The sequence below is a fragment of the Ruegeria sp. J8 genome, assembly GCF_056531925.1.
Genome location: NZ_JBQFMR010000003.1, coordinates 456,275 through 567,222, shown reverse-complemented (window position 1 = coordinate 567,222; position 110,948 = coordinate 456,275). Strand labels below are relative to the sequence as shown.

Below are 110,948 nucleotides of genomic sequence, written 5' to 3'. Positions count from 1 at the left end.
TCTTTGCTCGACACGCGGAGGCTTATGCCGCAGCCGGGCTGTCTGCGTTCCCGGTGGATACACGAAACAAACGGCCTGCCATAAAGGGCTGGCAGGACGCCACGCCGAGGCACACAAGGGCTTGGGCTTCGGTCGACAAGCTGGGTGCGGCTGATGGTCTAGGTATCCCTATGGGTCAATCCTCGGGTGTCACTGAGATCGACGTTGACGGCGTCGGCGAAGCTTGGCTGGCCTTAGCCGTGAAACAGTTCGGTGAAACTCCAGTGGTTATCCGAACAGCAAGCGGCAAGGCTAAGCTCTGGTATCGTCACAACGGCGAAGGGCGTCGCATTCGGCCTATCCAGGGCCAACCCATAGACGTGCTTGGGAACGGGTTCACGATTGCCCCACCTTCATGGCGCGAAGATCTGGCGGCATCTTATGAATTCCTCTCCGGCAGCATTGATGACGTTGCAAACCTTCCAACAATCCCCTCAGCGGCCTTAGAAGCGGTCTGTGGGGGTGTTTCCGGGTCAGTAGCGGCTGGTGAGCGGAACGACAGGCTTTTTCGCTACTGCATGACCCAAGCGCGCCACTGCGACGATGTCGCGGGCCTTATCGACGTTGCCCAAACTTGGGCCAGTGCTTTCCCAACGCCTTTGAGTACCAGCGAGATCGACCGCTGCGCAAAATCGGCATGGGGCTACGAGGCCAAGGGCCGGAACTACCTGGGGCTGCGCAAACCTCAAATCACGGAAGGAGATAGGATCATGGACGAACTGATTGACCAGCCTGAAGCCCTCGCCCTGTATCAGATGTTCCTGCGCTTTCATGGCAATCGACCGTCCTTCGCCATAGCACCGCAAGCCATGAGCGAAGCCGGGACGCCTCCTTGGTCTCGGCACCGAATTGTAAACGCCAGAGACATCCTAATTGAGCGCGGCTTCATTGAAGAGCTGTCTGCACCGGAGCGCGGGCGCAGAAAATCGGGCCGGTATCGGCTGTCAGATAAAATGCAAAATTCTGACCACAATCACTATACACCCTCCCCCCTTCTTATTCAGGGCGACGGAAAACCAATCCAACATCCAGCAGCAAAGGAGGCCGGGCAATGACCAGCGGGATACAGGAGCGGCAGCAGCAGGTTCGAGAACTGGCTCATCCTCACATTGAGCATTTGTTCACGGATCTCTTGGCAGCGGGCATCCAGCCACACGAAGCAGCCCAGGCCATGATTTTGGAAGGCACTGGGATACTTGTCGGCGCATTTGGACCAAATGGTGCCGGAAACGCTTTGCGGCAAGTTGGCGAGAATTTAGCCGCTTGGATTAGCCATTTGGCTGACGCAGCAGAAGCGCAGCAAGGGGCGAAGTAATGACCTCGGATTACTTGAAAAACTTGATTGGGAATCTCATTTGGGGTATATTGATACCGTCAGTCATGCGGGACGATGATTGCAACTCCACGAAGCCAAGCGGGACGTTGGCGACTGAGAGGAAATCCGAAAAACTGATGGCACTAACCTGAGTGCCGAACGCCCCACCGAGATGGTGACGGCCTTTCCTAGAAAAGGAGTCTGCGATGACAGACCTAGCTGAAATCAAATCCCTCTTCGACGAAGGTATGCAGACCGCAAATGATCTGCGTGGCCAAGTTGACGAACTTAAATCGACGGTTTCTGACTTGGAAACCAAGCTGAACCGGCCCGGCATGGGTGGCGGCACAGCGCGTGTTAGCGACGCCGAAACCAAAATGGTTAACTTTCTACGCACCGGCGATGGGTTGGAGCAAAAAGAAATGACCATTGGCACTGCCACGAGCGGAGGTCATTCGGTTCCAGAAGAAATTGATCGTGTTTTGCAGGACCAACTGGTCGAAATTTCGCCGGTTCGCAGCGTTGCAAATGTCGTTAACACGATGTCCAGCGACTATAAGAAATTGATCGGCACTCGCGGTGCATCGTCTGGATGGGTTGGCGAAACCGACACCAGGACCGAAACCAACACTCCCGAGATGGAAGCCGTTATCCCAACAATGGGTGAGATCTACGCCTACCCTTCCATGTCTCGCTGGGTGTTCGAGGACAGCTCATTCAACCTCAACACGTGGCTTCGGGAAAACGTGGCAGAAGAGTTTGCGGTCCAAGAGGGCGCAGCGTTCATTTCCGGCAACGGAACAAACAAACCAACGGGCTTCTTGACGGGCACTCCGGTGACAACTGCCGATACTAGCCGCGCATTCGGAACACTGCAATATGTCCCGACTGGCTCTGCAGGTGGCTTTGGGTCAAGTCCTTTCGACAACCTTGTCGATTTGAAGAACGCGCTTAAGCCATCATATCGGGCTGGCGCGGTTTGGATGATGAACAGCACAACTGCGGCCTTCTTGCAGAAGGTCAAAGACGCTGACGGCAGACCAATCTGGAACGAGAATGTACGCGCTGGCCAGCCTTCCACACTTCTGGGTTTCCCAGTCGTTGAGGCTGAAGACATGCCTGATGCTGCAGCCGACTCGTTCGGTGTTGCGTTCGGCAACTTCCAACGCGGTTACATCATTGCAGACCGAGGCCCGTTCACTGTGGTCAGGGATGAAGTCACACGGCCTGGTTACATCAAGCTGTACTTAGCGCGTCGCACTGGCGGCAAGGTGTCGGACAGCAACGCCATCAAACTGCTGAAATTCTCGGCGTCATGAGTTTTCAGCCCCACCGGATTTTACTTCTGTTTCGGTGGGGATGTCCCAGCGGGCGGTGGGCATTCATGAAAAACACCCGCAGCCGGAGCGTGGCTTCTCCAAGGTCACGGCTCCGGCCTAGCCGGGGTGGTTCAATCTTCAGGGCCTTACCGCCTGAAACCGACCGCCCCGTCTTTTGTTCACATCCCCATTTGAGAAATCAGAGGCAGACATGGCACGACGCAAGAACTCGATAGAGAAAGCTCGGCTGACAGGCGCTCTGCAGAAGCACCCTGAACGCTATAAGGACGTGTCCGCGCCCAAGGGCTTGGATAAAGTCGGTGACCCCCCTGAGTGGCTTACAGAAGCCCAAAAGGAATCATGGGCGATATTTGTTGATGAGTTGCCCTGGCTGGTGGCGTCTGATCGGGCGCTGTTGGAGACGGCCTGTATTCTTCGTTCTGGGGTATTGTCTGGCGCTGATTTGACAGCAGCACACATCCGTGAATTTCGGATGCATCTGACCGCGATGGGAGCGACGCCAACAAGCCGCCACGGGATTCATTTCACAGAAAAAGACGAAGACAACGACCCGTTCGCTAAGTTTGCGAGGGCGCACTAAACATACAAAGGCCTATGATATAACGACCAAGAAATGACGGTATCCGTTATAGCGATGCGCGCCAAGCATGGAGAGACTGTCATCCGACGAATAGCGTCCGATGACAGCACGCAGCTCAAGCGGCGTAATAGGCGCGGCCCAAGCGAAACAGGGCGGGTTCAACGAACGGGCACCCACCCTTATCCAAATTCGGCGCCATAATACTGGCTGAAAGACATACGTTGCCCGAATGTGCTTGCAAAACATGCCGGTTCAGGTACGTCTGATTTTGTTTCTCAAATTGCTAGATGTCAGTGAATACATCTGGCAACCGATGTATGGAAAAATAAAGTGTTCTGGATACCATCCGCAAAAATACTCTATTTGAACGCACCCAAAACAGGTAGTGTCTCGATCGTTAACTCCTTGATCCAGTACTGTATAATGAACTCATTGGAGTTTAAGCGGAGCAACGACTACGACACTATCGACCACCCAGATCTAAGAGGTATTGAGGCGGTTCTTAAGAATGCCGGTGAAAATCTGGATGGCGCACTAATTTGCACGACTATCAGAAACCCTTGGAGTCGATGTCGTTCGTTCTTCAGATTTGCTCGATTTGACGCAGATTGCCACCCTTGGTGGAATGAACAGAAGTATGATCCGTCACGCGGTTATCTAACCCAGAAAAGCTGGATAAACGAAAATCCGCCACGATCTAAATATTCGTTTCGAACTTTGCTTCGTCTCCCACCCTCGCTGCCCTTGAAGGGTTGTCAAGGAGGGTATCTAAGAATTTGGTCTAGATATTACGAGTTATCCGCGTATGCACGAAGATCGAGAACACAAGAGGACGTCCACGTGTTTCGCATTGAAGACCAGGGGGATGAAATGGCGAGAGCATTTGACAACCGTATCCCAGGCTTCTTTGACCATTGGAAACAAAATTCAGCACAAAAACAAAATATCGGCGACGAGATGTTTGTAAAACGGTTTGGTCATGCACCGGACCAAAAAATTCAGTTTGAATTTGACGAACAAAGCATCTCAATCATAGGTGAACTTTGGCGCTCGGACATTGAATACGGTAAATATAGTCCACCCGATCCCACGACATCTTAACCCAAGATTTTTCAACAGCGGCGTACGTTCGTGAAAGAAACGCGAGACCATCTCGTCAGGTGGATGACGCATGCAATGCACAATTCTTGCTTCAGGCACTGATAGAACAATGCTTTTTGTGGCGCGCTGCTTGGGATATTGGCACCAATGGCGCTGGAATTTCTAGGCGCGGCGGATGGCGCAGAGGAATACCGAAAGCGAGTTGAAGCACTAGCAAAGGCCACCGCAAATCTGCAAAGCGCGGTTGATGCAGCCAATGCCTCACCACGGGACTTAATCCGGGACTTTGGCGCGTATGCAGACGAAATGCAGCGGGTGTTGAATGTTCAGCGTGAACTTGCCCGCCTAGATGCGTTGGCCGCTCTTGCGGACGCGTCAGATACAGCGGAGGATTCACTTAGGCGGGTCAAGTTGTTGGTGGATGACGTTCTGTCAGGCGACAGACCTGAAACGCCGCGCATCACTCGGAAATTGAATGAGGAATTCGGCCTCACAGTAAGTCAAGCAGGGCAGTTGCTGGCGGCACTGGATCAGATCGGTGAAGCCGATGGTCCGGAACAAATCGCGGCAGCAATCCAGGACGTTCGTGAATTGCTCGATCCGACAAATGACAAGGCGGCATTGCAAGCGGCTCTGTTCGGCAGTGGTCCTTTTTCGGGTTTGTTTGGTGCAACGCCGGGGGTCGGGATTCTATCTGGGCTTGGCTTTTCCAATGGCGGTTATACCGGTTCCGGAGGCAAGTACGAACCAAAGGGCATTGTCCACGGCGGGGAATACGTCTTTTCCAAAGAGGCGACGGCCCGAATGGGTGTGGGCAACCTTGAGACGTTGCACCGCCAGTTACGCGGCTATTCAAGCGGCGGCTTCGTAAGCGGGAACGTTTTGAATCCGTCTGGATTCAACACGGATCTCAACGCAGGCAGAAACACTGCTCTACAGGTCAACGTAACGGCGGAACCAAAGGTTCAGGTTGTGGTGGTTGATGACCTCGACAGAATTGGGGAGTACATGAAATCACCACAAGGACGCATGATTTTTGCACAACTTAACAACGAGCAGGGTTAGAAAGGATAACCGATGGCACACGATTCAATATACGCAACTGAAGAGGCTACAATTGGTCTTATGAAAGACCTTTTGGCACGTATTGAGGCTTGCCAACTGGCAAACGCGACTGCGTTCGACCTATTGGCGCAAGCGGCCTCACATGCAGCCGGTCAGGATGTAACTGGCTCAGTCGCAAGCGCTCTCATGGAGGCTCGAAATAGTTTCGCCCTGCAAAGCAACGACGAGGGTGACCTTGCAGACATGACCGCTGAAGCTCTAGGGGTCTACGTCGATCAGATTAAAGAATAGTCAAAAATTAGGCAGGAAAACCGTTTAAGCTGTTGGAATATAATTTTTTCCTACTATCTAGACGGGGCTTGGGTGCGGCAGTGCCGCTAGTGAGTTGTACTCACAATCCAGGAAGTGCCTAGCAGCGCTATGTGACTGGCTTAGCGGCTGGTTGCTAAGGTTGGCGGAGGTATGGACGTTTGGGCGTGATGCTCTCACTATCCTTAAGCCCGTTAAATCGATGGGTGTGACGAGTTGTACATAGGAACGCCCAATCCGCCTCGCTAGGGCGGGATACAAGTACTGAGCTGGTTTTAACTAGCTCGTCCGGACGAGCGGCGCGATAGGAGAAATCTTATGCGTTTCACTCTGAAGGTAGAGGGCAAGGTGACTTACTCGGATGTTATTTCGACGCTGTCACTTCTGCTGACCGTTATTGCATTATTGCGTTGACGGCGGGGCGGCTTAGGCCGCCCTCTCGCATTCTCAAATGGGGAAATCTCTATCTTTCGGGGGCGCGTGGGTATGGGCGAAATCGCCCTAAAGATTCGGGTGCCCCCTATGGCTTGTCGTCTTCGAGCCAATCGTCGTTTGATCCCATTTCGTCCAAACGCAAAATTACGTCCACCAGCAGTTCCCTAATGCCAAGGATTTCTTCATTTCTGCTGTTTAATTTTAGGACGGCCCGACCCTCGGCACTGATTTCAAAAGACTTCTCCAGTCTTTCAATTATCTCAGCGTTCATACTTCGATGGTTCGCTTCCGCGAAGGTTTTGATCTGGTCGCGCATCCCATCTGGGAGACGCAGCATAAACTTGTCACTTTCTCTGCCAGTTGGACTCATTATTCCCCACCTCTACAAGCTGATAGCACCGTGACATCATTTTTAAGTTGACTTCAATGGTGTCACGGTGCCATACTGAAGTCACCGTGACATCCCAGGTGATTCATTATGAAACCCATGCAGCTTAGATTGCCGGAAGACTTAAAGACCTGGATCGAGAAGCAGGCCGGTCTGAACGGCTCATCTCAGAATTCCGAAGTTATTCGCGCCGTTAGGGAACGCATGAACCGCCTGGAAGAGAACCGGAGCAACAGCCATGACTGAACTGCACAGGGAAATGGAACAGGTGCTTGCGACGCTGTCAGACTGCGTCAAAGAAATGACCTGCGAACGGCTAGCTAAAAGCGACCAGATCGCGGGTGACTTTGTATTACCACCAACTAGGGCCGAAGCAGCGGCCCGTGAAATGCTGGCGCTCTATAACGCCCAGTTTGCCAAACTCAGCCACTAATCAAAGGGAACAAAACTATGACGAACGAACGCGTCTGCGCGAACAATCCTAGCGTGGCTGAAAATCTCGGCCAGTTCGAGACCGACGCAATGAACCTGCTAGGATTTTTGGAGGGATTGCAAATCTTGATCGATGAAGGTGACCGTATTGACGATGTCGGCAGACAAGCCCGGAACGCAGCACAACTGATGCTTACTGAGTCGATTGACCGAGCAGATAAACTGATGCGGGAACTCGGCAAGGCCAACCTTGCGCTAGGGGCGCTGGGTCGGGCGGCAGCGCAGGCGGCTGCATAGAACTTCTTACTTCACTTTGGTTCGCTGCGGATCAAAGTATTGACTTTCGGATCGTATTGATCCACAGTGAACCAAAGTATGAGAGGCAGGCATGATCCTTGAGCAGAAATTTACCTTGGCAAAAATCTCCGAAATCGTCGGCAAGAACCCGGCCACCCTTCGCACGCACATCAACCGTGGCTACGTAACCGCTTGGGGGCCGCGCAGTCGTGGCGGCAACAAACCGGCTGGGAAGCACTCTCGCTTCGGCTTTTTCACCCTCATGGAATTCGCGTTGGCCTATCGCCTTGAAGCAATGGGATTTCAACCGAGCAAGGCCTTTGAATTTGCCGCGCATTTCTCCCACCAAGGCGGGGGAGGCAGCGCCCAAGGTCTCCCTGATCGCATTCCAGCGCTTCCGTTTCATCATAACCACGGCGAAACGATTTTTGCTTTTGCTGGCGAATGCTCTTGTGAGGATCTTTGGAAGCCAGGGAAGGACTATGACACGCATGGGCGACTTAAAAACTTCCTTTTGACCGATAGCTTCACCTCAGTGAACGTTACGAGTCTTTTTGGACAGGTTTGTAAGCAGGTTGGTCGGGGCTTCGAGGATTACCGCGTCGTACTGGACCAAGCCTACCCGGAGGATGCCAACTAACCATGTCCTACCCTGCCCCCTTCAAACAGGTTGATGTGACCCGCGCCCTTAAAGGCGCGGCAGCAGCCAATATGGAGGTTGGGCGCTTTGAGATTGAACCCGACACCGGCAAAATCGTGGTTTGGGCAAAGGACGATCAATCGAACAATAAGCCCAAGAGTGACTGGGACTGATGGCTGGTCGCAAACCGTATCCTCTGGCGAAGCCCTACACCGACGCGCGTGGCAAGCGCCGCTGGCGTATCAACGTGAACGGCAAGCGTTCCGAGTTGGGCGCAGACTGGGGATCAGATGAGTTTCAGCGCCGGTATGAAGCCGCGCTGGCACTGGGTAGCGTCAAAGGTATGGCCGGGGCTAATCGGGTTCGGCCTGGTACGGTGGATGACCTGTGCGCGCGGTTTTACCAGTCGCGCACTTTCAAGGAGCTGTCTGACAGCACAAAGCGGAATTATCGCAGCATCATTGAGCGATTCCGCGTCGAACACGGCGGCAAGCGCGTTCAGGGGATTATGCCTCGCCACATCAACGACATGATGGCCGAGAAGGTGGACACGCCGAACGCGGCAAACAACTTCCGTAAGCGCCTAGGCCAGCTTTTAGACTTGGCCGTCGATCTGGAATGGATGCCATCAAACCCAGTTAGGGCCACAAAGCCTTTCAAGGTAGAGAGCCAAGGAATCCATACGTGGTCTGAGGCTGAGATTGCGCAGTTCTTTGACCACTACCAGGCCGGTGAAATCGCACACACTGCGGCAACCTTGATGCTGTATACGGGCGCAGCGCTGGTGGATGCCGTCAAACTTGGCCGCTTTAGCATCAAACAGACCGAAGACGGCGAACGGCTGGTTTACCGCCGCCAGAAGACCCAGAAAACGAACGGACAACTGGTTAGTATTCCGATTCACCCGGACCTGCGGGAAGTCATCGACCGCCTGCCTGAGATCGGGACATTCCTGCAGACCAAGTACGACAAACAACGCAGCCCTGATGGTCTGGGCAACGATATGAGCGAATGGTGCAATAAAGCCGGTGTGCCTGCTTGCTCCGCGCATGGCCTTAGAAAGGCCTGTGCAAGACGTCTGGCCGAGGCCGGTGCGTCTGCCCCCGAGATACAATCGATCACGGGGCATAAGACCCTATCCGAAGTGCAGCGTTACATCGCGGATGCAAATCGCGAAGTGATGGCTGACTCCGGCATGGCTAAGCTGATTGCGCGGCCAAATGGGGAACAAACCTTGGCGAACCTAGTCGATATGTTCGCCAAAAATGAAGATAGATCACTGAAAAATAAGGATAAATAGATGGCTTTGGCGATCCCTGAAGGACTCGAACCCTCAACCTGCTGATTAGAAGTCAGCTGCTCTATCCAGTTGAGCTAAGGGACCGCTGCGCCCTTCTTGCGGTTTTTATGCGCGGGGTTCAAGGGCCAAGCGCATGAAGGCACTGTTTGGGTCTTGGGAGTAACCAAAGATCGGGCCGCAATAGGAATAGCCCAGCGCCTCGTACAGCTTACGCGCCGCGTCATAATCGGACAAATGGGCTGCCCCGGTTTCCAGAACCAGTGCCTGCATCCCTTCAGACCGCGCGACATCCGCCAGATGCGCCATCATGGCGCGCGCCAGACCCCGGCCGCGCGCCGCTGCGACGACATGCACGGATTTAACTTCAGCCGTGCCATCCGGCAACGCCTTGAGCGCACCACAGCCGATGGCCTGTTCGGCGTCGAACATCGCCCAGAACCGGATACCAGGCCCCGCAAGACCGCTGGCATCCATCGTATGATTGCTTTCCGCCGGTCCCGCAGTTTCACTATGGGCAAAATGCGCCTCGATCACCGGGCGCAGCGCGTCCGATGTTGGGTCAGCTTCGCGGATGTCGATCAATTCAGTGCGTCCAGGGTGCGCGCCGGTTGGTGGCGAAATTCTCACCATATCCACCTGCTCGAACGTTGGGTTTGCGCTTGTGCGGCTCGGTCACCTGCGCATCAATTCCGTGGTCCTTGGCGTAATCCAACGCCTCTTCCTTGGTGTCGAATTTCAGGCGCACCTGAGTTTGCGTGTCGCTGGAGGACGTCCAGCCCATCAACGGATCAACCTCACGCGATGACGCAGGAGCATATTCCAATACCCACTTGCGGGTTTTGGCCATCCCCGAGGTCATCGCATTTCGCGAAGGCTGGTAAATCCGTGCGCGCATGTCGCCTCTCCGTACTCACTTGGCTGGGCATGTTTATGCGTCAGAGCTGCTGCGTGGACAAGTCCGTAAATGTCGCAACTTGGTGTGATTGAAATGGCCTCTTGAACAAGAACAAAAACAGATCAAAATCAGGCCCGAAAGGAATCTCCCCTTATGGCCTATGCACATTCCGACAAGACCCAGCTGACTGCCGAAGACGTCCGCGCCCGCCTGAAACTGGAAGGCGGCAAGGCATTTGTCATGCATACCGATTTTTCCCCCGCAGGGGATCAGCCAACGGCCATCAAGGAACTGGCAGGCGGCGTTCAGGATGGCGAGCGGGATCAGGTTCTGCTAGGCGCGACCGGCACGGGCAAGACCTTCACCATGGCCAAGGTGATCGAAGAAACCCAGCGTCCCGCCATCATCCTTGCGCCCAACAAGACGCTGGCCGCGCAGCTCTATGGTGAGTTCAAGGGGTTCTTCCCCGAAAACTCGGTCGAATATTTCGTCAGCTACTATGACTACTACCAGCCCGAGGCCTATGTGCCGCGCAGCGACACATACATAGAAAAAGAATCCCAGATCAACGAACAGATCGACCGGATGCGCCACTCGGCCACTCGCGCGTTGTTGGAGCGTGATGATGTGATCATCGTGGCGTCGGTGTCTTGTATCTACGGCATCGGCTCAGTCGAAACCTACGGGGCGATGACGCAAGACCTGAAAGTCGGCAGCGAATATGATCAGCGGCAGGTGATGGCAGATCTGGTGGCTCAGCAATACCGCCGCAACGACCAGGCGTTTCAGCGTGGGTCCTTTCGGGTTCGTGGGGACAGCTTGGAGATCTGGCCTGCCCACCTTGAGGACCGTGCGTGGAAGCTGTCATTCTTCGGTGAAGAATTGGAACAAATCACCGAGTTTGATCCTCTGACCGGTGAGAAAACTGATACGATGGAGCAGATCCGGGTCTACGCAAACTCGCACTACGTGACGCCGAAGCCCACGATGCAGCAGGCGATCATCGGCATCAAAAAAGAGTTGCGCATCCGGCTGGACCAACTGGTCGGCGAGGGCAAATTGCTGGAAGCCCAGCGTCTGGAACAGCGCACCAATTTCGATCTGGAAATGCTTGAGGCGACCGGCGTTTGCAACGGGATCGAAAACTACTCGCGCTACCTAACCGGCCGCGCGCCGGGCGAACCGCCCCCGACCCTGTTCGAATTCATCCCCGACAACGCCATCGTGTTTGCCGACGAATCTCACGTGTCTGTCCCGCAGATCGGAGGCATGTACCGGGGCGACTATCGGCGCAAATTCACACTGGCCGAACACGGGTTCCGCCTGCCGTCCTGCATGGACAACCGCCCCCTGAAGTTCGAAGAATGGGACGCCATGCGCCCACAATCCGTCTTTGTTTCAGCCACCCCGGCGGCGTGGGAGCTGGACCAATCGGGTGGCGTTTTCACCGAACAGGTCATCCGCCCTACCGGCCTGCTGGACCCCGAGGTCGAAATCCGCCCCGTTTCGATGCAAGTGGACGACCTGCTGGATGAGGTGCGCAAGGTGGCCGCCGATGGCTTCCGCACGTTGGTCACGACCCTGACCAAACGCATGGCCGAAGACCTGACCGAATACCTGCACGAACAGGGCATCAAGGTGCGCTACATGCACTCGGATATCGACACGATCGAACGGATCGAAATCCTGCGCGACCTGCGGCTGGGCGCGTTTGACGTGCTGGTCGGCATCAACCTTCTACGCGAGGGGCTCGACATTCCCGAATGCGGGCTGGTCGCCATTCTGGACGCCGACAAGGAAGGCTTCCTGCGGTCCGAGACCTCTCTGGTCCAGACCATCGGCCGCGCCGCGCGGAACGCCGAGGGCCGGGTGATCATGTATGCCGACAAGATCACCGGCTCGATGGAGCGTGCGCTGAATGAGACCAACCGCCGCCGCGCCAAACAGATCGCCTATAACGAGGAACACGGCATCACGCCCGAGACGGTGAAAAAGAATGTCGAGGACGTTCTGGCCGGTCTCTACGAAGGCGACGTCGACATGAACCGCGTCACCGCCACCATCGACAAACCGATGCATGGCGCGAATTTGGAAGCGCATCTGGACGGGTTGCGCGAACAGATGCGCAAAGCCGCCGAGAACCTTGAATTCGAAGAAGCCGCCAATATCCGGGATGAGATCAAACGTCTGGAGGCGGTCGATCTGGCCGTCGCCGACGACCCCATGGCGCGCCAATGGGCGGTCGAGAAAGCGTCCGAGGATGCGGTGAAATCGCGTGGTCGGTCAACGGCTGGACGTCCGGGGCAACGCGGTGGGAATGTGAAGCGACGGAAACGGTAAATCGAATTAGGTAACTTATGGATAAAGAAACGATAAAGGAAGTTTCAGGAGCTGCAGCCGAAGTGGCTAAAACTACTTCGAAAGCACTTGATCAAACCTCTGCGGTTGGTTCTTTCATTTACAAAGTAATTGGCGAGCCGATTGAAATCGCCGCTGGAACCTTTCTGACTGATCCGCTTCGCGAATTTAGAACGCGACGATTGGCAAAACTCAAAGAGAGAACTGAAAGTACCTTGACCAAAAGGAAGGTTGAAGAAACTAGATCGGTACCTCCAAAAATTGCCGTGCCTCTTTTAGAGGCCGCTAGTTTGGAGGATAACGAAGAACTCCACGAACTCTGGGCCAAACTACTAGCCGAAGCGATGGACCCCAACGGAGCAAAGATTGACAAACGCTTCGTTCACGTAATGGAGCAACTTACCACGGTTAGTTTTCGGATTCTGTTATTCATTTGGGAGAACCGGGCATGGGGTTTGGAAAATCTTGCAGAGGTTTCCGATTGGGGCGATGACGAATTCGAACACTATTGGAGAACGTTCTCGCCCTATGAGTTCAAGAACAAATTGGATGTAGGCTCCGACGAGATTGAGCATCTGATAAAACTGGGAATTCTTGAGTTCTCTCGCGCCGAGATAGACACAGCCAATATCCACTCACACGGTAATGCTAGAATGTTTATCTCAGTAGATCAGAAGCTTCCCAACTATGAAAAAATAGAGTGCTCTAAGTTCGGAAAATTGTTTCTTAGCGCGGTTTTCTCTGAAGAAACTTAGATAGTGCTGGATGGGTGTTCGCACCCATCCAGCACTATCTATAAGAACGAGGCTCCTCTCACCCAAACCTTTAACCCTTATCCCAATGGGCGATCACATCATACCCAACCGGCGTCGGCGGCCCTTCCATGAACTCGGCGAAATGGCCCCACAGCTCGGCCACTTTGGGCGCGTTCGCGTTCGACGTCGCCTCGCTCTCGACCACCGAGATCACGTAGCCCGAGCCGTCTTCGTTCATCACGTTGGTAAAGCTGTGCATGCCAGGCATGCCCATGATTTCTGACTTCAACGCGTTCATTTTCGCTGTCGCAGCCTCGCGCGTGCCTGGCTTCATTTTGAATTGAGTAATACGTGCAAACATGACTTTCCTCCCTCGTCTGGCGAAATTGCCGTAGGGCGCGATCAAAGAAATCTCGCCGCGCAGAAGGTAGCATGGCAGGCACAAATCTCGTATTGATACTTATGAACTCGGCGCATTTTCAACTATGCGCCTTACCCGAGCATGCTGACTGACACTCCAAAGTTGCAACCCAGCGCATAGAACCGAGATGTTGCAGGGCTGCCGCCTAGGTTAAACGCCCAACTCCGCTCGTACCTTCTTGGTCAGCTTCGCCACCACCAAGTCATAAGACGTCACGATATGCTCGCGCAGCGAGGCATCGCTCATCCCGCGTTCCTCATAGACCTGCAACCACTTCATCCCGCGTGAGGCCAGATAGGGCGCGGGGCGGATGCCGGGAACGTCGCTCAGGACCTCAAACGTCAGATCGGTGGCTTTAAAGGTGACGGCGTCGCGCCCTTCATGCCAGCCACAGATCGCAAACACCTTGCCGCCTACCTTCCACACATCCGCATTGCCCCATTGCACCACATGGGTTGTGGCTTTGAGGCTGGCGCAGAACGCGTTAAACGCATCTCGGGTCATCATCGCGGATTGAACTAGGGCCGCAGGAATTTGGCGCTGCCGACAGAGCGCTCGACCGGTTGCGCCAGTTGCGGGGCTTCGGCCGTGACCGGAACGGCAAGCTGCTGAGGCGTTTCGCAGGCAACACCATTCCCATCGGGGTCGTTACGCAAGTGATAGCCGAGCTCACCCGCATAATAGGGGCCGGGAATCACTTTCAACGCTGTCGGACATCCAGCCATGGCAATCAGATGCAGCACCGCCTCTTCCTGTTCGAAATCCGAGGTGCGCAAATAAACACTGAATCCAATCACGGCGGTTGTCACCGGCAGCATCAGGATCATCAGCAGGATACGTATCGGAGACAGCGCCCGCCTGCGCAGCGCCTCAGCCCGTCGGATGCGGGCCGGTGCATTCGGATCAGTAAGAAGTGGACGCCGCTCAGGCGCATGTGTTGACATAACAAAAGGCTAATACCGTTTTGTGGCAATATCGAGACCCGAGTTCCCGCCCTCACGTATCTGTGCGGAATTCCGCGTCGAATACGGTCGATTATTTCGTCCGGACGGATATGCCCGATCCGCGGCGCAGCTAGCGCACCACATGCACCGCGCAAGCGGCGTGCCTAACCACATGGTTGGCCGTCGATCCCAACAGAAGGTCCTGCATCCCCGGACGATGCGACGCCATGATGATCAGGTCGGGCTTATGTTCTTCGGACCAATCCAGAATGGTGCGCCCGGAATGCCCTTCGACAACCACACCTTTGGCATTGGGAAGTTTGGCGGCCAAGCTGTCCAATTCGGTTTGCAGAGCCTTGCGGGCTTCGCGCAGATATTCGGGCGGCATATAGGAAATCGCGTAGTTCGGGATATGCTCGACCACATGCAGCAGCGTGACCTGTGCATCCGGGGTTGCCAACACCTTGGCCAGTTTCAGCGGGCCGGAAATATCCCGCTCTGCATCAAAGGAAATCGGGACCAGAATATTGTGATACATGACGCGCACCTCCGTTCATTTCGCGGTCAGGATGCGCCAATTCGCAAGGCACGGCTTTGATTTAGGTCACGATCCGCTAAAAGTTTCGGCAACATCATACATCACCGGTTCAAAGCTTTTGCACAGCTCGTTGATCTTGCGATTCCGGTCGCGCATTTCCGGGGTGCGCAGCATCGCCAGAAAATCCTCGCGCCGTTCCCATTGCGAGTAATTGGCGATCCGCGTCTGAGCGTCATTGACATGCAGCCCCGCCGCCACAAAGCCGGGCTGCTTCGAGATGAAATCGGCATAGGCGTCAGTCAGCGCCTCAAGCAGGTCTTGACAGGTACCGGGCGTCATCTCGAAGGTCGTGATCACGGTTTGGACGCTGGTGTTCTTGGCAATGTTCGGCATCTGGAATCTCCTGTTATTGAGCCCAGCCTAGCATAGGATTTCCAAAGGTCCCGCCTTTGTTGGCGAATTCAGCACTTTGCCACGGCTGCGGGAATTCGTCATTTCACTAACGATCCGTTAACCATGCTGACCGATGCTGCGCCCATGTACCGGGCTCTTTACCTTTTGTTCATTATCCTGTTGGCCTCGCCTGCGTGGTCGGGCGCATGGTTGCGCGGCAAGGATTCCGCTTTTGCGGCGGCGTCGGTGACGGTGTTCAAGGAACCCGACCAGGGGTATGACTATGCATCCGCGCTTTATGCCGAATGGGGTACTCGGGACAATCTGACAATTGGGTTCGATTTTGAAGAGAACCGAGACCTCTACGGTCATGCGACCGTCTTTGCCCGCATCCCGGTTGCCGATTTGCAGCAAAAGGGGCGGTTTGCCGCAGAGTTCGGGGTTGGTGTGCATCACCGCTATCGTGGAGCATGGGCGCTATACAAGGCAACCCTGTCCTATGGAAAGGGGTACTCGACCGGATGGGGCAATGGCTGGGTGGCCCTGGATGCATCATTGGAATACCGCACCCACGACGCGCTCTATCGCAAACTGGACCTGACAACGGGCCTGAATTCAGCGCGGCTGATCAACCCTTTGCTTCAGGTCGAGACCGCTTATCGCAGCGGAAGCTCTCTGTTCTGGCGGGTCCGGCCATCGGCCATGATCCGGTGGCAGGACAGCCCGACAACCTGGGTTCTGGGGCTGGAGCGGAAAGATGCCCGCAATGACACGGGCATCAAACTGGCAATCTGGTCCGAGTTCTGACGCCGCCGCTCAGCGCTCCATTCGGATGATGGTCGAGACTGATCCGCGCAAGGATTGCGCCCAGCGCAGGTTAATAACGTCCTTCCCGCTGCCCTGTTCCAGCTCCACATAAGGTGTGTCGTGGATAGTCCCGCCAAAAGCGTTCTTCAATGGACCCAACACCGTAACCGCGTCACACCCACGGGCTTTTCCGCCAAATGGAAGACGCGCTTGCGACCCAATACTCCAGACCGACGAATTCGAGCTTTGCGCGTGAACCAGACGCAGCGGGTTTTCAACCTTGGCCGAGATGCCATGAAACGTGTTGTCCCTGAAACTCACGTTCAGATGCGCGAAATGGTTGAAATCCGCGAAAGTCGTATCCACCCGCTCGGCCCGGTCGATCGCGCCGTTGACGGAGCGAAATTTGTTCCCAGCAACAACGACACCATTCAGGAAATGGCCAGGCCCGTGCGGCCGAATGACAATATTGCTGAACCAGGGTGCGACCTCGTTACAGTAGAATATATTGTCGGTTATGGTCATCGCGCTGAACGAAAATCCCGCCGTGTACGCCGGATTGGCGTCCCGCTCATTAGTCCACTGCAAAAAGCAATTATCGACATAGTTCTCGGAAATGGTCGAGCTGTTATAGGTCCCGATCATAACCAACCCGGCGCTGCGCACGCCCTGAGCAATGCTGTCGCCCTGGAAGAAGTGGTTGCCCAGCACCAGGTTGTTCGTCCCACCCAGAACGGCAAAATGCAGGAACCTGACAGCACGATTGTGGCGCAGTTTGATATCATTCGCTGTCGCGTTCAGGGCGATGGATCTGCGATCCGAGACGTTGAAAGACTCCTCAGCCGACAGGAACTGGCAATTGTCGATCAACATCCCCTGACAGCCGGTACCGATTGAAGTAATCCCGCGATCCTTCGGACGGCTGACAAAGCAGTTGGTAATCGCAAATGTACTGCCAGACGGTGCCAGACGGATGCCGCTGCATCGCCCGTTGCACTGAAACTCGATCTCTTCCATGCCAAATTTGCGCAGGGTGCTGAAACCCATGAAATCCAGCAGGTACTTGAACGAAAAAAACGAGAACGACTGCGTGCCCGCCGCATCATAAATCGGGGCGTTCAGAGTGATTTCGCCCGCACCAACATTCTTGGACCGCACGTAAATCTCGCGCCCGACACCATTGCCCCCTACCAAGGACCCAACCGGAATATTCGCAACATTGGCGACATTGGTCAGCCGAGTCGGATCGGATGGGTTGTAGGTTGCGACCGAAGTGAAGGTCTCGGTATCCCAGGCTGCATTGTCTTTGACATCGAACTGGCCATTGCGAATGACGCGACGGGTGGAGAAACCACCCTGCCGGTTCGGAACGGCTGCGGCCATGTCAATCGGGCCGTTTACCGATATCTTGCGTCCACCCATGTCCAGGGATTCATGGTCCGCATTGTTCAACAGCGCCTGAAATGCCTTTTTAAATGCCAACTCCTCATCCCCGAACGCGTTGATATAAGCTGGCAGGTCGAAATTCTTGGTCAACAGCAGCATCTTATCGTCAGGCATCGTGACGGTGCCCTCAAACTCGATCTCGGACGCGATGGTGGTATTTTCAGTCAGCAGGTAAGTGCCTTCAGACACAAAAACCCGGCGTCCACCCGCAGCCTGGTCCGCCGCGACAAAGGCGGACGTGTCATCTGCAACCCCATCACCGACCGCGCCAAAATCGCGTACATCCACAAGGCTAATCATGTCGCGCAGAAAAACACCGGTCACATCCGTGATCTCGATATCATCCACCCGCACGATCGAGCCATTCGCTCCGATCAGATCAAGTCCGAAATGGCCATAAATCGCGGTCACGCCCCAGGGCATATCCACGCCGGTGCGCTGCCCCGCCCCGACAATCGCGGTGATTTCATGGACGGCGCCATAGCCCGACAGTTGGGTTGCGGGGCCTTGCTCGATCACCCCATCCAAATGTGTCTCACCCGCGCCACCAGCCCAGGCCGCGATCCGAACCTCGGGCAAAGGCCCGCTGATTGCCTTCACCCGCGCCTTGATCTGAAGATAGCACCCCGGCTGCAACGGGGTCTGCCCCATATAACGCAGCTTTTGCGTGGCGCTGACTTTGAGGATTTCAAGGCAGCCGCCGAAATCCGCATCCGCCGGAACAAAAGCGCCGGTGCCCGAGCCTTCATAGGTCGGCGAGCCGGGTGTTCCGTCGCCGCTGGACCAGACGTTCAGGCCGTTTGCAAAAGCAGCCGGCATGAACACGATGCCGTCGGTGATTGCCTTATTCATAGAAATCCCTTTCCCAATCGCACCCATCAGCGCGCATTAACCCAGGGCTCGGGGCCACCCCGAGCGCAAAAGCCTGAGTACAGAAAGGGTGTTAATCGCTGCTCATGTCACCGTGACGTTGGTGTTGCGTCACGCCGCGGGGTCCGAGTTGCCCAGCAACTGCACGCCATTGATCTTCCAGCCATTTTCTAACTGAATCATCTGATAATCCAGAATGTGAGTTTGTCCGGCACCATCAACGATCAGAACCTTTTGCCACAGCGCGCCCGCGATCTCGCGCAGTTCCAGAAACCGAATATCAGCGGGTCGCCAGACCATAGGATAGCCGTTGCGCACCATGTTCCCGAAATTCTCGGGCGTGCGGAAAATGCTCTGGATGTTGGGGCTTGCAAAGGTAAAGGCGGTGGCGAAATCATCCGCTTTGAACGCCTGTATCTGCGCCGCGATATTGGCTTCGATCTCGGTGCTTTGGGCAAATGCACCCGTGGCCAAACAGGCACTCAACGAAAGGGCAAGCAAGATACGACGCATGGGGCTACCTCCTTTGGCAAGGGTAGCCCCACATCATGTCAGGTCAAATCAGGCAAGCTCTCCGGTCAAAGCCTTGTCGATCAGCGCAATCGTTTCGGGCACACCATAAAGGGCAATAAACCCACCAAAGCGCGGCCCTTGCGAGGCCCCCAGCAGCACCTCGTAGAGCGCTGTGAACCATCCGCGCATCGGGTCGAATCGCTCGCGCCCGATGGAGTAAACCACTGATTGCAGCGCCTCGTCCTCAAGCGGGCCATCATAGGCTTGCAACGCGGCCTTCAACGCTTCCAGTGCCTCACGTTCCTGATCAGTCGGCGCGCGGTGCTGTCGGGTGGGTTTGACGAAATCGTTGAAGTAGCGCACCGCAAAGCCCGCCGCCTGATCCAGATCGGGATGCGTTTCTGCGGTCGCCTCGGGCGCATAGCGGCGGATGAAACCCCACAGCGCTTCTTTGTCCTCGGCACCAGACACTGATGCAAGGTTCAGTAGCATCGCAAACGGCACCATAAGCGTGGATGCAGGCACGTCACCGCCATGGATATGCCAGACCGGGTTGTTCAACTGCGCCTTCAATTCCTGCCCCGGATAGGCGCGCAATTGCTGGTGATACTCATCCACCGCCTTGGGAATGACGTCGAAATACAGACGTTTGGCGGTTTTGGGCTTTTGGTACATGAAATACGACAGGCTTTCGGGGGCGGCATAGGTCAGCCACTCTTCCATCGACAAACCATTGCCCTTGGACTTCGAGATCTTTTGCCCCTGCTCATCATTGAACAACTCATAGCTGAGCGCTTCGGGCGGCTGCTTGCCCAGCGCCCGGCAGATTTTCGACGATTGCGTGACGGAGTCGATCAGGTCTTTACCCGACATCTCATAATCCACGCCCAGCGCGGCCCAACGCATGGCCCAGTCGGGCTTCCACTGCATCTTGACGTTGCCGCCCGTAACCGGGATTTCGACCCTTTCGCCATCAGGCTCCTGATAAACAATCGTGCCCTTAGCCACGTTGCGTTCAAGCGTCGGCACCTGCAGCACATGACCGGTTTTCGGGCTGATCGGCAGGAAGCAGGAATAAGTCTCGCGCCGCTCGGGCCCGAGGGTCGGCAGCATGATTTCTTGTATCTTGTCGAAGCGCTCCAGCGCGATCAGCAGCGTCTCATCAAACTTGCCGCTGGTGTAGTAGTCTGTGGCCGAGGCGAATTCATACTCGAACCCGAAACTGTCCAGAAAATCGCACAGCATCGCGTTGTTGTGCTGCGCGAACCCTTCATGCGTGCCAAATGGGTCGCGGACTTTGGTGAGCGGCAGATGCAGGTCTTCTTTCAGCTCGTCCTGCATCGGCACATTGGTCGGAACCTTGCGAAAGCCGTCCATATCATCCGAAAAGCAGATCAGCTTGGTCGGAATATCGCTGATCTGTTCAAACGCATGCCGTACCATCGAGGTCCGCGCGACCTCGCCAAAGGTGCCGATATGCGGCAGGCCCGACGGGCCATAGCCGGTCTGGAACAGAACATATCCCTTTTCCGGCGCACCTTGTCTGTAGCGTTTTAGGACCCGGCGCGCCTCTTCGAAAGGCCAGGCCTTGGACGACATCGCGGTTTCACGCAGTTCAGACATGTTCTCAGGTGCTCCATCGGGAAATACAGCGCCGGACGCCCTTTGCGACCCGACCGACCCCTCCTATTGTGCCGGTGCAGCATGAGTCAATAAAGCGCGCTGTTTTTCTGAGCGGAAACCCCGGTTGCGGTTTATTCGGCTGCCGTCACTTTCGGCGGGAACTTGTTCGGCAGCAAACCCATTCGCTGCGCCTGATGCACATCGGCCAGCAGATCCCGATCGGCAGCGGCAAACAGCTCTTCGGGATCGTCCAGCACGAAATATCCCATCTGATGCATGTCGATCCGATACGGCGTACGCAAGATCGTCATCACGTCGAACGGGTCCCGGTCGGGTATGTCACTTTCCACGGCATAAACCAGCTCTGTAGGTGAAGACGCCAGCCCCGAGCCCAGCGCCTTGATCTGCCCATCCTGACGGCGCAATCCGAATTCAATCGAAAACCAATACAACCGGATCAGCCAGGCATAATCTTTATCCCCCGCCTCAACCCCGGCCTTGCCGATCGCATGGCTGAAAGCCGCAAAACGCGGATCGCTCAGCAGGGGCGTGTGACCGAAGATTTCGTGAAAGATGTCGGGTTCTTCAATATAGTCAAAATCCTCGCGCGACCGGATGAACGATGCAGCAGGAAAAACCCGGTCCGCGAGCATGCCAAAAAAGGTCTTGAACCCGATCAGCGCCGGAACCGGCTGAACGCGCCACCCGGTCAGGTCCAGAAGACGCTCGGATATATCTGCGCAGGACGGCACGTGGGTCTTGGGCATCTCCAACCGCTTCAACCCGTCCAGATATTCCCGCGCCATGTAGCGCTGCACATTTTCCTGCTGCGCCGCATAAAGGTCCGCCCAAACCGCGTCCTCCTCGGCGGTATAAGCAATATGGCCGCGCGCGTCGGCCTGTTTGGCCACGTATTTGGTGGATTTGGGCATGGAACGTCCTCCTTGATAGAATTTTAGCCCTTACTCGTGGTAAAATTGACTTAATGGCGTGAGGAATTGCTGGATTTTTGGCCCAAACATTTCAATAATGTGCTGATTATGACCCAAACCCTTCAACCTGCTGACATCGCTATCCTGCAAGAGCTTCAGTCAGACGGACGTCTGTCCATGCAGGATCTCGCCGACCGGACCGGGCTGTCGGCCTCGCAATGCTGGCGGCGAGTACGAGATCTTGAGGCAACGGGTGTCGTCTCCGGTTATGCCGCGCGGGTGCCCGCAAAATCGGTGGGGCTGAATGCGATCGCCTACGTTCACATCGCGTTGAAAGACCACCAAGAGGACAGCATCGCGTCCTTCCTGCGTCTGGTTGAGACCGAAGCCCAGATCGTCGAATGCGCCTCGATCACCGGGGATCACGATTTCATCTTGAAGGTCTACGCGCGCACCCCCGAGGACCTTGAACATTTCATCATGCAACGCCTGTTGAAATCCGGCCTTGTCCGCGACACACGCAGCAATTTCGTGCTGCGCCAGACCAAAACGCGTGGGCCGTTGCCCATCCTGTGACGCTTTGGCCGCCGAAATCCGTTGAACCCGATCCCGGTCCCTCCTATCGTGCGCGTTCAGAACAGCTCTATCAGGACCACACCATGACCGATCAAGTGCCTCACCCGATGTCTCCGCAGGATTGCCTTGTTGCGATCATGGTGGCGATCTCAGCATCGGACGAAACCATTCGCACGGCTGAACTGGTCAAAATCGAAGCCGCTGTGAACATGCTGCCGGTCTTTGCCGAGTATGACATCGACCGCACCCGCCGAGTCTCGCAGATCGTGTTCGACCTGTTCGAACAAGAGGACGGGCTGGATGCGCTGTTTGGTCTGATCCGGGAAAACCTGCCCGAGCGGCTGAACGAAACCGCATATGCCCTGGCTTGCGACGTGGCCGCTGCGGACGGATCCCTGGCCGAGACCGAACTGCGCCTGCTGGAAGAAATCCGTTACGAGCTGAACGTCGACCGCCTGCACGCCGCTGCAATTGAACGCGGCGCACGGGCACGTCACACCACCTGATCCTAGCTGCCGCTCAGCGTTCCCCAACGTGCGATCAAAGCGCGCTGCAACCTGCGCGACCGCGCGTTCCAACTGCGTGCGCCCGCCGGGCGCTCCCGGTTCGCGCGCGGGATTGTGGCCCGGTGGTCGACATCAGCTGTGAAGATAGCAAAGGCCAGTTCGGACCCGTCTGGCGTGGTGATGAAACCTCCCAAACCTGAGACGAAATTCAACGTCCCTGTCTTGGCGTCCACCTTGATCGGGTGGTCTTTGACGGGTCTTCCCTGACTGTCCAACAACCTGAAATTCTTCAATAAAGGCCGCAGCGCTCCGGCTTTCTGCGCTGCGATCAACGCCTTGACCAGATCACCCGGCGCGACCCGAGACGCATCCCCCAGCCCCGAATGATCAACCATCTCAATGCCGTTGACCCCATATGCCTCGGCGGCCCAGCGATTCATTTCGTCGGCCGAGTCTTGCAGGGTGTGCAGATCGGCACCACGCGCCTTGGACGCCGTCATGCCCACCAATTCCGCCGTCACATTGGTCGAATATTTCAGCATTCCCCGCAAAATATTGTCCAGCGTGTCACTATAATGCGTGACCAGCAAACTGCCCTGTGGCGCTTGGTTCGCGACCTGCACGCGGTCTAGCACAATCCCGTTCGACCGCGCCAATGTCCGAAACACATCCCCGGCGTAGAGCGCCGGCTTGCGTACCGGCAACCACCGGGCGCCACCTTTGCCCAGCGCCCCGCGGGCAACGGTCCAGCGATCTTGCCGCGCGCTTGGCTCATAGGTGTAGATCGGGACTTTCCTGCTTTCGACCCGCATAGTTGCCACATCTACAGCCGGCTTGTAGCGCGCGCTTCGGGCATCCATCGTCACGGTAAAATCCGTGCCTTCGCGCTTCCATTCAAAGTGAACCCTGTTGAAATTCAACGCAATCCCGCTCAGCGCCGGGCTGTATCCCAGATGATCCGGCTGACCGGCATCAATGCTGAACACATAGGGCAACGCTCCGTCATAAACCTTGAACGCGCCACGCACCTCGGTGATCCCGGCCTCTCGCAGATTGGCCGCCATTGTGGCCAGCGCATCCGTATCCAACAGCGGATCACCGCCGCCAACGAGGATGAGATCTCCGTTCAGAATGCCATTCTCGACCGGCCCATCCGCGATCAACTTGGTTTCAAAGCGATAGTCTGACCCCAGTACGTCCAGCGCATAAAGCGCGGTCAGAGCTTTCGCCACACTGGCCGGAGGCAACCCGAGATCTCCGCCCACCGCCTCTAACTCGACACCGGTCTTGACGTCGGCCACGGCAAAAGCCACTTCGCCCCGCAGCCCCGCCGATTGGATCAGCCGTTCGGCCCCGTTTTTCTGTGGTCCACGGATCTGAGGCCGCAACGAAACCAAGGGCGCATTCGCCAGCGCAATGCCGGGGGCCACAACCGCCCCAAGGCTTGCAAGAAAACCACGTCGTGAAAAACGATCAGCCATGGGTCAATAAAATCCCAGAGGGTTCAGGCAAACAACCAGTCAAAAAGGATTATGTGCGCACGAAGGTTATTCCGGCAACACCCCATTTGCCCAGATGCCGCGATTGCGAAGATCAGTTGAACTGACGTCAACCATCGGCATGTTGACGAAACACCATGCCGGGGCCTCGGCCCGCCCCAGCAAATGCCGCGCCTGCCCGTCGATCCTGTAGCTGGAATAGACCCGTGCCGCCGGTGACATTCGGGCCGAGATGCGATCTCCCGGCCGCGCGACCACGCCCACCGGGATGCTGTCCATGATCAACCGCCAGTCTTTCCAGCGATGAAACTGCGCCAGATTGTCAGCCCCCATGAGCCACACGAACCTGACCCTCGGGTATAACCTGCGCAGCGCCGCCAACGTATCCGCGGTCGCGCGCGTCCCCGTCAGAGCTTCGATATCCGTCACCTCGACCCTGGGATGCTGCATCACATCCCGCGCCGCCTGCACCCGCTGGGACATGGGTGCAGGCCCGCGCTCCTTCAACGGATTTCCCGGAGATACTAGCCACCACACGCGATCCAACCCAAAGGCCTTCATCGCCTCACGCGTGACATGCACATGGCCCTGATGCGGCGGATCAAATGATCCCCCGAACAGCCCAATCACCTGACCGGGCCGCGCATATGGTATCGCGTAACGCTCCATACCCTGCTGATGTTCAGAACTGGGACGGCTTGTCAATCAACCGGCTGCACGACATCACCCAACCTAACCCATCCGGGTTTGACGACCTCAGCGCACCACCCCCCATGGCCGCGCACGGCGGAATAGCCACCTTTACCAAACGCTTCCTCCATCCGGCTGCACGGCGCACAGATCACGGTAAAACGCAAAATCGCCTCGCCCACCTGCACCTCACGTCCTTTAAGCGCAGCCAGATTGATTCCCGACACGACCACGTTGCGCCGTAAGACTTCAGGCGTAACAGGCCCCTGCCCCAGATAAGAGCCAATCGCCGCCAGATGTTCTTGTTGGATCAAAGTCACCGCTCGCTTGCCCGCACGGGCGCGATCTCCGTCCAAACCTTCGGCAGAGATCATAACGGCATCGACCGGTTGAACCTCGGCCCTGCGATCAGGTCGCAGACCAATCCATTCCAAACGACCCGGCTCGGCCCATCCTGCAATCAGTGCCGCCAAATCCGCCATGCTTCCCCCTTTGCTACAATCGGACAACTACCGCCGCACATCCGAATGCAAAATTCACAAAACCACCAGCTTGCCCCGCCCGCCCCGCTTGGATATCAAGCGGATCAACCCAATTTCCCCGACCCAGAGGACGCGACATGGCCGCCTATCAATATGTCTACCACATGCAGGGTGTCTCAAAGACCTATCCCGGTGGCAAGAAGTGCTTTGAAAACATCCACCTGAGCTTTCTGCCCGGCGTGAAAATCGGTGTTGTCGGCGTCAACGGCGCGGGTAAGTCGACGCTGATGAAGATCATGGCCGGCCTCGACAAGGATTTCTCCGGCGAGGCCTGGGCGGCCGAAGGTGCCAAAGTCGGTTACCTTCCGCAGGAACCAAAGCTGGACGAAACCCTGACCGTGCGCGAAAACGTCATGCTGGGCGTGGCGGAAAAGAAGGCGATCCTCGACCGCTATAATGAACTGGCCATGAACTACTCGGACGAAACTGCCGAGGAAATGGCCAAGCTTCAGGACGAAATCGACAGCCAGAACCTCTGGGATCTGGACAGCCAGATCGACGTCTCGATGGAGGCGCTGCGCTGCCCGCCGGACGATGCCAACATCGCCAACCTTTCGGGGGGTGAGAAACGCCGCGTTGCGCTGTGCAAGCTGCTGCTGGAAGCGCCCGACATGCTGCTGCTGGACGAACCAACCAACCACCTGGACGCCGAGACCATCGCCTGGCTGCAACAGCACCTGATCGACTACAAGGGCACCATCCTGATCGTCACCCACGACCGCTATTTCCTGGATGACATTACGGGATGGATCCTCGAACTCGACCGTGGTCGTGGCATTCCCTACGAGGGCAACTACTCCGCATGGCTGGAACAAAAAGCCAAACGGCTGGAGCAGGAGGCCCGCGAGGACAAATCCAAGCAGAAGACCCTGCAACGCGAGCTGGAATGGATGCGTCAGGGCCAAAAGGCCCGCCAGGCCAAATCCAAAGCCCGGATCAACGCCTATAACGAACTGGCCGAACAGTCCGAGCGCGAAAAACTGACCCGCGCCCAAATCGTCATCCCCAACGGTCAGCGCCTTGGCGGCAAGGTGATCGAGGTCGAGGGTCTGTCGAAACACATGGGCGACAAGCAACTGATCGAAGGGCTGGACTTCGCCCTGCCCCCCGGCGGTATCGTCGGCGTCATCGGCCCCAACGGTGCAGGTAAATCGACGCTCTTCAAGATGCTCACCGGTCAGGAACAGCCCGACAGCGGCACCATCACGCTGGGTGATACGGTCGAGCTGTCCTATGTCGACCAGTCCCGCGACGACCTTGCCGACAACGACACTGTGTGGGAGGCGATCACCGGCGGGGCCGAGATCATCCAGCTGGGCGATGCTCAGGTCAATTCCCGCGCCTATTGCTCGTCCTTCAACTTCAAGGGCGGTGACCAGCAGAAGAAGGTCTCGCTGCTATCCGGTGGTGAGCGCAACCGCGTCCACATGGCGCGTCTGCTGAAAGAGGGCGGCAACGTCCTGCTGCTCGACGAACCGACCAACGATCTGGACGTCGAAACCCTGCGCGCTCTGGAGGATGCTCTGGTCGATTTCGCCGGCTGCGCCGTTGTGATTTCGCACGACCGCTTTTTCCTCGACCGCATCTGCACGCATATTCTGGCCTTCGAAGGCGACGCCCATGTGGAGTGGTTTGAGGGCAACTTCGAGGATTACGAAGAGGACAAAAAGCGCCGTCTGGGACCGGACGCGCTGGAGCCTAAGCGCTTGAAGCATAAGAAGTTTGCCCGGTGAGAACCCGAACTTTCAAACGTGTGTTCCAATCGCTGTTTCAGGCGATTGGACGCATTGCACCGTTTGGAAAGACATCGGACCGCGACCATTGCGTCATAGTCGCAAGCAACGGTCGATCCGGAAGTACCGTGACTTATCTTGCTCTTAGCAAGGCACTTAGAAAAAGAAACCCTTCAGCGGCAGAACGCTCGGCCTTCGTTGCTCGTCTCAGGGACGCCGAGTTCAAAGCGCCGTTCGTCTACAAAACCCATGATTTCCCGCAGGCGTTGTTGAAGTGGCCAGCCGATACCAGAGTGATCTTTTGCTTCGGTTCCACCAAAGATTCGGCCTTTTCTGTCTATTCGGCAAAAGAACGGTATGGGGAAGAATGGATCCGGCAGCATTTTTATCACCTTCATGCGACTGGCGAATACTGCGATCTGTTTCAGCGGGATATTCTGCAACAAGCCAAGCAGATAAAAGAATGGGCCGTATTTGAGGACGTCCCCGTTTTATGTGTTCACTATGATGCGATATGGGATCATCAAAGCGACATATCGGAATTTACCGGCCTGAAAATGAAGCTTCCGAAACGTGAACAGCGCGCGCCCAAAGAGATTCCTGCTGAACTCAGGTCAGCGGCAAGCCATGTTTACGATTCGATTGATGAAATTGTCGAAGAACTGCCAAGGTGTTTTGTAGCATCACCCAAATACGCTGATATTGTCGCCAAGCTTCCGGTTTAGATGCAAAGCGGAAGGCCAGCGCAAACCCGCTAGCTCGGGCGATCGATGACGCCCCTATTCGCTTGCTTTTGAAAGTTCTGAGTAAGAACCTGCTGAGGTTTAAAGGTATTTGTTGGGAAGGGTAGGCAAGTGACGCGTGAAACAGGAGTCTGGCATAGCCAGGTTATGCTCGAGTCAACGTTGATTAAACCGTTCACATCAGATCAGGTATTGAACGAATTGTCGGCAGCTGGAGTAATCGGCAAGAAGAACTTAGAGGGTTTTGTTCAATCTCCCGACGTGTTCCCAGATGCGATTTTTGGGAAGTACCCGAACCAAAAGCTGAAAGCGCAACCCGATATTTTCTTCGGGCCATATGGCTTGGTTGTGTCCCGCGCGGTTGCTGATGTTCTTCGGGAAGCGGACCTTGGGAAGACGCAGCTTTACCCATTGAAACTATGCCAGCACGATCGTGTGACTCCAGTTGAGGGGGAGTATTTCACTCTGGCATTGGGAGAGCAGAAAACAGCACTTGTTCCGAAGCAGTCGAAAGGAATCGAACTCTTAGGGAACACACCTGAAATCTGGATGAACTTGGGAGGTAAACCGGATGATTTCGATTTCGTTGTGTCGGGTGACGCTTTGGACTGGCCGGATTTGTGGATTGATCCCCTCTTGCACCGAAGCCTTTTCCTCAGCGACCGTCTTGTCAAAGCGCTGAGGGCCGCAAAGCTCACACGCCGCTTCGGCCTGAGCAAATGCAAGGTTCTTTCGGGCTAGGCCATTTTAGCGACAAGACTACCGTCGCGGGCCGAGAATAAGACAACAGCGCCTGCAATGCAGACGCTTTCCGGTGTGCTTCGGGATTTGAAAGTCAAGATTTCCACGCAAACGTCTTATGCTTCAACCGCTTGGGCCCGAACGCACCCGGTCCCAGACGGTGCTTTTTGACCTTTTCGCAATCCTGAAGTTGCCCTCGAACCATTCCCGTCGCGGTTTGTACCGATTGCGGTACACAAGGACGATCACCCTTGCCACATCCCCACACCAATGCCATATCCAAAGGGCTAACGTTTTTCTATTTCGACCTACTGTCTCCTTTTTCGGCGCTCAGTCATTCGATCCAGACTACGACGCCAGGCTGCCGCAAATCCGTGGGCAGCACCAAACAGGAGAATACGGATATGCCCGCAGGCACCGTTAAATGGTTCAACACCACCAAAGGCTACGGCTTCATCGCACCCGAAGATGGCGGCAAAGACATCTTCGTTCATATCTCGGCTGTCGAACGCTCGGGCCTGACCGGTCTGGCAGACAACCAGAAAGTCACCTACGAGCTGCGCTCGGGTCGTGACGGTCGCGAAAGCGCCGACAATATCGAGCTGGCGTAAGCCGGTCCAAGGGCAGGGGTATCCCCTGCCCTTTTGCCAAGCTGCGCTGCGTTTTCAGCGCAACATCACATTTCAGTTACTCTTCGCAGCCGCTTGACCGGATCAGCTATCATCCCGACACTATGGTGATGATTTTCCTGTTGTATTGAAGAGACCCGATATGTTCACACGCCGCACATTCCTGACGGCCGCCGCCGCGACAAGCCTTGTTCCGCAGGTGGCGTCTGCCAAGACGAAAACAGCCGAATACGACGCCACGCCGCAGTTTGTGCGGATCAAGAAAGACTTCCTGCCGGGGCAGTTGCTGGTCGTTCCACGCTCATTCTACCTGTATTTCGTGACCGAGCCGCGCAAGGCCATCCGCTATGGCTGCGGCGTTGGTCGGGCCGGGCTGGAATTCACCGGCACCGCCACGATCGACGTCAAGAAAGAGTGGCCCACCTGGCGTCCCACGAATGAGATGATCGAGCGCGAGCCCGTCACCTATGCACGCTTCAAGGATAACGACTATGTCCAACCGGGCGGAGGCGACAATCCATTGGGCGCCCGCGCGCTGTATTTGTTCCAAAACGGCGTAGACACTTATTTCCGCATTCACGGCACGACGCAGCCCAGCACCATCGGAACCGCCGCCTCGAATGGCTGCATTCGAATGTTGAACGCCCATGTCATCGACCTGTACGCGCGGGTGCCGATAGGAACCGTCGTGACTGTGATCTGATTAGTCCGACGCTGCTTGGACCAGTTCCACCACATAGGGGCCGATTTCGGCGACGATCAAAGCCACGCCCTGGGCGTTGGGGTGGATGCCATCGGGTTGCATATAGGTGCGGGCTGCATCGGGATCGCCGTCTCGGGTCAGGCCGGCGAAAAAACTGGGTGCATAGCCGGATTGGTACCCAGCGGCCAGTTCGGGATAGATCGTATCGAAGGCCGCTTTGTAGTCGGGCCCGTAATTTCCCGGTGCCTGCATCCCAACCAACAACACATCCACCTCTGACGCACGCGCGGCTTGCATGATTTGCTCAAGATTGGCCCGCGACACAGCCGGATCGATCCCACGTAACAAGTCGTTCCCGCCCAAAGCCACGATCATGCCATCCACATCCGGCGTCAGCGTCCAGTGAACCCGCGCCGCGCCGCCGGCGGTGGTATCCCCTGAAACTCCGGCATTGATCAGGCGCACATCCACGCCCTGATCCTGTAACCAACGTTCCAGCTGAGGCACAAACCCGTCCTGGGCGGGCAGCCCGTAACCCTGTGTCAGCGAATCCCCCAATGCAGCAATCACGACCTGTTCGGCTGTGGCTGCAAAGCCGCAAACCATAAACAGGCCAGACACCAAAGCCTTGCGCAATATCCGAACCGCTCCATATCCCAAAAGAACGCCTCCGTGTGGATTGACCTATGACGACACCTGTTCTTTCTCTCCAAGATGCGGCTTTGTCGCTGAATGGCAATGCCGGACGGGTGGAAATCCTGCATGGTATCACTCTATCGGTTCAAAAGGGCGAGACTTTGGGCCTTGTTGGCCCGTCTGGGTCCGGCAAATCCTCATTGTTGATGCTGATGGGCGGGTTAGAGCGTGCGACTGGCGGCAAGATCGAAGCTCTGGGGCGGGATCTGACTGATTTGGACGAAGACAACCTCGCCCGGTTTCGACGTGACGCGATGGGCGTTGTGTTCCAGAATTTCCACCTGATCCCCACGATGACTGCGCTGGAAAATGTCGCCACGCCGCTGGAATTGGCGGGGCTCCGGGACGCGTTTGACCGGGCCGAAAGTGAACTGGATGCGGTCGGCCTATCGCATCGGCGCGATCACTATCCTGCGCAGCTTTCGGGGGGTGAGCAGCAGCGCGTGGCACTTGCGCGTGCATCGGCGCCGCGCCCGCAGATCCTGCTGGCGGACGAGCCAACGGGGAATTTGGATGAAACCAACGGGGCCGCGATTGTTGATCTGCTGTTCGACCTGCGTGACCGTCACGGCGCAACTTTGGTTCTGGTCACGCACAGTCACAGCCTTGCGCGCAGATGCGACCGCGTTGTCCGGTTGCGCGATGGGCGTATTGCAGAAGATATCCAGCAAGAGGCCGCGGAATGAGCCTGCGCCTCGCCGGACGTCTGGCGCGGCGCGAATTGCGCGGAGGGCTGCGTGGCTTCCGCGTGTTTCTGGCCTGCCTCGCCCTTGGTGTCGCCGCCATCGCCGCCGTCGGGTCCGTGCGTCAGGCCATCCAGACCGGACTAGCCCAAGAGGGTGCCGCATTGCTGGGTGGCGACGCCCAATTGGAATTTACCTATCGCTTTGCCACCGAAGCCGAGCGTGACTGGATGGGCCAAGTGGCCTCTGCCGTCTCAGAAGTCGTCGATTTCCGATCAATGGCCGTCGCGCGGCAAGGCGAAACCCCTGAGCGTGCGTTGACGCAGGTCAAGGCCGTGGACGTGGCCTATCCTCTGGTGGGAACGCCGGTGCTGGACCCCGATATACCCCTGCCCTCCGCACTTGACGGGGCTGACGATCTGCCCGGGGCCGTCATGGACCCTTCACTGATCGACCGGTTGGGTCTGTCTGTAGGCGATCGGTTTTCTCTGGGCACGCAAGAGTTTCTGCTGACCGCCGCGCTGATCCATGAACCGGATGGGGCTGCGGATGGATTCGGTCTGGGTCCGCGTACTCTGGTACGCACGCAGGATTTGCAAGCGTCTGGCCTGCTGGCACCGGGCACCCTGTATTCGACCAAATACCGGCTGGATCTACCGCTATCGGCAGACCTTGCAGAACTTGCATTGCAGGCAAACACAACGTTCGACGGAACTGGAATGCGCTGGACGGACGCACGAAACGGCGCGCCGGGGATCGCCGAATTCGTCTCCCGTCTCAGTGCCTTTCTGGTCCTGGTCGGGCTTTCGGGTCTGGCCGTGGGCGGCATTGGCGTATCGGCCGCGGTATCTGCATTCCTCGCCCAAAAGACCGAGACAATCGCAACCCTGCGCACCCTGGGCGCAGACCGCGCAACGATCTTTCAGACCTATCTGATCCAGATCGGCATTCTCTCGGGCATAGGCGTCCTGCTTGGCATTGCTCTGGGCGGGCTGCTACCGCTGGCGCTCGCCCCGCTGATCGAGGCCCAGCTTCCCATCCCAGCCGTCTTTTCGCTGTATCCAGAACCGCTGGCCGAGGCTGCGCTCTATGGTGTTCTGACCGCCTTTCTGTTTACCCTCTGGCCCTTGGCCCGCACCGAAGAGGTCCGCGCTGCCACCCTATTTCGGGACGCGCTGTCATCGGCCCGCGCCCTGCCTCGCCTGCGCTACATCGTTGCCACCGGGGTGGGGCTGGCGCTGCTGATCGCGTCGGCGGCGTGGTTCAGCGGGTCTGCCCGCCTGACGCTCTGGACGGGCGGTGGGCTGGTTGGCGCGCTGATTCTTCTCTCGGTCGCGGCGATGGCAATTCGTAGACTGGCCCGCTTCGGCGCGCGCCCCGCGCGTGGACACCCGGCGCTACGCTGGGCCTTTTCCGCCATTTCCGACCCGCGCGAGGGTGCGTCTTCGGTTGTGTTGTCGCTGGGTCTGGGCCTGTCCGTTCTGGCCGCCGTTGGGCAAATCGACGGTACCTTGCGCAACGCAATATCCGGCAATCTGCCCGACGTCGCGCCCTCGTATTTCTTCGTCGACATTCAGAAAGACCAGATGCCCGGCTTTTCCGAACGTCTTGAAACCGACCCTGCCGTCACCCGCGTCGAAAGCGCACCGATGCTGCGTGGCATCCTCACGCAGATCAACGGCCAACCGGCTCGTGACGTCGCCGGGGACCACTGGGTTCTGGACGGCGACCGTGGCGTAACCTATTCCACAGCACCCCCGCAAAACACCCGCGTCACCGCCGGAGAATGGTGGGCAGATGACTATTCCGGCACCCCGCAAGTCAGCTTTGCCGCTGAAGAAGCGCAAGAGATGGGCCTGAAACTGGGCGACACCCTGACGGTCAATATTCTGGGGCGCGACATCACCGCTGAACTGACCTCACTGCGCGAGGTTGATTTCTCGACGGCGGGGATTGGGTTCATCATGTCCATGAACCCATCGGCCCTTGCCGGAGCCCCGCACAGCTTTATTGCCACTGTCTATGCCGAAGAGCCCGCCGAAGCCGCAATCCAACGCGATCTGGCTGAGCAATTTCCCAACATTACTGCTATTCGCGTCCGCGACGCCATCGACCGAATCTCGGGGCTGTTGGCAGGGTTGGCTGCAGCCACATCTTATGGCGCAGGTGTATCGCTGCTGACCGGCTTCCTTGTCCTAATCGGCGCAGCCGCCGCAGGAGAGCCCGCCCGCAGGCATGAAGCAGCGATTCTGAAAACACTGGGCGCAGACCGCGGTCGCATCCTGCTGAGTTTTGCCCTGCGCGCTGCCCTACTCGGCGCCGCTGCGGGCGCGGTGGCCCTGCTCACCGGCATATTGGGCGGATGGGCAGTGGCGACCTATATCTTCGACACCAATTTCAGCATCATCTGGGGTTCGGCGCTGGGAATTATTGTCGCCGGCCTCCTCGTGACTCTCGGTGCAGGCCTGTTCTTTGCACTGCGCCCGCTGGCGGTTCGACCGGCCCGCATCCTGCGGGCCAGCGACTGAACTTACCGAACGCAAGCAACCGGCTGCAAGATTTGCAGCAACTGGTCGTTGTCACAAACCAAAGCATCCAACGTGATGTCATCCAGCGACGCATAGAAAACCTCGGCCGCGTCCTGCAGCGCAAGGCGCAACCGGCAGGCATCGGTCAAGGGGCAGGTATTGTCCGCATCCGCAAAGCACTCGGCCAACGGCAGGTTGCCCTCGACATGACGAAACACCGACCCGATGCGAATCTGCTCGGCAGGGCGCGCCAGGGTCATGCCGCCATTTCGGCCTCGCTGTGTGCTGAGATAGTCCAGCTGACTCAGTTGATTGATCACCTGCGCCAGATGGTTCTCCGAGATATTGCACACTTCGGCAATCTCGGATTTGGTCACAAGCCGGTCCTGATGTGCAGCGCAATACATCAGCAAGCGCACCGCGATATTCGTCCGTTTGGTAATGCGCATGATCGCCTCCCAAATTTCAAGATGCGACCTTATTGCATGTCCGGCTAAAAAGCGGTTTGACATACATCAATCGGCGGAAAAGGACGCGGCACAGATGGCAGACCCCTATTTCTTTGGCTACGGTAGCTTGGTGAACCTTGCTACCCACGATTTCCCCGATCCCCGCCCTGCGAAACTAAAAGGCTGGCGCCGCTCTTGGAGACATACAGACCTGCGCCCGGTGGCCTTTCTGACAGCCATCCCCGACCCCGATTGCGAGATTGAGGGGATGATCGCCCATGTCCCGAAAAACGACTGGGCGGCGCTGGATGAACGCGAATGGGCCTATGATCGCATCCCGGCAACTCAGGCTGTGTCACATACGCTGACCCACGACGTCGACATCGCCGTCTATGCCGTCCCACATGGCCGCCACACCGAGCCCACGAACCACCACCCCTTGGTACTCAGCTATATCGACGTTGTCGTGCAGGGCTATCTGCGCGCCTATGGCGAGGCCGGGGCAGATCGCTTCTTTGCCACCACTGACGGCTGGGAGGCTCCGATCCTGAATGACCGCGCCGAGCCCCGCTATCCGCGACACCAGCAGTTGAAACCGCACGAGACTGAATTCGTGGACTCCCGCCTGCAACAGTTGGCTGCGAACATCGTCCATACCTCATAGCAAAAGGCCGAGGTCAAACCCCGGCCCTTCTTCTGTTCAAAAATTCCTCCGCCGCAGGGTGAGTGGCGTCCGGGAAACTGTCCGATAGGCAGTTTCAGCTCCAAACGGGTGGAACCCCGGTCTGCGTCAAGAGGCGCGTTCCTTCACCCTCGCGCGCGGATCACCTGAAGCAATGGCAAAAGCGCGGCCATCTCGGGCCCACGCTCCATCCCTGTCAGCGCCTTGCGCAGCGGCATGAACAATCCCTTGCCCTTCCGGCCTGTGGCCTCTTTGACAGCCTTGGTCCAAACACCCCAGGTCTCGCCATCAAACGGCCCTTCGGGCAGCAATGCCACGGCTTCGGTGATGAAGTCACGATCGTCTTCGTCGATCAGCGGCTCTGCCCCATCGCGGCACAATTCCCACCAACCCTGCAGATCAGCCAGAGTGGTGATGTTCTCACGCGCCATGGCCCAGAAGGGCTCGGCCATATCTGCTGGGACACCCGCATCCGTAACCGCATCTGCAACATCCGCCAGAGGCAGAGACTGCAGATGTTTCGCGGTCAGCGGGAATAAGTCCTGCACGTCGAATTTGGTCGGTGCTGCGCCGAAACGCCCGATGTCGAATCCGTCTATCAATTCAGCCATGTCCGAACGTAATTCCACCGGATCGGACGAGCCCAGACGCGCCATCAGGCTTAGCAGAGCCATCGGCTGAACCCCCTGCTCGCGCAGATCGCGCAACGCCAGCGTGCCCAAACGTTTCGACAGCGCCTCACCTTGCGGGCCGGTCAGAAGCGAGTGGTGCGCAAAGCGCGGGCAAGCGCCGCCCAGCGCTTCAATAATCTGGATCTGGGTCGCCGTGTTGGTCACATGGTCCGAGCCACGCACCACGTCCGTGACACCCATCTCGGTATCATCCACCACGGATGCGATCGTATAGAGAACCTGCCCATCGCCCCGGATCAATACCGGATCAGACACGGAAGAAGCATCAATCGAGATGTCGCCCAGAATGCCGTCATTCCACTCGATCCGCTCGTGATCCAGCTTGAAACGCCACACACCGTTTCCGCGTTCCGCCCGCAGCGCCTCTTTCTCGGCCTCCGACAGGTTCAGCGCAGCGCGGTCATAGACCGGGGGCTTGCCCATGTTCAGCTGCTTCTTGCGCTTCAGGTCCAGTTCGGTCGGCGTCTCGAACGCCTCATAGAAACGACCCATCTCGCGCAGCTTGTCGGCCGCTTCGGCATAGCGATCCAGACGGTCGGACTGACGCTCGACGCGGTCCCATTGCAGCCCAAGCCACTCCAGATCCTGTTTGATCGCATCGACATATTCTTCTTTCGACCGCTCAGGATCAGTGTCGTCGATGCGCAGGATGAACGTACCGCCAGCCTTGCGGGCGATCAAATAGTTCATCAAGGCGGTACGCAGGTTGCCCACATGGATGTAACCGGTGGGCGACGGGGCGAAACGGGTGGTTGTCATAGGTGTCTCCTGTTGGCGCGGCTCTTGTCACAGGATGGGCGTTTTGTCCAGCCGTGGGCAAAGGCCCACCAAGGAACTCAAACATGGCCAACACACAACCTAAACAAAAATTCACACGTATTGTTCAACAACGCACCCCATATCTTGGGTCTATAACCTACCAAGAGACGCGCACCGGCCTAGCTTTAAAGCTGGCGTTCTGACAGGGAGACTTAGATATGACCATCAATTTGACGCGAAGAGCGGCCTTGGGCGCCGCGGCCACACTACCTTTTGCTGCAGCTGCGACCCCGCTTTTGGCCGCAGGAACCGAGACCAAAGCCAACTCGACCATCGCCAAATCGTACCACCTCGGTGATTTCACGGTCACGACCCTGTTGGATGGCAGCCTGCCCCGCGATGGTGCCAAGGAGATCTTCGGCGGTGGCGCATCGGATGAAGAATTTGCCAAAGTATCCGCCGACAACTTCATCCCTGCAGACAAGGCGCAGTTCTTCTTTACCCCGACGCTGGTCAATACCGGGTCCGAACTGGTTCTGTTCGACACCGGGCTGGGTCAGGGCGGTATTCAGGCAGCGCTGGCAGATGCAGGCGTCACCCCCGATCAGATCGACGTTGTTGTGATCACCCACATGCACCCCGACCATATCGGCGGCATGACCACCGACGATGCACCAACCTTTGCCGATGCGCGCTTCGTGACCGCCGCACCGGAATATGACTTCTGGGCTGCACAGGATGCTGGCAACCGCGTCGGTGATCTGGTTGCCGCCAAAGTGACCCCACAGGCCGAAAAGATGACCTTCCTCACCGATGGTGGAGAAGTCACCTCGGGCATCACCGCCGTCGCCGCCTATGGGCACACACCTGGCCACACGGTCTATCACCTGGAAAGCAACGGCCAGCGTCTGGTGCTGACCGCCGACCTTGCCAACCACTATGTCTGGTCCTTCGCACACCCCGAGTGGGAGGTCCGCTTTGATATGGATAAAGCGGCCGCGACAGCAGCGCGTCGCAATGTTCTGGGTATGCTCGCCGCCGACAAGGTTCCGATGATCGGCTACCACATGCCCTTCCCCGCCGCTGGCTATGTCGAGACCCGCGGCGACGGGTTCCGCTTTGTCCCCGTCAGCTATCAGATGGCAGGCTAAGCTCTAGTATCCTGGGTCCGGCCGCACTTTTGAGCCATCCGTAAAACGGGACAGGCGGAAGGCGGCCGGATCGACACAGGGCGATCGCCCTGTGACCAGATCGGCCATCAACCGTCCCGCTCCGGGACCGATGCCGAATCCGTGGCCGGAAAAACCGGTTGCGATGAATATGCCCGGAATTTCTTCGACGCCCGAGATTACCGGGATTGCATCCGGCGTAACATCAATCATCCCTGCCCAGCTTTGCACCAACTCGGCGTTCCGCAACGCGGGTATGCCCTTTCGCGCGTTCGCCCACGCCCGCCGCAGCACCTTGCCAGACGGCTCAGGGTCCAGAACGCGACACTGTTCGAACGGAGTGACATCCGTAGGCAACCATTTCCGGTCCTGCTTGGCTTCAATGGCCCACCTTTTCGACCACCGAAATCGCAGCGACCGCCACTCCTGCCGGAATGCGGGCAGGAACCACCATGCCAACCGAAAGCTGTCGGGCACGATATCAACCGTGTTTTCATGGCCGGACGCGATCGTATAGCCACCGTCAGCACGCTTGCGCACGGCGAAGTCATCCGACCACAACGCCGCCTCGGGCCCTTCGACCGGAGAGGTGCGCAGCACCGTGTTCAGCACCTTGAGCTGCGGCAAGTCAATGCCCGCATTCCCAGCAAACAAACGCGACCATGCGCCACCGGCCAACACCACGCGATCACAGGCGACACGACCGCGTTCAGTGAAAACACCCGCAATGCGCCCGCCCTGCACATCAACACTGCGAACAGCGCAATTGGTCATCAACACTGCGCCGTTGTCGCGCGCGGCCTCGGCGATGGCGGGGGCCGCCCATTGCGGCTCGGCACGGCCGTCGCGGGGCATGTGCAGGGCACACTCCAGATCGGTCCGATGACTGGGCAGTAAGTCGTCCAGTTCTGCCCCCGATACCATCCGAGCGCCAATCTGCAACCCATCGACATGTCGCGCCCAACGTTCAAGATTTTGCGCATCCCGCGCGCCGGAGGCGCCAAACAGGATACCTGATCGCGTAAACCCGGTTTTACGCCCGGTCCTCTCGTCCAGCCCGTCCCAAATCTTTTGCGCCACGCACATCAACGGAATTTCGCGCGGGTCACGCAGCCCCAATCGCACCCATCCCCAGTTGCGCGAGCTCTGTTCGCCTGCAATCTGGCCTTTTTCGCACAACAGAACCGAGACGCCCCGTTCGGACAGCTCCAATGCAGTTGCCGCGCCGATGATTCCGCCCCCGATCACGACGACGTCTACCACTTTGGGAAGTTTCAGATCAGGTTCAACGGGGGTTGGTTTGGGGCCGGGCATCAACCGCTCATACTGCATTCTATGAAATGCAATGAAGGCGCGGGATTGGGCCCAAGGCAATACGACATTCGGCGCAGATCACAGATTTAAACGACCTGTGTCAATCACGCCATTTTCGGGGATATTCAGACTAAGCCACACCGCATAATTCGGCCCATTTCTGACGCAGAACCTGGGTAAAGCCGACAACCGGAGTCTCGGCTTCATCCTCCGCAGCTTTGAGCAAGGGCAGGTCAACATCGACCAGTTCTTCGCGCAACTCGGTAGGCGTAACTTTAGGCAGAGGCGGCTCAGCCGCGCTCAAAATACCGGCGATGGCGGCATCCACCTCGGCTTCGTTCAGATCCTGCCCCTTGTCTGCCATTGTCTTCCACGGCGGCGGAGCATGAAGAGGTTTGTCATATTCCTCATACATAGCGATACCAAATCGTTAACACAGACACCCAATTTCGGATGTGTCACACCTGCCCCAGCTAGGGCGATAATCAAGCAAAAATGTGTCGGAAAAATGGCGCGCGCTCAAGCAAGCCCTTGAGAAAAGATCAACTTGCAACCCATCGCACGACGAATTGCAGACAATGCCACCCTAGCCGCGGCATTGATTACAGATACGATACGATCTGCAGGCGCCGCAGCGGCAGGCGACTCAGGACGGGTCGCGCCAGCGATTCACGATCGGATACCTGCGATCCAGCCAGAAAGCCCGGCTGGTCAGCCGCGTTCCGGGGGCTGACTGGAACCGCTTGTATTCGCTGATATAGATCAGATGCTCAACCCGGCGCGCGGTAGCGGCATCAAACCCGGCCCCAACGCAATCCGCGACCGAGCCTTCGCCGTCGACCAGAATTTCAAGGATTGCATCCAGCTCGGGATAGTCCGGCAGGCTGTCGCTGTCTTTCTGATCCGCCCGCAATTCCGCGCTGGGGGGCTTGTCGATGACCGAGGACCGAATGACCTCGCCCTGCGGCCCCATCATCCAGTCGCGGTGGTTTTCATTGCGCCAGCGGCAGGTCTGAAAGACACGGGTTTTGTAAAGGTCCTTGATGGGGTTGTACCCGCCATTCATGTCGCCATAGATCGTGGCATATCCCACCGCGACCTCGGATTTGTTCCCGGTGGTCAGCAACATCTCGCTAAACTTGTTCGAAATCGCCATCAACAGCAGCCCACGCAAACGCGACTGGACGTTTTCCTCGGTCAAGTCTGCGTCACGCCCGGCAAACAACGGGGCCAAAGTGTCCGTCACGGCGGCGCGACTGTCCGAGATGGGCACGTAGTCATAGTGCACGCCCAGTGCCTTGGCGACGGCCTCTGCATCGTCCAATGAACCCTGACTGGTATATTCCGACGGCAACATCACACAGCGGACATTCTCGGACCCAATCGCATCCACCGCAATTGCCGCGACCAAAGCGGAATCAACCCCACCTGACAGACCAAGCAGCGCCTTTTTGAACCCGGTCTTCCCCATATAGTCGCGCAAGGACTGCACCATCGCGCGATAGTCCTGCTCCCATTCATCTGGGAGAGGCGCGACCTCGGCCGGAACGATCCGCCACCCCTCATTGCCCCGCTCAAGATCGATATGGGTAACGGCCTCGTCAAACACAGGCATCCGAAAGGCCAGCGCGCCGCCGGGGTTCAGGCCAAACGTGCCGCCGTCAAAGACCTGATCGTCCTGACCGCCAACCATGTTGAGGTAAATCAGCGGCAGGCCGGTCTCGACCACGCGGGCCACCATATGATTAAGCCGCACGTCGTATTTGTTGCGGAAATAAGGTGAGCCATTCGGAATCAGCAGAAACTCGGCCCCGGTCTCTTCCAGAGTTTCCGCGACATCCGGATGCCAACCATCCTCGCAAATCGGGCTGCCGATCCGCGTATTGCCCACCGAATACGGTCCGCCCAACGGGCCGGAATCATACAGGCGAACCTCGTCAAAGACCGTTTCGTTCGGCAAATGATGCTTCAGCACCTTGCTGCCGACTTTGCCGCCCTTGAGGATCAGGTAGGCGTTATACAGGTTGTCATCCTCGACCCATGGCCCGCCGATCGCCAGCGCAGGACCGTCGGCGCATTGGGCGGCCAATGCCTCGACCGCAGCCATGGCGGCGCGGTGAAAGCTGGGCTTCATCACCAGATCCTGCGTATTGTAGCCGGTGATGAACATCTCGGGGAAGGCAATCATGTCCGCGCCTGCGTCGCGCGCCTGTTCCCATGCCGCGACGGCCTTGGCCGCGTTGCCCTCGATATCCCCTACAACAGGGTTGAGTTGCGCCAGAGTGATGCGGAAACGGTCGGCCATGGTGCCCTCTTGCCCTCGTCAGTTCCTATGCCATTTACCAGATCGCACCGCGAGGAAAAGGCAAATGCGGCAAAACCCGTTGCCCTGCCCCCGGCGGTATCTTAGTTTTGCGCTGTAGAACAACCACCCGCAGGCAGGAAAACCCTATGAACGTCATCCGCACCTCAATCGCCGCTACCGCGATGGCCCTGTTGGTCTTGCCCGCCAGTGCGCAGGACGGGCAGGTCATCATTGCGGATGATGAGGTTGGCGGCGTCTATGAAGGCACTTTCCTGAACGGGCTACGGCACGGCACCGGCACTTATCGCCTGCCCGACGGCTTCGAATATGAGGGCGAGTGGTCCGAAGGTGAAATTCAAGGCCGGGGTATTGCCCGCTATGCGAACGGGTCAATCTATGACGGCGCGTTCGCAAAGGGTCAGCCGGAAGGGCGCGGCCGGATCATCTATCCCGATGGTGGCAGCTATGAGGGCGAATGGTCTGATGGCACGATCAACGGGCAAGGCATTGCCACCTATGCCAATGGCGCGCGTTATGAAGGCGGGTTCAAGCAGGCGCAGTACCACGGCAAAGGAACTCTGACCGACCCCAGCGGATATATCTATGAGGGCGACTGGGTTGAGGGCGCGAAACAGGGCAAGGCCAAGATCACCTCGACCCAAGGCAGCGTTTATGAGGGCGACATCGACAATGGTGTGCGCCATGGACAGGGTACGCTGACTGTGCCCGACGGCATGACCTATACCGGGAACTGGGTGCAGGATCGCATGACCGGCAAGGGGCGCATGGTACAGGCCAACGGTGACGTCTACGAAGGCGATCTGGTCGACGGGCGGCGTCAGGGCAAGGGCAAGGCCACATACGCCAATGGCGCGACCTATGAGGGCGACTACACCGACGACCGCCGCCACGGCAAAGGCCGGTTCGTGGGCACAGACGGTTTTGAATATACCGGCGAATGGCAGGACGGGCAGATCGAAGGCTTTGGCGAGATGACCTATCCCGACGGTTCCACCTATGTGGGTGACTTCAGCGCCGACCTGCCCCATGGCAAAGGGCTGCACACCTACCCGGACGGCATCATCTACGAGGGCGACTGGATCGCAGGCATCTTCGAAGGCACCGGCAAGGCAACCTACCCCAACGGCGTCGTGTATTCGGGTCAGTTCAAAAACGGCCTCAGCCATGGCACCGGCGTTCTGACCTTTGCCAACGGCTATACGTACGAGGGCGATTGGATCGAGGGCGCCCGCCACGGCAAAGGGCGCGCCAGCTTCCCGGATGGAACCGTGTACGAAGGCGAATTCGTAGATGGCGTCCGCGAAGGGCTCGGAACGATCACCACTCCCCGTGGGTTTACCTATACCGGCGATTGGGCGGGTGGCAAAATCAGCGGCACTGGGATCGCCACCTATGCCACGGGCGACGTCTATGAGGGTGGCTTTCTGGACAACAAACGCCACGGCGACGGAACCATGCGCTATGCCAACGGCCAAGAAGAATCAGGCGTGTGGGAAAACGGTGTCCTACCGGGCAAAACCGCCGCCGAGCCCGAGGCTGCACCGGCCGAAAACACCACATCCGACGCGCCTTCGGACGGCTAGGTTCACCAAGGCACCGGCTGCCCGGCCCAATCGAAAAAACCACCTGTATCGTCCGGGGCCAGCGCCTCGATCACTGACAGCAAATTCTGCGCGGCTTCGTCTGGTTCAACGGTCGCGTGGCGTCCTGCGTATTTTCGAGTGAACTCAGTGCGCACCGTGCCGGGATGCAGGGAAACGCATACCGCCTGCTTGTGTGTCCGCGCCAGTTCGATCGCCGAGGTGTGAACGATCTGATTCACAGCAGCTTTGGCCGCGCGGTAGCTGATCCACCCGCCCAGACGGTTGTCGCCAATCGACCCGACCCGCGCCGACAGCACCGCCACGACGGCCCGCCGGTCCCGCGGCAACAACCGCGCAGCTTGTGCCAAAACCAAAGCTGGCCCCACCGCGTTCAAAGCAAACTGATCCATCATCGCCTTGGCTGACAAAGCGCGGATCGTCTTTTCCGGCTCAGCCCCGTTGATTTCAAGCGCACCAGACGCAACGAAGATCAGGTCATAGGGTCCTCCAAGCGCTGCCAGAGCAGTACTGACGGTGTCTGGCTTGGTCAGGTCAAACCCAACCGAAGACCGGGACAAACCTGTTACCGCGACCGATTGTTTCTCCAACCGCCTACAAAGCGCCGATCCGATCCCGCCCGACGCGCCAATGATGAGTGCTTTTTTCATAGCCGATCACCTAGCAGCCCAAGCGCTTACTTCAAAGCATCGCAAAAAACGTCCCTGCGCGTGTAAGACCTGTAAATTCCGTCTTTTCATTCGCGTTCCGCTCTGTATAACCTCAATCCCATGATCAACCACGCAGATATCCTTGTTGCCGACACCGCCCTTCGCGGTACGTGGCTGCGTGGCCTACTGATCCTAATCCGCCTCTGAGCGTGCCATCCGGCGCGCCCGCTCAGAGGAGGACGCCCGCGCGCCATAGGCTTTAGGACAGAAGAAGAAAGAGATTCCCATGACCAACGTGACCGACCAAGACCGCGTCTTGATCTTTGACACCACTTTGCGCGACGGCGAACAAAGCCCCGGCGCAACCATGACCCATAACGAAAAGCTCGAAATTGCCGAGCTGCTGGACGAAATGGGCGTCGACATCATCGAAGCAGGCTTCCCCATCGCCTCCGAAGGTGATTTCAAGGCCGTCAGCGAGATTGCCGAGCGGTCGAAAAACAGCCGCATCTGCGGTCTGGCCCGCGCCAATTTCGCAGACATTGACCGCTGCTGGGACGCCGTGAAACACGCACGGCAAAACCGCATTCACACCTTCATCGGCACCTCTCCGCTGCACCGCGCCATTCCGAACCTGACGATGGACGAGATGGCCGATAAAATCCACGAAACGGTTAGCCACGCGCGCAATCTGTGCGACAACGTGCAGTGGTCACCGATGGACGCCACGCGGACCGAGTGGGATTACCTGTGCCGCGTGATCGAGATTGCGATCAAGGCGGGCGCGACCACGATCAACATCCCCGACACGGTGGGTTATACCGCGCCGGTGGAAAGCGCCGACCTGATCAAGCGCCTGATCGAGACCGTACCGGGCGCGGATGAGGTGATCTTCGCCACCCACTGCCACAACGACCTCGGCATGGCGACTGCAAACTCGCTGGCCGCCGTCGCGGGCGGAGCGCGACAGATCGAATGTACCATCAACGGTCTGGGGGAACGCGCGGGCAACACCGCGCTGGAAGAGGTCGTCATGGCACTGCGCACCCGCAATGACATCATGCCGTGGCACACGGGTATCGACACCACCAAGATCATGCATATCTCGCGCCGTGTGGCGACGGTGTCGGGCTTCAACGTGCAGTTCAACAAGGCGATTGTCGGCAAGAACGCCTTTGCGCATGAAAGCGGCATCCATCAGGACGGGATGCTGAAGAACCGCGAAAACTTCGAGATCATGCGCCCTGAAGATATCGGTTTGTCCGGCACGTCTTTGCCCCTGGGCAAACACTCAGGCCGCGCGGCCTTGCGTGACAAGCTGGAAACCTTAGGCTTTGATGTTGGCGACAATCAGCTGAAGGACATCTTTGTTCGGTTCAAGGATCTGGCCGACCGCAAGAAAGAAGTCTTTGACGACGATCTCATCGCGCTGATGACCATGGATGAGCATGACGACTATCTGCAACTGGTGTCGATGAAAGTGACTTGCGGCACAGGCGGTCAGGCGGAATCGACGGTCGAACTTGAGATGGACGGCAAGGACATCATCGCCACAGAACACGGCGATGGGCCGGTTGATGCGACCTTCAAGGCAATCCGTGCGATCTATCCCAACAAGGCGCATCTGCAATTGTACCAAGTGCACGCGGTGACCGAAGGCACAGACGCCCAGGCCACAGTCTCGGTGCGGCTGGAAGAGGATGGCATGATTGCAACCGGTCAATCGGCCAACACCGATACCGTCGTTGCCTCGGCTAAAGCCTATATCCACGCGCTGAACCGCCTGATCATGCGACGCGAAAAGGCCGGTCCGGGCGCGGATGCACGTGAGATCAGCTATAAGGACCTGACCTGATCGTCTGAGAGCGCAGAGGCTCCCGCACCCGCGGCGGCCCGGCTTCGCCGACCCTTCTTGGGTTTTGGGCCCGGCAGCGCGCCTGCGGCGCGCTGCCGGGCCCAACTCAATTGACGGCATCTTTGATGCTGGCAATCGGGGCGGGAGGGCTTTCTACAACCGCTCAAACAAGGTGGATAGGCGCATAAACTCGTCCCGAATGCCAAACGGTGCGTTCAGAATGAACATTCCCGACCCGATCATACGGTGCCCCTCGCGCGCGGCTGGAAAGCGCACCTCGTGGCATGCTGCTTTGGGCAGGGTTTGCGCCCGCAGCGCCGCAATCATCGGCTTGTGTCGCCCATCGGTCAAGATAGGATACCACAACGCGATGACCCCAACATTCCACTTTCGGTGCACCTTGGAAATGAACCCCGGCAGGCGGTCATATTCCGATTTCACCTCATAGCTTGGATCGATCAGCAGCAAACCCCGCCGAGGGGTAGGCGGCAGCAATGAATGCGCCAGCGCATAGCCATCCTGCTTGTAGACCTTCGCTCCGAACCGCGAAACGGCCAGTGAGAGCGCCTCATATTCCTGCGGATGCATTTCAGCCAGATGCAAACTGTCGTGATCACGCAGCAAATTGCCCGCAATCAGGGGCGATCCCGCATATGCCTGCGCCCCGTGCGTTGCCTGAACGCTGGACAACGCCTTCGACAAAGGATGATCAGCACCAAACCACCCGTCACGCCGCGCGCGCTCAATTCCTGCAGCGGCCTCGCCGGTGCGGACCGCTTCAGCAGCGTCCAGCTTGTACAAACCCCGCCCCGAATGAGTCTCGACATAGGTCAGGGGTTTGTCCTTGCGCGCCAGATAATCCAGCATCCACGCCAGCAAAGCGTGCTTTTGCACGTCAGCCAGATTTCCAGCATGGTAAATATGTTGATATGAGAGCATGTTGCCTTCTAAAGTCCCTATCAATAAGGCGGAAAGGTGCTGATTGACGCGGAATCAGCCCTTTTACCGGGCGAGATGGCACCCTATAAGACATCCGTCCCGGAACCGTCGAGTCGCGGGCAGTGGTAATTTTGACGAACGGGATCATTAAAAACATGGGAATCTTTGGCAATCTGGGCGGCTTGTTCACAGCGGACATGGCCATCGACCTTGGGACAGCGAACACGCTGGTTTATGTCAAAGGGCGCGGTGTGATCCTGTCGGAGCCTTCGGTTGTCGCCTATCACGTCAAGGACGGTGTCAAAAAGGTGCTGGCCGTCGGCGAGGACGCCAAGCTGATGCTGGGCCGAACCCCCGGCTCGATCGAGGCGATCCGTCCGATGCGTGAAGGCGTGATTGCTGATTTCGACACTGCCGAGGAAATGATCAAGCACTTCATCCGCAAGGTGCATAAACGGTCTACCTTCTCGAAGCCCAAGATCATCGTCTGCGTCCCACACGGTGCGACCCCCGTAGAAAAGCGTGCGATCCGTCAGTCGGTTCTGTCGGCAGGTGCGCGCCGCGCGGGCCTGATTGCCGAACCGATTGCAGCCGCCATTGGTGCAGGCATGCCGATCACCGACCCGACCGGCAACATGGTCGTTGATATCGGCGGCGGCACCACCGAGGTTGCGGTTCTGTCGCTGGGCGACATCGTCTATGCGCGCTCGGTCCGCGTGGGCGGAGACCGAATGGATGAGGCGATCATCTCGTATCTGCGCCGTCAGCAGAACCTTCTCGTGGGCGAATCCACCGCTGAACGCATTAAGACCACCATCGGCACTGCCCGGATGCCTGACGACGGTCGTGGCCAGTCGATGCATATCCGGGGCCGTGACCTGCTTAACGGCGTACCCAAAGAGATTGAGATCAGCCAGGCTCAGGTAGCCGAGGCTCTGTCGGAACCCGTCCAACAGATTTGCGAGGCGGTAATGACAGCATTGGAAACCACACCCCCCGATCTGGCCGCCGACATCGTGGACCGGGGCGTGATGCTGACCGGCGGCGGCGCGCTGCTGGGCGATTTGGACCTTGCCCTGCGCGAACAGACTGGTCTGGCTGTGTCGATTGCCGATGAAAGCCTGAATTGTGTGGCTTTGGGCACCGGCAAAGCGCTGGAATATGAAAAACAACTGCGCCACGCGATTGACTACGAAAGCTAAGGCGCGCACCCTTTCGGGGTAAAAACTCGGGCAAGAGCAGCACGGGAAGGTAACCTGTGGCAAACGACCGATCACAGCGCGATGAATACACGGCCCCTCTGCGCCGCTTGCTGTTGGGGATCGTGGTGCTGTGCTTGCTGGGAATCTTTCTGGTCTGGCGCATTGACAGCCCTCGGGTCGAGCGGTTTCGCGCGCAGGTGGTGGACCGCGTGGTGCCGTCGATGGAATGGGCGATGGTGCCAGTCACCGCAGTTGTAAACCTTGTCCGCGATTTCCAAAGCTATCAGCGGCTGAGCGCACAAAACCAAGAGCTGCGCAGCGAATTGCGCCTGATGCGGGCCTGGAAAGAGGCCGCGCTACAGCTTGAACAGGAAAACGCGCGCCTGCTGGACCTTAACAATGTGCGGCTTGACCCGCGCTTGACCTATATTACCGGGGTTGTGATGGCCGATAGCGGCTCGCCCTTCAGGCAATCGGTGTTGCTGAATGTGGGCGAACGGGACGGCATCATGGATGGCTGGGCCACGATGGACGGGATCGGCGTCGTCGGGCGCATTTCCGGCGTCGGCCCCGATACAGCACGGGTCATTCTGCTGACCGATGCGTCCAGCGCCATTCCGGCAACGATCCAGCCTTCGGGTCAAACCGCGCTGATCACCGGCGACAATACGCCTTCGCCCGCTGTGGAATTCCTGGAAAACCGCGAGCTTGTACGACCGGGTGATCGGGTCGTGACCTCGGGCGATGGCGGGGTGTTTCCTGGCGGCCTGCTGATCGGACAGATCGCCGCCGACCCCGGTGGGCGCCTACGTGTGCGCCTGTCCGCCGATTTCGAACGACTGGAATTTTTACGCGTGCTGCGCTTCCATTCGGCTCCACGTATCGAAGATTCCGGCGATGTCGTCGGCCCCAGACGCCCCGAAGCCGCCCTGACCCCATCGGAGGTCGGCGATGGATAGTCAGACTTCGCAGCTTTGGGCCAAACGCGGCTTGTATCTGTTTCTAGCCCTTCTGATCCTGTTTTTTCATCTGCTGCCACTGAACGCGCGGCCAGATCGCTGGCCCTTTCCTGATCTGATCATTGCGCTGACATTTGCCTGGGTGTTGCGGCGTCCCGAGTTTGTGCCCATCCCTCTAATCGCGGTGGTGATGTTGCTGGCCGATCTGCTGCTGCAACGTCCTCCGGGTCTGCTGGCCGCGCTGGTTGTGATGGGCGCGTCCTACTTGCGCAACGCAGCACCCGGCTTACGTGACGCCGGGTTCATGGGCGAATGGACCAGCGCCGCCGTCGTCATCACGGCTGTTTTTGCCCTCAACCGCGTCATTCTTGCTATTCTGTCCGTACAACAGGCAGCATTGGGTCCGGTCGTGATACAAGTGGTTCTGACGATTGCGGTTTATCCGCTGATTGTTTTGCTCAGCCAGAGCGGATTCGGCGTGCGGCGGGTTTCGACCTCGGAGTCCGGCGCAGTAGGAGCCCGCCCATGAAGCCACGCAAACAGAAATCGCAGGGTTTGGCCTATAAAAGACTGCCCCGTCGCGCCTTTGTTCTTGGCGGATTGCAGGCCGTGTTTATTGGCGGTCTGGCCGCACGGATGCGGTATATGCAGGTGGATCAAGCGGATGAATACCGCCTGCTGGCCGAAGAAAACCGCATCAACATCCGCCTGATCCCACCGACACGCGGTCGGATTTACGACCGCAACGGGCAGATCATCGGACAGAACTCGCCCTCTTACCGGATCGTGATGGTGCGCGAGGATGCGGGCGACGTAGACGCCGTTATCGCCAGACTGTCTGACCTAATCCCGCTGACCGATGATGAGATCGAGCGCGCCAAGACCGAGATGCGCCGCTCGGCCCCGTTCCTGCCGGTCACGCTGGCCGATCAGGTCACGTGGGAAGATATCTCGAAAGTCGCCGTCAACGCCCCCGCCCTGCCCGGTGTCACGCCCGAGGTCGGCATGACACGACAATATCCCAGATACGAGGACTTCGCCCATGTCGTTGGCTATGTCGGCCCGGTCAGCGACTATGACCTCAGCCAGATCGAAGACCCCGAACCCGTGCTGCGCATACCTCGGTTCCAGATCGGCAAGGTCGGGCTAGAGGCCAAACAGGAAATCAGCCTGCGGGGTAAGGCCGGGGCCAAACGAGTCGAGGTCAACGCCACTGGCCGCGTCATGCGCGAGCTTGACCGGCAGGAAGGTACCGCCGGGGCCGATCTGCAACTGTCTGTCGATGCCGATCTGCAGCAATACGCGCAGGCACGTCTGGCGGGCGAAAGCGCCGCTGCGGTCGTGATCGACTGCGAAACCGGCGATATCCGGGCGATAAGTTCAGCCCCCAGTTTTGATCCCAACCTGTTCGTGCGCGGCATCTCGGTCGCGGATTACCGGACCCTGACGCAGGACAATTACCGCCCGCTGGCCAACAAGACCGTGCAGGGCACCTACCCGCCGGGATCGACCTTCAAGATGATCACCGCCATGGCCGCGTTGGAGGCCGGAGTGATCGGACCATCGAACACCGTCTATTGCCCTGGCCACCTGAAGGTTGGCAGCCGCCGGTTCCATTGCTGGAAACGCGGCGGGCATGGCACAGTCGATCTGGAAACCTCGCTCAAACGCAGTTGCGATGTCTATTACTATGACGTGGCCCTGCGCACGGGGATCGACAAAATCTCGGACATGGCACGGACTTTTGGGCTGGGCATCAAGCATGACATACCGATGTCCGCCGTGGCCGCCGGGCTGGCGCCCAATCAAGACTGGAAGCGGCGTGTGCATGGGCAGGAATGGCTGGTGGGTGACACGGCCAATGCCTCGATCGGTCAAGGGTTCATGCTGGCCTCGCCGCTGCAACTGGCCGTGATGACCGCGCGGATTGCGACCGGGCGATCTGTCTCGCCGCGTCTTGTTCGGTCGATGAACGGGGTCGAGCAACCCTCGGGCGCAGGTGAGCCGCTGGACGTCAACCCGCGTAATCTGGAACAAGTTCGGCAGGCGATGTGGACGGTATCGAATGACCGGCGCGGTACAGCTTATCGCAGCCGCATCATAGCCGATGATTTCCGAATGGCGGGCAAAACCGGCACCAGCCAGGTGCGCAACATCACTAAGGCCGAACGTGCCGCCGGCGTCATCCGCAACGAAGACCTGCCGTGGGAGCGTCGAGACCATGCTCTGTTTGTCAGCTTCGCGCCCTATGACAAGCCGAAATACGCGATTGCCGTGGTGGTGGAACATGGCGGCGGCGGGTCGAAAGCCGCAGCCCCTGTGGCGAGGGATATCATGTTACAGGCGCTCTATAATGGAACGCCGCCGTTGGACGCCTATCCGGTGGCAGACCGCGACCGGATCAAGGAACTGCAAAAGAAGCTTGAAGGCGATCGCCGTCCCAAAGCGCGCCCGTCCGAAAAGGACCGCGCATGAGCTATCTTGAATATACGGTCAAATCCACGCCCTCGGGGTTCCGCAAGTTCTTGTATATGAACTGGCCCCTGACCCTGCTGCTGATCAGCGTGGCCAGTGCTGGGTTCTTGATGCTGTTCTCGGTCGCAGGCGGGTCATGGACCCCATGGGCCGAACCGCAGATGGAACGGTTCGGGCTGGGCCTGACGGTGATGTTCATCATCGCGCTTGTCCCCATCTGGTTCTGGCGCAACATGTCGGTTCTGGCCTATCTGGGCTCAATTGGCCTGCTGATCGTGGTCGAGCTGTTCGGGACGATTGGCATGGGCGCACAGCGCTGGATCGACCTTGGTTTCATGCGCCTGCAACCGTCCGAGGTGATGAAGGTCGCCCTTGTGATGGTGCTGGCCGCCTATTACGACTGGCTGCCCTCGCACAAAACCTCGCGCCCGCTGTGGGTGATCCTTCCGGTGATCCTGATCCTGATCCCCGTGTTCTTCGTGCTGAAACAACCCGACCTTGGCACCTCGATCCTGTTGCTGGCGGCTGGAGGCGGGATGATGTTTCTGGCAGGGGTCCACTGGGCCTATTTCGCCGCTGTCATCGCCGCCGTGGTCGGGCTGATCGCAACCGTTTTCAACAGCCGCGGAACCGAGTGGCAGTTGCTTAAGGACTACCAATTCCGCCGGATTGATACCTTTCTAGACCCCTCCACCGACCCGCTGGGCGCGGGCTATCACATTACTCAGTCCAAAATCGCGCTTGGATCAGGTGGTTGGAACGGGCGCGGCTTCATGCAGGGCACGCAATCGCGGCTGAACTTCCTGCCGGAAAAACATACCGATTTCATCTTCACCACATTGGCCGAGGAGTTCGGCTTTGTCGGTGGCATTACCCTGTTGATCCTTTATGGCCTGATCATCGTGTTCTGTCTGGTGACGGCGTTGTCGACCAAGGACCGGTTTTCGTCGCTAGTGACGCTGGGCATCGCGCTGAACTTCTTCCTGTTCTTCGCGGTGAACATGTCGATGGTGATGGGACTGGCCCCGGTCGTGGGTGTGCCCCTGCCAATGGTCAGCTATGGCGGCTCGGCCATGCTTGTCCTGATGGCGGCCTTCGGTATTGTGCAAAGCGCGCATATCCATCGTCCTCGCTGATTTGAAAGGCCTCCGATGCCCGTGAACGTCCTGTTTTCCGCGCGCCCTGAATTGTGGCCCGTGTATGAACCCCTCTTGTCAGACGGCTTGACCAATGCGGGGGTGGATGCGGCAATCGGAACGCAGATGGACCCGGATCAGGTCGATTACGTGGTCTATGCGCCAAACGGTGGGCTATTGGACTTCACGCCGTATTCGCGGCTGAAGGCCGTGCTCAGCCTGTGGGCCGGGGTCGAAAGCATCGCAGATAACGCGACCCTAACCGTTCCCCTCGCTAGAATGGTGGATTTCGGCCTGACGCAAGGCATGACCGAATGGGTGGTCGGCCACGTGCTGCGATACCATCTTGGAATGGACCGCCATATCACTGTTCAGGACGGCACATGGACACCCGAGGCCCCACCGCTGGCCCCTGAACGCACCGTCTGCATACTGGGCCTTGGCATGTTGGGCGAGGCATCCGCGCGGGCACTTGCTGTATTGGGTTTCAACGTCACGGGCTGGAGTCGGTCGCCCAAGGACATCCCCGGTGTCACCTGCCTGCACGGCGAAGACGGGCTACGCGCGGCGCTGACCACAGCTGAAATCGTCGTTCTGCTGCTGCCCGACACACCGGCGACCGAGAACCTGTTGAACGCGGAAACTCTCGCCCTGCTGCCTAAGGGCGCATGTCTGATCAATCCGGGCCGAGGCCCTCTCATCGACGACAGCGCCCTGCTGGATGCGCTGAACGCCGGACAAATCGGCCACGCCACGTTGGACGTGTTCCGGGTTGAACCCTTGCCAATCGACCACCCTTATTGGGCGCATCCGAACGTGACGGTCACGCCGCATATCGCCTCGGAAACGCGGCCAGTGACAGCCGCGCAGGTGATCGTTGAAAACATTCGACGCGGTGAGGCGGGTGAACCCTACCTGCACCTCGTCGACCGCGCTTTAGGCTACTAGCCCGCGCCCTTTCAGCAACGCCTCGACCCCCGGCAACCGGCCCCGGAAGGCCAGATACAGGTCTTCGGCCTCGCGGGAGCCTCCGGTGGACAGGATGTTCTCCTCCAGCGCCTTGGCGCGGTCGGGATCGAATGCGCCACCGGCCTCTTCAAAGGCGGCGAAGGCGTCGGCGTCCATGACCTCGGACCACATATAGCTGTAATAGCCCGCGCTATAGCCGTCACCCGCAAAGACATGCGCGAAATGCGGGGTGGCGTGGCGCATCCCGATGGCCGGAGGCATCCCAAGACCGTCCAGCACCTGCGCTTGTTTTGCCATCGGGTCCACCGGGGCCGCGCCGTCATGGAACTCCAGATCGACCAGCGCCGAGGCGACATATTCGACCGTCTGAAACCCCTGATCGAAATTGGCGGCCTTCAGCACCTTGTCCAGCATGTCTTGCGGCATCGGCGCGCCGGTTTCGGCATGGGTGGCGAACTCGGCCAGAACTTCGGGCACTTCCAACCAGTGTTCGTAAAGCTGGCTGGGCAGTTCTACGAAATCGCGCGCGACAGACGTACCCGATATGCTTTCATAAGTCACATCCGACAGCATCTGATGCAGCGCATGGCCGAATTCATGAAATAGCGTCCGGGCGTCATCATAAGACAGCAGCGCCGGATCGCCCTTTGCAAAATTGCAGACATTGATCACGACCGGAGCCTGCACTTTTGGAAAATTGGCCTGCGACCGCATCGCGCTGCACCACGCGCCGGATCGCTTGGAGCCCCGCGCGAAGTAATCCCCGATGAACACCGCGATATGCTGACCATTGCGCGTGACCTCCCAAGCGCGGCAATCGGGGTGGTAGAGCGGCACGTCCAGCGGCCCGAACTCCAACCCGAACAAGCGGTTGGCACAGGCAAAGGCGGCCTCGATCATCCGGTCCAGCTGCAGGTAGGGTTTCAGCGCCGCCTCATCCAGATCATGCTCGGCCTTGCGGCGTTTCTCGGCGTAGTAGCGCCAATCCCACGCGGCCAGTGGGCCATTGACCCCATCCGCCTGCATCATCTGCGTCAGAATCTCGGCGTCCGCATCGGCGCGGGCCTTGGCGGGTTCCCAGACCTGCATCAGCAGGTCACGCACCTTGTCCGGCGTGCGGGCCATCTCGGTTTCCAGCTTGTAGGCCGCGAAATTGTCATAGCCCAGAAGCTTGGCGCGCTCTTGGCGAAGGCTGAGGATTTCGGCGGCATTTTCGCGGTTATCCGTCTTGCCCCCATTCGCGCCACGCGCAGTCCAGGCCTTATAGGCCACCTCGCGCAGATCGCGGCGGGGCGAGAATTGCAGGAATGGGACGATGATCGAGCGGGACAGGGTGACAACGGGACCATCTACACCCTTTTCCTGCCCGGCAGCGCGGGCCGCATCCACGACGAAATCTGGTAGACCTTCCAGATCATCCTCGGACAGGTCCATGAACCACTCACGCTCATCCGCCAGCAGGTTCTGGGTAAAGGATGTACCCAGCGAGGCCAGCCGCGCCTTGATTTCCTGCATCCGCGCGTCTGCATCCCCGGTCAGCGCCGCGCCTGCGCGAACGAAGCCACGATGGGTCAACATCAACACCCGCGCCTGTTCGTCCGTCAGGCCCAGATCATCCTTGCGCGCCCACAGATCGGCCACCCGCTGAAACAACGCCTTGTTCGACGAAATGCCTGAGAAATGCGCCGCTAGTTTGGGCGAGAAGTCACGCTGCAGCTCTTCTCGCGCCGGGTTGCTGTCAGCCCCGGCCACAGTGAAGAAGACGGACAGGACCTTGTCCAATTGCTCACCCGCAGCCTCAAGCGCCTCAACCGTATTGGCAAAGCTGGGCGCGTCGGGGTTGTCCGCGATGGCGGCGATCTGCGCGTTATGCGCCTGCAAGGCCGCATCCAGCGCGGGCGCGAAATCGGTGTCGGCAATCGTGTCGAAGGGCGCGATTTCAAACGGTGTGGTCCAGTCGGACAGGATCGGGTTGGTCATGAAACTCTCCTTTGAGCACAACCTAGGAACGCAGGGCGGGATGATCCAGTGCGCGCGCTCACTTACCGCAAATCGGACAATCGGCGCGGCGCGACAGGGTGATCTTGCGGCTTTCCCCATAAAGCGCGTCATAGATCAGCATCTCACCGCGCAGAGCCTGCCCAGCCCCGGTGATCACCTTTATCGCCTCCACCGCCATCATCGAGCCCACAACGCCGGGCAGAGGGCCAATCACGCCAGCCTCGGCGCAGGAAGGCGCCAGCCCTGGGGCCGGAGCCTCTGGGAATATACACTGATAGCAAGGGGCATCATGGGCGGGATCAAAGACGCTCAGCTGCCCTTCCCATTGCGACAGAGCACCCGAGATCAGCGGCTTGCCCAGCGCTACCGCCGTGCGGTTGGCCAGATAGCGAGTGTCGAAATTGTCAGTGCCATCGAGGATCAGATCGAAATCGGCAAACAAATCCTGCGCGATCTCATCAGTCAGACGGCGGTGGTAAGGCAGCACGATCACATTAGGGTTTTGCGCCTGCATGGCCTGCTGCGCCGAGAAAACCTTGGGCATCCCGATATCCGCGTCGCGGTGTATGACCTGACGTTGCAGATTGGCATTTTCGACCTCGTCATCGTCGATAACACCGATGGTCCCAACCCCGGCGGCAGCCAGATATTGCAGCGCTGGCGCGCCCAGCCCCCCGGCACCGATAACCAGCACACGGGCCTGTTTCATCTTTTTCTGACCCGGCCCACCCAGTTCCCGCAACACGATATGGCGGGCATAACGTTCCAGCTCGGTTTCAGAGAATTGGTCGGATGGCATGGCGGACTCCTTCGTGGCAGGCGTCGCGCGGTTGCGTAACGCTTTCAGCACCCTTCCATAAACCAGAACCAGAACCGCGAAACCAGCCAGGATCAGCCACATCGCCGCAGAGCCGCCAGTCGCCTGACGCAAGGGGTGCCCGTCCGGTAGAACCAGCTGCGCCGTGATCACGCCCAACAGCAACACCCCGACGGATGTCATCCGCGCGGTGCGCGACACGCCAGCCAGATAGCCAACGCCCCACAGCCCGGCAGCCAGAATGAAAACCAACAGCATCAGCCGCGCCCGGTCGAGCCGAACCCACCCGCGCCGCGTTCGGTGTCGCTGAGCGTATCGGTAGACTCAAACGTGGCCTGAACGACCGGGGCCACGACAAGCTGCGCAATGCGTTCGCCGTGGGTGATCTCGAACACCTCCTGCCCGGCATTCAGCACGATCACACCCAGCGGGCCGCGATAATCGCTGTCGATCGTACCCGGCGTGTTGGGTAGCGTGATCCCATGTTTCAACGCCAGCCCGGACCTTGGACGCACCTGCACCTCATAGCCATTCGGGATTTCGATCCGCAGGCCGGTGGGAACCAAGGCGCGCTGTCCGGGTTTCAGCGTTATCGACGCTCCATCCGGTAGGTTGGCTCGAACATCCGCGCCCGCCGCACCAGTGGTTTCGTAGGACGGCAACGGTACTGAGGGGTCAGAGCCGTCCTCGCGGATCACGCGAATTGCAACCATCTTGTTTCCTTTCCCTCACGCGGTCAGCGCGTCGGCGATCTTGCGCGCCAACTGCTCGGCCACAGCGTCCTTGCTCATACGTGGCCATTCTTCGGCCCCTGCGTCCGAAATCAACGTGACCGCATTCTCGGACCCGCCCATGATGCCGGTGGCGGGACTGACATCATTGGCCACAATCCAGTCGCACCCCTTACGCGCGCGCTTCGCGGTGGCGTGTTCGATCACACTATCGGTCTCGGCGGCGAAGCCCACGACCAGCGCGGGGCGACCCGTTTCCAGATGCGAGATGCGTTTCAGAATGTCGGGGTTTTCCGCAAATTCCAGCGCGGGCAGGCCGTCGCGGGTTTTCTTTAGCTTCCGGTCCGAGGCGCTGGCCACCCGCCAATCCGCCACAGCCGCCGCAAACACGCCCGCATCCACGGGCAAGGCGGCGTCCACCGCATCCGACATCTGTTGCGCGGTCTCGACCGCAACCACCTGTACGCCTTGGGGCGGAGCCACATCCGCCGGGCCGGTGACAAACACCACCTCGGCCCCCAGCGCGGCGAGCGCCCTCGCCACCGCCGTTCCTTGCGCGCCCGAGGACCTGTTGGCGATATAGCGCACCGGATCGATGGGTTCATGGGTGGGGCCCGAAGTGACCAGAATACGCTTGCCCTGCAAGGGGCCGCCACCCAGCTGCGCCTCGACCGCCGCGACGATCTCCAGCGGTTCGGACATGCGGCCGGGGCCGTATTCGCCACAGGCCATGTCGCCCTCGTTCGGGCCAACAAAGCGGACACCATCCGCCTGCAGTTGCGTCAGATTGCGCTGCGTCGCGGGGTGATCCCACATCCGTACATTCATCGCAGGCGCGCAAAGAACCGGCGTGTCCGTCGCCATCAACAGGGTCGAGGCCATGTCGTTGGCCAGCCCGCTGGACATTTTGCCCATCAGATCGGCAGTGCCCGGGGCAACCACTACAAGATCGGCAGAGCGGGAGAGTTGGATATGGCCCATCTCGGCCTCATCGGTCAGATCGAAAAGATCGCGATAGACCTTCTCTCCGGCCAAGGCAGACACGGACAAAGGGGTCACGAATTCCTCAGCCGCGCGGGTCAGAACCGGGGTTACGGCCGCGCCGCGTTCGCGCAGGCGGCGGATGAGATCCAGCGATTTATAGGCTGCGATGCCTCCGCCGATGATCAGCAGAATTCGTTTCGATGCCAGCATGTTCAGCCCTTCCCGTCCCGGTCGGCCCTGACATTAGGCAAGCAGACCAGACAGTTCCAGCGGTTAATTCTGCGTCTGGAATGCCAGACAGGGGTCTTCGCGTTCGACCGAAGGGCTGTCGATCACCGCGTCAAACTCGCCTGAGATCGCGCCATCCTCGGACTGCCCCAACACAAAGACTTTCAGGCCGGGGCGCAGCCGGGACGTGAATGTCGGAATCCCGCGATCCTTGCGGGCATGCCCATTACCAGTGATCACAGCAATCGGCCCGCCTGTTTCGTCATCGGCACGCAAGATCGAACGCGTCAGAACCGCGTCGCGCAAACGTTGGATGGCCACCAACTGAGGCAGCGCCTCTTGCGGGAGCGCATCGCAATGCGCCGCCAGTTGATCTGCCTCGCGTTCAGCCTGATCCGCAGCCGAAAGAGGCACGGTCAGCCCATAGCGCGCCGCATCCGCGCCCAGCGCCGTGGCAGCACCCCGTTCCATTGCAGCGCGCGCCGCCGCACGGGGAACCATCGCCCCATAGACCGGCGCATCGGTAGCCTGAAAGACCGGGTAATACATGCTGAGAGACGGCCACCCCATCTCGGCCCATTTCAGGATACGGTCCAATTCCTCGGGGTTGGTCGCAGCTTTCTGAGCCAGCCGTTGCGCGCCCTCTTCGGTGACCATTTCCCAGACCACGGCCGAGGGGTTGATGATCTCCAACGCCTCTTTTTGGACGATGTGATGCTGTGGGTTGTCGTGGATTTCACCCAAAATCACTACATCCGCCGCGCGCATTGCGTCGGCAACATCATCAGGAATCAGTCCATCGGCCCGGCCTACACCGGCTGTAACTACAAGCGCGCACAGCAGAATCGCAAACTGTCTCATGCGATGAAGTGTTGCACCTCGCGCGATTGCGCTTCAAGGTTCTTGCGCATTTTGACGAAAGCGGCGGCTTCTAGCTGACGCACACGCTCTTTCGACAGACCCAATTCCTGACCCAGACTTTCCAATGTCCGCGCCGGTTCGCGCAATTTGCGTTCGCGCACGATGAACTGCTCACGATCGTTCAGGGATCGCATGGCAGTTACCAGCCATTCACGCAACTGCGCGGTGTCATGGCTGTTCTCGACGGTTTCGGCGGCCTGCTCGCGCTCGTCCTCCAGCGCGTCAATCCACTCGCGCCCGTCCTCATCCGCAGATTGCACCGCATTCAGCGAAAAATCTGATCCAGACAAACGACCTTCCATCATTTCGACATCACGAAGAGGAACACCGATTTCGGTAGCGATCATCTGATGAAGCTGGTGCCTGTCCAATTCCATTCCTTCAGTCGCGGCTTCACGTTCCAGACGAGCCTGCACTCGGCGCATATTGAAAAACAGCGACTTCTGCGACGATGTCGACCCGGTGCGCACCATCGACCAGTTGCGCATCACATAGTCCTGAATGCTGGCTTTGATCCACCAGACCGCATAGGTCGAGAACCGCACACCCCGGTCCGGGTCGAACTTGTCGGCGGCTTTCATCAGGCCCAAACCGGCCTCTTGAATCAAGTCATTCATCGGCGCGCCATAGCGTTTGAACTTGGCCGCCATAGAGATCGCCAGCCGCATATATGCGGTGATCAACCGATGCAGCGCCTTTTCATCGCGGTGGTCACGCCACGCATAGGCCAATTTCAATTCGGTCTCCGCGTCCAGCAATTCAGCCTTCATTGCCTGCCGTGACATCGAAAAATCGTTTGCGTTATCCAGTGCCATGGAAACCTCCCCTTTTCGCAGGCGCACCCCGGCCTTGCCTTGCCGACCTATGGTCGATACGCAGAACGAAACCGGGTGGATCACATGGAAGGTAAGAATAGTGTATCCGGATTTAACCTTTGTGATAGGCGGAGCTGCCTCGGGCAAGTCTGCATTTGCAGAACAACTTACTGTTTCAACAGAAAAAAGCCGCATTTATCTGGCGACATCACAAGTGTTTGATGACGAGATGCACAAAAAGGTGAAGCGGCATGTCGCCCAGCGGGGCGATGGCTGGACCACCATTGAGGCCCCGCTGGACCTGCGCCCGTCGCTGGCCACGCTGGACAAAAGCCAAGTTTGCCTGATCGACTGCGCCAGCATGTGGCTGACCAATCACCTACTGGCTGACAACGATCTGGATCAGGCGCAGGCGGACCTTTTGGATGCTCTGGCCGGATGTCGGGCCCCGGTCATCGTCGTCTCGAACGAGGTGGGCCAGGGCATTGTCCCCGACAACGCCCTTTCCCGCAGGTTCCGCGAGGCGCAGGGAAGGCTGAACATCGCGCTGGCGGCGCAGGCCGATCTGGTGGTGCAGGTCACGGTGGGCCTGCCCTTGGTTTTGAAAGGGCAGCTTCCATGACCCGGCTGCACCTTGTCCGCCATGGGCCGACCCATGCGAAAACCATGGTCGGCTGGTCCGACCTGCCCGCTGACCTCAGCGACACAGTGGCGCTCCAGCGCTTGCATGACCATCTGCCGTCTGATGCGGTTGTGATCTCGTCCGACCTGTCCCGCGCCGCCGATACGGCTTCGGCCATTCAGGGGACACGCACCCGCCTGCCCCACCACCCCGACCTGCGCGAGATCAATTTCGGCACTTGGGAGCTGCGTGGGTTCCGAGAGATTGAGGCCGAAGACCCCGACCTCGCCTTTGCTTATTGGGACAATCCCGGCGACGTGCGCCCTCCGGATGGCGAAAGCTGGAACGAGGTGCGCGCACGGGTGGATGCCGTGATCGACCGGCTGATGGCCGATCATACAGGGCACGATCTGGTCGTCGTGGTGCATTTCGGCGTGATCTTGACGCAGGTGCAGCGCGCGCTGGACGTGACCGCGCAAGAGGCGTTCAGCCACAAGATCGACAACCTCTCGGTCACGGAACTGACTCATCACGGGGATCGCTGGTCGGTCGGGCGGATCAATCACCTGGCGTGATGCACCTGCGCACAAATCACTGATTTACCGCCGCGTCATGCCGCGCCATTCTGTCCACATGACATATGATCTGTTTATCGGGGACCGCCTGTTTTCCAGCTGGTCCATGCGCGGCTGGCTGATGCTAGAACGGTTCGGCCTGCCTTACAAAGCCCATATGATCGGCCTCTATTCCGGCACCATGGCCGAGGATATGAAGCCACTCGCCCCCGCCCGTTTGGTGCCCGCCTTACGCCTGCCCGACGGAACGGTGGTGGGCGAAAGCCTCGCCATGGCCGAAACGCTGGCCGAACGCCACCCCGAGGCCCGATTGTGGCCTGCAGATCCAGCCGCCCGCGCCACCGCGCGCTGGTTATGCGCCGAGATGGTGGCCGGGTTCACCGCCTTGCGCGGCGAATGCCCGATGCAGTTGCACCATTGCTGGACCGGGTTTGAACCCTCGGCAGATACCCTGCGCGACCTTGACCGGATCGAGACCCTACGGGCCCATTCTCGCAGCGTATCCGGGGCCACCACCGGTCCGCTGTTTGGCGCCTATTCCCTGGCGGATGTCTTCTATACGCCGGTGGCCGCGCGGATTATCGGCTATGGATTGCCGGTCTCGGACGCAACCCGAGCCTATTGCCTAGCTCTGCTGTCGGACCTGTCCGCACGCCAATGGCGCGCGATGGGATTGACTGTGACCTATGACCCTTTCCCCTACGCACTGGGATTGGCAACACAACCCTGGCCAGTCGGGTCGCTCCCAGCCCGCGCCGTAGATGCAGGCCCCTCGGTCAACGCCACCTGCCCCTATTCCGGCGACCCTGTGACGGATTTCCTTGAATTGGATGGCCGCATCTGGGGCTTCTGCAACCCGTTCTGCCGTGACAAAACCGCCGCAGACCCTGGCGCTTGGCCGAAATTCTCTGACATGGTCGCAGGCGTTAACGATTCCTAAACCGCCTGCGTGCCAGCAACGACCTGTTAACCCAAAAGGTCGTTCATGGTCGCCCGCTCTCATACCGTCGCTTTCCAAGGGGTCGAGGCCCGCCCGGTCGAGGTGCAATGCGCCGTCTCGCCGGGCCTGCCCGCCTTTTCCATCGTCGGCCTGCCCGACAAGGCCGTGTCCGAGGCCCGCGACCGGGTGCGCAGCGCGCTCAGTTCCATGGCCATCGCGCTGCCGTCCAAACGCATCACCATCAACCTTTCGCCCGCCGACCTGCCGAAAGAGGGCAGCCATTTCGACCTGCCCATCGCCGTCGCGCTGCTGTCTGCATTGGAAATAATCCCTCCCGATGCTGCCGAAGGCGCGGTTTCGCTGGGTGAGCTGTCATTGGACGGATCGCTCGTACCCGTCGTCGGCGCCCTGCCCGCCGCCATGACCGCCGCCGCCGAAGATCGCGCGCTGCTGTGCCCCAAAGCCTCCAGCGCCGAGGCGGCTTGGGTCGATGCTACACAGGTTATTGGGGCCACATCACTGGGCGATGTGGTGCGGCATTTCTCAGGTCAGGCCCCTTTATCCGCCGCCCAACCCGGCGAGGTCTGCCTTGCGCCCAGCGTCCGCGACCTGCGCGACGTGAAAGGGCAAGAGCGAGCCAAACGCGCGTTAGAGATCGCCGCTGCCGGGCGGCATCACCTGATCATGATCGGCACACCGGGGTCGGGCAAATCGATGCTGGCCGCGCGTCTGCCGGGAATTCTGCCGCCTCTGACCCCATCCGAGGCACTGGAAACCTCTATGATCCAGTCGCTCTGCGGATTGCTTGACGAAGGCGGGATCAGCCACACCCGCCCATTCCGAGAACCGCATCACACCGCCTCGATGGCTGCGATTGTCGGCGGTGGTCGAGGCGCGAAACCCGGTGAGATTTCCTTGGCTCATAACGGGGTTCTGTTCATGGACGAATTCCCTGAATTTCCACGCACCGTTCTAGAAACCCTGCGCCAACCGATTGAAACGGGCGAGGTCATGGTGGCCCGCGCAAATGCCCATGTGAAATACCCCTGCCGCTTCATGCTGGTGGCCGCCGCCAACCCCTGCAAATGCGGCTACCTGACCGACCCTGCCCGCGCCTGTTCCCGCGCGCCGGTCTGTGGCGAGGATTATCTGGGCCGCATCTCTGGCCCGCTGATGGATCGGTTCGACTTGCGGATCGAGGTGCCTCCGGTCGGGTTCACCGATTTGGACCTGCCGCCTTCTGGTGACAGCTCCGCCACCGTTGCCGCACGGGTCGAAGCCGCACGCGCCGTGCAGGCTGAGCGGTTCGAGGGCATGGAGCCCCGCCAGAATGCGGATATGGAGGGCAAGCTGCTGGAAGAGATCGCCGCACCCGACGCCGAAGGCAAAGAGCTGTTGCTGAAAGCCGCCGAACGGTTCGGCCTGTCGGCGCGCGCCTATCATCGCATCCTGCGGGTCGCGCGCACCATTGCCGATCTTGAGGGCGCGCGGGATATCCGCCGCCCCCATGTGGCCGAGGCGCTGAGCTTTCGTATCAGCGCCCGGGCGGCGTCTTAAACCTTGGCTTCAATCGCCTGCCAGATTTTTTTAGCGATGTTGACACCGTCGAACCGTTCCAGCTCCTGAATGCCGGTGGGCGAGGTCACGTTGATCTCGGTCAGGTAATCTCCGATCACGTCGATGCCGACGAAAATCTGGCCTTTTTCCTTCAGCAAAGGACCAATGGCGGCGCAAATCTCCAAATCCCGGTCGGACAGGCCAATCTTTTCAGGGCGACCGCCCACATGCATGTTCGACCGCGTCTCGCCCTTGGCTGGCACGCGATTGATTGCGCCAACCGGCTCACCATCCACAAGGATCACACGTTTGTCGCCGTTGCTTACATCGGGCAGGAACTTCTGAACAATCAGCGGCTCGCGCGAGAAACCGGTGAACAACTCATGCAACGAAGTCAGGTTGCGGTCGTTGGCATCCAGCCGGAACACGCCCGCACCACCATTGCCATAAAGCGGCTTGAGGATGATATCGCCATGCTTTTCCTTGAAAGCTTTGATTGTCTGCAGATCGCGCGCAATCGTTGTCGGTGGCGTCAGATCGGGGAAATCCAGCACCAGCAGCTTTTCGGGGTAATTGCGCACCCAAAACGGATCATTGACCACCAGCGCCTTGCCCTTCAAACGGTCTAACAAATGCGTCGAGGTGATGTAGTGCATATCGAACGGTGGATCCTGCCGCAGCCAGACCACATCGAAATCGGCCAGATCAACCTCACGCTCAGGCCCCAGTTCAGCCGGGTTTCCTGCCACACGCTGCACCGTCATGTCATGGCCGCGTGCTTTTATGCGCCCTTCCTGATACGCCAACTGATCCGGTCCGTAGAAAAACAGCGAATGCCCACGTGCCTGCGCCTCTTCGGCCAGTCGGAATGAGCTGTCTGCATTGATATCCACGGCCCCGATTGGGTCCATCTGAAAGGCGATTTTCATGGCGTGTCCCTCAGTTTCACGCCAGATACATGGCCCAGCGAGCCCGAGGGTTCAATGGGGGTCAGGCTTGCCCAAAGGCGTTTTCAACGATTTTGACTGCGCCAGTTGCATCCACCAGCGCTGCGTCAAAGCGCACATTCGTCAGTTGTCCTGCGGGTTCATTTTCCAAAAACTGTGAAGCAGAGGCGCAGATCCGTTTCATCTGACGCTGGTTGATCCGTGCCGCAGCTCGGTCAAAACTGCTGCTTTTCTTAACTTCAATGAACACAAGGCAGTCACCATCCCGCGCGATCAGGTCAATCTCCCCTCCGGCCCCGCGCCAGCGGCGATGTGCGATGGAATAGCCGCGACGTTCATAGTCCGTAGCCACCTGCAATTCAGCGGATTGGCCTGCCTGATAAGAAACTGAACTTCGAACAGCGCGTGCGGACATGTCATCTCTTTCCCAGCTTCAGAGCCTTTTGATAGATCGGGCGACGGGGCAGTTTGAACATATCCGACACCAGATCTGCCGCATCCCGAACCGAATGGGTTTCCAAGGCTTCCTTCAAAGCCTGTTCTACGTCCAATTCGTTAACAGTTTCCGAATGCCCGCGATCCACAAGCAGGACAATTTCGCCTTTGACAGTCTGTCCGCTTAAATCAGCGGCCAACTCGGCCAGAGTTCCGCGTTTCACTTCCTCGAATTTCTTGGTCAGTTCCCGGCACATTGCCGCTTGTCTTGTGTCACCCAACATTGCGGCCAAGTCCGACAGGCAGGCCGCAACGCGCTTGGGTGATTCGTAGAAGATCAGTGTGCCCGGCACATCGCGCAGCGCCTCGATCCTTGACTTTCGCGCGTTCGATGAGTTGGGCAGGAATCCAGCGAAAAAGAAGGCATCCGTGGGCAGGCCAGCAAGCGTCAGCGCCATCAAAGCCGCCGAGGGACCTGGGGCGCAGGTGACGGTGTGCCCCGCTTCGGCCGCCTGGCGGCCAAGGTCATAGCCCGGATCGGCAATCAAAGGCATCCCGGCTTCGGACGCGTAGGCCACCGAGCTGCCATCCGCCAGAGCTTGCAGAATTTTCTGTCGCGCGCCAGCGCCGCTGTGATCGTGATAGGCCAGAATACGACGGCCTTCCAGCGGAACACCGTGTATCTCCATCAACCGGCGCAGGCTGCGGGTGTCTTCAGCCGCGATCACATCTGCCGAGGCCAACACGTCCAGTGCCCTGAGCGTAATGTCGCGCGCCGTGCCGATCGGAGTGGCAACAAAATACAGGCCCGAGCCCAATCTGACTTTTTGGTGATTCAAAGCTGGACCCTCACAGCGTGACGTTTATTATCGCGGCCTAACAGAATGGCGGAGCATCAAGCCGCTGGGACAGGGAGTTTTCTTTTAGATGTTTAGCGTTTGCAAGCCCGTTCGCAAACTGGCGAAATCCGCCATCGCATTGGCAACCGCGGCGCTTTTGACCGCCTGCGTCCCCGGCGGAACCGGTGGTGGCCCCTCGATCAACACGTCCAAACCCGTTCCCGTGGCCCTGCTGGTTCCAGCAGGTTCAGCGAATTCGGGTGACGCAGCGCTGGCCCGTAGCCTGGAAAACGCGGCCCGCCTGGCCATGGCGGACTTGCAGAATGTGCAAATTGATCTGAGGGTCTATGACACGCAAGGCAACTCGGGCACAGCCTCGGCTGCGGCGCAACGTGCGGTTGCCGAGGGGGCCAAAATCATCCTGGGGCCGGTTTATGCGCAGGCCGCAAACTCGGCCGGTCTGGCGGTTTTGAACAACAACGTCAATGTCCTCTCCTTCTCAAACAACACAAGCATTGCAGGTGGCAATGTTTTTGTTCTGGGTCCGACTTTTGACAACACGGCCAACAGGCTGGTCAATTTCGCTGGATCGCAAGGCAAGAACGGAATGGTCATCGTACATTCCAACGATGCCGCGGGCCAGTTGGGCCAATCCGCAATTGCCCGCGCGCTGAGCACCAGCCGGGTGAATAATGCGGGCACGGTCGGCTATGACCGGTCACAACAGGGCGTGATCAACTCGGTGCCGACGATCAAAGCAACCGTCGATGCCGCAGGCGCGGATTCGATCATCCTGACAGCGACTACGGCGGGGGCTCTGCCGCTGCTGTCGCAGCTTTTGCCCGAAGCAGGCGTGTCACCGACCACAACGCAATATATTGGCCTGACCCGCTGGGACATCCCGGCACAAACACTAGAGCTGCCGGGTGTGCAGGGGGGCTGGTTCGCATTGCCCGACCCTGCCAAGGCGCAAGCCTACCGCCAGCGTTATAACAACACCTATGGCGAAGCGCCTCATCCGATCAGCGGGTTGGCCTATGACGGTATTGCCGCGATCGGCGCTCTGGTCAGTCAGGGGAAAGCAGACGCGCTGACGGCTTCTGCCCTGACCCAGAATGCCGGTTTCCAAGGTGTCGGCGGCATCTTCCGCCTGCGCCCCGATGGCACCAATGAACGCGGTCTGGCAGTCGCCACGATCCAGAATAAACAGGTAGTAGTGATTGACCCTGCCCCACAAAGCTTCTCTGGCGCCGGTTTCTGATCGACCGGCCCTGACGCTGACCCCCAAGGGTGAGCTGATTTGCTCGGCCGAAGATATTTTCGACAGTGCCGCCGTCATGGCCGATCTTTCGGAGGCCTTTGAAAACACCGCAGACAACAGCGCACGGCGATCCGAGACTGTGCGCGTCCTGCGTGCTGCGCAAAAGGCTGGGCGTCAGGCCATTGCCGACGCCTTTGCCCAGCGTCCGTTCGACGCGCGCCCTTTAACCCATTCCTACACCTATCTGACCGATGGGCTGGTCTGTACGGCGATGCAGGTGGCCAGCCAAGATCTGCACCCTCTGGCGACGCCAACGCAGGGCGAAAGGATCGCGGTTCTGGCAGTGGGCGGCTATGGCCGGGGTGAAATGGCCCCGTCATCGGATGTCGATCTGCTGTTTCTGACCCCCTACAAGATCACCGCCTGGGCCGAGAGTGTTATCGAATCCATGCTGTATATCCTGTGGGATCTGCGGCTGAAGGTCGGGCATTCCTCGCGTACGATCAAGGATTGCCTGCGGCTGGGGGCCGAGGATTTCACCATCCGAACGGCGATGCTGGAACAGCGCTATCTGGCTGGTGAAACAACATTGTCAGATGAACTGAACACCCGCTTGCGGGATGAGCTGTTCAAAGGCAGCGAACGGGCCTTTATCGAAGCCAAACTGCAAGAGCGTGACGAACGCCACCAGAAGCAAGGCCAGCGCTATATGGTCGAGCCCAATGTCAAAGAGGGCAAAGGCGGGCTGCGTGATCTGCAATCGCTCTATTGGATCGCCAAGTACATTTATGGCGTGCAGGACGTGGCCGAACTGGTGCCACTTGGCCTGTTCACACCTGATGAGTTCAACACATTCGTTCAGGCCGAAGATTTCCTGTGGGCCGTGCGCTCGCACCTGCATCTGGTCACTGGGCGCGCAACCGAACAACTGACCTTTGACATGCAGGTCGAGGTGGCCGAGCGCATGGGATACGAGGATCGCGCGGGACGACGCGCGGTCGAGGTGTTCATGCAGCGCTATTTCCGCGAAGCGACGAAGGTGGGTGAGCTGACCCGCATCTTCCTGACTAAGTTGGAAGCCACCCATATCAAGGGTGCGCCTCTGCTTGAGCGGATATTCCGTCGCCGTCCAAAGGCCAAACCGGGTTACAAGGTGGTGCATGGACGTCTGGATGTGGCCGACGCCGAGAAGTTTCTGGCCGATAAGCTGAACCTGCTGCGCCTGTTCGAAGAAGGGTTGCGCACGGGGATGCTGATTCACCCGGATGCTATGCGCTTGGTAACAGCCAATCTGAACCTGATCGACGACGACATGCGCGAGGACAAGGAAGCCCAGCGCATCTTCCTTGATCTGATGCTGAAACATGGCAATCCAGAACGCGCCCTGCGCCGGATGAACGAGTTGGGGGTCCTGTCGGCCTTTATCCCGGAATTCGAGCACATCGTCGCGATGATGCAGTTCAACATGTATCACAGCTACACGGTGGACGAGCACACCATCCAGTGCATCGTGAACCTCGCCCAGATCGAACGGGGCGAGTTGATCGAGTCACTACCGCTGGCCTCTTCGATTCTGAAAAAGGGGGTGAACCGCAAGGTTCTGTATGTCGCCCTGCTGATCCACGATATTGCCAAGGGGCGGCCTGAAGATCACTCGATCCTCGGCGCACAGTTGGCCCGCAAAATTGCACCTCGGCTTGGGTTGAACAAGGCTGACGCGGAAACGGTCGAATGGCTGGTGCGCTATCATTTGCTGATGTCCGACATGGCGCAGAAGCGCGATATTTCCGACCCGCGCACAGTGCGCGACTTTGCTAAGGCGGTGAAAACGGTCAAGCGGCTGGACCTGCTGACTGTCCTGACGGTCTGTGACATTCGCGGCGTCGGTCCGGATACCTGGAACAACTGGAAGGCCACCCTGTTGCGCGCACTGCACGCGGAAACCAAACGCGCGCTTGAGACCGGGATGGAAGACCTCAACCGTGCCAATCGCGGGGCTGAGGCGAAAAAGACCCTACGCGCCGAATTGGCCGATTGGTCCAAGGCCGACCTCAAGACCGAGACCGGGCGGCATTACGACCCGTATTGGCAGGGGCTCAACCTCTCGACCCATGTGGAATTCGCCGAGATGCTGCAGGCACTTGACCGCAGTGGCGACGCGGGCGCGATGGAGATTCGCCTGCAACCGGACGAGGACCGCGACGCCACCCGCGCCTGTTTCGCCATGGGCGACCATCCGGGCATCTTTGCACGGATTGCGGGGGCCTTGGCGCTGGTTGGGGCAAACGTGGTCGATGCGCGTAGCTATACGACCAAGGATGGTTATGTCACGGATGCGTTCTGGATACAGGACGCAGATGGCCGCCCATTCGAAGCCAGCCGCCTGCCACGCCTGACGCAGATGATACACAAAACGCTAAAGGGCGAAGTTGTGGCGCGCGACGCGCTGAAATCGCGCGACAAGATCAAGAAACGCGAACGCGCCTTTAACGTGCCGACACATATCATCTTCGACAATGACGGGTCTGAAATCTATACGATTATCGAGGTCGATACCCGCGACCGCCCCGGTCTGCTCTATGATCTGGCTCGCACGCTGGCCGCAGCGAATGTCTATGTCGCCAACGCGGTGATCGCGACCTATGGCGAGCAGGTGGTGGACACGTTCTATGTCAAGGATATGTTCGGGCTGAAATACCACTCCGAAAGCAAGCAGCGTGGGCTTGAGGCCAAGCTGCGCAAAGCCATCACCGAGGGCGCCGAGCGCGCGGAATCATGAAGCAGATCCGGCTGTTCTCGGGCCTGTTCACGGTCGGGTTCTGGACCCTGGCCAGTCGGACATTGGGGTTCCTGCGGGAAATCCTGCTGACGGCTTTTATCGGGCCGGGCCCGGTGATGGACGCCTTTGTGGCCGCCTTCCGCCTGCCCAACATGTTCCGCCGCTTCTTTGCCGAAGGTGCGTTCAACGCGGCCTTCGTCCCGATGTTTTCCAAACGGCTGGAAGGGGACGAGAACGCCGTAGGTTTCGCACAGGACGCCTTCAACCTGCTGGCTGTGGCCGTTTTGGCGCTGGTTGGGCTGGCGATGGTGTTCATGCCCGCACTGGTCTGGATCACCGCCGAAGGGTTTTACGGCGACGACCGGTTCGATCTGGCCGTGGATTATGGTTACGTGGTTTTCCCTTACATCTTGTTCATGTCACTGGCAGCACTGTTTTCGGGCGTTCTGAACGCCACGGGCCGCTTTGCGGCCGCTGCCGCAGCGCCCGTTCTGCTGAACATTTTCGCCTGCACCGCCATGATCGCCGGAGCACTGTCGGGTGGCGAAGTCATCCGCTGGCTGATCGCCATCATCCCCTTGGCCGGTGTGGCGCAGCTTGCACTGGTCTGGGTCGCGACCGAGCGCGCGGGTATCCGTATCCGCCCCGGCCTGCCGAAACTCAGCCCCGAGATGAAGCGTATGGTCCGTATAGCCGTTCCCGCCGCGCTGGCGATGGGGGTGACACAGGTCAATCTGGTGGTGGGGCAGCTTGTGGCCTCGAAAACCGAAAACGCGGTCAGTTGGTTGTTTGCCGCGGACCGGCTGTATCAACTGCCTTTGGGTGTGGTGGGCATCGCCGTGGGAATCGTGTTGCTGCCTGACCTGTCTCGCCGCCTGCGTGCGGGTGACAAAGACGGTGCCCGCAACGCCTTTTCCCGCGCCGGAGAGTTCGCGCTCCTGCTGACCCTTCCGTCAACCGTGGCCTTTGTGATCATGCCGATCCCTCTGGTTTCGGTCCTGTTCGAGCGTGGCCAATTCACCGCCGAGGATACCGCCGCCACCGCGCTGGCCGTGGCGATCTATGGTATCGGCCTGCCTGCTTTCATGCTGCAAAAGCTGCTGCAACCGCTGTTCTTCGCGCGCGAGGACACAAAATCTCCGTTCCGCTATGCGGTGGTGGCGATGGTGGTGAATGCGGGGCTGGCCTTTGGGCTTTATCCGCTGCTGGGCTGGATTGCGCCTGCGATTGCGGCCTCGGTCGCCGGGTGGGCCATGGTCGGACTGCTGGCGCTGGGCGCTCGTCGCATGGGCGAGGAGGCGCGCTTTGATGACCGGTTCAAACGCCGGGCATGGCGGATCGTGGCCGCATCGCTTGGGATGGGCGTTGGCCTTTTTGCCGCGCTTTCCCTGTTCGGGTGGGCATTTCACCTGCCAGGCTGGCGTTATGTGGCACTGTTGGCCCTCATCATCGGTGCGGCAGCGTTGTATTTTGTGCTGGGCCACCTTCTGCGCGCCTTTGAAATCACCGAGTTCAAAAAGGCACTGCGGCGGTCCTGATCAATCGCGGCGGATACCCCCAATGATCCTTGTCCAACCGCCGGGACCAACCACAAATGACAGAGCAAAGCCTGTAGCGAACCCGCCCAGATCCGCCACCCAATCCAGCGTTCCGCCAAAAAGCAGGCCAAACACAAGTTGGATGCCCATCAGAACCGCGATCAGACTGAACGCGCGCGACTGGTTCTCACCGACGAGCGACAGCTTGCGCCATAAGATCCACGTGAACGCGCCGATCAGGCCGTAGACCGGAGGGAACCCTCCCACCAAGGGATAGCGCGGGTCCAAGAGCAGTGCATAGACCAGCGCACCGCCAATGCCCGAGACAACAAAGATCACAAGCATCGCAACACTGCCAAAAACCTCGGCCACCATCTTGCCCATGGCCAGAACAAAAACGCAGACAAAGACCGCCTGCGTGAAATTGGCCGAGACAAACGGGTAAGTCACAAAGCGGATCAGGTGTTCAAACGGCCAGCGCCCGTTTTTCATCATCCAATCGAAAATGTCCGGCGAAAACGCGTAGTGCTGCAAGGCATCCAGCCGCCAACCAATCGCTCCTGGTCCGCCGACCAGACCACGCGCGCCCAGCATGAAGATCACCTCGATCCCGAAAATGAACAAGACCAGCGCCACCACCACGGGCGGCAAAGGGTTCACGGCGGGTGTATAATGCTCACTGCTCATTGGGCTGGCCTTTCGCGGCTGTTGACGTCCCTTTGCCTCATGGGTAAGCGACGGGGGCTGATTTTTCCAGACGGGAGTTCCCTTCGATGACCGACACCCAGTTCACACCGCGCGTGTTTTCCGGCATCCAGCCGTCGGGGAACCTGCACCTTGGCAACTACCTGGGTGCGCTCAAGCGGTTCGTGGATATGCAGTGCGACGATTTTGAGACCATCTATTGCATGGTCGATCTGCACGCGATCACCGTCTGGCAGGACCCCGCCCGCCTGCGCGAAAAGACCCGCGAGGTCTGCGCCGGTTTCATCGCCGCTGGTCTGGACCCGGAAAAATCCATCCTGTTCAATCAAAGCCAAGTGCCCGAGCACACGCAACTGGCCTGGATTTTCAACTGTATCGCCCGGATGGGCTGGATGCAGCGGATGACGCAGTTCAAGGATAAGGCCGGCAAGAATGCTCAGAATGCCTCACTGGGTCTGTTTGCTTATCCGGCGCTGATGGCCGCGGACATCCTGACCTACCACGCGACGCATGTGCCGGTGGGTGAGGATCAGAAACAGCATCTGGAACTGACCCGCGACATCGCCATCAAGTTCAACCATGACTATGGCGTCGAGTTCTTCCCGGTGACCGAACCCGTCATCGGCGGCCCCGCCCCGCGCGTGATGAACCTGCGGGACGGGTCGCGCAAGATGTCGTCCTCGGACCCGTCGGATATGACGCGGATCAACATGAGCGATGACGCCGACACGATTGCCAAGAAAATCCGCAAGGCCAAGACCGACCCCGATGCTCTGCCTTCGGATGTGGATGGCCTGTCCGAACGCCCTGAGGCGCGCAATCTGGTCAATATCTACGCGGCGCTCAGCGATCAGACCGCCGAGCAGGTTCTGACCGAGGTTGGCGGCAAGCAGTTTGGCGAGTTCAAACCGATGCTGGCCGAACTGGCCGTGTCGAAACTGGCTCCGATTTCGGGCGAGATGGCCCGCCTGATGGGCGAAGAGGACGAGATTGACCGGATTCTGGCCAATGGGGCAGAAAAGGCGCGCGCTGTTGCCGCCCCGATCCTGCAACAAACTTACGAAATCGTGGGCATGGTTGGCGCAAAACAGGGCTGATTGCTCTGGACGTTACCGCGGCGTCTTCCTAGGTTTGCCGCAAAGCTTGGGAGGGCGTGATGGCAGTCGGCAAGAATATTCGCACGTATTTCGAAGGTCAATGGCATGACGGGGATGCGCCCATCATGCGGGCAGCCGATCACGGCGCTTGGCTGGGGTCGTCCGTCTTCGATGGAGCCCGCTATTTCGACGGTCTAGTCCCCGATCTTGAGGCGCACTGTGCCCGCGTGAATCGCTCGGCCGAGGCTTTGATGCTGACGCCGTTTGTGACCACCGAGCAGATGGTCGAGATCATCCGCGAAGGGCTGGAAAGTTATGCGCCGGACGCGGCGGTGTATATTCGCCCGATGTATTGGGGCATCGACGGCGACCGCACGGCAATCGTACCGCTGGAGAACAGTACGGGCTTCGCGATTTGCCTCGAAGAAATCCCAATGGCGCCCGAATCTGCGTCGGTGACACTGGGCTACACGCGCTTCCGTCGCCCGGTTCTGGAATCGGCGGTTGTAAACGCCAAGGCGGGCTGCCTTTACCCCAACAATGCGCGAATGTTGCAAGAGGTTCGGTCCAACGGTTTCTCAAACGCCCTGGTCGCGGATGCGCTGGGACATGTGGCCGAAACCGCGACTGCGAACATTTTTATGGTCCGGGATGGCGAGGTGTTCACTCCCACCCCCAATGGTACGTTTCTGGCCGGAATCACCCGCGCACGCCACATCGAAAACCTGCGTGTAGACGGTGTGACCGTGCACGAAGCGATCCTGAGTTTCGAGGATTTCCACAAAGCTGATGAGGTCTTCATGACCGGCAACATGAGCAAGATCACCCCGGTCACGGCGTTGCAGGATACGCAATATCAGGTCGGCCCCGTCGCCCGTCGCGCGCGCGAGTTGTATTGGGACTGGGCTGCCAGCACGCGATAGGCTTCGGTTGCCAGCGCGCATTTGGTCGGGCATGATCGCCCGAAATGAATGAGGACACCCATGCGTAAGTTCCTGGTGGTATTGGATGACAGCCGCGAATGCCTGAACGCAATGCGTTTTGCAGCTATGCGCGCGGCGCATACCGGCGGTGGCGTGACGATCCTGTCGGTCATTCCCCCCGATGAGTTCAACCACTGGATCGGCGTGGCAGAAGTGATGCGCGAAGAAGCCCGTGAACGTATCCACGCCCATTATGAGGTTTTCGCAAAGTGGATGCGTGACAAGCAGGGCGTCGACCCCGAATTGGCCATTCGCGAAGGCGACCCCGTGCCGCAGATCATCGAACACGTGCAATCCGACCCCGAGATTGGCGTACTCGTTCTGGGTGCAGGTGTCGAAAAGAAAGGGCCCGGCCCGCTGGTCACGCAACTGACCAAGAACTCGGGCAGCCTGCCAATTCCGATCACTATCGTTCCGGGTGACCTGAGCAAGGAAAAGCTGGAAGCGATTACCTAAGGGTCAACCATGACGCTCAGCATTCAGTTCTGGTTCGAGTTCGCCTCAACCTATTCCTACCTCAGCGCGATGCGGATCGAAGACGCCGCAGGTCGCCATGGCGTTAAGGTCGATTGGCAACCCTTTCTGCTGGGGCCGATATTTGCTGCGCAAGGTTGGAACGACTCGCCTTTCAACCTCTATCCCGCCAAAGGTGACTACATGTGGCGTGATATGGAACGGCTGACAACGCAACGCGGGCTGCCGTTCCAGCGTCCCGGCATGTTTCCTCAGAACGGTTTGAAAGCAGCGCGGTTGACACTGGCGATCAAGGATGCGGCCCCAAAGGCCAAGTTTGTGCGGGCGGTCTATTCCGCAGAGTTTGCGGACGGTCAGAATATCGCCGACGATGACGTACTTGCCGGTTGCTTGAGCGCGGTTGGGTTGTCTGCGGGTTTCATAGACCAAGCACAGGATCCGGCGAACAAGACGGCCCTGATCGAACAGTCCAAAACCGCGCAGGCCAAGGGGCTATTCGGTGCGCCCAGCTTTCTGGTTGGGGATGAGTTGTTCTGGGGCGATGACCGTCTGGACGATGCGATAAAGTTGGCGGCTGAAATTTAGAACCGTTCCAAATCTTGACTTCCCGCGCATGGACCCGCATATCAGGAACAACTGAAACGGAGCCGCGCCATGTTCATCCAGACCGAATCCACGCCGAACCCCGCCACCCTGAAATTCCTGCCCGGCCAGACCGTGCTGGAGGCAGGAACTGCAGACTTTCCATCGGCAGACGCGGCAGAGAAATCACCTCTGGCCAACCGGATTTTCACCGTCAGCGGTGTAACTGGCGTGTTCTTTGGCAATGATTTCGTAACCGTCACCAAATCGGAAGACGTGCAGTGGGACCATATCAAACCCGCTATCCTTGGCGCGGTGATGGAGCACTACCAATCCGGCCAGCCGGTCATGGCGGCAGATGCCGCGACGGAGTCGGGCCACGCAGAACATACCGGCGAAGACGCCGAGGTGGTCAACCAGATCAAGGACCTGCTGGACAGTCGTGTGCGCCCTGCGGTCGCTCAGGATGGTGGTGACATCACCTTCCACGGATTTGACCGCGGCGTCGTCTATCTGCACATGCAGGGGGCTTGCGCGAACTGCCCGTCCTCGACCCTGACACTGAAAATGGGGATCGAGAACCTGCTGCGTCACTACATCCCCGAAGTGACCGAGGTACGCCCTGTTGCCGTCTGATCCGATCATTCTGGCGTTTGACACATCGGCCGCGCATTGCGCGGCCGCTTTGTTAGACGGGGACCAGATCGTCGCAACCCGAGTTGAACAGATGACACGTGGCCAGGCCGAACGTCTGATGCCCCTGCTTGAGGAATTGCTAGCTGAGGCAGACTGCACATGGCAGGATCTGTCGGCCATCGGCGTCGGCATCGGCCCGGGCAATTTCACTGGCATCCGCATATCGGTATCCGCTGCACGTGGCCTTGTATTGGGTTTGGGCATCCCTGCGGTCGGAGTCTCGGGGTTCGATGCGCTTGCCGATGGCGCAGAAGACGCGGTTCCCGCCATTCGCGCGCCCCGCGATCAAGTTTATGTTGCGCCTGCTGGTCACTCGCCCGCTCTGATCCCGCTTGATCAGGCAGAATCACTCGGCCCGTTGATCTTCAATGACGACGCTGAATTGCAGGTCCGCGGCATCGCGCATGTGACCCGACAGAGATGGCAGAGCAATGACGGCCCTCCGGCCCCGCTTTATGCGCGGGCTGCGGACGCCGCTCCGTCCAAGGACCTGCCTCCGGTCCTGCTGGACGAATGACCCCCCGCGCGTTGGCCGGCACCCACGCGGCGGCCTTCACGCAGTCGCGACCGTGGACCGAGGCCGAATTCAACGACCTTCTACAGAATCACTTTACCCATGTGGTTGGAAACGAACACTCTTTCGCACTGATTCAGGTCATCGCAGACGAGGCCGAACTGCTGACAATAGCGACCTGCCCCCAGATGCAGCGTCAGGGGTTGGCGCGGGCGCGGATGGAAGAATGGCACGCTTTGGCTAAAACTTTGGGCGCGAGGCGAGCTTTTCTGGAAGTGGCGCAAGACAATGCTGCGGCAATTTCCCTGTATGAAACCTGCGGCTATCGCCCCTGCGGATTGCGACGGGGCTACTATGTGCGCGAAAACAATCAGAAAATTGACGCCGTTGTGATGGAATGTGACTTGACCTGAACGACGTATCAAATTTTTTTCGACCAGTTGGTCAAAAATCAGTTGACCCCGGCTGTTGCAAACGGCCTTAATTCCCGCCATCACAACAGATATGCTCGCTCTTAGTGGGTGAACGGGGCTATCTTGGCCCCGACCGACAATAACAACGGGAGTAACAAATGACCCTGATGAAATCCTTGATGGGCGCCGCCGCGGCCGTCGCACTGACCGCAGGTGCGGCCCTCGCTGAACCGGCCCTGATCTTCGACCTGGGTGGTAAGTTTGACAAATCGTTCAACGAGGCCGCCCATAATGGCGCGCAGCGTTGGGCCGATGAAACCGGTGGCAGCTATCGCGAGATCGAACTGCAATCCGAAGCCCAGCGCGAACAAGCTCTGCGCCGCTTTGCCGAGGCCGGTCTGAACCCGATCATCACCATGGGCTTTGCCATGGCCGATCCGCTGTCGGCTGTTGCGGGCGACTATCCCGACACCAAATTCGTCGCAGTTGACGTGAACTGGCTGGACGCGCCCAACGTGCGTCAGATCGGCTTTGCCGAGCATGAGGGCTCGTATTTGGTTGGCATGATGGCAGCGATGGCGTCTGAATCTGGCACCGTTGGTTTCATTGGTGGCATGGACATCCCGCTGATCCGTCACTTTGGCTGTGGCTATGCCCAGGGTGCCAAAGCTGTGAACCCTGACATCGAAGTTGTTGCCAACATGACCGGCACCACTCCTGCCGCATGGAACGACCCGGTGAAGGGATCGGAGCTGACCAAGGCGCAGATCAGCCAGGGTGCTGACGTGATCTATGCAGCCGCAGGCGGCACCGGCGTGGGTGTTCTGCAAACCGCTGCCGACGAAGGCATTTTGTCGATCGGCGTGGACAGCAACCAGAACCACCTGCATCCGGGTAAGGTACTGACTTCGATGCTGAAACGCGTGGACGTCGCCGTTTATGACGCGATGAAAGCGGGTGAGAACCTTGAAACCGGCGTCTTCGCCATGGGTCTGGCCGAAGAAGGCGTAGGCGTTGCCATGGACGACAACAACGCGTCGCTGGTCTCGGACGAGATGAAAGGCGCGGTCGAAAAGGCGCGTCAGGACATCATTGACGGCAATGTCACGGTGACCAGCTATTACGAGAACGACAGCTGCCCCGCACTGCAGTTCTGATATCGCGCGGGCGGGGGTTTTAGCCTCCGCCCGGCCTCCTACCCTGCCGCGCGCCATGCGGCCTTTTCGGCAATCTGAGGACAAGACATGAGCGTCCCCGCCATTGAGCTTAAGGGCATTTCCAAAGCCTTTGGGCCGGTTCAGGCCAACAAAGACATCTCGATCAGCGTCACTCCCGGTACGATCCATGGGATCATCGGTGAAAACGGCGCGGGCAAGTCCACGCTGATGAGCATCCTCTACGGCTTTTACAAGGCCGATAAGGGCGAGATCTGGATTAACGGTACCAAGACCGACATCCCGGACAGCCAAGCCGCGATTGCAGCGGGCATCGGGATGGTGTTCCAGCATTTCAAGCTAGTGGAAAACTTCACCGTTCTGGAAAACATCGTTCTGGGCGCCGAGGACGGAGGGCTGCTGGCCCCCTCGCTGTCCAAAGCGCGTAAAGAACTGAAAGCGCTGGAAGAAGAATACGAGCTGTTCGTCGACCCCGACAAGCGTATCGACGAGATCGGCGTGGGCATGCAGCAGCGTGTCGAAATTCTCAAAGCACTGTATCGCAAGGCCGAAATTCTGATTCTGGACGAACCCACCGGGGTTCTGACCCCGGCCGAGGCCGATCAGCTGTTCCGCATCCTCGACCGGCTGCGGTCCGAGGGCAAGACGATCATCGTGATCACCCACAAGCTGCGCGAGATCATGGAAAACACCGACACCGTCTCGGTCATGCGGCGTGGTGAGATGACGGCCACAGTCAAAACCGCCGATACCAACCCGCAGGAACTGGCCGAGCTTATGGTTGGGCGCAAAGTGCTGTTGCAGGTTGATAAACTGCCCGCAAAACCCGGCCAGCCCGTGCTTGAGATTGAAAATCTGAGTGTCACCGATGGTGCGGGTGTCGAGCGGGTCAAAGGCATCGACCTGACCGTCCGCGCGGGTGAAATCGTGGGGATAGCTGGGGTTGCCGGAAATGGTCAGTCTGAACTGCTTGAGGTTCTGGGCGGGATGCGTCCGGGTCAAGGCACGATCCGCCTGAACGGCGCGCCCTTGGTGCTAAGCGGGGCGGGCTCGGATGGTCAAACCCGCCGTGCGCAAGGCATTGCGCATGTACCCGAGGACCGCCAGCGCGAAGGTCTGATCATGGACTTTCACGCGTGGGAGAACGTGGCCTTCGGCTATCACCGCGACCCGGCCTACAAGCGGGGGCTGTTCATGGACAACTCCGCCCTGCGCGCTGATACAGAGGCCAAGATGGAAAAGTTCGACGTCCGCCCGCCCGATGGCTGGCTTGCGGCCAAGAACTTCTCGGGCGGGAACCAGCAAAAGATCGTCGTCGCGCGCGAGATCGAGCGGAACCCCGATCTGTTGCTCGTCGGTCAACCCACCCGCGGCGTGGATATTGGCGCGATCGAGTTCATTCACAAACAGATCGTCGCTCTGCGCGATCAGGGCAAGGCGATCTTGCTGGTCTCGGTCGAGCTGGAAGAGATCTTCTCGCTGTCCGACCGGATTGCGGTGATGTTTGACGGACATATCATGGGCGAACGCCTGCCCCATGAGACGGATGAAAAAGAGCTGGGCCTGCTGATGGCCGGTGTTGCGGGAAAGGCCGCGTGAAGCATGGATAAAATGCCCAAATGGGCCGATGTCGTTCTGATCCCGCTGATCAGTCTGGTACTGGCCGCAATCCTCTCGGCGCTGGTGATCCTCGCCATAGGTGAAAACCCTATCGAGGCCGTGAACCTGATGGTCACCGGCGCGCTGGGGTCGACCTATGGCTGGGGCTATACGCTGTATTACGCGACCAACTTCATGTTCACCGGTTTGGCCGTAGCCGTGGCATTTCACGCGCGTCTGTTCAACATCGGCGGTGAAGGTCAGGCCATGCTGGGCGGTCTGGGCGTCGCCATGGTGTGCCTCTATATTGACTGGCCACACTGGAGTATTGCCCTGCTGGCCGCCTGTGTCGGATCGGCCCTGTTCGGTGCCATGTGGGCGGCAATTCCCGCCTACCTGCAAGCCAAGCGCGGCAGCCACATCGTAATCACCACGATCATGTTCAACTTCATCGCGGCAGCTTTCCTGAACTATATGCTGGTCAACGTGATGCGCCCGCAGGGCTCGCAAGACCCGGCAACCGCGCGTTTCCCCGAAACGGTGCATTTGCCAACCTTCCAATCCATGTTCTCGACCGCCGAGAATGCTCTGTTCCGCGGCGCGCCCGCGAATATCTCGTTCTTTGTGGCCTTGCTGGCCTGTGTCGCGGTCTGGGCGCTGATCTGGCGCACGCGGCTGGGCTATGAAATCCGCGCCTACGGCCATTCGGAAACCGGGGCCGTCTATGCCGGGATTTCCCCGGTGCGCATAACCATTATCGCCATGCTGATCTCGGGCGGATTGGCCGGAATGATGGCCATCAACAACGTCATGGGCGAGGCGGAACGTCTGGTCCTGAACTCGACCGAGGGCGCAGGGTTCATCGGAATCGCCGTGGCGCTGATGGGGCGGTCGCACCCGTTCGGGGTGTTCCTTGCCGCGATCTTGTTCGGGTTCCTTTATCAGGGTGGCGCAGAACTTGCGCTGTGGACCTCGATCCCGCGTGAGCTGATCGTGGTGATTCAGGCGCTTGTTATCCTGTTCACCGGAGCATTGGACAACATGGTACGGATGCCGCTTGAAAAGCTGTTCCTGAGTCTGCGGAAAGGAGCGCAGTGATGGAGGCCTTCGTAACTCTTATCCAAGTCCTCGATTCGACAATTCGACTGGCAACGCCGCTGCTGCTGGCCTGTCTGGCGGGGCTCTATTCGGAACGCGCGGGCATCTTTGACATCGGGCTTGAGGGCAAGATGCTCATGTCCGCCTTCTTCTCGGCCGCCGTGGCCGCTGTGACCGGCTCGGTCTGGCTGGGCCTTCTGGCTGGGATCGGGGCTTCACTGATCCTGTCGGCCCTGCATGGCGTTGCTTCGATCACGTTCCGGGGCAATCAGCTGATCTCGGGCGTGGCGATCAACTTCCTAGCCTCGGGGATGACAGTTCTGGTCGCACAAAGTTGGTTCCAGCAGGGCGGGCGAACCCCGTCCCTTTTCGGCGGGGGCCGGTTCGAGCCGATCAACTTCCCCTTTGCCGACGCGTTGAGCAGTGTGCCTATCATTGGGCCAATATATTCCGAGTTACTTTCAGGGCACTCGATCCTCGTCTACGTCGCTTTCCTGATGGTGCCGCTGACGTGGTGGATTCTGTACCGCACCCGTTTTGGCCTGCGTTTGCGGGCCGTGGGCGAAAACCCGGCCGCCGTTGATACGGCCGGGGTCTCGGTCGTGGGACTGCGCTTTGCTGCCGTGGCAATTTGCGGTGTTCTGTGCGGGATCGCGGGCGCCTATCTGGCGACCGCCCTGCAAGCCGGCTTCGTCAAAGAAATGACCGCCGGTCGCGGGTTCATCGCACTAGCCGCGCTGATCTTTGCCAAGTGGCGGCCCTGGCACGCGATGGGTGCCTGTCTCCTATTCGGCCTGCTTCAGGCAATTGCGCTGCGGTTCCAGAATATCGACCTTGGCGGTGTCATCATCCCTGTACAGGTCATGGACGCGCTGCCTTATATCCTGACCGTGGTCATTCTGGCCGGGTTCGTCGGCAAGGCTGTACCGCCCCGCGCGGGTGGCGAACCCTACGTGAAAGAGCGCTGATAGGTCCAGTTTCAGGATTCCTTTCAGTCCTTTTTGCTGCAGAGCGGCATGTAGAGTTGATTTTACATGCCGCACCCGCTCTAAAGAGGTATGCGAGTGTTTCCTGTGATAGCTGTCCTTGGAAAAAAGCCCACTGTGGCCGGGTTTCTGCGGATTGCCTTAGCGGGTCACAACCGGCTTCCGTCATTTTCTGTTGAAACGAGCTTTGCGGCGTTGAACGGCGCATCTGGCCTCAAGTACTAGTTTATCATGCAGATTTACCTTCCCATTGCCGAAGTTTCCGTCAACGCCTTTCTGCTGCTGGGACTCGGGGGCATGGTCGGGATTCTATCCGGCATGTTCGGTGTCGGTGGCGGGTTTCTGATGACGCCGCTGCTGTTCTTCATAGGCATCCCCCCAGCTGTCGCAGTGGCGACCGAAGCAAACCAGATCGTCGCCTCGTCCTTTTCCGGGGTGTTGGCTCATTTCAGGCGAAAGACCGTCGACCTCAAAATGGGGACTGTTTTGCTGACGGGGGGCTTAATGGGCGCGGCCCTTGGGGTGGTGGTATTCAACTACCTCAAAAGCCTCGGGCAGGTCGATCTGCTGGTCACACTGTGCTACGTCGTATTTCTGGGCGTAGTCGGCAGCCTGATGTTTATCGAAAGCCTGAATGCGCTGCGCAAGTCTAAAAAAGGCGGGGCCGCGCCCGCAGCGCGCCGTCAGCGCGGCTGGGTCCACGCGATGCCGTTCAAGATGCGCTTTCGCACGTCCGGCCTTTATATCTCGGTTATTCCGCCGGTTCTGGTCGGCCTGTGCGTGGGCGTTTTGTCCGCCATCATGGGCGTGGGCGGCGGGTTCATCATGGTGCCCGCGATGATCTATCTGCTGGGAATGCCGACAAAGGTGGTTGTTGGGACCTCGCTGTTTCAAATCATCTTCGTCACGGCCTTCACCACGATGTTGCACGCAACCACGAACTACACGGTCGATATCGTGCTGGCTGTCCTACTGCTAGTGGGCGGTGTTGTCGGGGCGCAGATCGGGACCGTGATTGGCGCGCGTATGCCGGCTGAGCAGCTTCGGGTTCTGCTGGCCGCGCTGGTTTTGGTGGTGTGCGGTAAACTGGCGCTGGACCTGCTACTGGAACCGTCCGAGCTGTATTCGCTTGGCGCGGAAGGGGGGCATTGATCATGCTGAAACGGCTGATCCTGTTACTTGCCCTCTGCACCACTCCAGCTTTGGCCGAAGAAGAATCCGTAGTGCTTGGCCTCAGCCAGGACCGCGTTGCAATCACTGCAACCTTCGACGGGTCCGAGATACTGATTTTTGGTGCCGTCAAACGCGAAACACCGATCCCGGACGGCCCTCCGCTTGAGGTGATCGTCGCCGTGGCCGGGCCGTCCAGCCCCGTAACTGTCCGGCGGAAAGAGCGTAAGCTGGGCATCTGGGTCAACACCGACAGCGTTCTGGTCGACCTCGCCCCCAGCTTTTACGCCGTGGCCACAAGCGGACCACTGAAGGAAATCCTATCGGATACCGAGGATCTGAGATACCGCGTCTCGATCGAACGAGCCATCCGCTCGGTCGGAGCCGCTATGCACATCAAGGGCGCGCAGGATTTTGCGGATGCCGTAGTGCGTATTCGCGAGGATGAAGGCCTCTATTCGATCCGCGAAAACACCGTGGCGGTGGATGAGCAAACCTTGTTCAGAACCTCGATCGCCATGCCCGCTGACCTGACTGAGGGCGACTATGCCGCGCGAATCTTCCTGACCCGAGGTCGCGAAGTGATCTCTGAGTTCGAAACAACGATTGACGTGCGCAAGGTTGGGTTAGAGCGGTTCCTCTACAACATGTCCCGCCAACAACCGGTGTGGTACGGGCTTATGTCGCTGGTCATCGCTATTGCCGCTGGTTGGGGCGCCTCCACGGCCTTCCGCCTGCTGCGCGAAAACTGATCTAGCCGCGCCCGATATAGGGCATCGTCGTGGCCATTACCGTCATGAACTGCACATTCGCTTCGGGCGGCAAAGACGCCATGTGCAGCACGGACCGGGCTGCATCCTCAACATCCATCGTGGGATCCGGCTGCTGTCCCGCAGCAACGGCGCTGTCGACCAGTCCCTGCACCATCTGCGTTCGCGCGTTGCCGATGTCGATTTGACCGCAGGCAATGCCAAAGTCGCGCCCATCCAGCGACAGGCTGCGTGTCAGCCCCGTGATCGCGTGTTTGGTCGCCGAATAATGCACCGAATTCGCCCTGGGGACATAAGCGGCAATCGACCCGTTGTTGATGATCCGGCCGCCTTGCGACGACTGGTGTCGCATGATCCGAAAGGCTTCGCGCGCGCACAGGAACATGCCGTTCAAGTTCACGTTGACGCTTTGGTACCAGTCGTCCAACGCGATCTCATCAATTGTACCACCGGGGGCAAAGATGCCCGCGTTGTTGAACAAGACATCCAGCCTGTCTGCCCGGTTCGAAAACGTCCGAAAAGCCCGCGCGACCGCGACCGGATCCGTCACATCTGCCGCCAGCGCGATCGCCTTGGAATGTTGTTGCGCTATTTCATTCAGCTTTTCGGCGCTACGGGCCAACAGGCCGACGGTCCAGCCGTTGTTCAGAAACAGCTCGGCTGTGGCGCGCCCTATGCCCGAGCTTGCGCCGGTTACGATGATCGTCTTCATGTCTCTTCCGCCTCCAATGTCAGCGAGGCCGCCGGAACCGCCCGCAAGTCATCAATGCGTAACGGATAGGTCGGCTTTGCCAGACGATTGCGCACGACCCAGATCAACCGCTCCTGCGCGCGCGTGATCGCCACATAAGCCAGACGTTTCCACAAAGGCTGCCCGGCCTCGGTCCGGCCCATCCGAGCGGCGGCATAGATATCCGGTGCAAAGACCTGCACTGTGTCCCATTGCGACCCCTGCGCCTTGTGGATAGTCACGGCCGCCCCATGCAGAAAAGTCGCGCCCATGCGGGCGGCATAGGGGATGAACGGCTCTTCCTCATCCGGCATTTCGATTTTGACGATCGAGGCCGCGCTGACCTGCGGGTCTTCGGCCCCCATGACATGCAGGCGCGAAAAACCCGGCTTGCGACCCGGCCCCAGATAAACAACCTGCGCCCCTTTGATCAGCCCGCGCGCCTCAAGGTCCAGACGCTTCTTGCGATGCTTCAAGGGCAGTTCGATCCCATCACAGATCAGCGGCTCGCCTTCCAGCAATTCAGTATCCGGGGCACCATGCACCTGCCGAAACGCCTGAATCAAACGAATGCGGGTCGCATTGCGCCACACCAGAACCGGGCTGCGGGCCATCAGATCAACCTCGACCCGCTGCCCCCACAGAACGCGGTCATCCTGCCGGGCCGTTTGTTCAACCAGACGCTCGAAATCTTCAAACCCCATGGCAGGGTCCGCCAGCGCATGGGCCAGATCCAGAATGGGGTTGTCTGCCGTCTGACGATGCACGCGATGCAGGATTTGTTTTCGCGGCTCGGGCAGACCGTCAAACACCATGCTGCCCGATTGATTGACCGGAGCCAACTGCGCCGGATCGCCAAACAGCAACAGTGTCGGGAAAATCTCCTGCAGGTCCTCGAACTGCCGGTCGTCCAACATCGAGGCTTCGTCTACGAACCCGATATCCAAAGGTTCTTCCCGACGTTTCCAGCCAGTAATGAAATCCGACCCGCGCAGCCCAGCAGCAGCCAAAGCACCCGGAATGGATTTGTTGTTTTCATAAAACGCGGCGGCACGGTCCAATGCCTCGTCCGTCAACCCTTCGATTTCGGGGCGTTCGTCGTTTCCGGCCAGCCACTCGGCAATCCGCTCATATTCGGGGTCATAGACCGGCGTGTAGAGAATACGGTGGATCGTGGTCGCAGGAACGCCGCGCAACCGCAACACACTGGCCGCCTTGTTGGTGGGCGCTAGAATAGCAAGGCTGCGTTTGTCCCGCGCCTTGCGGCTTTCAAAATCGCCCGAGACGATCTGAACGCCAGTTTCAGCCAGCGCCTTGTAAAGCTCGGCCAACAGCAGCGTCTTGCCCGACCCAGCCTTTCCGATCACCGCCATCACACCGGATTTGCCATTGCCCGGCAGTTTCAGAAGGGCATCGTCATCCAGATCAACGCCTGCCGACCTCAACATCTCGGCGATGTTGTCATAAGCAGCGGCTTGGTCGTCCGAGAAGGTCACTAAGGGCGTAGACATGGCGCGACCCTACAAGGCCGCGCCCGCCATCACCAGATGCGGTTTCCGGTTTTCAACAGCTTATGCCGACAGAGCAAACCGATGCTGCCGACCGGTGCCAAACGCGGTCTTGAACCAAAGGCGCGACAGTTCACGCGGGATACCGGCACGCTCGGCCACACGGTTGCAATCGTCGGAAGAATAAGGCCACAACCCGACGGAAATCTGATCACGCCCATTCCCTTCCGAGCCAAGAACGACCGGAGACGACCCTATCAGCCGGTAAATCCGAATCATGCGCGCATCAAACACACCCGCGATATGAGTCAGGCCGAACCCTTCCATGATTTCACCCCCGCTTAGCATAATGGCACCGGCGGTATGTGGGCTGGCCGTTCGGGACAGGCAAAAGCGTGTCACCTCCCAGATCAGGGGGCTGTTGATCGGTTCACCCCCGGTCAGATGCCCGAATACTTCGTTCACCATAACGCGCCCAGTGGTAGGCAACACACGCATGGACCCGCCGTGACTACCATCCTCTTCTTCCCAGATAACGTAGAGCGGGTTCAGATCGTCATACTGATCCCTCTCTTCCCCCTTTTCGTTTATACGCACGTCCCAACCCAGCCGGGTTTTGAATTGATCGGCCCGGTCGCGGAACATTCCGTCGGCGAGATCCGGAAACTTGTGAAGTTCGTCGGCAAACAAATAGCGCAGCATGACTTTTTCCCCTTGTCGTCCTGTGCAAGAACGAAGGGGGTACAAAGTCGTGGTTAATTTCCGGTTCGAGGGGCGCGCGGTCGTTAAACGACTATTAATCCCCGACTGAGCGCCGTTGCGATCGCGTGGGTGGTATTCTGTGCCCCAAGCTTGGCGCGGGCGCTTTCGATATAAACACGCAGCGTGTGTTCAGAGATTGACAAGGAATGCGCCACTTGCGCTCGGCTATAGCCCAGCGCCAGAAGGGTCATGGCATCCACCTCGCGTGGGGACAGCCCGCGCGGCGCATCCGGTTGACGGTCGCGTTCAAACTCCAGCGCCTTTCGATTGAAATAATGCGCAATCAGGATCAGCTCACGCCCATGGGTATCGATGAAAGCTTTCCAACTGGCATCGTCGCAGGTGTGGTTTACGGTGAACAGCGCAAACTGGCCGTTCGGGCCCCGGATCGGGATCGAATAGCCCTGGTTGCCTACCCCGTGCTCCAACGCGTCCTGTAGGAAATTCTTCGCCACCTTGCCGGACCAGTCCAGAGATTTCCAATCCACAGGATGAAAGCGCTGAAAGCATCCCAGGATGACGGGGTCAATACGGTGGTAATTCCGCTCGAGATATCTTTCGGCCCAGGCGTCGGGATAGGTCGTATACCCGTACTGGTCCCCGGCCCCGTCGACCCAATGATAGATCAGATGCTCGATGTGCAATCGGTCGCGTAATCCAAGGGCGACCGCACCCAATTCATCAAGCGTGCTGGTGTTTTCCAAGTCCTCCAGGACCTGAGCCATATCCAGATCTGTTCCCATTCGCGGGCGTCCGAGCCTCATCCTTCAAGGACGCAATCTCGGCCGCTGCGATCAGCTTGGTGTCATCCAACTGCTCGGCAAGGGCGGTCAAACCGTTCTCAACCGCAAAGGCGTTGAGATCCGACAAAACGTCCAGTATCCACTCATTTTTCGCCATCTAGAGTCGCTCCGAAACGGTTAACGAAGGGTTAACACAACCATAACATGTGCAGTGTTTTTTAGGCTATTCACTGGTTTCTACTCCCCAAAAATAGCGGGGCCGGGTTCTGCAAGTCGTTGAAAAGGATCACCTGCGCATAAAACGCAGCGCGCCCGCGAACCTGACTAACGATTCGCGGGCGCGATTTCTGATAGAGCAGGTCGGTTATCCGCGTGCGTCCAGAACCTCTTCCAGAGTCCGCATGCCAGTGCGCGGTGCCTGAACCAGAACCGACATGTTGCCCGGTTTATGTTCGTTGCGCATCATTTTCATGTGGGCTTCGGGCAGCTCGTTCCACGCAAAGACTTCAGACATGCAAGGGTCCAGACGACGTTCGACCATCAACTGGTTCGCAGCGGACGCCTGTTTCAGGTGCGCGAAGTGCGAACCTTGCAGGCGCTTCTGGTGCATCCACATGTAACGCACGTCGAAGGTCAGGTTATAGCCGGTTGTTCCGGCGCAGATCACGACCATACCGCCCTTTTTCACAACGAAGGTCGAGACAGGGAAGGTGCTTTCGCCGGGGTGTTCGAACACCATGTCGACATTCACACCCTTACCGGTGATGTCCCAAATGGCCTTGCCGAATTTGCGGGCCTCTTTGAACCACTCGGCATATTCCGGCGTGTTGACGGTAGGCAGCTGACCCCAGCAGTTGAAATCTTTGCGATTCAGAACGCCCTTTGCGCCCAGACCCATCACGAAATCACGCTTGCTTTCATCCGAGATCACACCGATCGCATTTGCGCCCGCCGTATTGATCAACTGGATCGCATAAGATCCCAGACCACCCGAAGCGCCCCAAACCAGAACGTTCTGACCGGGTTTCAGATCATGCGGCTCGTGACCGAAAAGCATCCGGTAGGCGGTGGCCAGTGTCAGCGTATAGCAGGCGCTTTCTTCCCAGGTCAGGTGCTTCGGGCGCGGCATCAACTGCTGCGCTTGGACATTGGTGAACTGGGCAAAAGACCCGTCCGGTGTCTCATAGCCCCAGATACGCTGGCTGTCGGAGTACATCGGATCGCCGCCATTGCAGGCTTCGTCGTCGCCGTCGTCCTGATTGCAATGGATCACGACCTCATCACCCACTTTCCAGCGGCGCACTTTGTCTCCCACGGCCCAGACGATGCCCGAAGCATCCGAACCCGCGATATGGAACGGTTGACCGTGACCGTCAAACGGGCTGATCGGTTTGCCCAAAGATGCCCAGACGCCGTTATAATTCACACCTGCCGCCATCACCAGAACCAGCACCTCGTGGCTGTCCAGCTTGGGCACATCGACCACTTCCAGCTGCATGGCCGTGTCCGGCTCGCCATGGCGCTCCTTGCGGATTGCCCACGCGTACATCTTCTTGGGTACAAACCCCATCGGAGGGATCTCACCCATTTCATAGAGGTCTTTTTCCGGCGCGTCGTAGGTCGCGATACCGCTTTCGGTGTCCAAAGCCATGTTGGCCTCCTTCCATCTCAATGTTTGCCGCGATGCAGAATCGCAGTCCTTACCAGATGAAATATTGGGCCTTGAGAAATATTGCAACCAATTTTGTATCTATTTTGTAATTTTATGACCCAGCGGATGCAGAAACTCTCTTTGCGAGCGCAGCATCTCCGAACTCCACATCACCCGGAGCCGAGGCCGCATAATACTCCAGCAGGTCAACCCTTTGACCAGATTGAGATATTTTCCCGTCCACTTGTTTCAGAATCCGCCTTTGGACAAGTTGATCCAAAGCTTGGGTGATTGCAGCCTCACTCGGGTCGGTCAAAGTTCCGTCACGTCGCATGGCCTGCTCGACAAGGCTGCGCACATCATCCTCCAGCAACTCAGTTCGGTCTTGGATCAGCTTGCAGATCGCAGGCAGCGGCACCAACGGGATTGCATCCTTGATACGTCCCATCAAAGCACGAGCGAGGTCAGTCATGACGTCTTGTTCATGTTCGGCCCGGAAGTCCTGCAACGAAATGGGCCGGCCATAGCGCACCGACGCCAGACCAAAGCGCGTATAGCGCCCGATCAGTCGGCGGCCGATCTGCTTCAGAATCCACCCGGTGATCACTCCGATCCGAGCCCGAAACCGCCTCTCACTCCCAAGTGCAGCCTTGGTCAAGATTGTGTCCTCAAGCACCCGGTCATAATTCAGCGCAACAGGAACAAACACCACGTCCTTGCCGCCCGGCTTGGTTCCGTCCAGTATGTATTTCAACAGACCAAGCTTGGGGCGCCCTAAGGCACCGGTCAGACTAAGCCCCCCTTCAGGGAACATGGCCTGCGTCACCCCCGCTTCGGTCGCGTGTCGCACGTAACAAGCCAGTACCTGCCGGTACAGCTCACTGCCCGATCTGCGCCGGATAAAGTAGGCCCCCATGGCCCGGATCAAGCGGCTGAGTGGCCAAACTCGTGCCCATTCCCCCACCGCGTAAGACAGCGCTGAATGTTGCGCGGCCAGATATGTGACCAGCACGTAATCCATGTTGCTGCGGTGGTTCATCACGAACACAACGGTCGCATCCGGGTCGATAGTCTTGATTGCCTCTTCATCCTGATAGCTGAGCCGCACGTCATAAAACGCATTACTCAGCATCCGCGCCAACCTTATGGCGATGCTGAAATAGGCGACGGCTGAAAAGGAGGGCACGATTTCACGCGCATAGCGGCGGGCCATTTCGAAGGCCACCGCCTCGGGCACCCCGGTTTCGCGGGCATGGTCTTGCACAGCCTGCCCCACCTGCGGGTCATAGATCAGACGTTGGATCATGTCGTGCCGCTCGGCCAACTTGAACGGTTGGATCGGGCGTTGCAGGCGGGTGTTCAGGCGTTTGACTGCGCGTTCAAGACGACGGCGAAAGAACCACCGCACCGAAGGGAACAGGAAATGCGAAGCAAATGTGACCGCGGCAAATACCAGGATCAGCAAAAACAGCCAAAGCGGAAGCTCCACGGTCTCAGTCATGCGCGCACCCTGACAGCAAACGTTGCGTCCTACAATCACAAGAACCACATATGCCGCAACGCAGCGAATTGACATATCCCAAAAATTGCGCTTTAGAGGCTTCGTGAGTAATTTTATTGCCCAGGAAAGACACGAGGCCCAGCTATGACGCAGATGCAGAAAGATCGCCCCTGGCTCATCCGAACCTATGCCGGTCATTCCACCGCCAAGGCGTCAAACGCGCTGTATCGCGGCAACCTGGCCAAAGGTCAGACTGGCCTTTCGGTCGCTTTCGATCTGCCGACTCAGACGGGGTATGACAGCGACCACACTTTGGCGCGCGGCGAAGTCGGCAAGGTCGGCGTACCGATCAGTCACTTGGGCGACATGCGGGTACTGTTCGAACAGATTCCGTTGGAACAGATGAACACCTCGATGACCATCAACGCGACCGCGCCGTGGTTGCTGGCGCTGTATATCGCCGTGGCCGAGGAACAGGGCGCGGATGTGTCCAAGTTGCAGGGCACGGTTCAGAACGATCTGATCAAGGAATACCTGAGCCGCGGCACCTATGTGTGCCCGCCGAAACCGTCGCTGAAGATGATCGCGGATGTGGCCGAGTACTGCTATACCAACGTACCGAAATGGAACCCCATGAACGTGTGTTCCTACCACCTGCAAGAGGCTGGCGCGACACCTGAACAAGAGCTGGCTTACGCGTTGGCAACAGCAATCGCTGTTCTGGACGAGCTGCGCCCGCGCGTACCGGCCGAAGACTTCCCCGCGCTCTGCGGTCGGATATCGTTCTTTGTGAACGCGGGCATCCGTTTTGTCACCGAGATGTGCAAGATGCGGGCCTTTGTGGATCTTTGGGATGAGATTCTGAAAGACCGTTACGGTGTAGAAGACCCCAAATTCCGCCGCTTCCGCTATGGCGTGCAGGTGAACTCGCTTGGCCTGACCGAGCAACAGCCGGAAAACAACGTCTATCGCATCCTGATCGAGATGCTGGCCGTGACCCTGTCGAAGAAAGCCCGCGCCCGCGCAGTTCAGCTGCCTGCGTGGAACGAGGCGTTGGGCCTGCCGCGCCCCTGGGATCAGCAATGGTCCATGCGGATGCAACAGATTCTGGCCTATGAGACCGACCTGCTGGAATATGGCGACTTGTTCGACGGCAACCCTGCTGTCGATGCCAAGGTTGAAGACCTAAAGGAAGGTGCACGCGCAGAACTGGCCAACCTGGATTCGATGGGCGGTGCGGTCGCCTCGATCGAATACATGAAATCCCGCTTGGTGGATTCAAATGCCGAACGCTTGAACCGGATCGAACGAAATGAGACCGTCGTGGTCGGCGTGAACAAATGGACCGAGGGCGAGCCCTCGCCGCTGCAAACCGAAGATGGCGGCATCATGGTAGTTGATCCGGCTGTCGAGCAGGAACAGATCAACCGCCTGAACGAGTGGCGGTCCGAGCGTGACGACGCCGCAGTCTCCGCAGCGCTCGCGGCTTTGCGCGAAGCGGCGCAGACCGGTGCCAATGTCATGGAGCCTTCGATCGCAGCCGCCAAGGCGGGCGTCACCACTGGTGAATGGGCCGAAGAGATGCGCAAGGTCTACGGCACCTACCGCGGACCCACTGGTGTGTCAGGGTCGGTCTCGAACAAAACCGAAGGGCTGGACGAATTGCGCGCCGCTGTGGATGCGGTCAGCGACAAGCTGGGGCGTCGTCTGAAATTCCTGGTCGGCAAGCCGGGGCTGGACGGCCATTCCAACGGCGCAGAACAGATCGCCTTCCGCGCGCGCGATTGCGGCATGGACATCAGCTATGAAGGCATCCGCCTGACGCCCGAGGAAATCGTCAACGCCGCTATCGAAGACAAGGCACATGTGATCGGTCTATCAATCCTGTCGGGCAGCCATATTCCGCTGGTCGAGGACGTCATGACGCGCCTGAACGCGGCCGGATTGGACGTGCCTGTGATCGTAGGCGGCATCATCCCGGATGACGACGCCGAGAAATTAAAAGCGATGGGTGTTTCCGAAATCTACACACCCAAAAATTTCGAACTGAATGCGATTATGGGTGACATCGTGACTCTGGTCGATCCGCAAAATCTGGCGGCGCAATAACAGTTCTGTTTCTTTCTGGATTCTCAATTTCTATTCCTTGAGAAAAGGGATAGATAATGCCTGTCATTGGAATTCCGGTTTGGCTTTGACACCATCCGGAATTCGATTCGAATACAAGGGAAATCAGATGGGAACCAATCTGGAAAACATGTCGCGCAAAGAGCTGATCGCTCTGCGTGAAAATGTTGATAAGGCGTTGAAAAAAGCAGAGAAAAGAGAGCGGCAAGAAGCTCTGAAAGCTGCTGAAAAAGCAGCGGCGGAATACGGGTTTTCGCTGGCTGAATTGTCAGATGGCGGTTCTGTGACTGGAAAACAAGCCAAATCCAAAGCGAAATATCGCAATCCTTCTTCGCCCGATCAAACCTGGTCCGGGCGCGGCCGAAAACCGCAATGGGTGCATGATGCGCTGAATTCCGGCGCCAATATGGCTGATTTGGAAATCTGATTGGAATTGACCTGACATGACAATTCATATTGGCGCTGAAAAAGGCGAAATTGCAGAAACGGTATTGTTGCCCGGCGATCCCTATCGGGCAAAATGGGCCGCCGAGACCTTTTTAGACGACGCAAAACAGGTCAACAACGTGCGCGGCATGTTGGGTTTCACCGGCACGTGGAAAGGTAACCCGGTTACGATTCAGGGCAGCGGCATGGGCATGCCATCACTGTCGATCTACGTGAACGAATTGATCCGTGACTACGACGCAAAAACTCTGATCCGCATCGGTTCGTGCGGCGGAATGCAGGACAGCGTCAATATCCGCGACGTGATTTTGGCGATGACGTCGACCACACTCAGCACGCCTTCGCGGGGCATCATGAAAGAGCTGAATTTTGCCCCCTGTGCCGATTGGGGCCTGTTGCAAGCAGCGGCGCAGGCTGCGGCTGCCAAAGGCACGCCGACCCATGTGGGCGGCATCTATTCGTCGGACGTGTTCTATGACGAACGGCCCGATCTGAACGAACAGATGGTGCGCCACGGCATTCTGGGCGTCGAGATGGAAGCCGCCGAGCTTTATATTCTGGCCGCGCGCCATAAATGCCGCGCGCTGGCGGTGCTGACAGTTTCTGATCACTTGTTGACCGGCGAGGCGCTCCCCTCGTCCGAGCGGGAAAGCAGCTTTGGCGACATGGTCGAAATTGCCTTGCAGGCCGCGTTTCATGAGACCTGAATCCAGACGGATCTACCGTCACTCTCGTCCCTTGAAGCATGCGGTAGGAGAGGTCTCGCCCTCCTGCCGCGCGCCGCAAAAAGCGCAAGTCCAAATCCCTTCTTTGCGGTGCTGACGCCAACGGCAATCACGCGTCAGAGTCGTTGTGCGGGATCGCCAGAACAGATAGGCGAAGACTCCGGCAGCAAGCAAAAGCAACAGAATGGGCATGGCCTTCCATCGCCCATTCCGATCGGCGGATCAAGCCGCGTTTGCGTATTCAAATAACTCTGGTTCATGCTGCTCTTGGGTCGAGTTCGGCTCGGGCATGTAGTAGGCCCACGCCTGATCCAGCAACTCCAGTGCTTTTGCCGCAGCGGCTTGTTTTTCTGAGGGTTTTTTTTCCATCGGAGCGATCCCTAATTGGTTCAATCACTCCTCCCTGACCAGACTATAAGCCCGATCAGCACCCTTCGCAGTGCATGATTTTGCAATCTTGCCATGCGCTTACCGCAAGGCGGCAAAGCATGGCAGCGCGGGTCAAACCGCGCGTTCGACCATCATCTTTTTGATTTCGGCAATCGCTTTGGCCGGGTTCAGACCCTTGGGGCAGGTCTTGGCACAGTTCATGATCGTGTGGCAACGATACAGCTTGAACGGATCTTCCAACTCATCCAAGCGCTCACCCGTTGCCTCATCGCGGCTGTCGATGATCCAGCGATATGCGTGCAGCAACGCGGCGGGTCCAAGATAACGGTCACCATTCCACCAGTAGCTGGGGCACGAGGTCGAGCAGCTTGCGCACATCACGCATTCATACAGGCCATCCAGTTTTTTGCGATCTTCGATGGACTGCTTCCATTCCTTCGCCGGGCGGTTGGTCTTGGTTTCCAGCCATGGCATGATGGATGCGTGCTGTGCGTAGAAATGGGTCAGATCGGGGATCAGGTCCTTGACCACTGGCATATGCGGCAGCGGATAGATTTTGACGTCGCCCTTGATCTCATCCATGCCATAGATACAGGCCAGCGTGTTGATACCGTCGATATTCATCGCGCAAGAGCCACAGATGCCTTCACGGCACGAGCGGCGGAAAGTCAGGGTCGGATCAATCTCGTTCTTGATCTTGATAAGCGCGTCCAGAACCATCGGGCCGCAGCTATCCATATCAACAAAATATGTGTCCACCCGAGGGTTCTGACCGTCGTCGGGATTCCAGCGATAGATCTGGAACTTGCGAACATTTGTGGCGCCGTCGGGCTTGGGCCAGGTTTTACCGGTGGTGATCCGGGAATTCTTGGGGAGGGTCAGTTGTACCATCAGTTAAAATCCTTTGGCGAGCGGCTTGGACGAAACTTGCAGCTTTGGCGTTGGAAGGCAATTCAGGCACATTTTCATCCTGCTCCTTCACTTGCACGCGAGGCGTAAACGGCAATTTCCGCCAGCACGGCTGGAGGTGTCCGCTTGGTGAACGTTTTGAAGATTGTCTCGTGGTCGCGATCCGCCGGGATACGGCTAACAAATCCACGACGTCGGTCGATAGCCCAGCTCTCGATACCGTTTTCAAACAGCCAGCGTGCATATCGCACATCAACGAATTTCTGGCTGTCCTTCATATAGTCATACGGAGCGACGTTCTTGCCCAACGCGACCATCCCACAGGTGGCAAGTTGATCGACGCGGCACATCCGGCGCAGTGGCTGTCCAACTTTCACGACATCACGCTGTCGGTGACTGGACGGTGTCATTTCGGTATATGTCGAGGCGTGCGTCCCGAAAACCACGTCATCCGCACCTTTTTCTTCAAGGCGCTGGGTCATGTGGCGCACAAAGGTGTCGCTGTACACCAGATCGTCATCGACAAAGAACACGACATCGTCCGGATCCGGATGCGTGTAGAACTTTCCGACGTCCTTCTGATCTTCTTCCGGCACGAAGGCATTTATCTTGGGGTGATCCTGATACTCGCTGGGAACCGTACCCCATTCATTCAGGCACAGGTGCAGAACGTCCACCTGGTCGATGATGGATTGAACCGCAACCGGCAGCATTTTTTCCCGCAATGGGTAGGATGCCATATGGGCCCTAATCATCGCCCTGTTCCTTTTCAAAGACTTTGAACGACGCGAAACTTTTCGTTCGCGAATGCCCGTGGCCGTCCCAACTGAACGGGTTGGTTTCGCCGCAATACATGCGCCACTCCGGCAGGTTCTCGGCGATCCAGTCCGAATAGGCCCGATGGCGCACATGCACATTTGGGGATTCAAGATCGAAATCGGACGAATAGATCACCACGAACCGCTTCGCCAGACTGAATAGCCGCTTCATATATGCGTCGAATACATCGTCCTCGACCAGATGATATATGACGTCCAAAGACAGGGCCGCATCATGTGGTTCGATTTCCGTATCTGCCGGAAAGAACGCCCATCCCGGACGTTTTCGGAACAAAGCGCTGCATTTGCTCACACACAACTCTGAAACATCAAGCCCGGTAAAGTTTGGAATATCAAACAACTGCGCCTGATTTCCGTCCCCGCAACCCAGCTCGGCGACGGACTGAACCCCCTCAATTTCAACGAATGTGTTGATGAAATTGGCTTTGTAAACCGCCAGACGCCCATACGACCCGGCACCCGAGTTATTACCCTTGGCATAGCGGTTCTGCCAGTATTCGGTTGAGGAGAAACGGCCCATCAAAACATATCCTTCTCAAAGGCCGCAGACACAGGGGCTGCGACCTTTGAATGCTTTGTTTCCGTTGGCCTCAACGAAGCTCTCACTCTTCGACGTCTCCGTTCGCGGCGCGGTCAGAAGGTCCGCGCCTTGGGTGCGATTTTCTGCAGGCTGATACCGCCTTCGTCCTCGGTGGTCAGCGGATCGACGATGACCGGACGATAGCTGAGGTCGACCTTGTTGCCCTCGACACGGGACACCGTATGGACGCGCCAGTTTTCGTCGTCACGCTCGGTAAAGTCCTCATGCGCGTGGGCACCGCGGGATTCCTTGCGGGCCTCGGCACCGACGATGGTCGCCAATGCGCTTGGCATCAGGTTGGTAAGCTCCAGCGTCTCCATCAGGTCGCTGTTCCAGACCAGCGAGCGGTCAGTCACTTGCAGATCGTCCATCTTGGCGGCAATCGCGGTCATCTTTTCGACGCCTTCCGCCATGGTCTTGGCGGTACGGAAAACAGCGGCGTCCGCCTGCATGGTCTTCTGCATCTCAAGCCGCAGATCGGCGGTCGGAATTGCACCGCTGGCGTTGCGGACCGTGTCGAAACGGTCAAATGCTTTATCGACCGAGGCCTGGTTCAGAACTGGGTTGGCCGTGTCTGCATCCACAACCTTACCGGCCCGGATCGCTGCTGCACGACCAAACACCACAAGGTCGATCAGCGAGTTTGACCCCAGACGGTTCGCCCCGTGGACCGAGGCACAACCCGCCTCACCAACGGCCATCAGGCCGGGTACAACAGCGGTCGGGTCTTCAGCGGTCGGGTTCAGAACCTCACCCCAATAGTTGGTGGGGATACCGCCCATGTTGTAATGCACGGTCGGCAGAACCGGGATCGGTTCTTTGGTGACGTCCACACCCGCGAAAATCTTGGCGCTTTCCGAGATACCCGGCAGGCGTTCTGCCAGTGCCTCGGCGGGCAGGTGCGACAGGTTCAGGTGGATGTGATCCCCTTCGGCCCCAACACCGCGCCCTTCGCGGATTTCCATGGTCATCGAACGCGAGACATAGTCGCGCGGCGCAAGGTCCTTATACTGGGGCGCGTAACGCTCCATGAACCGTTCGCCTTCCGAATTGGTCAGGTATCCGCCCTCGCCCCGTGCGCCTTCGGTAATCAGGCAGCCCGAGCCGTAGATACCGGTCGGGTGGAACTGCACGAATTCCATATCCTGCAGGGCCAGGCCCGCGCGGGCGACCATGCCACCGCCGTCACCGGTGCAGGTATGGGCCGATGTGGCGCTGAAATAGGCGCGCCCATAGCCGCCGGTCGCCAGTACAACCATCTTGGCGTTGAAGACATGCATCGTACCGTCGTCCAGCTTCCAGCAGACGACGCCCTGACACTGCCCGTCCTCGGACATGATCAAGTCGATGGCGAAATATTCGATATAGAACTCGGCGTTGTTCTTCAGCGATTGCCCGTACAGTGTATGCAGGATCGCGTGGCCGGTCCGGTCAGCAGCCGCACAGGTACGCTGTACTGCGGGTCCTTCGCCGAATTCAGTGGTGTGGCCGCCGAAGGGACGCTGATAGATCTTGCCTTCTTCGGTCCGGCTGAACGGCACACCATAATGTTCCAGCTCGTATACTGCCTTGGGGGCCTCACGCGCCAAGTATTCCATCGCGTCGGTATCGCCCAACCAGTCAGAGCCTTTGACGGTGTCATACATGTGCCACTGCCAATGGTCCGGCCCCATGTTCGACAGTGATGCTGCGATGCCACCCTGCGCCGCAACCGTGTGCGAGCGGGTCGGGAAAACCTTGGTCACGCAGGCGGTGCGCAGCCCTTGTTCGGCCATGCCCAGGGTGGCCCGCAGACCCGCCCCACCGGCGCCGACAACGACCACGTCATATTCATGCGTTTCGTATTCGTATGCAGCCATTTCTTTCAGCTCCGGGAATTAGAGGGCAATGCGGGCGATGGCGAACAGGCCCGCCGCAGCCGCGCCATAGGACAGGCAGGTTGTCAGGATGATCAGGACCTTCTCGGTCGTGCCGTGGGCATAATCCTCAAGCATCACCTGTGCGCCTTCGGCGAAGTGTTTCATACCGATCACCAATGTCAGCGCCGCAACAATCGCCGGGAACGGGCGCGAATAATAGTCTAGGACCACATCGTAGGGCTGCCCCAACACGGGACCAAAGGTGAAGATGAACAGCGGAACAAGGATCAGCAAAGCCACCGAACTGACCTTCATCCGCCAGAAATGGGCTGTGCCCGCTTTGGCCGATCCCAGACCAGTTGCGCGTTTGCGGTCTGTCAAATAACGCATGGTTGGCCTCCTTTAAGCAACGATAATCAGGGTCAGAAGGGTCAGGACAACCGATCCGCCAACTACAGCCCAACCCAATTTAGTAGCAGTGGGAATATCCAGGCCCATCGCGTTGTCCCAAATCAGATGCCGAATACCGGCCAGCGTGTGATACCACAGCCCCCACAAAGACAGCGCCATGACCAGATCGCCCAAAACCGACGTCAGCCACCAGTTCGCGCGCTCGAATGCCTCGGGCGAGGTCGCAGCGGCCAGAAACCACCAGACGATCAGCAAAGCAGCCACGATCATGGCGTTCCCGGTGATGCGTGTCAGGATGGATGTGACCGAGGTCAATTGCGGACGATAGATCGACAGATGCGGAGAAAGCGGGCGATTGCCCCGATTAACATCGGCCATGGCGGCTCCTTTTCGGTTGGCTACCGAACGTTTTACTGGTTTTTGCGACACTGTCACGTGCTGCACATGCAAAAAAGCCGCAAATTGACGCAATATGGCAGATATCGGCAAGTTGTGATCACGCAAAATAATGACGTGATCACAAAATTAATCACGCGCTCGGAATGTTAGCGCCCGAGCCTCGAATCTATTCCAATCCAGCGGTTTGCTGCGTCACCTCGCGCAGCAGTTTTTTGCGGATGCGCTCGGGGTAATCTTCGAACCCGGCGGCCGACACCACAAAGGCACCTTCACCCACGATGACGTTTTCGAAGAAATATGCCGTAAGGTCGGGTTCGCTTTCTTCGATGGCAATGGCATTCACAGTGACGCCGCGGCGGCGCAGGGTCTCGTGAATTTCGGTCGGCTCAACCCCTTCATTGGAAATTCCATCACCCGAGATGTCGATCAAATGCCGCTTGCAGGTGGCAACCTCGTCAAAATTCACCAGAGTCATCTCAAGTGCTTCTCCGATAGCTGTCGAGAAGTTGCGCCAGACCCGAGGATCAGCACCCACCTGATCAGCAAACCGGTCGAGGGTTTCGAAACTGTCGATTTTGGTCCAGGGGATGGTTATTCTTTGCCGCGACGCGCCGGTCCACTGAACCAGCATCAGGCGCGCGTTTCCGCGCACCAAAGCTTCTGAGACGATGGGATCCCGCAATCCTTCCGCCAGCCCGTCCATCTGGATACGGTATTCCGACGAATCGACCGAACCCGAGACATCCACCGCAAGCGCCAATGCCAAATCACACGCCCAGGCGGGCGGCGAAAGCAGAATGCAGGCAGCTAAGGATCGAAGCAACATGCGCGCAGCCTAGCACGATTGTGCCGAGCTGCGATCACATGAATGTGCGCACAGATCAGATTGGCATCAGCGCCCAATAATCGAGGTCTAAAAGCACGCCCGGCATGTATCGGCCGTCCTCATTTTTCAATTCAAATGGTTCGCCGCCTTTCGTAGCAACCAAACGCAGGCGGATGGCACCTACACCCGGCACACCGGTTTCGGCCTTGTCCAGAACCTCGGACCAGGCCTTGATCGTGTCACCCGCGAAACACGGGTTGGCGTGCGCACCGCCGTTCAGACCCACGATCATCTGCGCGTTGGCCAGGCCATTGAACGACAACGCCCGCGCCATCGAGATCACGTGCCCGCCATAGATCAGTCGCCCCTCGGGGCGGAAGGTCAGGTCGAAATGCACTTTGGCGGTGTTCTGCCAAAGGCGGGTGGCGAGCATATGCTCGGCCTCTTCTATGGTGACACCGTCCACGTGGTTGATCTTTTCGCCGATCTCATAATCGGCCCAGCGATGCGCCTCACCGGCTTGGGCAAAATCGTAGTTCGAGAAATTCAAACCCTGCGGAATGACCAGATCACTTGGCTCCAACGCCTTTTTCAACTGCGGCACAACCGCTTGGGGCGCGGGGGCGGACAGGTCTGATTTGCGCACCATCACCCAGCGGACATACTCCATGACTGCCTCGTCGCGCTGGTTCAGGCCACGGGTGCGTACGTAAACCAACCCGGTCTTCCCGTTCGAATTCTGCTTGATCCCAATCACTTCGGATTCCGACCGCAACGTGTCACCGGCATAGACCGGCTTCAGCCAGCGCCCCTCGGCATAGCCCAGATTGGCCACCGCATTCAGCGATACATCCGGCACTGTCTTGCCGAACACCACGTGGAAGGCCGCCAGATCATCCAGCGGGCTTTGCGGCAGGCCAGAGGCTCGGGCAAACTCATCCGAAGAATACAGCGCATGACGCGCTGGATAGAGCGCGTGATACATCGCGCGCTCACCATCGGTTACGGTGCGCGGCACCGCATGCTGCAGCACCTGCCCGACGGAATAGTCCTCGAAAAAGCGGCCCGAGTTGGTTTTTGCCATTATTGTTGTCCCAGTTTCATATCGGGTGAATAGTCGGCCGCGACCTCTTTGGTTACAGCCTGCGCACAGCGCATCACGTTATTGGCGGCGTCAAAGGCATAAGACGGGTCGCCATACAGCTCCCACCCTTTGGCCAGCGCGTCGGACACTTTGTGGCAAAAGGCCGAGGTGTCCTCTTCGGTCAGCAGACGATAGAGTTTTGCCATCTTATTCCCCTCACGATCCGAACGGCGATGGGCCGACCAGCCCATGGATATAACCGATGAAACCCAGCAGAACGATCGAGGCCACAAAGAACATCGCGTCTTTGCCGTAAGTCCCGGGTTCGCCGGAGGTCCAGTCAGGTTCGGACTTGTTGATCACGATCACTTCGACCACGGCCCAGGCCAGCAATCCGCCGAACAGGATGATCGAGGCCAGATCGCCATTCACCAGCAGATGCGCAAAGGCCCACAGCTTGAACCCGCCTAGCATCGGATGGCGCAGCTTGTTCAGCAGGCGGCCTTTCTTGGGTGCGGGGCTCATCAGGAAGATGGCAATCAGCACCAGCAGGTTGTTGACGTGGATCAGGAACGTGGGCGGCGCCCAGACATAGATGAAATCGGTCATGCGATAGCCCAAGATCATCAGCAAGATCGAAGCCACCAGCGCCAGTGCCACCACGCCTTTGCCGCCATTACCCATAGCTGCACGCCGCGCGGGCGCGACGCGTTTGAACAGATGTGCGGCCCACCAAAGCGCCACACCAAAGATCAGAAGTACAAAGCCCATGCTGGCTTACCCCGCTTGCAAAGCTGAAATCGCCTCTGCTTTTGCCAGAATTTCGCGGGCGGTTGCAACGTGCAGGTTTTCAACGATCTTGCCATCCACGACAGCAACGCCCTGCCCCTGCGCTTCGACCGCTTCAAAGGCCGCGATCTGACGTTGCGCCAGATCAATTTCGCTGTCCGAGGGCGCATAGGCGGCGTTCGTGATCTCGACCTGAGCGGGGTGGATCAGCGTCTTGCCGTCAAAGCCCATATCGCGGCCTTGCGTGCATTCTGCGGCCAGACCTTCGTCATCCTTAAAGGCATTGTAGACACCATCCACGATGATCAGCCCCTCGGCCTTGGCGGCCAACAGGCACAGGCCCAGCGAGGTCATCAGCGGCAAGCGGTCGGGGCGGAACCGGGTCTGCAACTCCTTGGCCAAGTCGTTGGTGCCCATCACGAAACCCGCCATCAGCGGATGTGCGGCGATATCGGCCGCGTTCAGCATCCCACGCGGGGTCTCCATCATCGCCCAGATCGGGATATCGCCGGTGATCGCAGCCAGCGCGTCTACATCAGCGGCCGAGTTCACCTTAGGCAGCAAAACCACGTCGGCATCCATGTCCCGCACGGCCTCGGCATCGGCGCGACCCCATTCGGTGTCCAGCCCGTTTATGCGCACGATCTTGACCCGCGCGCCGTACCCGCCTGCGGCCAAAGCAGCCTTGAGCGTTTCACGCGCGTTCTCTTTTTCATCCGCTGCAACTGCATCCTCCAGATCAAAGATGATCGCATCGACCGGCAGGCTGCGCGCCTTGTCCAGCGCCCGGTCACGCGAGCCGGGGATATACAGTACAGAGCGATAGGGGCGCTGACGGGGGTCCATTGGCCTCTCCAAAAAGAAATAAAGTTGCGCAGAATGGGGCATTTTTTTTCGGAAAGTTCAAGAGCAAAATCGCCGCATCGCAGCATTCGCGACGCAACGTGCGTTGGTTTAACCGGATTTCGGTGCCTGGCCCGCACCCTTTAAGACAGATGGAATCGAAAGGGTACAAGGATGAAGAAGACGCTGTTCACGATGACAATTGGGCTAGGAATCATGGTTCTGGCCGCCCAGCAGGTACAGGCTCGAACCTGCGCCCCGCGCGAAAACGTGGTCAAACGGCTAACCGAAACCTATGGCGAGACCCGGCAGGTTATCGGCATCGCGCGTCAGGGTGCGGTGATGGAGGTCTACGCCTCTGCCGCAAGCGGCAGTTGGACGATCACTGTCACACTGCCGGACGGGGTAACCTGCCTGATCGCGTCCGGTCAGTCCTATGAGGATATGGCCGAGGCGCTGCCGCCCAACATCTAGGTCAGCGCGTCCCAGATCAGTTTGCCGCCTGTCAGGGTCAGCAGGACGTAAGCGATGCCAAAGAACAGGCGCTCGGACATCATGAAATGTGCCCGGACGCCCAACCACGCGCCAAGAATGGCGAAAGGGGTCAGTAGTAAATCCGCCAGCGCGGTGTGCCAGGTGAACAGGCCCAGATAGGCGAAGGGCACAAATTTCGCCGCGTTGATCACCCAGAAGACCAGCACGGTGCTGGCCTGAAACTCGGTCTTCGATAGGCGCTGCGACAGCAGGTAGACGGCGGCGGGTGGGCCGCCAGCATGGCTGACAAAGCTGGTGAACCCGGCCACCAGCCCCGCAAACAGCCCGGCCGAGGGCGGCAACCGGTTGGCAAATCCGCGAATCCAGCCCTTGCTTTGCGCCATATGCCAGATCACGAACCCAACCGAGATCCCTCCGATCAGCAGGCGCAACAAATCGTCATCTGTCACGCGGTACAGCCACGCGCCCAGCGCGATGCCGGGCACAGCGCCAAGGATTAACAGGCGCGAATCCGGCCAGCTCCAGCGCTTCCAATAAGGCTTTAACGTGGCAACATCGATCACCATCAGGATGGGCAACATCAGCGCCAGCGCCTGTCCCGGCGTCAAGATCAGCGCCAGAATCGACGAGGAAGCAAAGGCGACGCCCGACCCAAACCCGCCCTTGGAAATGCCCGCAAAGATCACCGCAGGGATCGCCACCGCAAAAAACAAAAAATTTAACTCAAACATGCGGCGGTTCCGAAAAAGCGTATCTCAAAGGCCGTTTAGCGCAACCAAAGCGACCCAGCAACGGTATGCGGTTGTATGCCACGTCGTGAAACCCTTGCGTATTGCCGCTTTAGCGACTAGCACAACCGCGATTTCAAAATCCATCGGAGATATTCCACATGGCCAGACCCAAGATCGCGCTGATCGGCGCAGGTCAGATCGGCGGCACGCTCGCCCACCTCGCTGCAATGAAAGAACTGGGTGACGTCGTCCTGTTCGACATCGCCGAAGGCACCCCCGAAGGCAAGGCGCTGGACATCGCAGAATCCGGCCCCTCCGAAGGGTTTGACGCCAAGCTTAAGGGCACCCAGTCCTACGAAGACATCGCGGGCGCGGACGTCTGCATCGTGACGGCTGGTGTCCCACGCAAACCGGGCATGAGCCGGGACGACCTGCTGGGCATCAACCTGAAGGTCATGAAATCCGTGGGTGAAGGCATCGCCGCCAACGCGCCCGATGCGTTCGTCATCTGCATCACCAACCCGCTGGACGCAATGGTCTGGGCGCTGCGCGAATTCTCGGGCCTGCCGCACAACAAAGTCTGCGGTATGGCAGGCGTTCTGGACTCGGGCCGTTTTGCTCACTTCCTGTCGGAAGAGTTCAACGTCTCCATGCGCGATGTGACCGCATTTGTGCTGGGCGGCCACGGCGACACGATGGTGCCGTCGGTGCGCTATTCAACCGTCGCCGGTATTCCTTTGCCGGATCTGGTCGAGATGGGCTGGACCACGCAGGAGAAACTGGACGCCATCGTTCAGCGTACCCGTGACGGAGGCGCCGAAATCGTTGGCCTGCTGAAAACCGGTTCGGCCTTCTACGCTCCGGCCACCTCGGCTATCGAAATGGCCGAAGCTTATCTGAAAGACCAGAAGCGCGTTCTGCCTTGCGCCGCCTTTTGCAATGGCGAGCTGGGTGTTGACGGCATGTATGTGGGCGTTCCCACCGTGATCGGTGCCGGCGGCATTGAACGGATCGTCAACATCAAGCTCAACGAAGAAGAGCAAGCTGGCTTTGACAACTCGGTCAACGCCGTGAAAGGCCTGATCGAAGCATGTAAGGGCATCGACAACTCTCTGGCGTAAGCTGCGGACCCAATCCAAATTGAAACCGGTCCAATTCTGGGCCGGTTTTCTTTTGGTCGCGTGTCGTCGCATATCGGTCGCACATGTTGGCGCAAACAGAGTAAATACCGGTTTCTGAATGCGTTACCTATCGCGAAGATGGCGTGCTCGAATCACTTTCCACATCAGTTTATTTTTGTGATCACACCTGAAAATACTGTGATCACAAATAGTGAAAATCTTCGTGAAATACCGCTTTGCTATCAAAAAAGCCTTTAAACTTGTCCCCTACACACCCCTATAAAAGGTCAATCGTAGTCAGACGGGACAATTTCGATGAACATTCACGAATACCAAGCCAAGGCGCTTCTTCGCAGCTATGGCGCCCCGGTCTCCGACGGTCGCGCGGTTCTGCGCGCCGAGGAAGCCAAAACCGCAGCCGGTGAACTGGATGGCCCCCTTTGGGTCGTAAAGGCACAAATCCACGCGGGCGGCCGCGGCAAGGGCAGCTTCAAAGAGGCTGATGCCGGTGAAAAGGGCGGTGTCCGTCTGACCAAATCGGTCGAAGAAGCCGCCGAAGAGGCCAAAAAAATGTTGGGCCGCACGCTGGTCACGCATCAGACCGGCCCTGCGGGCAAACAAGTCAACCGCATCTATATCGAAGCCGGTTCCAGCATCGAGACCGAGATGTATCTTGCCCTACTGGTGGATCGCCAAACCAGCCGTATTTCCTTCGTCTGCTCGACCGAAGGCGGCATGGATATCGAAGAAGTGGCTGCAGCCACGCCCGAGAAAATCCTGTCCTTCTCGGTTGATCCGGCCACCGGCTATCAACCTTATCACGGCCGCCGCATCGCATTTTCGCTGGGTCTGCAAGGCGCACAGGTCAAACAATGCGTCAAACTGATGAGCCAGCTTTACTCCGCCTTCGTCGAGAAGGACATGGAGATGCTGGAGATCAACCCGCTGATTGTCTCGGACAAGGGTGATCTGAAAGTGTTGGACGCCAAGGTTGGTTTCGACGGCAACGCGGTCTACCGCCACCCCGATATCGCTGAACTGCGCGACGAGACCGAAGAAGACCCCAAGGAACTCGAAGCCTCGAAATACGACCTGAACTACATCGCGCTGGATGGTGAGATCGGGTGCATGGTGAACGGTGCCGGTCTGGCGATGGCCACGATGGACATCATCAAACTGTACGGGGCCGAGCCTGCCAACTTCCTCGACGTGGGTGGCGGTGCCACTAAAGAGAAAGTGACCGAGGCGTTCAAGATCATCACCTCGGACCCGAACGTCAAAGGCATTCTGGTCAACATCTTCGGCGGCATCATGCGCTGTGATGTGATCGCCGAGGGCGTTGTGGCGGCCGTGAAAGAGGTCGGCCTGCAGGTTCCGCTGGTCGTGCGTCTGGAAGGCACCAATGTCGAGAAAGGCAAAGAGATCATCAATACCTCTGGCTTGGACGTGATCGCGGCAGACAACCTGAAAGACGGGGCCGAGAAGATCGTGAAGGCGGTTAAGGGGTAAGGGCCGCTCCGGGGCCTTTGCTCCGGCAAACGCTCCGGCGGAGCGTTTGAGGCACGAACGGGCGGAGCCCCGGAGAATGTGATGCAATATGTAGAAGCCTTCAATTCCCTCGGTTACGACGTGCCCAATCCTCGTCAAGATTGGAGTGCCGAGAAAAATGACGGTATTTGCATCACGCTCTGGAAATCCGAAGTTCAATGGACGCCTGTACCTCCGCGCCTTGATCTTTGGAAACGGGCAACACCTGGCACGACCGATTGGGAATTCCTACCCGGTCACAAAAAACGCACCGCCCACTTGGAGCGAGCTGTGTCGGAGTTTGATGGTTGGGTCGACGTAGTCGTCGTGAATGGCACCCCTGGACAAGGATATGGCGCCGCCGACCCTTGGCTGCCGAAACAACGCGCTGAATATGGTTGGCGCGTTCAAGAATTCGATAAGGCGACGGGCTTCTTTTCTGTCGCCGCAGAGAAACTGAAATAGGAGACTCCTAAAATGGCAGTCCTCATCGACGAAAATACCAAAGTGATCTGTCAGGGCTTTACCGGCTCGCAGGGCACATTCCACTCTGAACAGGCCATTGCTTATGGCACAAAAATGGTCGGCGGCGTGACCCCCGGCAAAGGCGGGATGACCCATCTTGACCTGCCCGTGTTCAACTCGGTCCACGAGGCCAAGCATGTGACCGAGGCGAACGCCTCGGTGATCTATGTTCCGCCGCCGTTCGCCGCAGATTCGATCCTCGAAGCGATTGATGCCGAGATGGAAGTGATCGTCTGCATCACCGAAGGCATCCCGGTTCTGGACATGATGAAGGTGAAACGCGCGCTGGAAGGCTCGAAATCGCGCCTGATCGGCCCGAACTGCCCCGGTGTCATCACGCCCGACGCCTGCAAAATCGGCATCATGCCCGGCCACATTCACAAGCGCGGCTCGGTCGGTGTTGTGTCGCGTTCGGGCACTCTGACCTATGAGGCCGTCAAACAGACCACCGATGTGGGTCTGGGCCAGTCCACCTGCGTCGGCATCGGCGGCGACCCGATCAAAGGGACCGAGCATATCGACGTGCTGGAATGGTTCCTGGCGGATGACGAGACCCACTCGATCATCATGATCGGTGAGATCGGTGGCTCAGCCGAAGAAGAAGCCGCACAGTTCCTGGCGGATGAGGCCAAGAAGGGCCGCAAAAAGCCGGTCGCTGGCTTCATTGCAGGCCGCACCGCCCCTCCGGGCCGCCGCATGGGCCACGCAGGCGCGATCGTCGCCGGCGGCAAAGGTGGTGCCGAGGACAAGATCGAAGCCATGCGCTCGGCCGGTATCGTTGTGGCAGAAAGCCCGGCAACGCTGGGTGAGGCCGTGCTGGAAGCGATTGGCTGATGACAAACCGACTCTCCACAGGCGCTGAGGGTAGCGCCCGACCCTGGGTGGGTGCTGCAAGCGCCCTCCCGGGGGGAGGGTCGGGCACTGCCCGGCGTCGTCGCCGGGCGGGTGGGTGCTGATGGGACCAAAATGCGCTATATCGTTGGGTTTTCGAAAGGTCTTTGATTTTTCGGGACGCGCCTCTCGATCCGAATTCTGGTGGATGTTTCTCGCGAGTTTGGTCGTCACTCTGATCTTCCAGATTTTCTCGGCAAGCCTCATAGTCGCGTCACTGGGGTCAAGCGCTTTGGCATCCGGTCCGCTAACGGCGGAAAACCTTCCGCTTGGCTTGATGGTCTCAGCTTCCGTTTTTCTCTTTTGTTTTCTAATGCTCCCGACGGTATCCCGAAGGTTCAAAGACCATGGCTGGCGAGGTGGCTGGTTCTACATTGCTGCATGGATAAACGGCGTTTCAGGTGCTGCCCTCACGATTTGCGCGATGCTTTTCCTGGCTGGGCGTGCAGAAACTGCCGTGCAAATCCTTGTTCCCGCCATGCTATTGGGCTTCATCCCCTACGGAAGCGTATTGTGGTGTTTCTGGATTGGGTTTGTAAAACCTGAGAACAGCTCGAATCGATATGGTTTGAACCCTGTTGGAGCGATCCCATGACCTTCTCTCACGCCATCCGCACCTGTTTCTCCAAGTTCTTCACCTTCTCGGGTCGCGCCTCGCGGCCTGAATACTGGTTCTTTTTCCTGTTCATCATGATCTGGAGCCTCATCGCAGGTTTCATTGACCTTCAGTTTTTCACGCAAGTCGCCACGACCGAGACCGAAACGACGAAATCCGTCGCTGCCACTTCGAGTCAACCGGTGCAGAGCATTGTCAGCCTAATCGTCTTCTTCCCACATCTCGCGGTCGCATGGCGGCGGATGCATGATACCGGACGCAGCGGGCTTTATGCCCTGTTTCCGCTGCTGCTGATGGCCGGGGCCGTTGCGGTGCTGGTGTTCGGCATTGGAATGGCGTCCAGCTTCCAGCATGGCGGCAATCTGGATATCTTGTTCACCCGCGCGACTTTACTGATTGTTATACCCACACTTCTCGTCCTGATGATCTCGCCCCTCCTGGTGCTGTGGTGGCTGACCCGCCCCAGCCAGCCAGGCACCAACCAATACGGTCCCAACCCATATGAGGTAACCCAATGACCGAGCACTCGCCCAACTCCGCCTTTCATGCCTCAAGCTTCATGCAGGGGCACAATGCCGAATATCTGGAACAGCTATACGCTCAATACACGCGGGACCCGAATGCAGTAGATGCGGCCTGGGTCGAGTTCTTTCGCGCCATGGGCGATGCTTCGCCGGATGTGCAGCGCGAGGCCGAGGGCCCGTCCTGGGCGCGCACTGACTGGCCGCCGATGCCTGCGGATGACCTGACGGGCGCGCTTACCGGTGAGTGGGTCGAGATCGACGCCAAGGCGGCGGGCAAAAAGATCAAGGACAAAGCAGCGGACAAGGGCGTTGCGGTCAGCGAAGATCAGATCAAGCGCGCGGTTCTGGACAGCCTGCGCGCACTGATGCTGATCCGGGCCTATCGTATCCGGGGTCATCTGGCCGCCAATCTGGACCCGTTGGGGATGCGTGCTGCGACCAACCACCCCGAATTGGACCCCAAGACCTATGGCTTTACCGAGGCCGACATGGACCGGCCGATCTTTATCGACAACGTGCTGGGCCTGCAGATGGCCTCGATGCGGCAGATCGTCGATATCGTGAAGCGGACCTATTGCGGCACCTTCGCGCTGCAATACATGCATATTTCCGATCCCGAACAGGCCGCGTGGCTGAAAGAGCGGATCGAAGGCTATGGCAAGGAAATCGCGTTCACCAAGGAAGGCCGCAAGGCGATCCTGAACAAGATGGTCGAGGCCGAGGGTTTCGAGAAATTCCTGCACGTCAAATACATGGGCACCAAGCGGTTCGGTCTGGACGGCGGTGAGGCTCTGATCCCCGCGATGGAACAGATCATCAAGCGCGGCGGCGCGCTGGGTGTGCGTGACATTGTTATCGGGATGCCGCACCGAGGCCGTCTTAACATTCTGGCCAACGTGATGCGCAAACCCTATCGCGCGATCTTCAACGAATTCCAGGGCGGCAGCTTCAAGCCCGAGGATGTGGATGGCTCAGGCGATGTAAAATACCACCTGGGTGCGTCCAGCGACCGGGAATTTGACGGCAACAATGTCCACCTGTCGCTGACCGCCAACCCCAGCCACCTTGAGGCCGTGAACCCGGTAGTTCTGGGCAAGGTCCGCGCCAAGCAGGACCAGCTGAAGGATGACGAGCGTACGGCGGTGATGGGCATTCTGCTGCACGGCGACGCGGCCTTTGCAGGTCAGGGCGTTGTGGCCGAAGGGTTCGGTCTGTCCGGCCTGCGGGGGCATAAGACCGGTGGCACCATGCATATCGTGGTGAACAACCAGATCGGTTTCACCACGGCGCCTCATTTCAGCCGCTCCAGCCCCTATCCCACCGATATCGCGCTGATGGTTGAAGCGCCGATTTTCCACGTGAACGGTGACGATCCCGAGGCGGTGGTTCACGCCGCAAAAGTGGCGACCGAATTCCGCCAGAAGTTCCACAAGGACGTGGTTATCGACATCTTCTGCTATCGCCGGTTTGGTCACAACGAGGGCGATGAGCCCATGTTCACCAACCCGATCATGTACAAGAAGATCAAGACGCATAAGACCACGCTGTCGCTTTATACGGAACGCTTGGTCAAGGATGGCCTGATCCCCGAAGGCGAAATCGAGGATATGAAAGCCGCTTTCCAGGCCCACCTGAATGACGAGTTCGAGGCCGGGAAAGATTACAAACCCAACAAGGCCGACTGGCTGGACGGGCGCTGGTCACATCTGGACAAAAACAAAGAAGAGTATGTCCGGGGCGACACGGCGATCTCGCCGGAAACCATGGCCGAGGTCGGCAACGCTCTGACCCATGTGCCCGAAGATATCGCGCTGCACAAAACCGTCGGCCGACTTTTGGACCACAAGAAAAAGATGTTCGAAAGCGGCAAGGGGTTCGACTGGGCAACCGGCGAAGCGCTGGCGTTTGGCTCGCTTCTAACCGAGGGCTATCCGGTCCGCTTGTCCGGTCAGGATGCAACG

At 58.7% G+C, this 110,948-nt stretch carries 117 protein-coding genes, 1 tRNA gene and 2 pseudogenes (2 of these 120 running past the window's edge); 66 read left to right on the top strand and 54 right to left on the bottom strand.

The features are described from left to right. The 7 genes from ACR0L1_RS09530 to ACR0L1_RS09500 all read left to right on the top strand — a co-directional run. On the top strand, positions 1-1,094 hold the 3' portion of the coding sequence (locus tag ACR0L1_RS09530) for a bifunctional DNA primase/polymerase (protein WP_480858427.1). 19 nt of this gene lie to the left of the window's left edge; 1,094 of the gene's 1,113 nt are visible here — the last part of the coding sequence; the start codon falls outside the window, past its left edge; its stop codon occupies positions 1,092-1,094. After that, positions 1,091-1,354: a hypothetical protein gene (locus ACR0L1_RS09525; RefSeq protein ID WP_480858425.1), complete on the top strand. Its 264-nt coding sequence runs from the start codon at positions 1,091-1,093 to the stop codon at positions 1,352-1,354. Before ACR0L1_RS09530 ends, ACR0L1_RS09525 begins: the two co-directional genes overlap by 4 nt. A 206-nt stretch (positions 1,355-1,560) precedes the next feature. After that, a complete protein-coding gene (locus ACR0L1_RS09520) occupies positions 1,561-2,673 on the top strand; it encodes a phage major capsid protein (protein ID WP_480858423.1) in 1,113 nt (370 codons plus the stop codon). Between the two features lie 211 nt (positions 2,674-2,884). Continuing rightward, positions 2,885-3,274: a hypothetical protein gene (locus tag ACR0L1_RS09515; RefSeq protein ID WP_480858421.1), complete on the top strand. Its 390-nt coding sequence runs from the start codon at positions 2,885-2,887 to the stop codon at positions 3,272-3,274. Positions 3,275-4,114: 840 nt separating this feature from the next. After that, positions 4,115-4,375: a hypothetical protein gene (locus ACR0L1_RS09510; protein WP_480858419.1), complete on the top strand. Its 261-nt coding sequence runs from the start codon at positions 4,115-4,117 to the stop codon at positions 4,373-4,375. A gap of 147 nt (positions 4,376-4,522) precedes the next feature. Beyond that, the gene (locus ACR0L1_RS09505) at positions 4,523-5,440 is read left to right on the top strand and encodes a hypothetical protein (RefSeq protein WP_480858417.1); all 918 of its coding nucleotides are present in this window, start codon (positions 4,523-4,525) and stop codon (positions 5,438-5,440) included. A gap of 12 nt (positions 5,441-5,452) precedes the next feature. Then, entirely contained in the window at positions 5,453-5,731 is a 279-nt protein-coding gene (locus ACR0L1_RS09500; protein ID WP_480858415.1) for a hypothetical protein, read from the top strand. A 538-nt stretch (positions 5,732-6,269) separates the two neighbouring features. Here ACR0L1_RS09500 and ACR0L1_RS09495 read toward each other — a convergent pair. After that, positions 6,270-6,554: an Arc family DNA-binding protein gene (locus ACR0L1_RS09495; RefSeq protein ID WP_480858413.1), complete on the bottom strand. Its 285-nt coding sequence runs from the start codon at positions 6,552-6,554 to the stop codon at positions 6,270-6,272. Between the two features lie 108 nt (positions 6,555-6,662). On the opposite strand from ACR0L1_RS09495, the gene ACR0L1_RS09490 reads away from it, so the two are divergent. The 6 genes from ACR0L1_RS09490 (at position 6,663) to ACR0L1_RS09465 (ending at position 9,241) form a co-directional block, all read left to right on the top strand. Then, positions 6,663-6,818: an Arc family DNA-binding protein gene (locus ACR0L1_RS09490; RefSeq protein ID WP_170527674.1), complete on the top strand. Its 156-nt coding sequence runs from the start codon at positions 6,663-6,665 to the stop codon at positions 6,816-6,818. Next, a complete protein-coding gene (locus tag ACR0L1_RS09485) occupies positions 6,811-7,005 on the top strand; it encodes a hypothetical protein (protein WP_170527671.1) in 195 nt (64 codons plus the stop codon). Before ACR0L1_RS09490 ends, ACR0L1_RS09485 begins: the two co-directional genes overlap by 8 nt. Positions 7,006-7,022: 17 nt before the next feature. Further along, the gene (locus ACR0L1_RS09480) at positions 7,023-7,301 is read left to right on the top strand and encodes a hypothetical protein (RefSeq protein WP_480858411.1); all 279 of its coding nucleotides are present in this window, start codon (positions 7,023-7,025) and stop codon (positions 7,299-7,301) included. 91 nt (positions 7,302-7,392) lie between these two features. Beyond that, positions 7,393-7,941, top strand: a complete 549-nt coding sequence (locus ACR0L1_RS09475; protein WP_480858409.1) for a hypothetical protein — start codon at positions 7,393-7,395, stop codon at positions 7,939-7,941. A 2-nt stretch (positions 7,942-7,943) separates the two neighbouring features. Further along, on the top strand, positions 7,944-8,114 hold the full coding sequence (locus ACR0L1_RS09470; RefSeq protein WP_480858407.1) for a hypothetical protein: 171 nt from the start codon (positions 7,944-7,946) through the stop codon (positions 8,112-8,114). After that, positions 8,114-9,241 (top strand): tyrosine-type recombinase/integrase, encoded by a 1,128-nt coding sequence (locus ACR0L1_RS09465; protein WP_480858405.1) that lies wholly within the window; start codon positions 8,114-8,116, stop codon positions 9,239-9,241. The genes ACR0L1_RS09470 and ACR0L1_RS09465 overlap by 1 nt, the downstream gene beginning before the upstream one ends. A 7-nt stretch (positions 9,242-9,248) precedes the next feature. Here the strand turns inward: ACR0L1_RS09465 and ACR0L1_RS09460 are convergent. From ACR0L1_RS09460 to ACR0L1_RS09450, 3 genes are all read right to left on the bottom strand, one after another. Next, positions 9,249-9,325 (bottom strand) — tRNA-Arg (locus ACR0L1_RS09460). 21 nt (positions 9,326-9,346) lie between these two features. Beyond that, positions 9,347-9,871 carry a GNAT family N-acetyltransferase gene (locus ACR0L1_RS09455; RefSeq protein WP_480858403.1) on the bottom strand — a complete coding sequence of 175 codons (525 nt, stop codon included), beginning with the start codon at positions 9,869-9,871 and terminating at the stop codon, positions 9,347-9,349. Beyond that, a complete protein-coding gene (locus ACR0L1_RS09450) occupies positions 9,825-10,136 on the bottom strand; it encodes an ETC complex I subunit (RefSeq protein WP_170772375.1) in 312 nt (103 codons plus the stop codon). The genes ACR0L1_RS09455 and ACR0L1_RS09450 overlap by 47 nt, the downstream gene beginning before the upstream one ends. Positions 10,137-10,289: 153 nt before the next feature. Between ACR0L1_RS09450 and uvrB the strand changes: the two genes are divergently transcribed. After that, on the top strand, positions 10,290-12,476 hold the full coding sequence (gene uvrB / locus ACR0L1_RS09445; protein WP_480505802.1) for an excinuclease ABC subunit UvrB: 2,187 nt from the start codon (positions 10,290-10,292) through the stop codon (positions 12,474-12,476). Between the two features lie 17 nt (positions 12,477-12,493). Continuing rightward, positions 12,494-13,249 (top strand): Abi-alpha family protein, encoded by a 756-nt coding sequence (locus tag ACR0L1_RS09440; RefSeq protein ID WP_480858400.1) that lies wholly within the window; start codon positions 12,494-12,496, stop codon positions 13,247-13,249. A gap of 70 nt (positions 13,250-13,319) precedes the next feature. Here ACR0L1_RS09440 and ACR0L1_RS09435 read toward each other — a convergent pair whose 3' ends face one another. The 5 genes from ACR0L1_RS09435 to ACR0L1_RS09415 form a co-directional block, all read right to left on the bottom strand. After that, the gene (locus tag ACR0L1_RS09435) at positions 13,320-13,610 is read right to left on the bottom strand and encodes an antibiotic biosynthesis monooxygenase family protein (RefSeq protein WP_170772381.1); all 291 of its coding nucleotides are present in this window, start codon (positions 13,608-13,610) and stop codon (positions 13,320-13,322) included. 210 nt (positions 13,611-13,820) lie between these two features. Continuing rightward, positions 13,821-14,174 carry an MmcQ/YjbR family DNA-binding protein gene (locus ACR0L1_RS09430; protein WP_170785470.1) on the bottom strand — a complete coding sequence of 118 codons (354 nt, stop codon included), beginning with the start codon at positions 14,172-14,174 and terminating at the stop codon, positions 13,821-13,823. 14 nt (positions 14,175-14,188) lie between these two features. Next, entirely contained in the window at positions 14,189-14,614 is a 426-nt protein-coding gene (locus ACR0L1_RS09425; protein ID WP_237215804.1) for an excalibur calcium-binding domain-containing protein, read from the bottom strand. 130 nt (positions 14,615-14,744) lie between these two features. Next, positions 14,745-15,152: a universal stress protein gene (locus ACR0L1_RS09420; RefSeq protein WP_170784769.1), complete on the bottom strand. Its 408-nt coding sequence runs from the start codon at positions 15,150-15,152 to the stop codon at positions 14,745-14,747. Between the two features lie 66 nt (positions 15,153-15,218). Then, complete coding sequence (locus ACR0L1_RS09415; RefSeq protein ID WP_170772389.1) at positions 15,219-15,545, bottom strand: antibiotic biosynthesis monooxygenase family protein; 327 nt, start codon at positions 15,543-15,545, stop codon at positions 15,219-15,221. A gap of 123 nt (positions 15,546-15,668) precedes the next feature. Between ACR0L1_RS09415 and ACR0L1_RS09410 the strand changes: the two genes are divergently transcribed. Next, the gene (locus ACR0L1_RS09410) at positions 15,669-16,352 is read left to right on the top strand and encodes a hypothetical protein (RefSeq protein WP_480858398.1); all 684 of its coding nucleotides are present in this window, start codon (positions 15,669-15,671) and stop codon (positions 16,350-16,352) included. Between the two features lie 9 nt (positions 16,353-16,361). Here the strand turns inward: ACR0L1_RS09410 and ACR0L1_RS09405 are convergent, their stop codons facing one another. The 4 genes and pseudogenes from ACR0L1_RS09405 to phhA all read right to left on the bottom strand — a co-directional run. After that, on the bottom strand, positions 16,362-18,650 hold the full coding sequence (locus ACR0L1_RS09405) for a glycosyl hydrolase family 28-related protein (RefSeq protein ID WP_480858396.1): 2,289 nt from the start codon (positions 18,648-18,650) through the stop codon (positions 16,362-16,364). A 129-nt stretch (positions 18,651-18,779) separates the two neighbouring features. Next, positions 18,780-19,181, bottom strand: a complete 402-nt coding sequence (locus tag ACR0L1_RS09400; RefSeq protein ID WP_480505792.1) for a DUF4864 domain-containing protein — start codon at positions 19,179-19,181, stop codon at positions 18,780-18,782. Between the two features lie 48 nt (positions 19,182-19,229). Next, complete coding sequence (locus tag ACR0L1_RS09395; RefSeq protein WP_170772396.1) at positions 19,230-20,804, bottom strand: lysine--tRNA ligase; 1,575 nt, start codon at positions 20,802-20,804, stop codon at positions 19,230-19,232. A gap of 131 nt (positions 20,805-20,935) precedes the next feature. Next, positions 20,936-21,742: pseudogene (gene phhA / locus ACR0L1_RS09390) on the bottom strand (phenylalanine 4-monooxygenase); the annotation flags it as partial. Between the two features lie 102 nt (positions 21,743-21,844). Here phhA and ACR0L1_RS09385 point away from each other — a divergent pair. Both ACR0L1_RS09385 and ACR0L1_RS09380 read left to right on the top strand, forming a co-directional pair. Next, the gene (locus ACR0L1_RS09385) at positions 21,845-22,312 is read left to right on the top strand and encodes an Lrp/AsnC family transcriptional regulator (RefSeq protein ID WP_170789778.1); all 468 of its coding nucleotides are present in this window, start codon (positions 21,845-21,847) and stop codon (positions 22,310-22,312) included. Positions 22,313-22,395: 83 nt separating this feature from the next. Continuing rightward, complete coding sequence (locus tag ACR0L1_RS09380; RefSeq protein ID WP_170772402.1) at positions 22,396-22,818, top strand: tellurite resistance TerB family protein; 423 nt, start codon at positions 22,396-22,398, stop codon at positions 22,816-22,818. A 2-nt stretch (positions 22,819-22,820) separates the two neighbouring features. Here ACR0L1_RS09380 and dacB read toward each other — a convergent pair whose 3' ends face one another. The 3 genes from dacB to ACR0L1_RS09365 form a co-directional block, all read right to left on the bottom strand. Continuing rightward, positions 22,821-24,299 carry a D-alanyl-D-alanine carboxypeptidase/D-alanyl-D-alanine endopeptidase gene (gene dacB, locus ACR0L1_RS09375; protein WP_480858393.1) on the bottom strand — a complete coding sequence of 493 codons (1,479 nt, stop codon included), beginning with the start codon at positions 24,297-24,299 and terminating at the stop codon, positions 22,821-22,823. A 66-nt stretch (positions 24,300-24,365) separates the two neighbouring features. Next, positions 24,366-24,986 (bottom strand): nicotinate-nucleotide adenylyltransferase, encoded by a 621-nt coding sequence (locus tag ACR0L1_RS09370; RefSeq protein WP_170772406.1) that lies wholly within the window; start codon positions 24,984-24,986, stop codon positions 24,366-24,368. 32 nt (positions 24,987-25,018) lie between these two features. Further along, positions 25,019-25,489: an MOSC domain-containing protein gene (locus ACR0L1_RS09365; protein ID WP_480505787.1), complete on the bottom strand. Its 471-nt coding sequence runs from the start codon at positions 25,487-25,489 to the stop codon at positions 25,019-25,021. Between the two features lie 137 nt (positions 25,490-25,626). On the opposite strand from ACR0L1_RS09365, the gene ettA reads away from it, so the two are divergent. The 5 genes from ettA to ACR0L1_RS09340 all read left to right on the top strand — a co-directional run bounded on the left by ettA (position 25,627) and on the right by ACR0L1_RS09340 (position 30,098). After that, on the top strand, positions 25,627-27,282 hold the full coding sequence (gene ettA / locus ACR0L1_RS09360; RefSeq protein WP_170789775.1) for an energy-dependent translational throttle protein EttA: 1,656 nt from the start codon (positions 25,627-25,629) through the stop codon (positions 27,280-27,282). Positions 27,283-27,410: 128 nt separating this feature from the next. After that, positions 27,411-28,007, top strand: a complete 597-nt coding sequence (locus ACR0L1_RS09355; RefSeq protein WP_480858390.1) for a hypothetical protein — start codon at positions 27,411-27,413, stop codon at positions 28,005-28,007. 129 nt (positions 28,008-28,136) lie between these two features. Then, positions 28,137-28,766 (top strand): hypothetical protein, encoded by a 630-nt coding sequence (locus ACR0L1_RS09350; protein ID WP_480858388.1) that lies wholly within the window; start codon positions 28,137-28,139, stop codon positions 28,764-28,766. A gap of 404 nt (positions 28,767-29,170) precedes the next feature. Next, positions 29,171-29,377 carry a cold-shock protein gene (locus ACR0L1_RS09345; protein ID WP_170378838.1) on the top strand — a complete coding sequence of 69 codons (207 nt, stop codon included), beginning with the start codon at positions 29,171-29,173 and terminating at the stop codon, positions 29,375-29,377. Positions 29,378-29,537: 160 nt separating this feature from the next. Next, complete coding sequence (locus ACR0L1_RS09340) at positions 29,538-30,098, top strand: L,D-transpeptidase (protein WP_480505781.1); 561 nt, start codon at positions 29,538-29,540, stop codon at positions 30,096-30,098. Here ACR0L1_RS09340 and ACR0L1_RS09335 read toward each other — a convergent pair whose 3' ends face one another. Beyond that, positions 30,099-30,734: an arylesterase gene (locus ACR0L1_RS09335; RefSeq protein WP_480858482.1), complete on the bottom strand. Its 636-nt coding sequence runs from the start codon at positions 30,732-30,734 to the stop codon at positions 30,099-30,101. It lies immediately after the preceding gene. 50 nt (positions 30,735-30,784) lie between these two features. On the opposite strand from ACR0L1_RS09335, the gene ACR0L1_RS09330 reads away from it, so the two are divergent. Together ACR0L1_RS09330 and ACR0L1_RS09325 are read left to right on the top strand one after the other, a co-directional pair. Next, complete coding sequence (locus tag ACR0L1_RS09330; protein ID WP_480858386.1) at positions 30,785-31,480, top strand: ABC transporter ATP-binding protein; 696 nt, start codon at positions 30,785-30,787, stop codon at positions 31,478-31,480. Further along, on the top strand, positions 31,477-34,005 hold the full coding sequence (locus tag ACR0L1_RS09325) for an ABC transporter permease (RefSeq protein ID WP_480858384.1): 2,529 nt from the start codon (positions 31,477-31,479) through the stop codon (positions 34,003-34,005). The genes ACR0L1_RS09330 and ACR0L1_RS09325 overlap by 4 nt, the downstream gene beginning before the upstream one ends. A 2-nt stretch (positions 34,006-34,007) precedes the next feature. On the opposite strand, the gene ACR0L1_RS09320 is transcribed toward ACR0L1_RS09325, so the two are convergent. Then, positions 34,008-34,454, bottom strand: coding sequence for an RrF2 family transcriptional regulator (locus ACR0L1_RS09320; protein WP_170772425.1), 447 nt, complete (start codon positions 34,452-34,454; stop codon positions 34,008-34,010). Between the two features lie 94 nt (positions 34,455-34,548). On the opposite strand from ACR0L1_RS09320, the gene ACR0L1_RS09315 reads away from it, so the two are divergent. Continuing rightward, entirely contained in the window at positions 34,549-35,118 is a 570-nt protein-coding gene (locus tag ACR0L1_RS09315) for a gamma-glutamylcyclotransferase family protein (RefSeq protein WP_480552771.1), read from the top strand. Positions 35,119-35,261: 143 nt separating this feature from the next. Here ACR0L1_RS09315 and gltX read toward each other — a convergent pair whose 3' ends face one another. After that, positions 35,262-36,587 carry a glutamate--tRNA ligase gene (gene gltX / locus ACR0L1_RS09310; protein ID WP_170789767.1) on the bottom strand — a complete coding sequence of 442 codons (1,326 nt, stop codon included), beginning with the start codon at positions 36,585-36,587 and terminating at the stop codon, positions 35,262-35,264. 218 nt (positions 36,588-36,805) lie between these two features. Here gltX and ACR0L1_RS09305 point away from each other — a divergent pair, with 218 nt between their 5' ends. Beyond that, complete coding sequence (locus ACR0L1_RS09305; protein WP_480858382.1) at positions 36,806-37,738, top strand: MBL fold metallo-hydrolase; 933 nt, start codon at positions 36,806-36,808, stop codon at positions 37,736-37,738. Positions 37,739-37,741: 3 nt separating this feature from the next. Here ACR0L1_RS09305 and ACR0L1_RS09300 read toward each other — a convergent pair whose 3' ends face one another. The 3 genes from ACR0L1_RS09300 to ACR0L1_RS09290 all read right to left on the bottom strand — a co-directional run bounded on the left by ACR0L1_RS09300 (position 37,742) and on the right by ACR0L1_RS09290 (position 41,375). Next, positions 37,742-39,070, bottom strand: a complete 1,329-nt coding sequence (locus ACR0L1_RS09300; protein WP_170784804.1) for an NAD(P)/FAD-dependent oxidoreductase — start codon at positions 39,068-39,070, stop codon at positions 37,742-37,744. Between the two features lie 130 nt (positions 39,071-39,200). Further along, positions 39,201-39,434, bottom strand: coding sequence for a hypothetical protein (locus ACR0L1_RS09295; protein ID WP_480505775.1), 234 nt, complete (start codon positions 39,432-39,434; stop codon positions 39,201-39,203). Positions 39,435-39,716: 282 nt separating this feature from the next. Further along, entirely contained in the window at positions 39,717-41,375 is a 1,659-nt protein-coding gene (locus ACR0L1_RS09290; RefSeq protein ID WP_480858380.1) for an NAD+ synthase, read from the bottom strand. A gap of 146 nt (positions 41,376-41,521) precedes the next feature. On the opposite strand from ACR0L1_RS09290, the gene ACR0L1_RS09285 reads away from it, so the two are divergent. After that, positions 41,522-42,979: an MORN repeat-containing protein gene (locus ACR0L1_RS09285; RefSeq protein ID WP_480505771.1), complete on the top strand. Its 1,458-nt coding sequence runs from the start codon at positions 41,522-41,524 to the stop codon at positions 42,977-42,979. Positions 42,980-42,981: 2 nt separating this feature from the next. Here the strand turns inward: ACR0L1_RS09285 and ACR0L1_RS09280 are convergent, their stop codons facing one another. Then, a complete protein-coding gene (locus ACR0L1_RS09280; RefSeq protein WP_170772440.1) occupies positions 42,982-43,647 on the bottom strand; it encodes an SDR family NAD(P)-dependent oxidoreductase in 666 nt (221 codons plus the stop codon). A gap of 286 nt (positions 43,648-43,933) precedes the next feature. Between ACR0L1_RS09280 and ACR0L1_RS09275 the strand changes: the two genes are divergently transcribed. Next, the gene (locus tag ACR0L1_RS09275) at positions 43,934-45,502 is read left to right on the top strand and encodes a 2-isopropylmalate synthase (protein ID WP_170772442.1); all 1,569 of its coding nucleotides are present in this window, start codon (positions 43,934-43,936) and stop codon (positions 45,500-45,502) included. A 153-nt stretch (positions 45,503-45,655) separates the two neighbouring features. Here the strand turns inward: ACR0L1_RS09275 and rlmJ are convergent, their stop codons facing one another. Then, entirely contained in the window at positions 45,656-46,441 is a 786-nt protein-coding gene (gene rlmJ / locus ACR0L1_RS09270) for a 23S rRNA (adenine(2030)-N(6))-methyltransferase RlmJ (protein ID WP_480504544.1), read from the bottom strand. A 155-nt stretch (positions 46,442-46,596) separates the two neighbouring features. On the opposite strand from rlmJ, the gene ACR0L1_RS09265 reads away from it, so the two are divergent. The 6 genes from ACR0L1_RS09265 to ACR0L1_RS09240 are packed head-to-tail and all read left to right on the top strand — an operon-like array spanning position 46,597 to position 53,161. Then, positions 46,597-47,643 carry a rod shape-determining protein gene (locus ACR0L1_RS09265; protein WP_039523195.1) on the top strand — a complete coding sequence of 349 codons (1,047 nt, stop codon included), beginning with the start codon at positions 46,597-46,599 and terminating at the stop codon, positions 47,641-47,643. Between the two features lie 56 nt (positions 47,644-47,699). Next, the gene (mreC, locus tag ACR0L1_RS09260) at positions 47,700-48,602 is read left to right on the top strand and encodes a rod shape-determining protein MreC (protein WP_170784818.1); all 903 of its coding nucleotides are present in this window, start codon (positions 47,700-47,702) and stop codon (positions 48,600-48,602) included. Continuing rightward, positions 48,595-49,131, top strand: a complete 537-nt coding sequence (locus tag ACR0L1_RS09255) for a rod shape-determining protein MreD (protein ID WP_170784820.1) — start codon at positions 48,595-48,597, stop codon at positions 49,129-49,131. Before mreC ends, ACR0L1_RS09255 begins: the two co-directional genes overlap by 8 nt. Continuing rightward, on the top strand, positions 49,128-51,077 hold the full coding sequence (gene mrdA, locus ACR0L1_RS09250) for a penicillin-binding protein 2 (RefSeq protein WP_170772450.1): 1,950 nt from the start codon (positions 49,128-49,130) through the stop codon (positions 51,075-51,077). Before ACR0L1_RS09255 ends, mrdA begins: the two co-directional genes overlap by 4 nt. Then, positions 51,074-52,213, top strand: a complete 1,140-nt coding sequence (gene rodA / locus ACR0L1_RS09245; RefSeq protein ID WP_170784822.1) for a rod shape-determining protein RodA — start codon at positions 51,074-51,076, stop codon at positions 52,211-52,213. The genes mrdA and rodA overlap by 4 nt, the downstream gene beginning before the upstream one ends. Before the next feature lie 15 nt (positions 52,214-52,228). Beyond that, positions 52,229-53,161 carry a 2-hydroxyacid dehydrogenase gene (locus tag ACR0L1_RS09240; RefSeq protein ID WP_170772452.1) on the top strand — a complete coding sequence of 311 codons (933 nt, stop codon included), beginning with the start codon at positions 52,229-52,231 and terminating at the stop codon, positions 53,159-53,161. On the opposite strand, the gene ACR0L1_RS09235 is transcribed toward ACR0L1_RS09240, so the two are convergent. The 6 genes from ACR0L1_RS09235 to ACR0L1_RS09210 all read right to left on the bottom strand — a co-directional run bounded on the left by ACR0L1_RS09235 (position 53,150) and on the right by ACR0L1_RS09210 (position 59,679). Then, a complete protein-coding gene (locus ACR0L1_RS09235) occupies positions 53,150-55,162 on the bottom strand; it encodes a M3 family metallopeptidase (protein ID WP_480504539.1) in 2,013 nt (670 codons plus the stop codon). The two genes, ACR0L1_RS09240 and ACR0L1_RS09235, sit on opposite strands and share 12 nt — an antisense overlap. Positions 55,163-55,220: 58 nt before the next feature. Further along, on the bottom strand, positions 55,221-56,258 hold the full coding sequence (locus ACR0L1_RS09230) for a HesA/MoeB/ThiF family protein (protein WP_170772454.1): 1,038 nt from the start codon (positions 56,256-56,258) through the stop codon (positions 55,221-55,223). Next, on the bottom strand, positions 56,258-56,713 hold the full coding sequence (dut, locus tag ACR0L1_RS09225; protein WP_480504535.1) for a dUTP diphosphatase: 456 nt from the start codon (positions 56,711-56,713) through the stop codon (positions 56,258-56,260). Before dut ends, ACR0L1_RS09230 begins: the two co-directional genes overlap by 1 nt. 15 nt (positions 56,714-56,728) lie before the next feature. Beyond that, positions 56,729-57,925, bottom strand: coding sequence for a bifunctional phosphopantothenoylcysteine decarboxylase/phosphopantothenate--cysteine ligase CoaBC (gene coaBC / locus ACR0L1_RS09220; RefSeq protein ID WP_480504533.1), 1,197 nt, complete (start codon positions 57,923-57,925; stop codon positions 56,729-56,731). 63 nt (positions 57,926-57,988) lie between these two features. Beyond that, on the bottom strand, positions 57,989-58,804 hold the full coding sequence (locus tag ACR0L1_RS09215) for a ChaN family lipoprotein (protein ID WP_480504531.1): 816 nt from the start codon (positions 58,802-58,804) through the stop codon (positions 57,989-57,991). Beyond that, the gene (locus ACR0L1_RS09210) at positions 58,801-59,679 is read right to left on the bottom strand and encodes an RNA polymerase factor sigma-32 (RefSeq protein WP_170772462.1); all 879 of its coding nucleotides are present in this window, start codon (positions 59,677-59,679) and stop codon (positions 58,801-58,803) included. Before ACR0L1_RS09210 ends, ACR0L1_RS09215 begins: the two co-directional genes overlap by 4 nt. Positions 59,680-59,779: 100 nt before the next feature. Here ACR0L1_RS09210 and cobU point away from each other — a divergent pair, with 100 nt between their 5' ends. The 4 genes from cobU to ACR0L1_RS09190 are packed head-to-tail and all read left to right on the top strand — an operon-like array spanning position 59,780 to position 63,373. After that, the gene (cobU, locus tag ACR0L1_RS09205) at positions 59,780-60,301 is read left to right on the top strand and encodes a bifunctional adenosylcobinamide kinase/adenosylcobinamide-phosphate guanylyltransferase (RefSeq protein WP_170789755.1); all 522 of its coding nucleotides are present in this window, start codon (positions 59,780-59,782) and stop codon (positions 60,299-60,301) included. Next, the gene (locus ACR0L1_RS09200; RefSeq protein WP_170772466.1) at positions 60,298-60,876 is read left to right on the top strand and encodes a histidine phosphatase family protein; all 579 of its coding nucleotides are present in this window, start codon (positions 60,298-60,300) and stop codon (positions 60,874-60,876) included. The genes cobU and ACR0L1_RS09200 overlap by 4 nt, the downstream gene beginning before the upstream one ends. Positions 60,877-60,934: 58 nt before the next feature. Then, a complete protein-coding gene (locus ACR0L1_RS09195; protein ID WP_480858373.1) occupies positions 60,935-61,816 on the top strand; it encodes a glutathione S-transferase in 882 nt (293 codons plus the stop codon). A 45-nt stretch (positions 61,817-61,861) separates the two neighbouring features. Beyond that, the gene (locus tag ACR0L1_RS09190; RefSeq protein WP_480858371.1) at positions 61,862-63,373 is read left to right on the top strand and encodes a YifB family Mg chelatase-like AAA ATPase; all 1,512 of its coding nucleotides are present in this window, start codon (positions 61,862-61,864) and stop codon (positions 63,371-63,373) included. On the opposite strand, the gene gshB is transcribed toward ACR0L1_RS09190, so the two are convergent. From gshB to rsmI, 3 genes are all read right to left on the bottom strand, one after another. After that, entirely contained in the window at positions 63,370-64,302 is a 933-nt protein-coding gene (gene gshB / locus ACR0L1_RS09185) for a glutathione synthase (RefSeq protein ID WP_480504525.1), read from the bottom strand. The genes ACR0L1_RS09190 and gshB overlap by 4 nt on opposite strands. Positions 64,303-64,363: 61 nt before the next feature. Then, a complete protein-coding gene (locus tag ACR0L1_RS09180; RefSeq protein WP_353391236.1) occupies positions 64,364-64,735 on the bottom strand; it encodes a YraN family protein in 372 nt (123 codons plus the stop codon). A 1-nt stretch (position 64,736) separates the two neighbouring features. Continuing rightward, positions 64,737-65,594, bottom strand: a complete 858-nt coding sequence (gene rsmI / locus ACR0L1_RS09175) for a 16S rRNA (cytidine(1402)-2'-O)-methyltransferase (RefSeq protein WP_480504522.1) — start codon at positions 65,592-65,594, stop codon at positions 64,737-64,739. 88 nt (positions 65,595-65,682) lie between these two features. Here rsmI and ACR0L1_RS09170 point away from each other — a divergent pair, with 88 nt between their 5' ends. Genes ACR0L1_RS09170 through murJ form a run of 3 tightly spaced genes read left to right on the top strand, consistent with a single transcriptional unit; the run spans position 65,683 to position 71,172 of the window. After that, positions 65,683-66,855, top strand: a complete 1,173-nt coding sequence (locus ACR0L1_RS09170) for a penicillin-binding protein activator (protein ID WP_480504520.1) — start codon at positions 65,683-65,685, stop codon at positions 66,853-66,855. Further along, positions 66,815-69,634, top strand: a complete 2,820-nt coding sequence (locus ACR0L1_RS09165) for a [protein-PII] uridylyltransferase (protein ID WP_480858368.1) — start codon at positions 66,815-66,817, stop codon at positions 69,632-69,634. Before ACR0L1_RS09170 ends, ACR0L1_RS09165 begins: the two co-directional genes overlap by 41 nt. Then, positions 69,631-71,172, top strand: a complete 1,542-nt coding sequence (gene murJ, locus ACR0L1_RS09160; protein ID WP_480858366.1) for a murein biosynthesis integral membrane protein MurJ — start codon at positions 69,631-69,633, stop codon at positions 71,170-71,172. Before ACR0L1_RS09165 ends, murJ begins: the two co-directional genes overlap by 4 nt. Here murJ and ACR0L1_RS09155 read toward each other — a convergent pair whose 3' ends face one another. Continuing rightward, positions 71,173-71,859: a rhomboid family intramembrane serine protease gene (locus ACR0L1_RS09155; protein ID WP_170772483.1), complete on the bottom strand. Its 687-nt coding sequence runs from the start codon at positions 71,857-71,859 to the stop codon at positions 71,173-71,175. A gap of 86 nt (positions 71,860-71,945) precedes the next feature. Here ACR0L1_RS09155 and trpS point away from each other — a divergent pair, with 86 nt between their 5' ends. From trpS to ACR0L1_RS09090, 13 genes are all read left to right on the top strand, one after another. Next, positions 71,946-72,974: a tryptophan--tRNA ligase gene (trpS, locus tag ACR0L1_RS09150; protein WP_480858364.1), complete on the top strand. Its 1,029-nt coding sequence runs from the start codon at positions 71,946-71,948 to the stop codon at positions 72,972-72,974. A 59-nt stretch (positions 72,975-73,033) separates the two neighbouring features. Continuing rightward, entirely contained in the window at positions 73,034-73,897 is an 864-nt protein-coding gene (locus tag ACR0L1_RS09145; protein WP_480504511.1) for a branched-chain amino acid aminotransferase, read from the top strand. 60 nt (positions 73,898-73,957) lie between these two features. Then, positions 73,958-74,413, top strand: a complete 456-nt coding sequence (locus ACR0L1_RS09140; RefSeq protein ID WP_170772489.1) for a universal stress protein — start codon at positions 73,958-73,960, stop codon at positions 74,411-74,413. Between the two features lie 9 nt (positions 74,414-74,422). Then, on the top strand, positions 74,423-75,016 hold the full coding sequence (locus tag ACR0L1_RS09135; protein WP_480858361.1) for a DsbA family protein: 594 nt from the start codon (positions 74,423-74,425) through the stop codon (positions 75,014-75,016). Positions 75,017-75,085: 69 nt separating this feature from the next. Next, positions 75,086-75,649: a NifU family protein gene (locus ACR0L1_RS09130; protein WP_480858359.1), complete on the top strand. Its 564-nt coding sequence runs from the start codon at positions 75,086-75,088 to the stop codon at positions 75,647-75,649. Next, positions 75,639-76,226 (top strand): tRNA (adenosine(37)-N6)-threonylcarbamoyltransferase complex dimerization subunit type 1 TsaB, encoded by a 588-nt coding sequence (gene tsaB, locus ACR0L1_RS09125; RefSeq protein WP_480858357.1) that lies wholly within the window; start codon positions 75,639-75,641, stop codon positions 76,224-76,226. Before ACR0L1_RS09130 ends, tsaB begins: the two co-directional genes overlap by 11 nt. After that, entirely contained in the window at positions 76,223-76,636 is a 414-nt protein-coding gene (locus ACR0L1_RS09120; RefSeq protein ID WP_170789745.1) for a GNAT family N-acetyltransferase, read from the top strand. Before tsaB ends, ACR0L1_RS09120 begins: the two co-directional genes overlap by 4 nt. 158 nt (positions 76,637-76,794) lie before the next feature. Then, complete coding sequence (locus ACR0L1_RS09115; RefSeq protein ID WP_480858355.1) at positions 76,795-77,793, top strand: BMP family lipoprotein; 999 nt, start codon at positions 76,795-76,797, stop codon at positions 77,791-77,793. 87 nt (positions 77,794-77,880) lie between these two features. Next, positions 77,881-79,410, top strand: a complete 1,530-nt coding sequence (locus tag ACR0L1_RS09110) for an ABC transporter ATP-binding protein (protein ID WP_170784865.1) — start codon at positions 77,881-77,883, stop codon at positions 79,408-79,410. Between the two features lie 3 nt (positions 79,411-79,413). Next, positions 79,414-80,508 carry an ABC transporter permease gene (locus tag ACR0L1_RS09105; RefSeq protein ID WP_170751759.1) on the top strand — a complete coding sequence of 365 codons (1,095 nt, stop codon included), beginning with the start codon at positions 79,414-79,416 and terminating at the stop codon, positions 80,506-80,508. Further along, positions 80,508-81,476 (top strand): ABC transporter permease, encoded by a 969-nt coding sequence (locus tag ACR0L1_RS09100; RefSeq protein ID WP_170789742.1) that lies wholly within the window; start codon positions 80,508-80,510, stop codon positions 81,474-81,476. The genes ACR0L1_RS09105 and ACR0L1_RS09100 overlap by 1 nt, the downstream gene beginning before the upstream one ends. A gap of 249 nt (positions 81,477-81,725) precedes the next feature. Beyond that, entirely contained in the window at positions 81,726-82,646 is a 921-nt protein-coding gene (locus ACR0L1_RS09095; RefSeq protein WP_170772506.1) for a sulfite exporter TauE/SafE family protein, read from the top strand. Positions 82,647-82,648: 2 nt separating this feature from the next. Beyond that, on the top strand, positions 82,649-83,416 hold the full coding sequence (locus tag ACR0L1_RS09090; protein WP_170772508.1) for a TIGR02186 family protein: 768 nt from the start codon (positions 82,649-82,651) through the stop codon (positions 83,414-83,416). A 1-nt stretch (position 83,417) separates the two neighbouring features. On the opposite strand, the gene ACR0L1_RS09085 is transcribed toward ACR0L1_RS09090, so the two are convergent. The 7 genes from ACR0L1_RS09085 to ACR0L1_RS09055 form a co-directional block, all read right to left on the bottom strand. Then, positions 83,418-84,146, bottom strand: coding sequence for an SDR family oxidoreductase (locus tag ACR0L1_RS09085; RefSeq protein ID WP_480858352.1), 729 nt, complete (start codon positions 84,144-84,146; stop codon positions 83,418-83,420). After that, complete coding sequence (locus ACR0L1_RS09080; protein ID WP_170789739.1) at positions 84,143-85,675, bottom strand: ATP-dependent DNA helicase; 1,533 nt, start codon at positions 85,673-85,675, stop codon at positions 84,143-84,145. The genes ACR0L1_RS09085 and ACR0L1_RS09080 overlap by 4 nt, the downstream gene beginning before the upstream one ends. A 60-nt stretch (positions 85,676-85,735) precedes the next feature. Next, the gene (locus tag ACR0L1_RS09075) at positions 85,736-86,374 is read right to left on the bottom strand and encodes an acyl-homoserine-lactone synthase (RefSeq protein WP_480858350.1); all 639 of its coding nucleotides are present in this window, start codon (positions 86,372-86,374) and stop codon (positions 85,736-85,738) included. 83 nt (positions 86,375-86,457) lie between these two features. Next, a complete protein-coding gene (locus ACR0L1_RS09070; RefSeq protein WP_170789737.1) occupies positions 86,458-87,177 on the bottom strand; it encodes a helix-turn-helix transcriptional regulator in 720 nt (239 codons plus the stop codon). After that, the gene (locus tag ACR0L1_RS09065; RefSeq protein WP_170784701.1) at positions 87,116-87,334 is read right to left on the bottom strand and encodes a hypothetical protein; all 219 of its coding nucleotides are present in this window, start codon (positions 87,332-87,334) and stop codon (positions 87,116-87,118) included. Before ACR0L1_RS09065 ends, ACR0L1_RS09070 begins: the two co-directional genes overlap by 62 nt. 207 nt (positions 87,335-87,541) lie before the next feature. Continuing rightward, on the bottom strand, positions 87,542-88,828 hold the full coding sequence (ccrA, locus tag ACR0L1_RS09060; protein ID WP_170772516.1) for a crotonyl-CoA carboxylase/reductase: 1,287 nt from the start codon (positions 88,826-88,828) through the stop codon (positions 87,542-87,544). A 112-nt stretch (positions 88,829-88,940) separates the two neighbouring features. Further along, positions 88,941-90,329 (bottom strand): 1-acyl-sn-glycerol-3-phosphate acyltransferase, encoded by a 1,389-nt coding sequence (locus tag ACR0L1_RS09055; protein WP_480858347.1) that lies wholly within the window; start codon positions 90,327-90,329, stop codon positions 88,941-88,943. Positions 90,330-90,470: 141 nt separating this feature from the next. On the opposite strand from ACR0L1_RS09055, the pseudogene ACR0L1_RS09050 reads away from it, so the two are divergent. The 3 genes and pseudogenes from ACR0L1_RS09050 to deoD form a co-directional block, all read left to right on the top strand. Then, positions 90,471-92,438 (top strand): annotated as a pseudogene (locus tag ACR0L1_RS09050) (methylmalonyl-CoA mutase family protein); the annotation flags it as partial. A 127-nt stretch (positions 92,439-92,565) separates the two neighbouring features. Then, positions 92,566-92,883, top strand: a complete 318-nt coding sequence (locus tag ACR0L1_RS09045; protein WP_170784883.1) for an H-NS histone family protein — start codon at positions 92,566-92,568, stop codon at positions 92,881-92,883. 16 nt (positions 92,884-92,899) lie between these two features. Continuing rightward, entirely contained in the window at positions 92,900-93,610 is a 711-nt protein-coding gene (gene deoD / locus ACR0L1_RS09040; protein ID WP_480858345.1) for a purine-nucleoside phosphorylase, read from the top strand. Positions 93,611-93,850: 240 nt separating this feature from the next. Here the strand turns inward: deoD and ACR0L1_RS09035 are convergent, their stop codons facing one another. The 12 genes from ACR0L1_RS09035 to ACR0L1_RS08980 form a co-directional block, all read right to left on the bottom strand. Next, positions 93,851-93,997, bottom strand: a complete 147-nt coding sequence (locus ACR0L1_RS09035; RefSeq protein WP_170784887.1) for a hypothetical protein — start codon at positions 93,995-93,997, stop codon at positions 93,851-93,853. Positions 93,998-94,129: 132 nt separating this feature from the next. Next, entirely contained in the window at positions 94,130-94,909 is a 780-nt protein-coding gene (locus tag ACR0L1_RS09030; protein WP_170772528.1) for a succinate dehydrogenase iron-sulfur subunit, read from the bottom strand. Between the two features lie 74 nt (positions 94,910-94,983). After that, the gene (locus tag ACR0L1_RS09025; protein ID WP_480858342.1) at positions 94,984-95,682 is read right to left on the bottom strand and encodes a hypothetical protein; all 699 of its coding nucleotides are present in this window, start codon (positions 95,680-95,682) and stop codon (positions 94,984-94,986) included. Then, positions 95,675-96,286: a hypothetical protein gene (locus ACR0L1_RS09020; protein WP_480858340.1), complete on the bottom strand. Its 612-nt coding sequence runs from the start codon at positions 96,284-96,286 to the stop codon at positions 95,675-95,677. The genes ACR0L1_RS09025 and ACR0L1_RS09020 overlap by 8 nt, the downstream gene beginning before the upstream one ends. Positions 96,287-96,399: 113 nt before the next feature. Beyond that, a complete protein-coding gene (sdhA, locus tag ACR0L1_RS09015) occupies positions 96,400-98,205 on the bottom strand; it encodes a succinate dehydrogenase flavoprotein subunit (protein ID WP_480858338.1) in 1,806 nt (601 codons plus the stop codon). Between the two features lie 18 nt (positions 98,206-98,223). After that, on the bottom strand, positions 98,224-98,595 hold the full coding sequence (gene sdhD / locus ACR0L1_RS09010) for a succinate dehydrogenase, hydrophobic membrane anchor protein (RefSeq protein WP_170772533.1): 372 nt from the start codon (positions 98,593-98,595) through the stop codon (positions 98,224-98,226). 12 nt (positions 98,596-98,607) lie between these two features. Next, complete coding sequence (sdhC, locus tag ACR0L1_RS09005) at positions 98,608-98,994, bottom strand: succinate dehydrogenase, cytochrome b556 subunit (protein ID WP_170772535.1); 387 nt, start codon at positions 98,992-98,994, stop codon at positions 98,608-98,610. A 187-nt stretch (positions 98,995-99,181) separates the two neighbouring features. Continuing rightward, on the bottom strand, positions 99,182-99,841 hold the full coding sequence (locus ACR0L1_RS09000) for a DUF1194 domain-containing protein (RefSeq protein ID WP_170789731.1): 660 nt from the start codon (positions 99,839-99,841) through the stop codon (positions 99,182-99,184). Between the two features lie 55 nt (positions 99,842-99,896). Next, a complete protein-coding gene (locus ACR0L1_RS08995) occupies positions 99,897-100,925 on the bottom strand; it encodes a MaoC family dehydratase (protein ID WP_480858336.1) in 1,029 nt (342 codons plus the stop codon). Further along, positions 100,925-101,131, bottom strand: coding sequence for a DUF1737 domain-containing protein (locus ACR0L1_RS08990; protein WP_170751789.1), 207 nt, complete (start codon positions 101,129-101,131; stop codon positions 100,925-100,927). Before ACR0L1_RS08990 ends, ACR0L1_RS08995 begins: the two co-directional genes overlap by 1 nt. Positions 101,132-101,141: 10 nt before the next feature. Continuing rightward, positions 101,142-101,696, bottom strand: coding sequence for an NnrU family protein (locus ACR0L1_RS08985; protein ID WP_480858334.1), 555 nt, complete (start codon positions 101,694-101,696; stop codon positions 101,142-101,144). A gap of 6 nt (positions 101,697-101,702) precedes the next feature. After that, on the bottom strand, positions 101,703-102,560 hold the full coding sequence (locus ACR0L1_RS08980; RefSeq protein WP_480858332.1) for an HpcH/HpaI aldolase/citrate lyase family protein: 858 nt from the start codon (positions 102,558-102,560) through the stop codon (positions 101,703-101,705). A 171-nt stretch (positions 102,561-102,731) separates the two neighbouring features. Here ACR0L1_RS08980 and ACR0L1_RS08975 point away from each other — a divergent pair, with 171 nt between their 5' ends. Further along, positions 102,732-103,031 carry a hypothetical protein gene (locus ACR0L1_RS08975; protein ID WP_480858330.1) on the top strand — a complete coding sequence of 100 codons (300 nt, stop codon included), beginning with the start codon at positions 102,732-102,734 and terminating at the stop codon, positions 103,029-103,031. Here the strand turns inward: ACR0L1_RS08975 and ACR0L1_RS08970 are convergent. Then, entirely contained in the window at positions 103,028-103,783 is a 756-nt protein-coding gene (locus tag ACR0L1_RS08970) for a sulfite exporter TauE/SafE family protein (protein WP_170772545.1), read from the bottom strand. The two genes, ACR0L1_RS08975 and ACR0L1_RS08970, sit on opposite strands and share 4 nt — an antisense overlap. 158 nt (positions 103,784-103,941) lie before the next feature. On the opposite strand from ACR0L1_RS08970, the gene mdh reads away from it, so the two are divergent. The 7 genes from mdh to ACR0L1_RS08935 all read left to right on the top strand — a co-directional run. Continuing rightward, entirely contained in the window at positions 103,942-104,904 is a 963-nt protein-coding gene (gene mdh, locus ACR0L1_RS08965; RefSeq protein WP_170772546.1) for a malate dehydrogenase, read from the top strand. A 315-nt stretch (positions 104,905-105,219) separates the two neighbouring features. Further along, positions 105,220-106,413: an ADP-forming succinate--CoA ligase subunit beta gene (gene sucC, locus ACR0L1_RS08960; RefSeq protein ID WP_480504491.1), complete on the top strand. Its 1,194-nt coding sequence runs from the start codon at positions 105,220-105,222 to the stop codon at positions 106,411-106,413. A gap of 81 nt (positions 106,414-106,494) precedes the next feature. Next, positions 106,495-106,896 carry a hypothetical protein gene (locus ACR0L1_RS08955; protein ID WP_170784906.1) on the top strand — a complete coding sequence of 134 codons (402 nt, stop codon included), beginning with the start codon at positions 106,495-106,497 and terminating at the stop codon, positions 106,894-106,896. Positions 106,897-106,908: 12 nt separating this feature from the next. Continuing rightward, positions 106,909-107,790 (top strand): succinate--CoA ligase subunit alpha, encoded by an 882-nt coding sequence (gene sucD / locus ACR0L1_RS08950; RefSeq protein WP_170353524.1) that lies wholly within the window; start codon positions 106,909-106,911, stop codon positions 107,788-107,790. Positions 107,791-107,911: 121 nt separating this feature from the next. Continuing rightward, positions 107,912-108,442: a DUF805 domain-containing protein gene (locus ACR0L1_RS08945; protein ID WP_170784908.1), complete on the top strand. Its 531-nt coding sequence runs from the start codon at positions 107,912-107,914 to the stop codon at positions 108,440-108,442. After that, entirely contained in the window at positions 108,439-108,981 is a 543-nt protein-coding gene (locus ACR0L1_RS08940; protein ID WP_480858326.1) for a DUF805 domain-containing protein, read from the top strand. Before ACR0L1_RS08945 ends, ACR0L1_RS08940 begins: the two co-directional genes overlap by 4 nt. Beyond that, on the top strand, positions 108,978-110,948 hold the 5' portion of the coding sequence (locus tag ACR0L1_RS08935; protein WP_480858324.1) for a 2-oxoglutarate dehydrogenase E1 component. Its footprint extends 987 nt past the window's final position; the window shows 1,971 of its 2,958 coding nt (coding positions 1-1,971); its start codon is at positions 108,978-108,980; the stop codon falls past the right edge of the window. The genes ACR0L1_RS08940 and ACR0L1_RS08935 overlap by 4 nt, the downstream gene beginning before the upstream one ends.

Excerpts from the sequence above, each read along its gene's own strand:
- mrdA (WP_170772450.1), top strand. The coding sequence starts at position 49,128 with ATGAAGCCACGCAAACAGAAATCGCAGGGTTTGGCCTATAAAAGACTG.
- coaBC (WP_480504533.1), bottom strand. The coding sequence starts at position 57,925 with ATGCTGGCATCGAAACGAATTCTGCTGATCATCGGCGGAGGCATCGCA.
- ettA (WP_170789775.1), top strand. The coding sequence starts at position 25,627 with ATGGCCGCCTATCAATATGTCTACCACATGCAGGGTGTCTCAAAGACC.
- ACR0L1_RS09525 (WP_480858425.1), top strand. The coding sequence starts at position 1,091 with ATGACCAGCGGGATACAGGAGCGGCAGCAGCAGGTTCGAGAACTGGCT.
- ACR0L1_RS09280 (WP_170772440.1), bottom strand. The coding sequence starts at position 43,647 with ATGAAAAAAGCACTCATCATTGGCGCGTCGGGCGGGATCGGATCGGCG.
- ACR0L1_RS09495 (WP_480858413.1), bottom strand. The coding sequence starts at position 6,554 with ATGAGTCCAACTGGCAGAGAAAGTGACAAGTTTATGCTGCGTCTCCCA.
- ACR0L1_RS08970 (WP_170772545.1), bottom strand. The coding sequence starts at position 103,783 with ATGTTTGAGTTAAATTTTTTGTTTTTTGCGGTGGCGATCCCTGCGGTG.
- ACR0L1_RS09305 (WP_480858382.1), top strand. The coding sequence starts at position 36,806 with ATGACCATCAATTTGACGCGAAGAGCGGCCTTGGGCGCCGCGGCCACA.
- mdh (WP_170772546.1), top strand. The coding sequence starts at position 103,942 with ATGGCCAGACCCAAGATCGCGCTGATCGGCGCAGGTCAGATCGGCGGC.
- ACR0L1_RS09465 (WP_480858405.1), top strand. The coding sequence starts at position 8,114 with ATGGCTGGTCGCAAACCGTATCCTCTGGCGAAGCCCTACACCGACGCG.
- ACR0L1_RS09475 (WP_480858409.1), top strand. The coding sequence starts at position 7,393 with ATGATCCTTGAGCAGAAATTTACCTTGGCAAAAATCTCCGAAATCGTC.
- ACR0L1_RS09385 (WP_170789778.1), top strand. The coding sequence starts at position 21,845 with ATGACCCAAACCCTTCAACCTGCTGACATCGCTATCCTGCAAGAGCTT.
- ACR0L1_RS09170 (WP_480504520.1), top strand. The coding sequence starts at position 65,683 with ATGTTTAGCGTTTGCAAGCCCGTTCGCAAACTGGCGAAATCCGCCATC.
- ACR0L1_RS09435 (WP_170772381.1), bottom strand. The coding sequence starts at position 13,610 with ATGTTTGCACGTATTACTCAATTCAAAATGAAGCCAGGCACGCGCGAG.
- ACR0L1_RS09395 (WP_170772396.1), bottom strand. The coding sequence starts at position 20,804 with ATGTCTGAACTGCGTGAAACCGCGATGTCGTCCAAGGCCTGGCCTTTC.
- ACR0L1_RS09275 (WP_170772442.1), top strand. The coding sequence starts at position 43,934 with ATGACCAACGTGACCGACCAAGACCGCGTCTTGATCTTTGACACCACT.
- ACR0L1_RS09480 (WP_480858411.1), top strand. The coding sequence starts at position 7,023 with ATGACGAACGAACGCGTCTGCGCGAACAATCCTAGCGTGGCTGAAAAT.
- ACR0L1_RS09290 (WP_480858380.1), bottom strand. The coding sequence starts at position 41,375 with ATGGCCGACCGTTTCCGCATCACTCTGGCGCAACTCAACCCTGTTGTA.
- ACR0L1_RS09500 (WP_480858415.1), top strand. The coding sequence starts at position 5,453 with ATGGCACACGATTCAATATACGCAACTGAAGAGGCTACAATTGGTCTT.
- ACR0L1_RS09400 (WP_480505792.1), bottom strand. The coding sequence starts at position 19,181 with ATGCGTCGTATCTTGCTTGCCCTTTCGTTGAGTGCCTGTTTGGCCACG.
- ACR0L1_RS09195 (WP_480858373.1), top strand. The coding sequence starts at position 60,935 with ATGACATATGATCTGTTTATCGGGGACCGCCTGTTTTCCAGCTGGTCC.
- ACR0L1_RS09380 (WP_170772402.1), top strand. The coding sequence starts at position 22,396 with ATGACCGATCAAGTGCCTCACCCGATGTCTCCGCAGGATTGCCTTGTT.
- ACR0L1_RS09265 (WP_039523195.1), top strand. The coding sequence starts at position 46,597 with ATGGGAATCTTTGGCAATCTGGGCGGCTTGTTCACAGCGGACATGGCC.
- ACR0L1_RS08955 (WP_170784906.1), top strand. The coding sequence starts at position 106,495 with ATGCAATATGTAGAAGCCTTCAATTCCCTCGGTTACGACGTGCCCAAT.
- ACR0L1_RS09100 (WP_170789742.1), top strand. The coding sequence starts at position 80,508 with ATGGAGGCCTTCGTAACTCTTATCCAAGTCCTCGATTCGACAATTCGA.
- ACR0L1_RS09000 (WP_170789731.1), bottom strand. The coding sequence starts at position 99,841 with ATGTTGCTTCGATCCTTAGCTGCCTGCATTCTGCTTTCGCCGCCCGCC.
- murJ (WP_480858366.1), top strand. The coding sequence starts at position 69,631 with ATGAAGCAGATCCGGCTGTTCTCGGGCCTGTTCACGGTCGGGTTCTGG.
- ACR0L1_RS08990 (WP_170751789.1), bottom strand. The coding sequence starts at position 101,131 with ATGGCAAAACTCTATCGTCTGCTGACCGAAGAGGACACCTCGGCCTTT.
- ACR0L1_RS09415 (WP_170772389.1), bottom strand. The coding sequence starts at position 15,545 with ATGCCGAACATTGCCAAGAACACCAGCGTCCAAACCGTGATCACGACC.
- ACR0L1_RS08985 (WP_480858334.1), bottom strand. The coding sequence starts at position 101,696 with ATGGGCTTTGTACTTCTGATCTTTGGTGTGGCGCTTTGGTGGGCCGCA.
- ACR0L1_RS09020 (WP_480858340.1), bottom strand. The coding sequence starts at position 96,286 with ATGGGCCGTTTCTCCTCAACCGAATACTGGCAGAACCGCTATGCCAAG.
- ACR0L1_RS09140 (WP_170772489.1), top strand. The coding sequence starts at position 73,958 with ATGCGTAAGTTCCTGGTGGTATTGGATGACAGCCGCGAATGCCTGAAC.
- ACR0L1_RS09180 (WP_353391236.1), bottom strand. The coding sequence starts at position 64,735 with ATGTCCGCACGCGCTGTTCGAAGTTCAGTTTCTTATCAGGCAGGCCAA.
- sdhD (WP_170772533.1), bottom strand. The coding sequence starts at position 98,595 with ATGCGTTATTTGACAGACCGCAAACGCGCAACTGGTCTGGGATCGGCC.
- ACR0L1_RS09325 (WP_480858384.1), top strand. The coding sequence starts at position 31,477 with ATGAGCCTGCGCCTCGCCGGACGTCTGGCGCGGCGCGAATTGCGCGGA.
- ACR0L1_RS09505 (WP_480858417.1), top strand. The coding sequence starts at position 4,523 with ATGGCGCTGGAATTTCTAGGCGCGGCGGATGGCGCAGAGGAATACCGA.
- rodA (WP_170784822.1), top strand. The coding sequence starts at position 51,074 with ATGAGCTATCTTGAATATACGGTCAAATCCACGCCCTCGGGGTTCCGC.
- ccrA (WP_170772516.1), bottom strand. The coding sequence starts at position 88,828 with ATGGCTTTGGACACCGAAAGCGGTATCGCGACCTACGACGCGCCGGAA.
- ACR0L1_RS09370 (WP_170772406.1), bottom strand. The coding sequence starts at position 24,986 with ATGGAGCGTTACGCGATACCATATGCGCGGCCCGGTCAGGTGATTGGG.
- trpS (WP_480858364.1), top strand. The coding sequence starts at position 71,946 with ATGACCGACACCCAGTTCACACCGCGCGTGTTTTCCGGCATCCAGCCG.
- gltX (WP_170789767.1), bottom strand. The coding sequence starts at position 36,587 with ATGACAACCACCCGTTTCGCCCCGTCGCCCACCGGTTACATCCATGTG.
- gshB (WP_480504525.1), bottom strand. The coding sequence starts at position 64,302 with ATGAAAATCGCCTTTCAGATGGACCCAATCGGGGCCGTGGATATCAAT.
- deoD (WP_480858345.1), top strand. The coding sequence starts at position 92,900 with ATGACAATTCATATTGGCGCTGAAAAAGGCGAAATTGCAGAAACGGTA.
- ACR0L1_RS09285 (WP_480505771.1), top strand. The coding sequence starts at position 41,522 with ATGAACGTCATCCGCACCTCAATCGCCGCTACCGCGATGGCCCTGTTG.
- sdhA (WP_480858338.1), bottom strand. The coding sequence starts at position 98,205 with ATGGCTGCATACGAATACGAAACGCATGAATATGACGTGGTCGTTGTC.
- ACR0L1_RS09340 (WP_480505781.1), top strand. The coding sequence starts at position 29,538 with ATGTTCACACGCCGCACATTCCTGACGGCCGCCGCCGCGACAAGCCTT.
- rlmJ (WP_480504544.1), bottom strand. The coding sequence starts at position 46,441 with ATGCTCTCATATCAACATATTTACCATGCTGGAAATCTGGCTGACGTG.
- ACR0L1_RS08945 (WP_170784908.1), top strand. The coding sequence starts at position 107,912 with ATGGGACCAAAATGCGCTATATCGTTGGGTTTTCGAAAGGTCTTTGAT.
- ACR0L1_RS09145 (WP_480504511.1), top strand. The coding sequence starts at position 73,034 with ATGGCAGTCGGCAAGAATATTCGCACGTATTTCGAAGGTCAATGGCAT.
- ACR0L1_RS09115 (WP_480858355.1), top strand. The coding sequence starts at position 76,795 with ATGACCCTGATGAAATCCTTGATGGGCGCCGCCGCGGCCGTCGCACTG.
- ACR0L1_RS09215 (WP_480504531.1), bottom strand. The coding sequence starts at position 58,804 with ATGAGACAGTTTGCGATTCTGCTGTGCGCGCTTGTAGTTACAGCCGGT.
- ACR0L1_RS09440 (WP_480858400.1), top strand. The coding sequence starts at position 12,494 with ATGGATAAAGAAACGATAAAGGAAGTTTCAGGAGCTGCAGCCGAAGTG.
- ACR0L1_RS09190 (WP_480858371.1), top strand. The coding sequence starts at position 61,862 with ATGGTCGCCCGCTCTCATACCGTCGCTTTCCAAGGGGTCGAGGCCCGC.
- ACR0L1_RS09365 (WP_480505787.1), bottom strand. The coding sequence starts at position 25,489 with ATGGCGGATTTGGCGGCACTGATTGCAGGATGGGCCGAGCCGGGTCGT.
- ACR0L1_RS09345 (WP_170378838.1), top strand. The coding sequence starts at position 29,171 with ATGCCCGCAGGCACCGTTAAATGGTTCAACACCACCAAAGGCTACGGC.
- ACR0L1_RS09045 (WP_170784883.1), top strand. The coding sequence starts at position 92,566 with ATGGGAACCAATCTGGAAAACATGTCGCGCAAAGAGCTGATCGCTCTG.
- ACR0L1_RS09135 (WP_480858361.1), top strand. The coding sequence starts at position 74,423 with ATGACGCTCAGCATTCAGTTCTGGTTCGAGTTCGCCTCAACCTATTCC.
- ACR0L1_RS09095 (WP_170772506.1), top strand. The coding sequence starts at position 81,726 with ATGCAGATTTACCTTCCCATTGCCGAAGTTTCCGTCAACGCCTTTCTG.
- uvrB (WP_480505802.1), top strand. The coding sequence starts at position 10,290 with ATGGCCTATGCACATTCCGACAAGACCCAGCTGACTGCCGAAGACGTC.
- ACR0L1_RS09490 (WP_170527674.1), top strand. The coding sequence starts at position 6,663 with ATGAAACCCATGCAGCTTAGATTGCCGGAAGACTTAAAGACCTGGATC.
- ACR0L1_RS09430 (WP_170785470.1), bottom strand. The coding sequence starts at position 14,174 with ATGACCCGAGATGCGTTTAACGCGTTCTGCGCCAGCCTCAAAGCCACA.
- ACR0L1_RS09420 (WP_170784769.1), bottom strand. The coding sequence starts at position 15,152 with ATGTATCACAATATTCTGGTCCCGATTTCCTTTGATGCAGAGCGGGAT.
- ACR0L1_RS09410 (WP_480858398.1), top strand. The coding sequence starts at position 15,669 with ATGCTGACCGATGCTGCGCCCATGTACCGGGCTCTTTACCTTTTGTTC.
- ACR0L1_RS09210 (WP_170772462.1), bottom strand. The coding sequence starts at position 59,679 with ATGGCACTGGATAACGCAAACGATTTTTCGATGTCACGGCAGGCAATG.
- ACR0L1_RS09295 (WP_480505775.1), bottom strand. The coding sequence starts at position 39,434 with ATGGCAGACAAGGGGCAGGATCTGAACGAAGCCGAGGTGGATGCCGCC.
- ACR0L1_RS09520 (WP_480858423.1), top strand. The coding sequence starts at position 1,561 with ATGACAGACCTAGCTGAAATCAAATCCCTCTTCGACGAAGGTATGCAG.
- sucC (WP_480504491.1), top strand. The coding sequence starts at position 105,220 with ATGAACATTCACGAATACCAAGCCAAGGCGCTTCTTCGCAGCTATGGC.
- ACR0L1_RS09070 (WP_170789737.1), bottom strand. The coding sequence starts at position 87,177 with ATGGGAACAGATCTGGATATGGCTCAGGTCCTGGAGGACTTGGAAAAC.
- ACR0L1_RS09055 (WP_480858347.1), bottom strand. The coding sequence starts at position 90,329 with ATGACTGAGACCGTGGAGCTTCCGCTTTGGCTGTTTTTGCTGATCCTG.
- ACR0L1_RS09320 (WP_170772425.1), bottom strand. The coding sequence starts at position 34,454 with ATGCGCATTACCAAACGGACGAATATCGCGGTGCGCTTGCTGATGTAT.
- ACR0L1_RS09030 (WP_170772528.1), bottom strand. The coding sequence starts at position 94,909 with ATGGTACAACTGACCCTCCCCAAGAATTCCCGGATCACCACCGGTAAA.
- ACR0L1_RS09470 (WP_480858407.1), top strand. The coding sequence starts at position 7,944 with ATGTCCTACCCTGCCCCCTTCAAACAGGTTGATGTGACCCGCGCCCTT.
- ACR0L1_RS09230 (WP_170772454.1), bottom strand. The coding sequence starts at position 56,258 with ATGCTGTTGGTTTTCATTCTGGCTGCCGGGCTGTGGGGCGTTGGCTAT.
- ACR0L1_RS09200 (WP_170772466.1), top strand. The coding sequence starts at position 60,298 with ATGACCCGGCTGCACCTTGTCCGCCATGGGCCGACCCATGCGAAAACC.
- ACR0L1_RS09515 (WP_480858421.1), top strand. The coding sequence starts at position 2,885 with ATGGCACGACGCAAGAACTCGATAGAGAAAGCTCGGCTGACAGGCGCT.
- ACR0L1_RS09065 (WP_170784701.1), bottom strand. The coding sequence starts at position 87,334 with ATGGCGAAAAATGAGTGGATACTGGACGTTTTGTCGGATCTCAACGCC.
- ACR0L1_RS09075 (WP_480858350.1), bottom strand. The coding sequence starts at position 86,374 with ATGCTGCGCTATTTGTTTGCCGACGAACTTCACAAGTTTCCGGATCTC.
- ACR0L1_RS09085 (WP_480858352.1), bottom strand. The coding sequence starts at position 84,146 with ATGAAGACGATCATCGTAACCGGCGCAAGCTCGGGCATAGGGCGCGCC.
- ACR0L1_RS09130 (WP_480858359.1), top strand. The coding sequence starts at position 75,086 with ATGTTCATCCAGACCGAATCCACGCCGAACCCCGCCACCCTGAAATTC.
- sucD (WP_170353524.1), top strand. The coding sequence starts at position 106,909 with ATGGCAGTCCTCATCGACGAAAATACCAAAGTGATCTGTCAGGGCTTT.
- ACR0L1_RS09120 (WP_170789745.1), top strand. The coding sequence starts at position 76,223 with ATGACCCCCCGCGCGTTGGCCGGCACCCACGCGGCGGCCTTCACGCAG.
- ACR0L1_RS09455 (WP_480858403.1), bottom strand. The coding sequence starts at position 9,871 with ATGGTGAGAATTTCGCCACCAACCGGCGCGCACCCTGGACGCACTGAA.
- ACR0L1_RS09450 (WP_170772375.1), bottom strand. The coding sequence starts at position 10,136 with ATGCGCGCACGGATTTACCAGCCTTCGCGAAATGCGATGACCTCGGGG.
- ACR0L1_RS09240 (WP_170772452.1), top strand. The coding sequence starts at position 52,229 with ATGCCCGTGAACGTCCTGTTTTCCGCGCGCCCTGAATTGTGGCCCGTG.
- ACR0L1_RS09300 (WP_170784804.1), bottom strand. The coding sequence starts at position 39,070 with ATGCCCGGCCCCAAACCAACCCCCGTTGAACCTGATCTGAAACTTCCC.
- sdhC (WP_170772535.1), bottom strand. The coding sequence starts at position 98,994 with ATGGCCGATGTTAATCGGGGCAATCGCCCGCTTTCTCCGCATCTGTCG.
- ACR0L1_RS08940 (WP_480858326.1), top strand. The coding sequence starts at position 108,439 with ATGACCTTCTCTCACGCCATCCGCACCTGTTTCTCCAAGTTCTTCACC.
- ACR0L1_RS09330 (WP_480858386.1), top strand. The coding sequence starts at position 30,785 with ATGACGACACCTGTTCTTTCTCTCCAAGATGCGGCTTTGTCGCTGAAT.
- ACR0L1_RS09425 (WP_237215804.1), bottom strand. The coding sequence starts at position 14,614 with ATGTCAACACATGCGCCTGAGCGGCGTCCACTTCTTACTGATCCGAAT.
- ACR0L1_RS09485 (WP_170527671.1), top strand. The coding sequence starts at position 6,811 with ATGACTGAACTGCACAGGGAAATGGAACAGGTGCTTGCGACGCTGTCA.
- ACR0L1_RS09155 (WP_170772483.1), bottom strand. The coding sequence starts at position 71,859 with ATGAGCAGTGAGCATTATACACCCGCCGTGAACCCTTTGCCGCCCGTG.
- ACR0L1_RS09315 (WP_480552771.1), top strand. The coding sequence starts at position 34,549 with ATGGCAGACCCCTATTTCTTTGGCTACGGTAGCTTGGTGAACCTTGCT.
- ACR0L1_RS08975 (WP_480858330.1), top strand. The coding sequence starts at position 102,732 with ATGAAGAAGACGCTGTTCACGATGACAATTGGGCTAGGAATCATGGTT.
- ACR0L1_RS09080 (WP_170789739.1), bottom strand. The coding sequence starts at position 85,675 with ATGTCTACGCCCTTAGTGACCTTCTCGGACGACCAAGCCGCTGCTTAT.
- ACR0L1_RS08995 (WP_480858336.1), bottom strand. The coding sequence starts at position 100,925 with ATGGCAAAAACCAACTCGGGCCGCTTTTTCGAGGACTATTCCGTCGGG.
- ACR0L1_RS09110 (WP_170784865.1), top strand. The coding sequence starts at position 77,881 with ATGAGCGTCCCCGCCATTGAGCTTAAGGGCATTTCCAAAGCCTTTGGG.
- ACR0L1_RS09405 (WP_480858396.1), bottom strand. The coding sequence starts at position 18,650 with ATGAATAAGGCAATCACCGACGGCATCGTGTTCATGCCGGCTGCTTTT.
- ACR0L1_RS09090 (WP_170772508.1), top strand. The coding sequence starts at position 82,649 with ATGCTGAAACGGCTGATCCTGTTACTTGCCCTCTGCACCACTCCAGCT.
- dut (WP_480504535.1), bottom strand. The coding sequence starts at position 56,713 with ATGGTTGCAATTCGCGTGATCCGCGAGGACGGCTCTGACCCCTCAGTA.
- ACR0L1_RS09035 (WP_170784887.1), bottom strand. The coding sequence starts at position 93,997 with ATGGAAAAAAAACCCTCAGAAAAACAAGCCGCTGCGGCAAAAGCACTG.
- ACR0L1_RS09025 (WP_480858342.1), bottom strand. The coding sequence starts at position 95,682 with ATGATTAGGGCCCATATGGCATCCTACCCATTGCGGGAAAAAATGCTG.
- dacB (WP_480858393.1), bottom strand. The coding sequence starts at position 24,299 with ATGGCTGATCGTTTTTCACGACGTGGTTTTCTTGCAAGCCTTGGGGCG.
- ACR0L1_RS08980 (WP_480858332.1), bottom strand. The coding sequence starts at position 102,560 with ATGGACCCCCGTCAGCGCCCCTATCGCTCTGTACTGTATATCCCCGGC.
- ACR0L1_RS09105 (WP_170751759.1), top strand. The coding sequence starts at position 79,414 with ATGGATAAAATGCCCAAATGGGCCGATGTCGTTCTGATCCCGCTGATC.
- ACR0L1_RS09235 (WP_480504539.1), bottom strand. The coding sequence starts at position 55,162 with ATGACCAACCCGATCCTGTCCGACTGGACCACACCGTTTGAAATCGCG.
- ACR0L1_RS09255 (WP_170784820.1), top strand. The coding sequence starts at position 48,595 with ATGGATAGTCAGACTTCGCAGCTTTGGGCCAAACGCGGCTTGTATCTG.